Source organism: Pseudoselenomonas caprae (assembly GCF_008271345.1).
Classification (GTDB): domain Bacteria; phylum Bacillota; class Negativicutes; order Selenomonadales; family Selenomonadaceae; genus Selenomonas_A; species Selenomonas_A caprae.
The window spans coordinates 1-115,343 of record NZ_VTOZ01000004.1; the positions used below are offsets into that span (position 1 = coordinate 1).

110 protein-coding genes and 2 CRISPR repeat arrays (1 of these 112 running past the window's edge) are annotated in these 115,343 nt (G+C 51.4%); of the genes, 105 read left to right on the forward strand and 5 right to left on the reverse strand.

What is annotated here, in order from left to right; translation table 11 throughout:
* Nucleotides 1-55: 55 nt before the first annotated feature.
* Entirely contained in the window at nt 56-1,945 is a 1,890-nt protein-coding gene (gene nadE / locus FZ041_RS02545; protein ID WP_149188404.1) for an NAD(+) synthase, read from the reverse strand.
* A 216-nt stretch (nt 1,946-2,161) separates the two neighbouring features.
* On the opposite strand from nadE, the gene thrC reads away from it, so the two are divergent.
* The 3 genes from thrC (at nt 2,162) to FZ041_RS02560 (ending at nt 7,257) form a co-directional block, all read left to right on the forward strand.
* A complete protein-coding gene (gene thrC / locus FZ041_RS02550; RefSeq protein WP_149188405.1) occupies nt 2,162-3,673 on the forward strand; it encodes a threonine synthase in 1,512 nt (503 codons plus the stop codon).
* Between the two features lie 234 nt (nt 3,674-3,907).
* Nucleotides 3,908-5,524 (forward strand): phosphoenolpyruvate carboxykinase (ATP), encoded by a 1,617-nt coding sequence (gene pckA, locus FZ041_RS02555; protein WP_075427947.1) that lies wholly within the window; start codon nt 3,908-3,910, stop codon nt 5,522-5,524.
* 128 nt (nt 5,525-5,652) lie between these two features.
* A complete protein-coding gene (locus tag FZ041_RS02560; RefSeq protein ID WP_255449205.1) occupies nt 5,653-7,257 on the forward strand; it encodes a DUF4127 family protein in 1,605 nt (534 codons plus the stop codon).
* A 45-nt stretch (nt 7,258-7,302) separates the two neighbouring features.
* On the opposite strand, the gene FZ041_RS02565 is transcribed toward FZ041_RS02560, so the two are convergent.
* Nucleotides 7,303-8,166 carry a Cof-type HAD-IIB family hydrolase gene (locus tag FZ041_RS02565; protein ID WP_187626283.1) on the reverse strand — a complete coding sequence of 288 codons (864 nt, stop codon included), beginning with the start codon at nt 8,164-8,166 and terminating at the stop codon, nt 7,303-7,305.
* A 136-nt stretch (nt 8,167-8,302) separates the two neighbouring features.
* Here FZ041_RS02565 and recG point away from each other — a divergent pair, with 136 nt between their 5' ends.
* The 40 genes from recG (at nt 8,303) to ruvC (ending at nt 49,214) form a co-directional block, all read left to right on the forward strand.
* The gene (gene recG, locus FZ041_RS02570; RefSeq protein ID WP_149188408.1) at nt 8,303-10,369 is read left to right on the forward strand and encodes an ATP-dependent DNA helicase RecG; all 2,067 of its coding nucleotides are present in this window, start codon (nt 8,303-8,305) and stop codon (nt 10,367-10,369) included.
* 103 nt (nt 10,370-10,472) lie between these two features.
* Complete coding sequence (gene dapB / locus FZ041_RS02575; RefSeq protein WP_149188409.1) at nt 10,473-11,267, forward strand: 4-hydroxy-tetrahydrodipicolinate reductase; 795 nt, start codon at nt 10,473-10,475, stop codon at nt 11,265-11,267.
* Between the two features lie 47 nt (nt 11,268-11,314).
* Nucleotides 11,315-12,349: an aspartate-semialdehyde dehydrogenase gene (locus FZ041_RS02580; RefSeq protein WP_149188410.1), complete on the forward strand. Its 1,035-nt coding sequence runs from the start codon at nt 11,315-11,317 to the stop codon at nt 12,347-12,349.
* 147 nt (nt 12,350-12,496) lie between these two features.
* Entirely contained in the window at nt 12,497-12,748 is a 252-nt protein-coding gene (locus FZ041_RS02585; RefSeq protein ID WP_075427953.1) for an IreB family regulatory phosphoprotein, read from the forward strand.
* Nucleotides 12,749-13,165 (forward strand): Holliday junction resolvase RuvX, encoded by a 417-nt coding sequence (ruvX, locus tag FZ041_RS02590; RefSeq protein ID WP_075427954.1) that lies wholly within the window; start codon nt 12,749-12,751, stop codon nt 13,163-13,165.
* Nucleotides 13,166-13,243: 78 nt separating this feature from the next.
* The gene (locus tag FZ041_RS02595; RefSeq protein WP_075442567.1) at nt 13,244-13,564 is read left to right on the forward strand and encodes a DUF1292 domain-containing protein; all 321 of its coding nucleotides are present in this window, start codon (nt 13,244-13,246) and stop codon (nt 13,562-13,564) included.
* Between the two features lie 71 nt (nt 13,565-13,635).
* Nucleotides 13,636-14,748 (forward strand): endolytic transglycosylase MltG, encoded by a 1,113-nt coding sequence (gene mltG, locus FZ041_RS02600; protein ID WP_149188411.1) that lies wholly within the window; start codon nt 13,636-13,638, stop codon nt 14,746-14,748.
* A gap of 32 nt (nt 14,749-14,780) precedes the next feature.
* Nucleotides 14,781-15,404 (forward strand): O-methyltransferase, encoded by a 624-nt coding sequence (locus tag FZ041_RS02605; RefSeq protein ID WP_255449206.1) that lies wholly within the window; start codon nt 14,781-14,783, stop codon nt 15,402-15,404.
* Nucleotides 15,405-15,423: 19 nt separating this feature from the next.
* On the forward strand, nt 15,424-16,656 hold the full coding sequence (locus tag FZ041_RS02610) for a peptidase U32 family protein (protein WP_187626284.1): 1,233 nt from the start codon (nt 15,424-15,426) through the stop codon (nt 16,654-16,656).
* Nucleotides 16,657-16,753: 97 nt separating this feature from the next.
* Nucleotides 16,754-17,029, forward strand: coding sequence for an acylphosphatase (locus FZ041_RS02615; protein WP_075442564.1), 276 nt, complete (start codon nt 16,754-16,756; stop codon nt 17,027-17,029).
* Nucleotides 17,030-17,043: 14 nt separating this feature from the next.
* Nucleotides 17,044-17,481 (forward strand): type II 3-dehydroquinate dehydratase, encoded by a 438-nt coding sequence (gene aroQ, locus FZ041_RS02620; RefSeq protein WP_075442563.1) that lies wholly within the window; start codon nt 17,044-17,046, stop codon nt 17,479-17,481.
* Between the two features lie 37 nt (nt 17,482-17,518).
* Entirely contained in the window at nt 17,519-18,589 is a 1,071-nt protein-coding gene (locus FZ041_RS02625; RefSeq protein WP_075442562.1) for a M24 family metallopeptidase, read from the forward strand.
* A gap of 111 nt (nt 18,590-18,700) precedes the next feature.
* A complete protein-coding gene (efp, locus tag FZ041_RS02630; RefSeq protein ID WP_075427962.1) occupies nt 18,701-19,258 on the forward strand; it encodes an elongation factor P in 558 nt (185 codons plus the stop codon).
* Nucleotides 19,259-19,443: 185 nt separating this feature from the next.
* Nucleotides 19,444-19,842: an Asp23/Gls24 family envelope stress response protein gene (locus FZ041_RS02635; protein ID WP_143092105.1), complete on the forward strand. Its 399-nt coding sequence runs from the start codon at nt 19,444-19,446 to the stop codon at nt 19,840-19,842.
* 14 nt (nt 19,843-19,856) lie between these two features.
* Nucleotides 19,857-20,426: an alkaline shock response membrane anchor protein AmaP gene (gene amaP, locus FZ041_RS02640; protein WP_075442560.1), complete on the forward strand. Its 570-nt coding sequence runs from the start codon at nt 19,857-19,859 to the stop codon at nt 20,424-20,426.
* Between the two features lie 18 nt (nt 20,427-20,444).
* On the forward strand, nt 20,445-20,690 hold the full coding sequence (locus FZ041_RS02645; RefSeq protein ID WP_075442559.1) for a DUF2273 domain-containing protein: 246 nt from the start codon (nt 20,445-20,447) through the stop codon (nt 20,688-20,690).
* Nucleotides 20,691-20,714: 24 nt separating this feature from the next.
* On the forward strand, nt 20,715-21,146 hold the full coding sequence (gene nusB / locus FZ041_RS02650; protein WP_075442558.1) for a transcription antitermination factor NusB: 432 nt from the start codon (nt 20,715-20,717) through the stop codon (nt 21,144-21,146).
* Between the two features lie 63 nt (nt 21,147-21,209).
* Nucleotides 21,210-22,439, forward strand: coding sequence for an exodeoxyribonuclease VII large subunit (gene xseA, locus FZ041_RS02655; protein WP_149188413.1), 1,230 nt, complete (start codon nt 21,210-21,212; stop codon nt 22,437-22,439).
* A 1-nt stretch (nt 22,440) separates the two neighbouring features.
* Nucleotides 22,441-22,680, forward strand: coding sequence for an exodeoxyribonuclease VII small subunit (gene xseB, locus FZ041_RS02660; protein WP_075442556.1), 240 nt, complete (start codon nt 22,441-22,443; stop codon nt 22,678-22,680).
* 4 nt (nt 22,681-22,684) lie between these two features.
* Nucleotides 22,685-23,566 carry a polyprenyl synthetase family protein gene (locus tag FZ041_RS02665; protein ID WP_075442555.1) on the forward strand — a complete coding sequence of 294 codons (882 nt, stop codon included), beginning with the start codon at nt 22,685-22,687 and terminating at the stop codon, nt 23,564-23,566.
* A 15-nt stretch (nt 23,567-23,581) separates the two neighbouring features.
* Nucleotides 23,582-25,468 (forward strand): 1-deoxy-D-xylulose-5-phosphate synthase, encoded by a 1,887-nt coding sequence (dxs, locus tag FZ041_RS02670; protein ID WP_149188414.1) that lies wholly within the window; start codon nt 23,582-23,584, stop codon nt 25,466-25,468.
* The gene (locus FZ041_RS02675; protein WP_075442553.1) at nt 25,468-26,277 is read left to right on the forward strand and encodes a TlyA family RNA methyltransferase; all 810 of its coding nucleotides are present in this window, start codon (nt 25,468-25,470) and stop codon (nt 26,275-26,277) included. The genes dxs and FZ041_RS02675 overlap by 1 nt, the downstream gene beginning before the upstream one ends.
* A gap of 11 nt (nt 26,278-26,288) precedes the next feature.
* Nucleotides 26,289-27,140 (forward strand): NAD(+)/NADH kinase, encoded by an 852-nt coding sequence (locus FZ041_RS02680; protein ID WP_149188415.1) that lies wholly within the window; start codon nt 26,289-26,291, stop codon nt 27,138-27,140.
* Nucleotides 27,141-27,167: 27 nt separating this feature from the next.
* Nucleotides 27,168-27,620 carry an arginine repressor gene (argR, locus tag FZ041_RS02685; protein ID WP_075442551.1) on the forward strand — a complete coding sequence of 151 codons (453 nt, stop codon included), beginning with the start codon at nt 27,168-27,170 and terminating at the stop codon, nt 27,618-27,620.
* A 28-nt stretch (nt 27,621-27,648) separates the two neighbouring features.
* On the forward strand, nt 27,649-29,358 hold the full coding sequence (recN, locus tag FZ041_RS02690; protein WP_075442550.1) for a DNA repair protein RecN: 1,710 nt from the start codon (nt 27,649-27,651) through the stop codon (nt 29,356-29,358).
* Between the two features lie 92 nt (nt 29,359-29,450).
* A complete protein-coding gene (locus FZ041_RS02695) occupies nt 29,451-29,813 on the forward strand; it encodes a hypothetical protein (protein WP_075442549.1) in 363 nt (120 codons plus the stop codon).
* A 107-nt stretch (nt 29,814-29,920) separates the two neighbouring features.
* Nucleotides 29,921-30,400, forward strand: a complete 480-nt coding sequence (locus FZ041_RS02700) for a hypothetical protein (protein WP_149188416.1) — start codon at nt 29,921-29,923, stop codon at nt 30,398-30,400.
* A 71-nt stretch (nt 30,401-30,471) separates the two neighbouring features.
* On the forward strand, nt 30,472-31,023 hold the full coding sequence (locus tag FZ041_RS02705; RefSeq protein ID WP_149188417.1) for an NUDIX domain-containing protein: 552 nt from the start codon (nt 30,472-30,474) through the stop codon (nt 31,021-31,023).
* Between the two features lie 25 nt (nt 31,024-31,048).
* Nucleotides 31,049-31,675, forward strand: coding sequence for a site-2 protease family protein (locus FZ041_RS02710; RefSeq protein ID WP_075442546.1), 627 nt, complete (start codon nt 31,049-31,051; stop codon nt 31,673-31,675).
* A gap of 15 nt (nt 31,676-31,690) precedes the next feature.
* On the forward strand, nt 31,691-32,416 hold the full coding sequence (locus FZ041_RS02715) for a segregation and condensation protein A (protein WP_149188418.1): 726 nt from the start codon (nt 31,691-31,693) through the stop codon (nt 32,414-32,416).
* Nucleotides 32,409-33,071, forward strand: coding sequence for an SMC-Scp complex subunit ScpB (gene scpB, locus FZ041_RS02720; protein WP_149188419.1), 663 nt, complete (start codon nt 32,409-32,411; stop codon nt 33,069-33,071). Before FZ041_RS02715 ends, scpB begins: the two co-directional genes overlap by 8 nt.
* A gap of 11 nt (nt 33,072-33,082) precedes the next feature.
* Complete coding sequence (locus FZ041_RS02725; protein ID WP_255449207.1) at nt 33,083-35,566, forward strand: U32 family peptidase; 2,484 nt, start codon at nt 33,083-33,085, stop codon at nt 35,564-35,566.
* A 3-nt stretch (nt 35,567-35,569) separates the two neighbouring features.
* Complete coding sequence (locus FZ041_RS02730; protein ID WP_149188421.1) at nt 35,570-37,948, forward strand: endonuclease MutS2; 2,379 nt, start codon at nt 35,570-35,572, stop codon at nt 37,946-37,948.
* A 90-nt stretch (nt 37,949-38,038) separates the two neighbouring features.
* Nucleotides 38,039-40,147, forward strand: a complete 2,109-nt coding sequence (locus FZ041_RS02735; RefSeq protein ID WP_149188422.1) for a transglycosylase domain-containing protein — start codon at nt 38,039-38,041, stop codon at nt 40,145-40,147.
* 43 nt (nt 40,148-40,190) lie between these two features.
* On the forward strand, nt 40,191-41,399 hold the full coding sequence (tyrS, locus tag FZ041_RS02740; RefSeq protein WP_149188423.1) for a tyrosine--tRNA ligase: 1,209 nt from the start codon (nt 40,191-40,193) through the stop codon (nt 41,397-41,399).
* A 323-nt stretch (nt 41,400-41,722) separates the two neighbouring features.
* Nucleotides 41,723-42,232, forward strand: a complete 510-nt coding sequence (locus tag FZ041_RS02745) for a CAP domain-containing protein (RefSeq protein ID WP_177207158.1) — start codon at nt 41,723-41,725, stop codon at nt 42,230-42,232.
* 90 nt (nt 42,233-42,322) lie between these two features.
* Complete coding sequence (locus tag FZ041_RS02750; RefSeq protein ID WP_255449208.1) at nt 42,323-44,020, forward strand: ShlB/FhaC/HecB family hemolysin secretion/activation protein; 1,698 nt, start codon at nt 42,323-42,325, stop codon at nt 44,018-44,020.
* A 151-nt stretch (nt 44,021-44,171) separates the two neighbouring features.
* Entirely contained in the window at nt 44,172-47,717 is a 3,546-nt protein-coding gene (locus tag FZ041_RS02755) for a two-partner secretion domain-containing protein (RefSeq protein WP_149188424.1), read from the forward strand.
* A gap of 206 nt (nt 47,718-47,923) precedes the next feature.
* Complete coding sequence (locus tag FZ041_RS02760; protein WP_075442527.1) at nt 47,924-48,652, forward strand: YebC/PmpR family DNA-binding transcriptional regulator; 729 nt, start codon at nt 47,924-47,926, stop codon at nt 48,650-48,652.
* A gap of 67 nt (nt 48,653-48,719) precedes the next feature.
* Nucleotides 48,720-49,214 carry a crossover junction endodeoxyribonuclease RuvC gene (gene ruvC, locus FZ041_RS02765; protein WP_149188425.1) on the forward strand — a complete coding sequence of 165 codons (495 nt, stop codon included), beginning with the start codon at nt 48,720-48,722 and terminating at the stop codon, nt 49,212-49,214.
* 58 nt (nt 49,215-49,272) lie between these two features.
* On the opposite strand, the gene FZ041_RS02770 is transcribed toward ruvC, so the two are convergent.
* The gene (locus FZ041_RS02770) at nt 49,273-49,728 is read right to left on the reverse strand and encodes a DUF441 domain-containing protein (protein ID WP_075442526.1); all 456 of its coding nucleotides are present in this window, start codon (nt 49,726-49,728) and stop codon (nt 49,273-49,275) included.
* A 173-nt stretch (nt 49,729-49,901) separates the two neighbouring features.
* On the opposite strand from FZ041_RS02770, the gene FZ041_RS02775 reads away from it, so the two are divergent.
* The 39 genes from FZ041_RS02775 to FZ041_RS02960 all read left to right on the forward strand — a co-directional run bounded on the left by FZ041_RS02775 (nt 49,902) and on the right by FZ041_RS02960 (nt 93,711).
* Complete coding sequence (locus FZ041_RS02775; protein WP_028128562.1) at nt 49,902-50,156, forward strand: type II toxin-antitoxin system RelB/DinJ family antitoxin; 255 nt, start codon at nt 49,902-49,904, stop codon at nt 50,154-50,156.
* Nucleotides 50,149-50,406 carry a Txe/YoeB family addiction module toxin gene (locus tag FZ041_RS02780; RefSeq protein WP_149188426.1) on the forward strand — a complete coding sequence of 86 codons (258 nt, stop codon included), beginning with the start codon at nt 50,149-50,151 and terminating at the stop codon, nt 50,404-50,406. Before FZ041_RS02775 ends, FZ041_RS02780 begins: the two co-directional genes overlap by 8 nt.
* Before the next feature lie 238 nt (nt 50,407-50,644).
* Nucleotides 50,645-51,653: a CRISPR direct-repeat array (repeat unit 30 nt; unit sequence CGTATGCCCCACGCATGTGGGGATGAACCG).
* Between the two features lie 12 nt (nt 51,654-51,665).
* Nucleotides 51,666-52,607 (forward strand): type I-E CRISPR-associated endonuclease Cas1e, encoded by a 942-nt coding sequence (gene cas1e / locus FZ041_RS02785; protein ID WP_149188427.1) that lies wholly within the window; start codon nt 51,666-51,668, stop codon nt 52,605-52,607.
* Nucleotides 52,582-52,863 carry a type I-E CRISPR-associated endoribonuclease Cas2e gene (cas2e, locus tag FZ041_RS02790; RefSeq protein ID WP_222931119.1) on the forward strand — a complete coding sequence of 94 codons (282 nt, stop codon included), beginning with the start codon at nt 52,582-52,584 and terminating at the stop codon, nt 52,861-52,863. Before cas1e ends, cas2e begins: the two co-directional genes overlap by 26 nt.
* 255 nt (nt 52,864-53,118) lie before the next feature.
* Entirely contained in the window at nt 53,119-54,612 is a 1,494-nt protein-coding gene (casA, locus tag FZ041_RS02795; protein WP_149188428.1) for a type I-E CRISPR-associated protein Cse1/CasA, read from the forward strand.
* A complete protein-coding gene (casB, locus tag FZ041_RS02800; RefSeq protein WP_255449219.1) occupies nt 54,602-55,105 on the forward strand; it encodes a type I-E CRISPR-associated protein Cse2/CasB in 504 nt (167 codons plus the stop codon). Before casA ends, casB begins: the two co-directional genes overlap by 11 nt.
* 2 nt (nt 55,106-55,107) lie before the next feature.
* Nucleotides 55,108-56,256 carry a type I-E CRISPR-associated protein Cas7/Cse4/CasC gene (gene cas7e / locus FZ041_RS02805; protein ID WP_187626286.1) on the forward strand — a complete coding sequence of 383 codons (1,149 nt, stop codon included), beginning with the start codon at nt 55,108-55,110 and terminating at the stop codon, nt 56,254-56,256.
* A 13-nt stretch (nt 56,257-56,269) separates the two neighbouring features.
* Entirely contained in the window at nt 56,270-56,953 is a 684-nt protein-coding gene (gene cas5e / locus FZ041_RS02810) for a type I-E CRISPR-associated protein Cas5/CasD (protein WP_149188431.1), read from the forward strand.
* Nucleotides 56,940-57,554, forward strand: coding sequence for a type I-E CRISPR-associated protein Cas6/Cse3/CasE (gene cas6e, locus FZ041_RS02815; protein ID WP_149188432.1), 615 nt, complete (start codon nt 56,940-56,942; stop codon nt 57,552-57,554). Before cas5e ends, cas6e begins: the two co-directional genes overlap by 14 nt.
* Before the next feature lie 25 nt (nt 57,555-57,579).
* The gene (gene cas3 / locus FZ041_RS02820; protein WP_149188433.1) at nt 57,580-60,174 is read left to right on the forward strand and encodes a CRISPR-associated helicase Cas3'; all 2,595 of its coding nucleotides are present in this window, start codon (nt 57,580-57,582) and stop codon (nt 60,172-60,174) included.
* A gap of 111 nt (nt 60,175-60,285) precedes the next feature.
* A CRISPR array of direct repeats spans nt 60,286-61,294; the repeat unit is 29 nt; unit sequence GTATGCCCCACGTATGTGGGGATGAACCG.
* Between the two features lie 725 nt (nt 61,295-62,019).
* Entirely contained in the window at nt 62,020-62,619 is a 600-nt protein-coding gene (gene ruvA, locus FZ041_RS02825; protein WP_149188434.1) for a Holliday junction branch migration protein RuvA, read from the forward strand.
* A gap of 38 nt (nt 62,620-62,657) precedes the next feature.
* Entirely contained in the window at nt 62,658-63,662 is a 1,005-nt protein-coding gene (ruvB, locus tag FZ041_RS02830) for a Holliday junction branch migration DNA helicase RuvB (RefSeq protein WP_033169531.1), read from the forward strand.
* Nucleotides 63,663-63,674: 12 nt separating this feature from the next.
* The gene (locus FZ041_RS02835; RefSeq protein ID WP_149188435.1) at nt 63,675-64,304 is read left to right on the forward strand and encodes an epoxyqueuosine reductase QueH; all 630 of its coding nucleotides are present in this window, start codon (nt 63,675-63,677) and stop codon (nt 64,302-64,304) included.
* The gene (locus tag FZ041_RS02840; protein WP_149188436.1) at nt 64,297-65,469 is read left to right on the forward strand and encodes a SpoIID/LytB domain-containing protein; all 1,173 of its coding nucleotides are present in this window, start codon (nt 64,297-64,299) and stop codon (nt 65,467-65,469) included. Before FZ041_RS02835 ends, FZ041_RS02840 begins: the two co-directional genes overlap by 8 nt.
* A 19-nt stretch (nt 65,470-65,488) precedes the next feature.
* Nucleotides 65,489-66,592 carry a tRNA preQ1(34) S-adenosylmethionine ribosyltransferase-isomerase QueA gene (gene queA, locus FZ041_RS02845; RefSeq protein WP_149188437.1) on the forward strand — a complete coding sequence of 368 codons (1,104 nt, stop codon included), beginning with the start codon at nt 65,489-65,491 and terminating at the stop codon, nt 66,590-66,592.
* Between the two features lie 354 nt (nt 66,593-66,946).
* A complete protein-coding gene (locus FZ041_RS02850; protein ID WP_187626287.1) occupies nt 66,947-68,647 on the forward strand; it encodes a vWA domain-containing protein in 1,701 nt (566 codons plus the stop codon).
* 27 nt (nt 68,648-68,674) lie between these two features.
* Nucleotides 68,675-70,867: a transcriptional regulator gene (locus FZ041_RS02855; protein WP_149188439.1), complete on the forward strand. Its 2,193-nt coding sequence runs from the start codon at nt 68,675-68,677 to the stop codon at nt 70,865-70,867.
* A gap of 76 nt (nt 70,868-70,943) precedes the next feature.
* Nucleotides 70,944-71,372 (forward strand): hypothetical protein, encoded by a 429-nt coding sequence (locus FZ041_RS02860; RefSeq protein WP_075442511.1) that lies wholly within the window; start codon nt 70,944-70,946, stop codon nt 71,370-71,372.
* An 18-nt stretch (nt 71,373-71,390) separates the two neighbouring features.
* The gene (locus tag FZ041_RS02865; protein ID WP_014423949.1) at nt 71,391-71,816 is read left to right on the forward strand and encodes a hypothetical protein; all 426 of its coding nucleotides are present in this window, start codon (nt 71,391-71,393) and stop codon (nt 71,814-71,816) included.
* 81 nt (nt 71,817-71,897) lie between these two features.
* On the forward strand, nt 71,898-72,332 hold the full coding sequence (locus FZ041_RS02870) for a J domain-containing protein (RefSeq protein ID WP_075442510.1): 435 nt from the start codon (nt 71,898-71,900) through the stop codon (nt 72,330-72,332).
* A 31-nt stretch (nt 72,333-72,363) separates the two neighbouring features.
* Nucleotides 72,364-72,933, forward strand: a complete 570-nt coding sequence (locus FZ041_RS02875; protein WP_149188440.1) for an FHA domain-containing protein — start codon at nt 72,364-72,366, stop codon at nt 72,931-72,933.
* A gap of 279 nt (nt 72,934-73,212) precedes the next feature.
* Nucleotides 73,213-73,665 carry a hypothetical protein gene (locus tag FZ041_RS02880; protein ID WP_149188441.1) on the forward strand — a complete coding sequence of 151 codons (453 nt, stop codon included), beginning with the start codon at nt 73,213-73,215 and terminating at the stop codon, nt 73,663-73,665.
* Nucleotides 73,666-73,949: 284 nt separating this feature from the next.
* A complete protein-coding gene (locus tag FZ041_RS02885) occupies nt 73,950-74,396 on the forward strand; it encodes a hypothetical protein (RefSeq protein WP_149188442.1) in 447 nt (148 codons plus the stop codon).
* A complete protein-coding gene (locus FZ041_RS02890) occupies nt 74,375-74,632 on the forward strand; it encodes a hypothetical protein (RefSeq protein WP_149188443.1) in 258 nt (85 codons plus the stop codon). Before FZ041_RS02885 ends, FZ041_RS02890 begins: the two co-directional genes overlap by 22 nt.
* Before the next feature lie 83 nt (nt 74,633-74,715).
* Complete coding sequence (locus FZ041_RS02895) at nt 74,716-75,156, forward strand: hypothetical protein (RefSeq protein ID WP_149188444.1); 441 nt, start codon at nt 74,716-74,718, stop codon at nt 75,154-75,156.
* A 32-nt stretch (nt 75,157-75,188) separates the two neighbouring features.
* On the forward strand, nt 75,189-75,764 hold the full coding sequence (locus FZ041_RS02900) for an FHA domain-containing protein (RefSeq protein ID WP_075442507.1): 576 nt from the start codon (nt 75,189-75,191) through the stop codon (nt 75,762-75,764).
* On the forward strand, nt 75,742-76,695 hold the full coding sequence (locus FZ041_RS02905; protein WP_255449209.1) for a PP2C family protein-serine/threonine phosphatase: 954 nt from the start codon (nt 75,742-75,744) through the stop codon (nt 76,693-76,695). Before FZ041_RS02900 ends, FZ041_RS02905 begins: the two co-directional genes overlap by 23 nt.
* Nucleotides 76,652-78,622: a PP2C family protein-serine/threonine phosphatase gene (locus FZ041_RS02910; RefSeq protein ID WP_149188445.1), complete on the forward strand. Its 1,971-nt coding sequence runs from the start codon at nt 76,652-76,654 to the stop codon at nt 78,620-78,622. The genes FZ041_RS02905 and FZ041_RS02910 overlap by 44 nt, the downstream gene beginning before the upstream one ends.
* Before the next feature lie 21 nt (nt 78,623-78,643).
* On the forward strand, nt 78,644-79,465 hold the full coding sequence (locus FZ041_RS02915; protein ID WP_149188446.1) for a tetratricopeptide repeat protein: 822 nt from the start codon (nt 78,644-78,646) through the stop codon (nt 79,463-79,465).
* On the forward strand, nt 79,444-80,178 hold the full coding sequence (locus FZ041_RS02920; RefSeq protein ID WP_149188447.1) for a hypothetical protein: 735 nt from the start codon (nt 79,444-79,446) through the stop codon (nt 80,176-80,178). The genes FZ041_RS02915 and FZ041_RS02920 overlap by 22 nt, the downstream gene beginning before the upstream one ends.
* 18 nt (nt 80,179-80,196) lie before the next feature.
* Nucleotides 80,197-82,971, forward strand: a complete 2,775-nt coding sequence (locus FZ041_RS02925) for an Hsp70 family protein (RefSeq protein WP_149188448.1) — start codon at nt 80,197-80,199, stop codon at nt 82,969-82,971.
* A gap of 13 nt (nt 82,972-82,984) precedes the next feature.
* Entirely contained in the window at nt 82,985-83,593 is a 609-nt protein-coding gene (locus FZ041_RS02930) for a hypothetical protein (RefSeq protein WP_149188449.1), read from the forward strand.
* 111 nt (nt 83,594-83,704) lie between these two features.
* Nucleotides 83,705-84,268 carry a hypothetical protein gene (locus FZ041_RS02935; RefSeq protein ID WP_149188450.1) on the forward strand — a complete coding sequence of 188 codons (564 nt, stop codon included), beginning with the start codon at nt 83,705-83,707 and terminating at the stop codon, nt 84,266-84,268.
* A gap of 47 nt (nt 84,269-84,315) precedes the next feature.
* A complete protein-coding gene (locus tag FZ041_RS02940) occupies nt 84,316-84,651 on the forward strand; it encodes a hypothetical protein (protein ID WP_149188451.1) in 336 nt (111 codons plus the stop codon).
* A gap of 276 nt (nt 84,652-84,927) precedes the next feature.
* A complete protein-coding gene (locus tag FZ041_RS02945) occupies nt 84,928-85,467 on the forward strand; it encodes a PAAR-like protein (RefSeq protein ID WP_075442501.1) in 540 nt (179 codons plus the stop codon).
* A gap of 60 nt (nt 85,468-85,527) precedes the next feature.
* A complete protein-coding gene (locus FZ041_RS02950; protein WP_149188452.1) occupies nt 85,528-85,941 on the forward strand; it encodes a hypothetical protein in 414 nt (137 codons plus the stop codon).
* Nucleotides 85,942-86,058: 117 nt separating this feature from the next.
* Nucleotides 86,059-86,211: a hypothetical protein gene (locus tag FZ041_RS14400; RefSeq protein WP_180364860.1), complete on the forward strand. Its 153-nt coding sequence runs from the start codon at nt 86,059-86,061 to the stop codon at nt 86,209-86,211.
* A 19-nt stretch (nt 86,212-86,230) separates the two neighbouring features.
* Nucleotides 86,231-93,406, forward strand: coding sequence for an RHS repeat-associated core domain-containing protein (locus tag FZ041_RS02955; protein ID WP_149188453.1), 7,176 nt, complete (start codon nt 86,231-86,233; stop codon nt 93,404-93,406).
* Between the two features lie 17 nt (nt 93,407-93,423).
* On the forward strand, nt 93,424-93,711 hold the full coding sequence (locus FZ041_RS02960; RefSeq protein ID WP_149188454.1) for a hypothetical protein: 288 nt from the start codon (nt 93,424-93,426) through the stop codon (nt 93,709-93,711).
* 309 nt (nt 93,712-94,020) lie between these two features.
* Here FZ041_RS02960 and FZ041_RS14690 read toward each other — a convergent pair whose 3' ends face one another.
* Nucleotides 94,021-94,224 carry a hypothetical protein gene (locus tag FZ041_RS14690; protein WP_255449214.1) on the reverse strand — a complete coding sequence of 68 codons (204 nt, stop codon included), beginning with the start codon at nt 94,222-94,224 and terminating at the stop codon, nt 94,021-94,023.
* A gap of 29 nt (nt 94,225-94,253) precedes the next feature.
* Here FZ041_RS14690 and FZ041_RS02970 point away from each other — a divergent pair, with 29 nt between their 5' ends.
* Both FZ041_RS02970 and FZ041_RS02975 read left to right on the forward strand, forming a co-directional pair.
* Complete coding sequence (locus tag FZ041_RS02970) at nt 94,254-95,447, forward strand: RHS repeat domain-containing protein (protein WP_488655844.1); 1,194 nt, start codon at nt 94,254-94,256, stop codon at nt 95,445-95,447.
* Between the two features lie 83 nt (nt 95,448-95,530).
* Nucleotides 95,531-96,004, forward strand: a complete 474-nt coding sequence (locus tag FZ041_RS02975; RefSeq protein WP_149188456.1) for a hypothetical protein — start codon at nt 95,531-95,533, stop codon at nt 96,002-96,004.
* 371 nt (nt 96,005-96,375) lie between these two features.
* On the opposite strand, the gene FZ041_RS14695 is transcribed toward FZ041_RS02975, so the two are convergent.
* Nucleotides 96,376-96,660 carry a transposase gene (locus FZ041_RS14695; protein WP_255449215.1) on the reverse strand — a complete coding sequence of 95 codons (285 nt, stop codon included), beginning with the start codon at nt 96,658-96,660 and terminating at the stop codon, nt 96,376-96,378.
* Nucleotides 96,661-96,715: 55 nt separating this feature from the next.
* Between FZ041_RS14695 and FZ041_RS02985 the strand changes: the two genes are divergently transcribed.
* The 21 genes from FZ041_RS02985 to FZ041_RS03085 form a co-directional block, all read left to right on the forward strand.
* Nucleotides 96,716-97,234 carry a hypothetical protein gene (locus tag FZ041_RS02985; protein WP_149188457.1) on the forward strand — a complete coding sequence of 173 codons (519 nt, stop codon included), beginning with the start codon at nt 96,716-96,718 and terminating at the stop codon, nt 97,232-97,234.
* A gap of 186 nt (nt 97,235-97,420) precedes the next feature.
* The gene (locus FZ041_RS14700; RefSeq protein ID WP_149188458.1) at nt 97,421-98,875 is read left to right on the forward strand and encodes an RHS repeat domain-containing protein; all 1,455 of its coding nucleotides are present in this window, start codon (nt 97,421-97,423) and stop codon (nt 98,873-98,875) included.
* Nucleotides 98,868-99,407 carry a hypothetical protein gene (locus FZ041_RS02995; protein ID WP_149188459.1) on the forward strand — a complete coding sequence of 180 codons (540 nt, stop codon included), beginning with the start codon at nt 98,868-98,870 and terminating at the stop codon, nt 99,405-99,407. Before FZ041_RS14700 ends, FZ041_RS02995 begins: the two co-directional genes overlap by 8 nt.
* A gap of 153 nt (nt 99,408-99,560) precedes the next feature.
* Nucleotides 99,561-100,217 (forward strand): hypothetical protein, encoded by a 657-nt coding sequence (locus tag FZ041_RS03000; protein ID WP_149188460.1) that lies wholly within the window; start codon nt 99,561-99,563, stop codon nt 100,215-100,217.
* Nucleotides 100,218-100,313: 96 nt separating this feature from the next.
* Complete coding sequence (locus FZ041_RS03005) at nt 100,314-100,706, forward strand: hypothetical protein (protein WP_369407308.1); 393 nt, start codon at nt 100,314-100,316, stop codon at nt 100,704-100,706.
* A 203-nt stretch (nt 100,707-100,909) separates the two neighbouring features.
* Complete coding sequence (locus FZ041_RS03010; RefSeq protein WP_149188462.1) at nt 100,910-101,545, forward strand: hypothetical protein; 636 nt, start codon at nt 100,910-100,912, stop codon at nt 101,543-101,545.
* 26 nt (nt 101,546-101,571) lie between these two features.
* Complete coding sequence (locus FZ041_RS14705) at nt 101,572-103,158, forward strand: RHS repeat domain-containing protein (protein ID WP_255449216.1); 1,587 nt, start codon at nt 101,572-101,574, stop codon at nt 103,156-103,158.
* Nucleotides 103,159-103,674 (forward strand): hypothetical protein, encoded by a 516-nt coding sequence (locus FZ041_RS03020; RefSeq protein WP_149188463.1) that lies wholly within the window; start codon nt 103,159-103,161, stop codon nt 103,672-103,674.
* Between the two features lie 124 nt (nt 103,675-103,798).
* Complete coding sequence (locus FZ041_RS03025; RefSeq protein ID WP_149188464.1) at nt 103,799-104,146, forward strand: hypothetical protein; 348 nt, start codon at nt 103,799-103,801, stop codon at nt 104,144-104,146.
* A gap of 249 nt (nt 104,147-104,395) precedes the next feature.
* Nucleotides 104,396-104,668, forward strand: a complete 273-nt coding sequence (locus tag FZ041_RS03030; protein WP_149188465.1) for a hypothetical protein — start codon at nt 104,396-104,398, stop codon at nt 104,666-104,668.
* A gap of 86 nt (nt 104,669-104,754) precedes the next feature.
* Nucleotides 104,755-104,976, forward strand: coding sequence for an RHS repeat-associated core domain-containing protein (locus FZ041_RS14710; protein ID WP_255449218.1), 222 nt, complete (start codon nt 104,755-104,757; stop codon nt 104,974-104,976).
* Nucleotides 104,977-105,013: 37 nt separating this feature from the next.
* Complete coding sequence (locus FZ041_RS03040; RefSeq protein WP_149188466.1) at nt 105,014-105,544, forward strand: hypothetical protein; 531 nt, start codon at nt 105,014-105,016, stop codon at nt 105,542-105,544.
* Between the two features lie 291 nt (nt 105,545-105,835).
* Complete coding sequence (locus FZ041_RS03045; protein WP_149188467.1) at nt 105,836-106,867, forward strand: pentapeptide repeat-containing protein; 1,032 nt, start codon at nt 105,836-105,838, stop codon at nt 106,865-106,867.
* 8 nt (nt 106,868-106,875) lie between these two features.
* A complete protein-coding gene (locus FZ041_RS03050) occupies nt 106,876-107,346 on the forward strand; it encodes a hypothetical protein (protein ID WP_149188468.1) in 471 nt (156 codons plus the stop codon).
* Entirely contained in the window at nt 107,337-108,734 is a 1,398-nt protein-coding gene (locus tag FZ041_RS03055; RefSeq protein WP_149188469.1) for a DUF2345 domain-containing protein, read from the forward strand. The genes FZ041_RS03050 and FZ041_RS03055 overlap by 10 nt, the downstream gene beginning before the upstream one ends.
* Before the next feature lie 4 nt (nt 108,735-108,738).
* Complete coding sequence (locus FZ041_RS03060) at nt 108,739-109,518, forward strand: hypothetical protein (RefSeq protein WP_149188470.1); 780 nt, start codon at nt 108,739-108,741, stop codon at nt 109,516-109,518.
* Between the two features lie 11 nt (nt 109,519-109,529).
* Nucleotides 109,530-110,819: a hypothetical protein gene (locus FZ041_RS03065; protein WP_149188471.1), complete on the forward strand. Its 1,290-nt coding sequence runs from the start codon at nt 109,530-109,532 to the stop codon at nt 110,817-110,819.
* 1 nt (nt 110,820) lies between these two features.
* The gene (locus FZ041_RS03070) at nt 110,821-111,525 is read left to right on the forward strand and encodes a hypothetical protein (protein WP_149188472.1); all 705 of its coding nucleotides are present in this window, start codon (nt 110,821-110,823) and stop codon (nt 111,523-111,525) included.
* Between the two features lie 35 nt (nt 111,526-111,560).
* Nucleotides 111,561-113,399 (forward strand): tetratricopeptide repeat protein, encoded by a 1,839-nt coding sequence (locus tag FZ041_RS03075; RefSeq protein WP_149188473.1) that lies wholly within the window; start codon nt 111,561-111,563, stop codon nt 113,397-113,399.
* A 29-nt stretch (nt 113,400-113,428) separates the two neighbouring features.
* Nucleotides 113,429-114,040, forward strand: coding sequence for a DUF1266 domain-containing protein (locus FZ041_RS03080; protein ID WP_149188474.1), 612 nt, complete (start codon nt 113,429-113,431; stop codon nt 114,038-114,040).
* 38 nt (nt 114,041-114,078) lie between these two features.
* Nucleotides 114,079-115,343, forward strand: the 5' portion of a protein-coding gene (locus FZ041_RS03085; RefSeq protein ID WP_149188475.1) for a tetratricopeptide repeat protein. 1,252 nt of this gene lie beyond the right edge of the window; the window shows 1,265 of its 2,517 coding nt (coding positions 1-1,265); its start codon is at nt 114,079-114,081; its stop codon lies beyond the right edge, outside the window.

Genomic DNA, 115,343 nt, shown 5'->3' on the forward strand with positions numbered 1-115,343 from the left:
GTCCACTTGACGGGGAGCACACCAGCCCGTGGCTTTTTCGGTTGTTGTATGTTAGTCAGCGCTCAAGCAGCTGCGCTTTGAGCTCGCGATAGCGGCGCGTGTAGTAGGGGCCGTTCTGGGCTTCGCGATGATCGAAGCCATAGGCGCGGCGGCTGACGGCCAGGATTGGCGGGGCCTGGATGCGTTTGGCGATTGCCATGCCGCAGAAGAGATTCCACCAGCGTTCCAGATCCGCGATGAAATCGGCAGCCGTAGGGAAGTACTTAGCGACAAGGCCAGGGGCGCAGCCGAGGTTCTCTTCGACGGTACCGGCCGCATACCATTCGAGGATGTCCTGGGGCGCAGCTTTTTCCCAGCGCTCGATGAATGAGCGGAACAGGTAGTCGTGGTAGGGATATTTGATGGGGTCGCCCTTGCCCTCGTCGACGTTCTGGGCACTGGAGAGCTCTGCGCTGGGCACGATGTCGATGATGCCTTGGGGCACGACTTCGCGGCCATAGACTTCTTCGTTCATATAGTAGGCCAGTGCGTAGACCTGATGTTTCCAGAGGTCAGCCAGTGCAGCGAGGAAGCCCGACTGGTCGCCGTAGAGCGTCGAGTAGCCGACGGTGGTTTCGGCTTTGTTGGCATTGCAGGTGAAGCCGCCGCCGAAGGCTGCTGCGGCACCGGCGAGCACGCGGGCGCTGCGGTCGCGCGCCTGGATGTTTTCGGTGACAAACGAAGAAACGGTGAGATTGCTGATGCTGTCGTCGGCCAGATATGTCATCGGCGTGTGCTCGAGCTGGTCAACCGTGTGGTCGACGGATTGCTGGATCGGGACGATCATATACTGGCAGCCGAGATTGTGGGCAAGCTGCTGGGAGAGTCCCTTGGTGGTCGCGGAGTTGAAGACACTCGGCATGTTGACGAGCAGCAGGTTCTCGGGGCCGATGATCTTGGCGTAGAGGGCAGCGGCGACCGCTGAGTCGATGCCGCCCGAGATGCCGATGACGACTTTTTTCATATGGATGTTTTCAAGGAAGCGTTTGACGCCGTAGTGGAGAGCGCGATAGATATGCGCGATGTCTTTTTCCGTTGACTTGTCAACTGGCTTTGACTTGTCAATCTGCCCCATATCGATAAGGGCCAGGTTTTCCTGGTATTCTGGTGCGACGGCAACGACATGGCCCTGGGCGTTGTACGCCGTACTTGACCCGTCAAAGGTGTAGATGGTCTTGCCGTTGTTCTGCAGGCCGATGGCATTGACATAGAAGAGCGGGACCCCGGCCTGCTGGGCCTGTGCCCCGAAAACGCGATTGCGCTTGTCGTTCTTGCCGAGGGTATAGGGCGAGGCCGAGATGTTGACAAAGAAGTCAGGCTTGTGGCGGCCAAGCAGCGTAAATGGTTCCAGCTCGTAGTTATCGCCCCAGCCATCTTCGCAGAGCAGGCAGCCGATGCGGTAGTGCTGGCCCTTGACTTTGACGGTCACTGGCGAGAGCAGCTGGTCTGGCGTGGTGCCGAGCTCGCGGGCGAGCTTCTGCAGGCTGAAGAAGTGACGGGTATCGTCAAACTCCCGGTAGTTGGGCATCAGGGTCTTGATGACGTATTGATACGGCATGTTGTCAGGCTGGATGAGCTTGCCGTCCTGCGCTGTGAACAGGGCGTTGTATTTGCGGACGCGGCCGTCGTTGTTCTTTTTTGACCAGTCAACTGCGATGTTGCCGAAGATGACCGTGATGCCCGCCGAGGCAGCGATGATATCCTGGCCATAGCTTTCGCAATCCTTGAGGAACGAGGACTGCTCCCAGGTGTCGCCGAGCAGGTAGCCGGGTACAGCCATCTCCGGGAAGATGACGATATCAGCGCCTTGTTCTTTGGCTTCAGCGATCATGGCAAGGATTTTGGCGGTGTTCTGGTCAGGATGGCCCGGGATGACTTCCATCTGGCCCATAGCAATTTTCAACAAGGGTAAAACACTCCTTAATAAATTACATAATATGATATAAATCATGTAATTTTAAAATATAATGTAAAAATATCGAGAAAAACGTATTTTCTCAGCCGACAATCTTATATTTTCTATAGGATTCGCCTTTCATATATGATATAATAAACCTCGAATACAGTCTAGAACCAATTTCTGGCGTATGTCAGGCGCAAAAGATGAGCAGTTTATAATAGTATGGAAAAGAAAGAGGCGGTTGATTTGAAATATAGCAGCACGAGAGGCAATGGCGTGAAACTTGACTCGGCGCAGGCCATTATCCAGGGACTCGCAGCGGATGGCGGCTTGTTCGTGCCCGATAGCATGCCGAAGGTTGATGCTGCGTTTATCGCATCGCTGGGTGAGCTAAGCTATGAAGAGCGCGCGGCCAAAGTGCTGGGACTGTTCCTTACGGATTATACGGCGGATGAAGTCAAGGGCTGTGTGGCGCGTGCCTATGGCAGCAACAAATTCGATGCAGCCATGCGTGCCCCGGTCAAGGTGTTCGATGATCTGGGGGTGCTGGAGCTTTGGCATGGCCCGACGAGTGCGTTCAAGGACATGGCCCTGCAGCTTTTGCCGCAGCTCATGAGCACGGCCCTCAAGAAGACTGGCGAGCAGGATAAGGTATTGATCCTTGTGGCGACCTCTGGCGACACGGGCAAGGCAGCGCTTGAGGGGTTCTGCGATGTTGACCAGATAAAGATCATGGTATTCTATCCCGAGGGCGGTGTCAGCCGTATCCAGCAGCTCCAGATGCTCACGCAGGAAGGGGCGAATGTCAATGTCACGGCGGTACGCGGCAATTTCGATGATGCCCAGAGCGGCGTCAAGAGCATCTTCGGCGACAAGGCCTTCAACGAGGAGCTCGGGAAGAAAGGTGTCAAACTTTCCTCGGCCAACTCCATCAATTGGGGCCGTCTTGTGCCGCAGATCGTCTACTATTTCAGTGCCTACGCAGATCTTGTCAAGGCAGGCAAGATCGAGGCGGGGGATGAAATCAACTTCACGGTGCCGACAGGCAACTTCGGCGATATCCTGGCAGGCTTCTATGCCAAGTGCATGGGGCTGCCGGTCCATAAGCTGATTTGTGCCTCGAATGCGAACAACGTCCTGACAGATTTCCTGCGCACCGGTGTCTATGACCGCAACCGCGATTTCTACAAGACGATTACGCCGTCGATGGATATCCTGATTTCGAGTAACCTCGAGCGTCTGCTCTATCATATGACTGGCGATACGGCCAGGGTTGCCGGCTGGATGCAGGAGCTCTCGGCAACGGGCCGCTATGATATCGGCGCAGAGCTGCTGCAGAAGATCCAGCAGACCTTCTGGGCTGACTGGACAAGTGATGCAGATACCAAGGAACTCATTGGCCGCGTCTATAAGGACAAACATTATGTGCCGGATACGCATACGGCCGTGGCTTGGAAGGTAGCGGAAAACTATCAGCAGGCGACGGGGGATGACCGCTATATGGTCATCGCTTCGACCGCAAGCCCCTATAAATTCAATGGCAGTGTGCTCGAGGCACTGGGCGTGGATACTGCTGGCCTTGATGAGTTTGCGATGCTGGATAGGCTCCAGGAACTCAACGATGATCCGACGCCGCAGGGACTTGCCTCGCTGCGCACTAAGGCGCAGCGCCATGATGGTGTCTGTGCATGCGAGGGCATGCGCCAGGCAGTGCTGGCCTTCGCTGAGGCATGATAAGAGAATAGCAATGCGAAAAACGCAGTAGGAACAATATGAATCCGTACTGCGTTTTTCATTTGTTTTATTTTGTTGACAAACAATTTCGATAAATGCCATTTTTAAAATTTTACCATGCAAATAGTTGACATTTATGGAAAAATAAGCTAATATAATATTCGTGGTAAGGAAAGTGAAGTGTGAAAACCTTATCAACAGTTAATACATTTTATGAAAGAGGTTGAATGTAAAATGGCAAACATCGATCTTACTCAGTATGGAATCACGGGCACGACGGAAATTCTTCACAACCCTTCGTATAAGACGTTGTTCGAGGAAGAGACCAAAGAAGGTCTGACTGGTTTTGAAATCGGCCAGATTTCGGAGCTCGGAGCTGTAAACGTCAAGACGGGTATCTTCACGGGCCGTTCCCCAAAAGATAAATTCATCGTCGATGATGAGACCTCCCATGACACCGTTTGGTGGGATTCTGAGGCTTATCATAACGATAACCACCGTGCGACGAAAGAAGCTTGGGAAGCTTGCAAGGAGATTGCCAAGAAAGAGCTCTCCAACAAGAAACTCTACGTTGTCGATGCGTTCTGCGGTGCCAACAAAGACACGCGCATGGCTGTTCGCTTCATCGTTGAGGTTGCTTGGCAGGCTCACTTCGTTACGAACATGTTCGTAAAACCGACGGAAGAGGAGCTGGCAAACTTCAAGCCGGACTTCACGGTTTACAACGCTTCCAAGGCAAAAGTCGAGAACTTCAAGGAGCTTGGCCTCCATTCCGATACGGCTGTTGTCTTCAATCTGACGAGCCGCGAGCAGGTCATCATCAACACCTGGTATGGCGGTGAGATGAAGAAGGGCATGTTCTCCATGATGAACTACTTCCTGCCGCTCAAGGGCATTGCTGCTATGCATTGCTCGGCAAACACGGATAAGGAAGGCAAGAACACGGCTATCTTCTTCGGCCTCTCGGGCACGGGCAAGACGACGCTCTCCACGGACCCGAAACGCCTGCTGATCGGTGACGATGAGCACGGCTGGGACGATGAGGGTATCTTCAACTTCGAGGGTGGCTGCTATGCAAAGGTCATCAACCTCGATATGGAGTCGGAGCCGGACATCTATGGCGCAATCAAGCGCAATGCACTGCTTGAGAACGTTGTCCTTGACGAAAAAGGCAAGATTGACTTTGCGGATAAGAGCATCACGGAGAACACGCGTGTATCGTATCCTATCGACCATATCAAAGGAACGGTCAAAGGCTTTGTCAACGATCGCAGCGCTGCACCGGCTGCCAAGAGCGTCATCTTCCTTTCGGCTGATGCCTTTGGTGTCCTGCCGCCGGTTTCCATCCTGACGCCGGAGCAGATGCAGTATTACTTCCTGTCCGGTTTCACGGCAAAACTTGCTGGTACGGAGCGCGGCATCACGGAGCCGACCCCGACGTTCTCGGCTTGCTTCGGCCAGGCATTCCTCGAACTCCATCCGACGAAGTATGCACAGGAGCTCGTAAAACGCGTCAAAGCCAATGGCACGAAGGCATATCTCGTCAACACGGGCTGGAATGGCACGGGCAAGCGCATCTCCATCAAGGATACGCGTGGTATCATTGATGCCATCCATAGCGGTGCTATCGCCAATGCGCCGACGAAGAAGATTCCGTTCTTCGGTCTTGAGGTTCCGACGGAGCTTGAGGGCGTAGATACGAATATCCTCGATCCGAAAAACACGTATGCTGATCCGGCTGAGTGGGAAAAGAAAGCCAAAGAACTGGCATCGATGTTCATCAAGAACTTCGATAAATACACGACGAACGAAGCAGGCAAGGCTCTTGTCGCTGCAGGCCCGCAGCTCTGATTCATTCGCTGACACGGATATATCTTCACCTATGGGAGGAACCTCTGAGCGAGGTTCCTCTTTTTTAGGTATTTTTAAAATTCTTGCTGTATAATAAGAATAGTATGGATAGAAAAGGGAGTGATTCGATGAAAATCAAGGCTATGATGCTGAGCGGACTGCTCATCACGGCGCTGCAGGCTTGTTCACTGAGCGGCGCTGCGGCTGCTGGCAAGGGGCGGCTCGTTTTCATCCCCCACGACAACCGGCCGATTTCCTGTGAGGATACGGCTGATGTCGCACGGGCTGCGGGCTATGAGGTTGTCATACCGCCTCAGGAGCTCTTGAGCGGTGGCGTGGATAAGCCAGGCGATCCGGATAAGCTTTGGCAGTGGGCGAAGGAGAATGTCCGCGGCGCTGATGCCGCCATGTTCTCCTCAGACTCGATGGTCTATGGCGGCCTGGTGCCGTCGCGGAAGCATGAGCTTGAGGAACAGACGCTGGCCGCGCGTGTGCAGGAATTTGCCCAGCTGCGGCAGGAGAATCCGCGTCTCAAGCTCTATGTGTTTGATTCCATCATGCGCACGCCGAAGAGCGGCATGTATTCGGGCAATGCGGAGCCAGCATATTATCAGCCGTATGGTGCGGATATCTTCCAGTACTCGGCTCTGGCTGATAAGAAGTCGCTGCAGGGGCTCACTGCAGCAGAGGAGCAGGCCATGGCGCAGCATGAGCAGGCCGTGCCACAGGAAGTCTGGCAGGATTGGCGCGCGCGCCGTGCCAAGAACGTCAAGGTCAGCGAGCAGCTGGTCGATCTGACACGTCAAGGTGTCATCGATTATCTGGTAGTCGGCAAGGATGACAACGCGCCGTATTCGCAGACCCACCACGAAGGCCTTCTGATGGAGGATTATGGTAAAGGGCTGCCAGATACGCGCTATCAGGTGCTGGCTGGTATCGATGAGTTTGGCGCGCTGTTGCTCAGCCGCGCAGTCAATGATGCGGAGAAGGAGATCCCGTTCATCTATGTCCAGTACAACAAGGGCAAAGGTGCGGATACGGTGCCGGGGTATTCGGACACGCGCATCGATGCTACCATCCGCGCTTCGGTGCGCACAGCTGGCGGTCTGGTCGTGAATACGCCGGAGCGCGCAGATTTCGTGCTGCTGGTCAATACGAATGAGGATGGACGTACCGGTGAGGCGAACCTTGTGACGGCGGCCAAGGGGAATCTGGCCAACAATGGTGTGAATCGCGGCACCACGAAGTATTTCACGCAGCAGGTCAACGATTATGTAGCTGCGGGCAAGGCTGTGGGCATTGCAGACATTGCCTTTGCCAATGGTGCCGATAACGCGCTGCTCAAATCCCTGCAGGCTGGCGGCCTCCTCTATAAGATCCGTGCCTATGCGGGCTGGAATACGCCGACGAACAGCACGGGCTTTGTCATCGCGACGGGGCTCCTTTCGGGCCGGATGCCGGATGATGCCTGTGACAACCTGCTGACCAAACGCTATCTGGATGATTGGGGCTATCAGGCCAACGTCCGCACAAAGATGGCGGCCAGCATCGCCGGCTTCCGCCGCTGGGATGTATACAGCAATATGGGAAGCTATGAGACGGGCATCGTGAACCGCATCAATACGCTGATGCGCGAGTTTGCGGTCACGAACCTGCCTCCCTATGCTGCTTTGGAAAACCTTCGGGTCACGCTGCCGTGGCATCGCATGTTTGAGGCTAAGTTCAACTACTGAGCAAAAAAAGCTCACCACCGCATTGTGCGTGGTGAGCTTTTTGTTTCATAGATATTGCTTTATGGCCTGGGCAACACCGTGGTGCAGGTTGTCGGCCGTGATGTGCGCAGCTTTTTCTTTCAGCGCAGGTACGCTGTTTTCCATGGCAGTGGCATGGGTGGGGAAGGCCTCGAACATCGAAAGGTCATTGGTGCCGTCGCCGAGCACGAGGACTTCGTCTTCGCGGATGCCGAGCCGTTGGGTCAGTACGCGTAGCGTATTGCCCTTGGTGGCCTTGGCGTCGTTGATTTCGATGTTGGTGCGGAAGCTGGCTGAAAGTGCCAGTCCCGGGACTTCCTGCCTGAGCTTGTCGCTGAGTGCTGCGAGCAGCTCAGGCTTCTGGCTGAAGGTGATGAACTTGGCGATGTGGATATCGCTCTGCCAGAAGGCTTCGAGGTCGTGGATGTATTGCAGCTTGCGGAAGTGGGGATTGCGAAGTGCCCAGTAGAAGTTCTTGAAGAAAGTCGTGCCGGGGCGCACTTCGCGCATGCGGTCGAGCAGGCCGCGATAGGTCCGCAGGCGGGAGTTGGCACTGTAATGGCCTTGGTCGGTGTAGATTTCCAGGTTGAAGCGGTGGAAGCTTTCGATGGTCTCGTAGATCTTGCGGCTGCGCGTATGATCGATGTAGGCGGCATGCAGCAGCTGATGCTGCTCATCATGGAGCTCGGCACCATTCATGGTAAGATAGCAGGGATGCAGGTCGTAGCTTTCGATGAAGGCACGGACGTCAGCCATGATGCGGCCCGTGGCGATGACAAAGCGGACGCCGGCGGCCTGCGCCTGACGGATGGCGGCAATGTTTTCAGACGATATCCGATGGTTGCCGTCGAGCAGCGTGCCATCCATATCGGTTGCAATTAGTTTGATCAATCGAATCCCTCCTGACTTGTCTATTATAAATAGTAGCAGCAGGGATGGCAAGGTATCCGGCAGGTTTTGCCATTGAAGGGCTGGGCGTAATTTGCTAAAATGATAGGGAACAAACGAATGTTTTAGGTGATGGCGAGTGAAGTTACGAGATTCAATCCAATATGTCAAGGGCGTTGGCCCGAAGAAAAAGGCAGAGCTCAACCGCATGGGCATCCGCACGGTCTATGATCTTTTGACCTGGTTCCCGCGTACCTATGAGGATCAGAGCGTGCTGACCAGGATCGCGGAGCTGAAGCCGGGAGAGCGGGCGACGGTTTCCGGCGTTATCATGAACGTGAGTGAGCGCCAGGCGGGGCGGCGCGGCATGACGATCCTCACGGCACTCATCGGCGATGGCAGCGCTTTCCTGCAGGTGACCTGGTTCAACCAGAAATATCTGAAGAAACAGCTGCAGACGGGAAGGCGTGTGTTTGTGACCGGCAAGGCCGAATATGCTTATGGCGGCCGCGGCCAGTTCGCCATGAGCCAGCTCAGCGGCTTCCAGATCCTGGACGACGAGGATACGCCGGAGGAAATGTGCGGCATCCTGCCAGTCTATCCGGCAACGGAACGGCTCAATCAGAAATTCTTCCGCAAGACCATGGCCGGGCTCCTGCAGGAGGAGCTTGAGCTGCCTGAGGTCATACCTGCGGACATCCGCACGCGCTACCAGCTGCAGGGACGCCGTGAGGCCCTGCAGAAAATCCATTTCCCCGCGGATTTTGCCGAGCTCAAGGCGGCCCGCAATCGGCTGGCTTTTGAGGAGCTATATCTGATCCAATGCGGCCTGCTGATCCTCAAACGGCAGTCGCGGGAAAAGAAAAAGGGAATCCGCCATCTGCTTTCGAGTGAGCTCGTGCATCGTCTCGAAGCGGGCCTGCCGTTCCAGCTGACCAATGACCAGTCGAAAGTCTGGCGGGAAATCTGCCGGGACATGGAAAGCCCGGTGCCGATGCGGCGCCTGGTGCAGGGCGATGTAGGCTCGGGCAAGACGGTCATTGCCATGCTGGCGCTGGTGAAGACGGTGGAAAATGGCTATCAGGGGGCGCTCATGGCGCCGACAGAGATCCTGGCCAGCCAGCATCACGAAGGCTTCAAGGCGCAGCTTGAGCCGCTCGGTGTCCGCGTTGGCTTTTTGTCGGGAAGGCTGACCAAGAAAAAGCGCGAGGAGATGTATGCAGCCATTGCTGCCCATGAGGTGGATATCGTCATTGGTACCCATGCGCTGATCCAGGAAGGCGTGCGTTTTGCCAAGCTGGGGCTTGTCGTTACCGATGAGCAGCATCGCTTCGGCATTGCCCAGCGTGCCGAGCTCGAGAAGAAGGGCGAGCTCATGCCGGATGTCCTCGTCATGACCGCGACGCCGATTCCGCGCACGATGACGCTGACCGTCTATGGTGACCTCGATGTGTCGCTGATCCAGGAGCTGCCGCCCGGGCGCCAGCCAATCCGCACTTTTGTGCGGCAGCCTGACCGGCGCGAACTCATCTACCGATACGTGCTTACGCAGCTTGAGGCAGGGCGGCAGGCTTATGTCGTCTGTCCCTTGATCGAGATGAATGAGGACAGCCCGCTGCCGTCGGCAGAGGAGATCTATGACGAGCTGCGCTATGGGATTTTCCGTGATGTGCCTGTCGGTCTTGTGCATGGCAAGATGAAGGCCGCGGAAAAAGAGCAGGTCATGCAGGACTTCTATGAGGACAAGATCAAACTGCTCGTGTCGACGACAGTCATCGAGGTTGGCGTCAATGTGCCGAATGCGAGCATCATGGTCATCGAGAATGCCGAGCGCTTCGGTCTCGCGCAGCTCCACCAGCTGCGCGGCCGCATTGGCCGCGGGCCCTATCAATCCTTTTGCATCCTCGTCTCGGAGATGAAGACGGAGAACGCCAAGGAGCGGCTGCAGATCATGGCGGAGACCACCGATGGTTTCAAACTGGCTGAGGAAGATCTGCGGCTGCGGGGGCCGGGACAGTTCTTCGGTGCGATGCAGCATGGCCTGCCAGACCTCAAGATCGCCGATGTCCTGCAGGATATGGATATCCTGCTGCTGGCGCGCCGGGCGGCGCTCGAGACGATGGAGAACCAGGCCGATGTGCGTGATATCCTGCCGATCTTGGCGTTACAGTATCAGCAGCAATTTCTCAATATCACCGAAACGTGATGATTTTACCGTCTTTTTGTCGAGAACATCTTGACATAATTGGCGGACATACTATACAATAAAGTTATCTTTTGTGCGTAAAAAATTCTAGGAGGCGCATAGCTTGACTACAGTATTCGTAAATGGTGCCTGCGGGCGTATGGGACAGGCTGTCCTGAAGGCGGTGCAGGAGGATAAGGATCTTCAGCTCGTGGGAGCTTGTGACATCCATGGCGGAGCCGATACCGGCACGCTGGTGGGCCTGCCGGCCAATGGGATCCTGGTGGAGACAGACCTTGGGGCGGCGCTCACGCGGCTGAAGCCTGAGGTCATGGTGGACTTCACGCGGCCGGATGTCGTTTTCGGCAATGTCATGACGGCACTGGAGCATAAGGTCTCGCCAGTCGTCGGCACGACGGGGCTTTCGGAGGAGCAGAAGGCTGAGATCCGGCAGGCGGCAGAGAAGAGTGGCACGCCGGCGTTCATCGCCCCGAACTTTGCCATCGGGGCGGTGTTGCTGATGGTTTTGTCCAAGCAGGCCGCCAAGTATATGCCTGAGGTGGAGATCATCGAGCTGCATCATGACAATAAGCTCGATGCGCCGTCGGGTACGGCCATCCAGACGGCAGCCATGATTGCCGAAGTCCGTGAGGCGCATAAGCAGGGGCATCCGGAGGAAAAGGAAAAACTAGCCGGTGCTCGTGGTGCTGATTACGAGGGCATGCATATTCACAGCGTCCGTTTGCCGGGCTATGTGGCCCATCAGGAAGTCATCTTTGGCGGCTTGGGCCAGACCTTGACAATCCGTCACGATTCCATGAATCGCGAGTCCTTCATGCCAGGTGTCTGCCTGGCGGCCAAGAAGGTGCGTTCCCTTACGGGCCTTACGATCGGTCTTGATCAGCTGTTGGAGTTCTAATTAGACAGAGTAGCATTTGCTATCAATCATCGAAAGGATGTATCTATATGAAAAAGTACAATGTAGCAATCCTCGGTGCCACGGGTGCCGTTGGGCAGGAGTTCCTCAATCTCATCGAGGAGCGCAACTTCCCGTTCGCCAACCTCAAGATGCTCGCTTCCAAGCGCAGTGCTGGCAAGAAGCTCCAGTTCATGGGCAAGGAATACACGGTGGAAGAGGCAACGGAAGATTCGTTCAAGGATGTTCAGATTGCTCTGTTTGCTGGCGGCGGTGCCAGCAAGGTCTTTGCTCCGGCTGCTGTCAAGGCCGGTGCGGTAGTCATCGATAACTCCAGTACTTTCCGTATGGATCCGGAAGTCCCGCTGGTCGTACCGGAGGTCAATCCTGAGGCCATCAGCAAGCATAAAGGCATCATCGCCAACCCGAACTGCTCGACGATCATCATGCTCATGGCGCTCAAACCGCTCTATGATATCTCGAAAATCAAGCGTGTAGTCGTATCGACGTATCAGGCTGTTTCGGGCGGCGGCAAGGAGGCTATGGCTGAGCTTGAGCAGCAGGTCGATGATATCGTGAACGGCCGCGAGGTAACGGCGAACATCCTGCCGGGTGCCGCGCTCAACAAGCATTATCAGATTGCCTTCAACCTGATCCCTCAGATTGACGTCTTCCAGGACAACCTCTACACGAAAGAGGAAATGAAGATGGTCAACGAGACGAAGAAGATCTTCGACGATCCGGATATTCGCGTGACGGCAACGACGGTCCGCGTACCGGTCTATCGCAGCCATGCGGAATCGGTCAACATCGAGTTCGAGGATGAGGTCAGCGTCGAGGCAGCGCGCAAGGCTATCGATGCCTTCCCGGGTGCAGTCGTCAAAGACAACACCGATGAGCAGGAATACCCGATGCCGCTCTTCACGTCGGGCAAGGATGATGTAGAAGTCGGTCGTATCCGCAAGGACTACTCCTGCGAGAACGCACTGAATCTCTGGTGCTGCGGGGATCAGATTCGCAAGGGTGCAGCCCTCAATGCGCTGCAGATTGCCGAGTACATGATCCAGCACGACATGATCAAATAATCACCAAGCCGTTATTCACCGTCTGGCACAGATTGTGCTGGACGGTATTTTTCTGCAGAGACGGGCGTCTTTCAGAATATTTCTAGGAAATGCGGATAGAATATGATACAATAGATAGAGCGAAAACATATTCGGGAGGAATCAGCTATGGTCAGCGAAGAAACGATGATGTTTAAATTCGGCAATGATGAGAACAAGGCAGCGACGATTATCCGCAATGCCTGCCAGGCGATGGAGGAAAAGGGCTACAATCCTATCAATCAGCTGGTCGGCTACCTGCTGTCAGGTGACCCGGCGTATGTGACGAGCCATAACGATGCCCGCAGCCAGATCCGCAAGCTGGAGCGTGATGAGCTGCTCGAAGAGTTGGTAAGAGCGTATTTGGAGAAGAATAAGTAAATGAAACGTTATATGTCGCTGGATATTGGCGACCGTACAATCGGCATAGCGGTGAGCGATCTTTTGGGCCTCACTGCGCAGGGGGTCGAGACGATCCGTCGCCGCAAGGAAGAAGATGATTTGAAGCGACTGGGTGAGCTTATGGAGCAGTATGAGACGAAGTCGCTGGTTTCGGGGCTGCCCAAGAACATGGACGGCACCGAGGGTGACCGCTGCAGCATCGTCAAGGAATTCATGGCCAAGGTCAAGGAGACGTATCCGGACGTCGAAGTGGTGTTTTGGGATGAACGCCTGTCGACTGTTGCGGCTACGCGTTCTCTGATCGAAGCCGATGTCTCCCGCAAGAAGCGCAAGAAGGTCATCGATAAGATGGCGGCGGTCTTCATCCTGCAGGGCTATCTGGACAGCTTGCGCTGATGGCGGCTTTTGCTTGACAAATTTTCTTGGAATAAGCTAAAATGCTTTTAGACAAAATTACTATGAGAGGTGACTCAAATGGCAGATAAAGAGAAAGACATGAACGAAGACGGCGTTGTGGTTGTCATGACGGACGATCAGGGCAATGAATACTACTACGAAGAAGAGATGATCATCCCGGTGGGCGATCAGAAGTATGCATTGCTTGTCGGCCTGCACAACGATGAGCATGAACATGGCTGCGGCTGCGGCTGTGAAGACGGTGACGAGGATGTGCTGATTGCGAAGATCGTTGTCGACGAGAATGGCGAAGAGGAATACATTGAGCCGACGGACGAAGAGTTTCTGGCGGTTCAGGAAGCTTATAACGCTTTGGTTGACGAAGCAGAGCAGGAGTAAATCCTGTTGCGGGGCTGCCATCCAGATGGAGTGGCAGCTTTTTCGCATTTATAAGGAATGGAGATGTTGTTGTGGGAGAGAAGCTCAAAGCGTGGCAGGCAAGCCTCGAAAAGTGGCTGTCAGACCATCAGGAGAGTTTGGACTGGGTAACGGATAAACTGGAGAAGGTCAGTGACAGGATGACCTGGAAACGTTGGGCCGTGGTGAGTGCTGCTGCCCTTGTGGTGCTGCTGGGAAGCTGCATGCTCTTGTTCCAGGGCAAGCCAGCGCCGCGGGCGGCAATGTCCGCCGATCAGGTGATCTATGTGTCGGTCAAGCCGGGCATGGGGGCCAATGAAATCGGCGAAAAACTCGTGCAGCACGGCGTGCTCAGCAGCAAGTGGCCGTTCTGGTGGAAGGTCAAGACCAGCAATGCGGCCAGCTCCTTCAAGACGGGCATGTATGCCATGCATCCTGACATGTCAGCCGAAGAGGTGCTCAACAAACTGGTGGCGGGCGATACGGCCGTCGTGAAGTTCACGATCCCCGAGGGCTTTGGCATCAAGGAGATCGCGAAGCGTCTGGCCGATGAAGGCCTGGTCGATGAGCAGGAGTTCCTGCGCAAGGCCAAGACGTATGCGCCCTATGACTACATCGAGCGCAAGCCTGAGATCCGTTATGCCTGCGAGGGCTTCCTGTTCCCGGACACCTATGAGCTCCATGAGGAGGCTACGCCGGAGTCTATCATGAAGATGATGGCTGAGGACTTCGACACGCGGATGACGCCGAAGCTCAGGGCTCGGGCGGAGGAGATGGACCTTACGATCTTTGAGGTCATAACGCTGGCTTCGCTGGTGGAGAAAGAGGCGCTTTATGCGGAAGACCGGCCCATCATCGCCCAAGTATTCTTCAAGCGCCTGAAGCTCGGCATGCCGCTGCAGTCCGATACGACGCTGCAATATCTGCTGGATGCGCCGAAGGAAGACGTGACCATCAAGGATACGAAGATCGAGTCGCCGTACAATACCTACCAGCACCGCGGCCTGCCGCCGGGACCGATCGCAAGCCCTGGCATGGCGGCCATCAAGGCGGTGCTCTACCCGGCGGATACGGATTATCTGTACTTTGTAGCCGACCGCAAGGGCCACAACCATTATTCGACGAATTATGCCGATCATCAGATCCTGGTCGATCAGGTGCGTTGACCGGTCAATGGGACTAGACAGTAGGAGTTATCTTGGAAGCGATAGAAAATTTATTGGCGGAAATGGAACAATATGCGCAGGAGAACCATGTGCCGATCATCAACGAGCGGGGACGTGCAGCTTTTTTGCGTGTGCTGGAGGAGTGCCGGCCGCGGCGTGTCCTTGAGATAGGCACAGCCATTGGCTATTCCGCCCTGCAGATTGCACATCATGGTGCAGAGGACGTAACAATCACGACATTGGAGCTGAGTACTGACCGGTCAAAGACTGCTCAGGCATATATTGACCGGTCAATATACGCAGAGCGCATCCATATCCACACCGGCGATGCGGCAGAGCTGCTGACAAGTGCTGCGCCGCAGGCAGCACCGTATGATTTCGTGTTCATCGATGCGGCCAAGGGCCAGTATCTGGACTATCTGCGCAAGGTCGAGCCGCTGCTGGCAGACGAGGCTGTCATCCTGGCAGACAATGTGCTGTTCCGCGGCTATGTGCGGTCGGCAGAAAAGCCGCCGCGCCGTTTCCGCACCATTGTCAAGCGATTGCGTGAGTACATCCGGGTGGTGACGGAGACGCCGGGCTATGCGACGGAAATCCTGGAGAACGGCGATGGCCTGGCGGTAACGCGCTACCAGCGGCTGCAGAAAATAGATTGATTTAGGAGGAATCCTGTTTATGATAAAGAAGCCAGAGCTTTTGGCACCGGCGGGAACATTGGAAAAACTGAAAATGGCGATACTCTATGGCGCTGATGCCGTCTATCTGGGCGGCAAGGCCTTTGGCCTCCGAGCCTTCGGCGGCAATTTCACGCGCGAGGAGCTCAAGGAGGCGGTGGAGTTCGCCCATGCGCGGGGGCGCAAGGTCTATGTGACGGTCAATATCTTTCCGCACAACAGCGATCTTGTTGGGCTGCCAGATTACTTGAAGTATCTGGACGTGATCAAGGTCGATGCCCTGCTTGTGGCTGATTTGGGCGTGTTTATGATGTGCCGTGAGCTCATCCCGGAGATGGAGCTCCACATCAGCACCCAGGCCAACAACACGAACTGGGCGACGGTGAATGCCTGGAAAAAACTAGGCGCCAAACGCGTCGTGCTGGCTCGCGAGATGTCACTGGCAGAGATCCGTGAAATCCGCGAGAAATGTGATGTGGATCTCGAGATGTTCATGCATGGTGCCATGTGCATCTCGTATTCGGGCCGCTGCCTGCTGTCGAACTACTTCACGGGCCGCGATTCGAACCGCGGCAGCTGCGCGCAGTCCTGCCGCTGGAAGTATGCACTGGTCGAGGAGACAAGGCCCGGGCAGTATTTCCCGATTGCTGAGGATGAACGTGGCACGTATATCATGAACTCGAAGGATATGTGCCTGATGCCGAATATCCGCGATGTCATCGAGAGCGGGGTGGACAGCCTCAAAATCGAAGGCCGCATGAAGAGCGTCCATTATGCTGCCAGCGTCGTCAAGGCGTACCGCCTGGCTATCGACGCGTACTTTGCTGACCCCGAGCATTTCGAGGTGCAGCAGATGTGGCTCGATGAGCTGGAGAAGGTATCGCACCGCACGTATACGACGGGGTTCTACTACCATCAGCCGACCGCTGACGATCAGATCTATGGCAAGACCTCGTACGACCAGACCTCGGAATTCGTCGGGCTGGTGCGTTCCTATAATGCGGCAACGGGCTGGGCGGTGGTCGAGCAGCGGAACAACATGAAGCTCGGCCAGGAGATTGAGGTCTTCCAACCGACGGGACCGCTTTACCGCCAGAAAATCACGGCGATGAAAAATGCTGATGGCGAGAGCATTGACGTTGCGCCGCATCCGCAGATGATGCTGTCCATGAAGATGGAGCAGCCGGTGGAACCGTATACGATCCTGCGCCGTGACGTTACACAAATGAAATGATGTATCATATTTTCTGATTTGTATTGTAAATTCTAATCATACCGTGCTATGATTAGGATGAAGTTGTTTATAATGAATTGGGAAAGTGGTGTTGATTATGGCTATTCGTTATTTTGGTACCGCTGCCGGCCAGGTACAGGGTGTCGGCTTCCGTATGTTCGTACAGCAGCATGCTATGGAGCTCGGCATTACTGGCTGGGTGAAGAACATGGACGATGGGACAGTCACGATGGAACTCCAGGGCGAGGCTGAGGCAATCGACAAGCTGGAGCAGATCATCCGCGCTGGCAACTACTTTATCCGGGTGCAGAGCTTTGCGCTGGAAACGCGCGACGTCGTGCCCGATGAAAAACGCTTTGACGTCCGCTACTGATGGGAGGAACATGCATGGCAAAAGTTCTCGTACTGAATGGCCCGAATCTCAACCTTTTGGGCACGCGTGAGCCGGAAATCTACGGCAGCACGACGCTCAAGGATATCGAAACCATGATGGCAGAGCGCGCGCAAGCGGCAGGCATCGCCATTGATTTCTACCAGTCCAATCACGAAGGCCGCCTGGTCGACAAGATACAGGAAGCCAATCACAACTACGATTACATCATTTTCAATGCCGCGGCGTTCACGCATTATAGCATTGCGCTGCGTGATGCTGTCGCTGCCATCGATGTGCCGCTTATCGAGGTACATATCTCCAATATCCACAAGCGCGAGGAATTCCGCCATCAGTCGGTACTGGCGCCAGTGGCTATGGGGCAGATCTGCGGGCTCGGCATCGAGAGCTATATGGCAGCGCTGGAGGCAATCATCTATAAGCTGCAGAAGTAATATCCCTATGTAAGACTGAACCAGGAGTTGACCTTTTATGAAACAGAGCCGTTTAGAGGCTATCCGTGCCCTTATGTCGGAGCATCAGCTGGATGCTATCGTGGTGACGAAGTATGTGAACCTGCATTATTTCAGCGGGTTCCGCGGCGACGATACGACGCTGGTGATTTCGCGCGATGAGGCTATGCTGATCACCGACAACCGCTATACGGAACAGGCGGCGCAGCAGGCACCGCTGTTCACGATCGTCGAGCAGGAGAACGGGCTGCTGGCAAAGACGGCTGAGTGCATCAAGAAAATCGGCGCGAAGAAGATCGGCTTTGAAGGCAATGCCATGATCTATGATGATTTTGTCACGCTGACCAAGCTGCTGGACGGCTGTGAGTTCACAACGGCAGTGGTGCTCGACGATCTGCGCCAGATCAAGGATGCTGAGGAGATTGCCAATATCCGCAAGGCCTGCGAGATCGCCGACATCGGCTTCAAGGATATCCTGACCTACGTGCGTCCGGGAATGACGGAAGTGCAGGTAGCGGCGCATCTGGAGAACTGCATGCGCGAAAATGGCTCGGAGGGGCCGTCGTTCACGACCATCATGGCCTCGGGCATCCGCGGCGTGCTGCCGCACGGCATCGCCACCGACAAGGTCATCGCTGAGGGCGAGTTCCTGACAATGGACTATGGTGCCATCTATGCCGGCTATGATTCGGATATCACGCGCACCATCTGCATCGGTCATGCAGATGAAAAGCAGCGCCGCATCTATGGGGCTGTGCTGGAGTCACAGAAGCTGGCGCTGACGAAAATCAAGCCGGGCGTTTCCGGCAAGTCCGTCCATATGGCGGTACAGGACAATCTGGCCCGCTATGACCTCAAGCAGTATTTCGGCCATGGCCTTGGTCACAGCTTGGGCCTTGAGATCCATGAGAATCCGCGCATGTCGCTGAAGCGTGACGATATCCTGCAGGAGAACATGCTGATCACCGACGAGCCGGGGGTCTACATTCCAGGCTGGGGCGGTCTGCGCATCGAGGACACGGTATTGGTCACGAAAGATGGCTGTGAGCCGCTGACGAAAGCGGATAAAGAACTCATCGAAGTCATATAATCCGCGAGAAGATAGCAGCGAGCCCTTTTCAAAAGGCTGAAAATATGCTATCATTAATTCGTTACATTGAAAACAAATGCTTAAAAGGCAATAATTGGAGGGCGTAAGTTAATGATTAATAGTACTGATTTCCGCACGGGTCTCACGATCGAGATTGATGGTGGCGTTTGGCAGATTGTCGATTTCCAGCATGTAAAGCCGGGTAAAGGCGCTGCTTTCGTCCGCACGAAGATCAAGAACGTTGAGACGGGTGCTGTTGTTGAGCGCACGTTCAACCCGAACGAGAAGATGCCGGCAGCACACCTCGAGACGCAGAACATGCAGTTCCTCTATGAGGCTGATGGCATGTACACGTTCATGAACACGGAATCGTATGAGCAGGTTGAGCTCAACAAAGAGCAGCTTGGCGATGCCCTGAACTACCTCATGGAGAACATGGAAGTTTCCATCCAGACGTTCAAAGGCCGTATCATCGGCATCCAGCTCCCGAACTCCGTCAACCTCAAGGTCATTGAGTGCGAGCCGAGCGTCAAAGGCAACACGGCTACGGGTGCTACGAAGATGGCTAAGGTTGAGACGGGCTATGAGGTCCGTGTACCGCTGTTCATCAACGAGGGTGAAGTACTGCGCATCGATACGCGCACGGGTAACTACATCGAGCGTGCATAATTGGTAAATTATGATGCCTAAGACTGCCGCATCATCAGAGGTATGGTGCGGCAGTTTTTTCACGATTTTCAGGCAATTATTTCCGAATTGGCAGGAATCTTGGCGCCTCTTCGCGAAAGTATATGTTATGGTATAAATATACGTTTCAATGCGAGTGTTTTCGTACAGTATTGGAGGGGTTCGTAATGGAGAAGGAAAAAGAAATTCAGAAGAATGGTTCGTTAGGTGCTATCCGCATTGCTGATGAAGTCGTCAGCATCATTGCTGGTCTGGCCGCTACGGAAGTAGAAGGCATCGCCGGCATGAGCGGTGGCATTGCTGGCGGTATCGCTGAAATGCTTGGCCGTAAGAACTTCGCCAAGGGTGTGAAGGTCGAGGTCGGGGAGAAAGAAGCGGCTGTCGATCTCTATATCATTGTCAAATACGGTGTCCGCATCCCTGATATCGCTTTGGCAGCACAGGAGAATGTCAAGCAGGCCATCGAGACGATGACGGGGCTTACTGTCGTGGAAGTCAACGTTCATGTACAGGGCGTGAGCTTCCCGCAGGATGAAGAGAGAACCGATGAGGTACGTGTCCGTTAAAAGAGGTTGATGGTATGGGAATAATCAATCGATTCCTGTTGCTGTTGCTTTCGCTGGCGGCGGCGGCCCTGTCACTGGCTGTCATCGGGGCAGCGCTTGGGCAGCTGCCGGAAACGGTCTGGCTGGCGGAGCTTCGCTATGCGCTGACCCGTCAGGAGACGCTGGCAGGTGCCGGAGTTGCTTTCTTGATCAGCCTGAAGCTGCTGGGGCAGGTCTTTGCCGGCAAGAAGGAGCAGAGCACGAGCAAGGGCGAATACGTCATTGCCAGCGGCCCGAATGGCGAAGTGCGCGTAGCACTCGACGCCGTGCGGAACTTTGTGGACCGTCTGGCGCGTGAGACCCATGGGGTCCACGACGTGCGGGTCAAGGTCCAGGCGAAGAACCATAAGGATGGGGCATCGCTGGCGGTGGCACTCAGCCTGACAGTTGGCCGTGAGGCCGATATCCCGAAGCTCTCTGCGCAGCTTGCGCAGCACATCCAGCAGCAGCTGGCGCAGTCCATGGAACTGTCCGAGGTGCCGGTTGATATCGTAGTGGCTGATATATCGGATAAACAGCCAGCCAGGAAACATCGTGTGGTTTAAGGCGGTGACGCACAGCTGATGAAAGAAGAACTGAGAGAAACTGCCGAGGCACTCTGGCAGCAGCATCGCGGCAAGACGGTGGGGACGATCCTTGGCATCGTACTGGGCATAGCCATCCTATGCTTTGGCTTCTGGTGTACGGTGTTTGTCCTTTGCTGCGGGTTGGTTGGCCTGTTTGTCGGTTCGCAGATGGATCAGGGCGAGGATATCCTGGGATCGCTCAGCGAGCGTTTCTTCCAGCTGACGAATCATTTTCGGAACTAAAAAGAGATAAGAGGAAGGTAAGTAATGAGTCGTAGACAAGCAAGGGAAGCAGCCCTGCAGGCGCTGTTCCAGTTAGATTTGAATCAGGCTGAGACGGAAGAGCAGCAAGGGATGTATGAGACCTTGGCTATTGATACCGCACTGAGTGAGGCCGAGAAGATGTCTGCTCATGATCGTTCGTATGTGCAGACATTGGTACAGGGCACGCGCGCGAATCTCGCAGCTATTGATGCTTTGATCTCCGAGAGCTCGAAGGATTGGAAGATCGAGCGCATGGCTGCCGTTGACCGTAATCTGGTTCGCATGGCTATCTTCGAGATCAAGTTCTCGGAGGAGAAGCTCACGCCAAATATCGCAATCAACGAGGCTGTGGAACTGGCGAAGAAGTACGGTACAGATGATTCCAGCCGCTATGTCAATGGAATCCTGGGTGCGATGATGAAGATCGCGCATTGATGAATGAAACTGCCAGCCCCGGATTTTTCGGGCTGGCTTTTTCGTATGTTTGGAGGGAATATCTTGGCAATCCATTCTGTCAGTCAGGTCAATAAGTTCATAAAGGGCATGTTCGACCGGGAGCAACTGCTGCGTGGCATCATGGTGCGCGGCGAGATCTCGAATTTCAAGTGCTATCCCTCCGGGCATTGTTACTTTACGCTGAAAGATGCGAATAGCTCGCTCAAATGCGTGATGTTCCGCAGCCGGGCGCAGAACCTGCGCTTCCAGCCGGTCAATGGGCTCAAGGCCGTGGCGGCGGGCTCGATATCCGTCTATGAGCGCGATGGCGCTTACCAGCTGTATGTGGATTCGCTGGCACCTGAGGGGACTGGCGACCTGGCGCTGGCCTTTGAGCAGCTCAAGGTAAAGCTGACCGAGGAAGGTTTGTTTGCCGCTGAGCATAAAAAGGCGCTGCCGGAGTTTCCGCGCAAGATCGGCGTGGTGACCTCATCGGCTGGTGCGGTCCTGCGCGATATCTATCATGTGGCGAAGCACCGCTGGCCTGCGGTGCAGCTTGTCCTGCGGCCGGTGCAGGTGCAGGGCGAGGGAGCGGCTGCACAGGTGGCAGAGGCAATCCGGTTCTTCAATGAAAGCTATCCTGTCGATGTTCTGATCGTCGGGCGCGGTGGCGGCTCGATGGAGGATCTGTGGGCCTTCAATGAGGAATGCGTGGTGCGGGCGGTTTACGCATCACGTATCCCTGTGATTTCCGCTGTCGGGCATGAGACGGATTTCACCCTGGCGGATTTTGCGGCTGACGTCCGTGCGGCTACGCCATCCAATGCAGCGGAGCTCGCGGTGCCCGATCGCGCGGATCTGCAGCGCCATGTTGCCGGGCTTATGACCAGGCTGTCGACGCAGGCCCATAAGGGCATCGAGAGCCGCCGACTGCGTTTGGCTGCTTTACTGCGCAGCCGTGTGCTGCAAGAGCCGCAGACGCTGCTGGCTGAGCGGAGGCAGCGTCTGGATGCCGCGCTGCGGCAGCTCTGCCAGCTGGCGCAGCAGGCCGTGGTGGATAAGCGCCATGCGGTGAGTCTGGCGCTGGAAAAGCTGGATGGCATGAATCCTGCCCGGGTACTGCAGCGCGGCTATGTGGCAGCTGAGAAAGACGGACAGCTTGTCACGCGGGCTGCGCAGCTTCGCCCTCATGACCGCTTGTCTCTGGTCTTGCAGGATGGCCGCGTGGCTGTGGAAGTCATGGACAAGGCAGTGAAGGCGGAAAAGCCCCGGACGCGAAAGGAAGGAAAGTAAGATGCCAAGAAAAAAGGAATTATCTTTTGAAGAATCGCTGGCAAAGCTTGAGCAGATTGTCGCGCAGATGGAGGCGGGCGACAGCAGCCTGCAGGAGCTCATGGCAAACTATACCGAGGGGGTCCAGCTCGGCAGCAGCTGCATGGCTGCACTGGACCGCGCCGAGAAGACGATGGATCTCTTGGTGAGCGAGAGCAATGGGAAGATTCAGGAACAAGAATTGCAGATAGAGGGAGAGTAATACGATGAAGTTCAAGGAACTCTGGCAGGAAAGACAGCAGTTGGTAGAGGCGGCACTCACGGCTGAACTCAATAAGGAAACGCCGGTTGACAAGACGCTGACGGAATCGATGGAGTACAGTTTGATGGCAGGCGGCAAGCGCCTGCGTCCGGTGCTCTTGATGGCTGCTGCTGATGCGCTGGGCGCAGATGGCACGAAGTTCATCAAGACGGGCTGTGCCATCGAGATGATCCATACCTACTCTCTAATCCACGATGATCTGCCGGCTATGGATGATGACGATTACCGCCGCGGCAAGCTCACGAACCATAAGGTCTATGGTGCTGGTATGGCGACTTTGGCTGGCGATGCACTGCTGACGCTGGCGTTCGAAGTCATGCTGCGCCAGCCGGGAGCTGATGCGCAGACGCTCGTGCAGGTGGTGCGCGAGATGAGCACGGCTGCTGGTCCCGATGGCATGGTGGGCGGTCAGGCACTCGATATGGAGTCTGAGGACAAGCGCATCGATATGGAGACGCTGCGTCGCATGCACATGGGCAAGACCGGAGCGCTCTTCCGTGCGGCTATCCGCAGCGGTGCTATCCTGGCCGGTGCCAGCGCAGAGCAGCTGGCAGCTTTGACGGAGTATGCCGATAAATTCGGCCTGGCTTTCCAGATCACCGATGATATCCTCGATGTGGTCGGCGATGAAGCCCTGATCGGCAAACCGGTCGGCAGCGATGAGAAGAACCACAAATCGACATATGTTACGCTGACCTCGCTGGCTGAGGCCCGCAAGCTGGCCCAGGATACGGTGGCAGAGGCTGTGGCTGCCCTGGCGATATTCGGCCCTGAGGCTGATTTCCTGCGTGATCTTGTGAACTACCTCGTTGACCGCAATAAATAATTGGGAGTGCTTGGGATGAATGCATATCCATTGTTGGAAAAAATAGATAGTCCGGATGATATCAAGAAATACAGCCTGTCGGAACTCGAGGAACTGGCGCGTGAGCTGCGCGGGTTCATCGTCGATACGGTTGCGGCTAACGGCGGCCACCTGGCTCCAAGCCTCGGTACGGTCGAGCTGACGCTGGCACTGTTCAGCGTCTTCCGTTTCCCGCAGGACAAGCTGATCTGGGACGTGGGCCATCAGGCTTATTCGCATAAGATCCTCACGGGGCGCCGCGATCGTTTCCATACCCTGCGCCAGCTCGGCGGGATCACGGGGTTCCCGAACCGCTCGGAGTCGAAGTATGATGCCTTTGGTGTCGGTCACGCCAGCACCTCGATCTCGGCTGCGCTGGGCATGGCCATCTCGCGTGACCTCTGCGGGCGCCGCAATGAAGTCATAGCTGTCATCGGCGATGGTGCGCTGACAGGGGGCGAGGCCTTCGAGGCTCTGAACCAGGCGGGGGATTTGGGCAAGAAGCTCATCGTTATCCTCAACGACAATGAGATGTCGATCGACAAGAACGTCGGTGGCATGAGCGAATACTTGTCGCGCATCCGGCTCGATCCGCAGTATAACCGCGCCAAGAAGGATGTCGGGAACCTGTTGATGAGTATCCCGCATATCGGCGACAAGGCATACCGTACGGCTCGCATCGTCAAGGACAGCGTGCGGTCGGCACTGGTGCCTGGCAGTGTATTCGAGGAGATCGGCTTCCATTATATCGGGCCGGTTGACGGCCATAATCTGAGCCTGCTGCAGGATATCCTTGGCCGGGCCAGACAGATGGACGGGCCGGTGCTCATCCATATCCATACGAAGAAGGGCAAGGGGTATCTGCCGGCAGAGCAGCAGCCCAATAAATTCCATGGCATCGGTGTTTTCGACCGCAAGACGGGAGAATGCCCTAAAAAGCAGGGAGCTCCGAGCTATACTTCCGTATTCAGCAAGGCGCTGATCGAGCTGGCTGAGAAGGATACAGACCTCACGGCCATCACGGCGGCCATGCCGTCGGGCACGGGCCTCAAGGCTTTTGGCGAAGTGTATCCGGCGCGGTTCTTTGACGTCGGCATTGCCGAGGAGCATGCAGTGACCTTGGCGGCTGGGATGGCTGCGGATGGGCGCCATCCTGTCGTGACGCTGTACTCGACGTTTGCGCAGCGTGCCTACGATCAGCTCATGCACGATGTGTGCCTGCAGAACCTGCCCGTGACGCTCTGTCTCGACCGTGCAGGTCTTGTCGGTGCTGACGGTCCGACGCATCACGGTGCTTTTGACTTGTCATATCTGCGCCATATGCCGAATATGACGGTATTCGTGCCGAAGGATGAGGCCGAGCTCCGCGATATGCTGGCGACAGCGGTTAAGATGGATTCGCCGTCGGCTGTCCGCTATCCGCGTGGTGCCGGCCTGGGCGTACCGCTCAGCGAGACTTTCCACGACATTCCCATCGGCAAGGCAGAGGTGCTGGCCGAAACGGCTGAGGGACAGGCAGCATTGCTGGCTGTCGGCTCGATGGTGCACCGGGCACAGCAGGCTGCGGCGATCCTCGGCGAAGCGGGGATTGCGGTCAGTGTTGTCAACATGCGCTTCGTCAAGCCGCTGGATACGGCAGTCATCGATGCGATGGCTGCTGGGCACAGCTTGCTGGTGACCCTGGAGGAAAACGCGCTGGCTGGCGGTTTCGGCTCGGCTGTGGCGGAGTATCTCATGGACAGTGGCCTTGCAGCCAAGACGCAGCTCTTGCGCCTCGGCCTGCCGGATCGCTTCATTGAGCAGGGCAAGCCTGCTGAGCTTTTGGAGCTCTGCGGGCTGCAGCCAGAACAGATTGCAGCAACAGTAAAGGAACGATTGAAATAATGGCAAAACAACGATTGGATGTGCTTCTGGTCGAACGCGGCCTGGCGGGCAGCCGGGAGCGGGCCAAGCGCATGATTATGGCCGGCGAGGTGCTCGTCGACAACCAGAAGGTCGATAAAGCTGGGGCAACGGTAAAGCCTGAGGCTGAAATCCGCTTGCTCGGCAATGATATCCCCTATGTCAGCCGTGGCGGCTTGAAGCTCGAGAAGGCTATGCAGGAATTCGGCGTGCCCATCGAGGGCCGCAGCTGTGCCGATATCGGTGCGTCGACAGGCGGCTTTACCGACTGCATGCTGCAGAATGGCGCAGTGCGCGTCTATGCTATCGATGTCGGCTATGGCCAGCTGGCCTGGAAGCTCCGCACCGATGAACGCGTCGTCAACATGGAACGCACGAATATCCGCAATGTGACGCCGGAGGATATCGGGCAGCTGCTCGACTTTGCTTCCATCGATGTGGCGTTCATCTCGCTGACGAAGGTGCTGCCGGTGGCGTTCACGCTGCTCAAGGAAGATGGCGAGCTCGTGGCGCTGATCAAGCCGCAGTTTGAGGCTGGCCGTGAGTTTGTGGGCAAGAAGGGCGTCGTCCGTGAGCCGTCGGTGCATGAGGACGTCATCCGCAAGGTGACCGGTTTTGCCCGTGAGCTGGGGTTTGTGCCGATGGCCTTGACTTTCTCGCCGGTCAAGGGGCCGGAGGGCAACATTGAATATCTTATCCGTTTGACAAAGGATAAGTCTCAGCAGGATACGGTGACGGAAGAGCGTCTGGCTGCCGTGGTTGCTGAGGCCCATGGTGCGCTGGATAAATAAGGAGCTTGCTGATGCTGACCATAGCTGTTTTTCCCAACGTGAATAAGCCGCAATCCCCGGAGGTGCTCAGAAGGATCTTTGCGTTCTACCGGGACAAGGATGTGCGCCTTATCCTGCCAATCGATGAATCGCGCTTCTTTGACATGGAAGAATACGGTGTGCCGGATATCGAAAAGATACCGGCAGATCTTGCCCTGAGCTTAGGCGGCGACGGGACGCTGCTGGGTGTCTGCCGCCGCTATGGTGCCATGGCTGTGCCGGTCTGCGGGGTCAACATCGGCACGCTGGGATTCATGGCAGATATCGAGCTCTCCGAGCTGGAGACCAAGCTGCAGAAAATCCTTGCTGGCGATTACCGCATCGAGCACCGCCTGCTGCTGGCTGGCTTTGTGCGCTCCCATGGCAAGGAGCGTTTCCTCGGCCATGCCATCAACGATGTGGTTGTGACCAAGGGCGGTGTCGCCCGCATGCTGCATCTGGGGCTCAGCATCAACGATTCGCATCTGATCGACTACAAGGCCGATGGTGTCATCGTGTCATCGCCGACCGGATCGACTGCGTATTCCTTATCGGCAGGCGGGCCTATCATGAATCCGACGATCCGGGCTTTGCTAGTGACGCCCATCTGTGCGCATACCTTCAACATGCGCCCGTTGGTCGTGGGTGAGGAAGATGTGGTGCGCATCGAGATTGCGGCCATCCATCAGGACATCATCGTCACGTTCGACGGGCAGGAGAGCTTCCGGCTGCTGCCAGGGGATGAGGTCATGGTCATGAAGTCGAACGTGCAGGCAGGGATCGTGAAATTTGATGACAAGGACTATTATCAGATCTTGCGGACCAAGCTATGGAAAGACGTTTAATCATAGAGAATTGAGAGGTGTTGGCGGATGAAAAGTATACGACACGCTGTAATAAAAGACATAATTGATGCTCAGGTCATCGAGACGCAGGAGGAACTGGCTGCGGCTCTGCGCGAGCGCCGGATCCAGGTGACACAGGCCACTGTTTCCCGTGACATCAAGGAGCTCATGCTCATCAAGGTGCCGTCGGGAGATGGGCGGTACCGCTACGCCTCCCCGATGCAGAATACGCTGCTCTTCACGGAGGAGCGCATGCGCCGTCTGTTCGCTGACACGGTGACCGACTGTGATTACAGCGAGAATCTCATCGTCGTCAAGACATTGCCGGGCGGCGCAAGCACGGTGGCGTCAGCCCTCGACCACGCGAACTGGAGCGAGGTCATCGGTACCTTGGCTGGCGATGACACCATCCTCGTCATCATCAAGCCCAAAGAGGCGACCGAGAAAATCCTCAAGCGCCTGCAGGAGTATTTGAAATGATTCATCGTAGACAAAGGAGATCTTTCCCATGCTGAAGTCATTGACCGTTTGGAATTTTGCTTTGCTGGAGCATGTCCAAGTGGAATTTGGGGCAGGCCTTAACATCCTGACAGGCGAGACGGGTGCCGGCAAATCCATCCTGATCGATTCGCTCGGGGCCATCCTCGGGCAGCGCATCTCGGCGAGTGCCATCCGCACGGGATGCGAGTGGCTGCGCGTCGAGGCGGTGTTCACGCTGGAGGATGAGGCCCTGGGGCTGCATGAGCTGCTGGCCCAGCAGGCAATCGATGATTCGGAGGGCATGCTGATCATCACGCGGCAGGTGACGCGCGGGGGCCGCAGCATGGTGCTGGTCAATGGCTGCCATGTGACGCTGGCCGTGCTCAAGGCAATCGGTGCGTATCTGGTCGATATCCACGGGCAGAATGAGAACCTGGCACTGCTGAAGGAGGAGAGCCAGTTCTCGCTGCTCGACCATTACGACGCCGATCTGGCTGAGGCGCTGGCGGCCTACCGGCATGTCTATGAGGAGTGGCGTGCCTGCTGCCGCCAGTATGCGGAGAAGGAGCAGGCTGCGCGCGAATACGCCCAGCGCCTTGACATGCTGCGCTGGCAGGACAATGAGATTGCAACGGCGCAGCTCAAGGAGAACGAAGACGAGGAGCTTGAGGCAGAGATCCGCAAGCTGTCCCATGCGGAAAAGATCGCCGGCTATGTGGAGGAGTCGTACAATCTGCTTGCGAGCGGCTCCAAGGAGGGCGTAGGTGTCCTGGCGGCATTAGCGCGGGTCAAGAAGGATCTGCAGGATATGAGCCGCTATGATTCGTCGCTGGCCAATGCCCAGAAGATGGTTGAGGAAGCGGTCATTTCCCTGCAGGAGGCTTCGTATGAGCTTCGGGATTACGGGGAGACGCTGGAATTCAGTCCGGAGCGGCTCAACAAACTGCAAAGCCGCATGGATGTGATCTACCGTCTGCGCAAGAAATATGGTGCGACGATCGCCGATGTGCTCGCGCATCAACAGAAGGTGCAGCAGGAGCTGAGTGCCATCGAGAATTACGATGACGATATGGCAGAGCGCAAGGCAAGGATCGCAGCCCTCGAAGCGGAGCTGACGCAGAAAGCCCAGACGCTTACGCAGCTTCGCAACCGTGCGGCTGGCGAGCTGTCGGCCGCCATCGGCGGACAGCTCGCGGCACTGGGCATGCCAAAGGCGGTGTTCCGCATCGAGGTATCGGCTGCTGCTGGCTTCCAGGCTAACGGTGCCGACGATGTGGCCATGTACTTCTCGGCCAATCCCGGCGAAGCAGAGCAGCCGCTGCAGAAGGTGGCTTCGGGCGGTGAGCTCTCGCGCATCGCGCTGGCGATCAAGGCTGTGGCCGCAGCCAGGGATTCGTCGGTGCCGAGTATGGTGTTCGACGAGATCGATACCGGCATCGGCGGCCGGACTGCGCAGATGGTGGCCGAGCGCATCGCGCTGGTCGCGCGCTTCAAGCAGGTACTGTGCATCACCCACCTGCCGCAGATCGCCTGCATGGCGGATGTGCATCTCTATATCTCCAAGGCTACGGCAGGGGACTCGACGGTCACTCAGGTGCGGCAGCTCTCGGAGCGCGAGCGTATCAGCGAGATTGCCCGCATGGCTTCGGGCGCTGATATGACGGCAGCTTCGCTGGATAATGCGAAGGAGATGGTCAGCCATGCAAAGATACGTAAGGAATCCTTAGAAAAAAATTAATTTCTTGCAGGATTTTTATAAGAGAAAGAGAATATTAGTAATCGGAATACGTGACATTGTGTTTTAGTTTTTGTTGGAAGGAGGGGAAAATCATGGAAAAACAATATGGCAAGATCACTGTATTGGAATCGACTGGCCGCAAGGATCAGTTCGGCAGCGAGTATTACTGGTGCCGTTGCGCCTGTGGCAATTTCACGATTTTTTCCCAGGAAGAACTTGAAAGTGGGTTTATCGAAGACTGTGGCTGCAGTGCGACGAAAGCTGCATCACAGGCAGAGGAAAAACTGGCTGTCAATGCAACGGCTGCTGCCGCTGCACCTGCGGAAAAGAAGCCTCGCCAGAAAAAGGTGTTTGTCGAATCGTTTGCCTCACGATGGTGTGGGCTCGATGGCATCGCTACGAATCCGAAGCATATCCGTCCCTGGCCCGAGGTGAAACGCCGCAGACGTTCATGAAAACTACACAGTCAATTTCGGATAAAGCGCTCCATTGCGGTTGCAATGGAGTGTTTTTATTTGTATACTAAAAGGCAGTAATGATTTTTGTACGAGGAGTTTTTTTGATGCTTGGTATTCAATGTTATGCGATTTTCTGGCTGCTGATCAGCGGCTATGCGCTGCAGACCTTGATGGCGCATACGGGGCCGGCAGCTGATGAGGAAGAGCGCCAGATCTGGAAAGATGAGATGGAATCGATGGGCAAGTTCATGTCGGCCAAGAGCATCGGCAAGACGTTCCTGGTGATGTCGGTCGTGCTCTTGCTCATCGATGTCATGGGCTTTGTGCTGACCTATCAGTATGCGGAGATGCGTCCGTGGCAGCTCGTGGTGTTCTACCTGGTCGCTGCGGCACTGTTCATCGACTCGCTGGTGGACTTCGTGCGCATGCGCAAGCTCATGCGTGCCAAAGAGCCCGATGAAGTGGTGGCCTGCATGTCGCAATATGTCGAGGGGACTTCGTCGTGGAATAGTGTGGCACTCATCGCTGTGGGCGGCAAATGCCTGCTGGCTGTGGTGCTCGTCCTCTGGACGGTGTTCCGCTGAGACCGGGTGCTTGAAATAAAAGCGAACAGATAGTAGAATAGATAGATATGAAGGTTTGAGGAGGAGTAACGATGGACGAAGAGTTAGTAGAAAAGAAACTGCATGGCGAAGCGATCTTTGATGGCACTTTGCTGCATGTCAGACGGGATACTGTGGAATTGCCGAATGGCAATCAAGCTACGCGCGAGTTCATCGAACATCCTGGAGCATCGTCTGTCATACCGGTCTTTCCTAACGGCGATATCATCCTGGTCAAGCAGTACCGTTATCCGATCGGGCGCGTGACACTGGAGGTGCCAGCTGGCAAGCTCGATGCCCCCGACGAAGATCCGCTTTATTGTGCGCAGCGTGAGCTCTCTGAGGAAACGGGCTATGAGGCAGCGCATATGGAAAAGCTCACGACGATTGCGACGACGGTCGGCTTCTCGAATGAGTACATCCACATGTACAAGGCCGAGGGGCTCACGCCGGGACCGCAGCATCCCGACGAGGATGAGTTCATCAATGTGGTAAGGCTGCCGCTTGATGAGGCAGTTGCGATGGTGCTCGATGGCCGCATTTACGATGCTAAATCCGTATCATCGATCCTGATGCTTGAGCGTCAGAGAAACGGGAATAAATAAGATAACCTTGCTAGGGAGGTAGACAATGTTTGATTTCAACCTGTTGCAGATCGTAGCTGGTCTGCCGGGACTTATTATCGCGATGGTCATCCATGAATACGCACATGCACAGGTGGCCGTCTGGCTCGGAGATTTCACGCCGCGCATGATGGGGCGTCTGACGCTGAATCCTAAGGCGCATATCGATCCGCTCGGCATGCTGGCACTTTTCCTGGTGCATTTCGGCTGGGCGAAGCCGGTTATGATCAATCCGCACAACTTCAAGCAGCCGCGCCGTGACGATATCCTGGTCTCGCTGGCTGGCCCGGGAGCAAATCTCTTGATGGCTTTTCTGGCGCTGGTGGCCTTGGTGCTCCTGAGCCGTGTCGGCGTCCATATAACCGAGGGCATCTACTGGGTATTCATGCTGATTGTCGAGTACAATATCGGCTTTGCGATTTTCAATTTGCTGCCGCTGCCGCCGCTTGACGGCTCGCATGTGCTCAAGCAGCTTCTGCCGCGCGATCTTGCCTATCAGTTTGCCAGCCTTGAGCGCTACAGCTTCCTGATTTTGATTTTGCTCCTGATGACGCCGGTCCTCAGCATGATCCTGATTCCGATGCGCGGGGCGGTTCTCGAAGTTTTCCGTACGTTGCTGGGCATCCTTTTCTAAGGGCAGCGGCTGGCTATGGAAGATTACAAGATAAAGATTGATGCCTTTGAAGGTCCGATGGACCTTCTTATGCATCTTATCGAGAAAAACAAGATTGACATCTATGACATCCCGATTGCGGAACTCACGCGTCAATATCTGGCGTATCTGGACCGCTTTCGGGAATTTAACATGGAAATCGCCAGCTCGTTTCTCGTCATGGCCGCAACGCTCTTGCAGATCAAGTCGCGGATGATGCTGCCAAAACCGGAGAAACCTGCGGACGAGGCCGAAGAAGATCCGCGCTTCGAGCTCGTGCAGCGCATCCTTGAGTACCGCAAGTTCAAGCAGGTCAGCACCGTGCTTGGTGACATGGCTGGCATCCAGGAGCGGTTTGTCAGCCGTGAGCCGATGGACTTGCCGGTGCACCATCTGCCCCCAGGCAACCTGTCGCTCAGGATGCTGGTGGAGGCCTTCCATACCGTGCTGTCGGTCAAGGAGGAGCTTTCGATCCCGAAGGCGCTCGTCACACCGGAGGCCTTCAGCATCAAGGACAAGATGGCTGATATCTTGTCGCTGCTGGAGCGCAGCCGTGGGCGGCTGCTGTTTTCGGAGGCCTTCGAGACGGGCACGCGCAGCGAGCTGATCGTGACGTTCCTCGCACTGCTGGAGCTCATGAAGCTCAAGACCGTGACGGTGAAGCAGCAGCGGGCATTTGCGGAAATCTATATTTGTATCCGGGAGGAAGAACAACATGCCTGAAACGGCAGAACGGATTGAAATATCACAGCTGGGTGTATTGGAGGCTGTGCTCTTTGCCGCGGGCAATCCCATAACGGCGGCGGAACTGGCACGTATCCTGCAGCTCGATGTGCTCGGTACCCAGAACCTCGTGGCTGAGCTCAAAAGCGAACTGGACCGCCGCCATAGCGGCTTGACGATTCGGCAGGTGGCTGGCGGCTATCAGCTGGCCACGCGGCCGGAGGCCTTTGCTATCGTCGAGCGCTTGAGCGAGGTGGTGGACCGCAAGATCTCTGCGCCGACGATGGAGACGCTTTCGATCGTAGCCTTCAAGCAGCCAATCACCAAGGCGGAAATCGAGCAGATCCGCGGAGTGCGCGTGGAACGTGCCTTGCAGAAGCTGCTGGAGCTGGAGCTCATCGCCGAGGTGGGGCGCAAGAATGTGCTGGGACGGCCCATCCTCTATGGGACGACGGAGACTTTCCTGCGCTGCTTCGGCATCAATACGCTGGAGGACTTGCCGGAACTGCCGACGACAGAGGAAGCAGCCGCAGGGCTCGACGCTGAGCAGATGGAGCTCTTCCAGGAAGTGCAGCAGCTGCAGAGCCAGAACGATGCGGATACGGAAGAACAGGAAGCGCCGATGGCACACGACGATATGCCACCGGCTGAATGATACAGGAGGAAATGGATTTGGTAGAATTACTGGCACCTGCTGGCAGCCGTGAAGCGCTCACAGCTGCCGTGGAGAGCGGGGCAAATGCCGTATACCTGGCGGGCAGCATGTTTGGTGCCCGCGCTTATGCGAATAATTTTGATGAGGATGGCCTGCGCGAGGCCATCCGTTTTGCACACTTACGGGGTGTGCTCATAAACGTGACGGTCAATACGATCGTGAGCGATGAGGAGCTGCCGGCTATCAAGGATTATCTGCGGTTCCTTGCGGATGCAGGCGCCGATGCCATCCTCGTGCAGGATCTGGGGGTTGCCAAGCTGGCCCGTGAGATTGTGCCGCAGCTGCCACTGCATGCGAGCACGCAGATGACGGTGCACAGCCTCGAAGGTGTGCTGGCTTTGCAGAAGCTCGGCTTTACGCGAGTCGTCCTGTCTCGCGAGCTGTCCCTCAAGGAGATTCGTCATATCTGTGCGAACTGCGAGGTAGAGATCGAGGTTTTCATGCATGGGGCTCTTTGCGTCTGCTATTCGGGACAATGCCTGATGAGCAGCATGATCGGTGGCCGCAGCGGCAATCGTGGCCGCTGTGCCCAGCCTTGCCGCCTGCCGTATACGCTGGTCAATGAAAAAGGCGAGGATGTGCTGGGGGACAAAGCTGGAAGTTATCTGCTTTCGCCGCGTGATCTCAATACGATCGACGTCATTCCCGAGCTTATCGATGCCGGTGTCGCCTCGCTCAAGATCGAAGGCCGCATGAAACGGCCGGAGTACGTTGCGACGGTTGTCGGCACGTACCGGCAGGCCATCGATACGTATTATGCTGGTGCGGGGTATAAGGTCGCAGATGAGGCGCGTGATAATCTCGCCCAGATTTTCAACCGCGACTTTACGACGGCATACCTTTTGGACCGGCCGGGCAAAAACATGATGAGCGACCGCCGTCCCAATAACCGCGGCTTGCTGATTGGCCGCGTAACGTCTTATGACTGGGACAGACGCGTGGTGACGGTCAAGCTCAGCGGCCGGTTGGCCCTGGGCGATCAGGTCGATTTCTGGGTCAAGGTCGGCGGCCGGGTAACGGCTACGATTTACGAACTTACAGATGCCAAAGGCAATAGCATTGCCTTTGGGCAGGCCGGGGATACGGTCGCCTTTTCCATCCCGTCGGCGGTGCGCGATCATGACCGCGTGTTCAAGGTCTATGATGCCGCGCTGATGGAAAAGGGCAAGGCGATGTACACGGCGGGGGCGCCGGTGCGCCGTATCCCGATTGCGGTCCGCGTAACAGCTGCCATCGGCAAACCGCTGACAATCGAGCTCGATGACGGCAAGGGGCATATCGCCAGCGCGGCTACGGCGTTTATCGGCGAACCGGCACGCAAGCGGCCGCTGTCAGAAGAGGTCGTGCGCAAGCAAGTCGAGCGCTTGGGCACATCGGTCTATGCGCTCAGCCAGCTCAAGGTCAGCATCGAGGGCGATGTCATGGTGCCGATGAGCGAGATCAATGAAGCGCGCCGCCAGGCTGTCGAGCAGCTTGATGCGCTGCGGCTGGCAGAGTTTGCGTTCCCGCCGCGCAAGTTCGCTGCACTTGCTGAGCCGCGCCCGCTGCCGGAGACCAAAGCGCAGCTTATGGCCGCTGTCGATACGTTGGAAAAGATGAAGGCCGCTATCGAAGGCGGTGCCGATGGTATTTTATTCGGTGGCGAATCCTATGAGCATCGGACAATCGCTTTGACCGATTACGAGGCAGCCTGGCAGCTGGCCAAGGAGGCAGGCATCCGCATCGATTTCAATCTGCCACGCATCATCAAGCAGAATCATCAGAAAGCAGTAGAAAAGCTGCTGCTGGCCTGGCAGCAAACCTGCCGTCCGGCAGCTGTGCATGTGCATAACATTGGCGCTGCGGCGCTTGTCAAGCGGCTGACCGATTTGCCTGTGCATGCCGATTATTCGCTGATTGCGTACAATAAAGCGACGCTGGCATTTCTCAAGGAATATGGCGTTGCGGAGGCGACTTTGTCGCCGGAACTCAGTCTCAAGCAGGTACAGGCGCTGGCAAAAGATGCGCCGCTGCCGCTTACCTGCATCGTGCATGGACGCTTGGAACTCATGGTTTCTGAGTACTGCGTGACGGGCAGCTTCCTTGGCAGTGTGGATAAGGGGGCCTGCAGCCAGCCTTGTACCAAGGGGCATTATGCCCTCAAGGATCGCAAGGAGGCACTGTTCCCGCTCGTGATGGATCAGTACTGTCATATGCATCTTCTGAACAGCAAGAGCCTTTCGATGCTGCCGCATGCGATGAAGTTTGCGCCGCTATCCGTCAGCATGCGCATTGAGGCCCGGGCGATGGCGGCTGACGAGATCCGCCATATCGTCAAGGCCTACCGCAAGGCGATGCGTCTGCCTGCTGATCTCGATGAGGCACAGCAGGCTTGGGTGAAGGACCAGGAAGGCGAAGAGATCACCAGAGGTCACTTTTTCCGGGGAGTGCTTTAAACAATGGAAAATGAATCGTTTAAGATATTAGAATATGAGAAAATCACGGCGATGCTTGAGGAGCGGGCTGGATCAGCGCTGGGCAAGGAAAAGGCCCGGCTGCTCTTCCCAAGCTCGGATATCGCCGAGATTGCTGAATGGCAGCAGGAGACGGATGAGGCCGTGCAGGTCTATGCCATGACAGCGCCGCCGCTCGGCGGCATCCGCGACATCCGCCCGCTGCTCACGAAAGTGGGCAAAGGGGCGGTGCTTGACCTGGCGGAGATGCAGGAGGTCATGAGTACCCTCTATGCGATGCGCAATGTCAAGTATTTCTTCCGCGATCTTGAGGCCGAGGTGCCGATGCTCAAGGAATGGGCTCGTTCGCTGGAGATCCTGGGGCAGCTGGAGCGCAATCTTGGCAACACGATCGATGAGCATGGCAACATGCGCGAAGATGCCAGTGTCGAGCTGCGCCGCATCCGCCGGGAGCTCAAATCGTCGCAGGTGCGCATCAAGGACAAGATCAACAGCATCCTCCACGATGCCGCGTATCAGAAGATGTTCCAGGATGCCATCGTCACGGTGCGTGATGAGCGCTATGTACTGCCGGTCAAGGCCGAGTACCGTGCGCATTTCCCTGGTCTCATCCACGATCAGTCGGCCAGCGGCTCGACGCTCTTCATCGAACCGATGGCCGTGGTGGAGCTCAACAACGATGTCAAGCAGCTGACGCTGGCTGAGCAGCAGGAGGTGCAGCGCATCCTGCGCCAGCTGTCGCAGGAGATCAGCCGCGACAGTGAACCGCTCACGGCCAACTGCGCGATACTTGCCGATATCGACTTTGCGTTTGCCAAGGCGAAGCTCGCCCGGGATATGGAGGCAACACGCCCGCTGCTCAATACGGAAGGGCGGACGGTGCTCAAGAATGCACGTCATCCGCTGATTCCCCGCGATAAGGTCGTGCCGACGAGCATCACGCTGGGGGATGGCTACCGCATGCTGCTCATAACGGGCCCGAATACTGGTGGTAAGACGGTCAGCATGAAGACGCTGGGTCTCATGGTGCTGATGGCGCAGTCAGGCTGCTATCTGCCCGTCGATGCCGATTCGGAGATTGCCGTCTATCAGAATGTCTATGCTGACATCGGCGATGAGCAGAGCATCGAGCAGAGCCTGTCGACATTCTCGGCACATATGACCCATATCGTGCGCATTCTTGACAAGGTTGAAAGCGACGATCTGCTGCTGCTCGACGAGCTTGGGGCCGGTACCGACCCCGAGGAAGGTGCGGCGCTTGCGATGTCCATCCTTGAGCGCCTGCTCGATGTGCGGGCAACGACTGTGGCAACGACGCATTATTCAGAGCTCAAGACCTTTGCCTATACGCGCGAGGGCATCGAGAATGCCTGCGTGGAATTTGACGTCGAGACCCTGCGGCCGACCTATCGCTTGCTCATCGGCATTCCGGGTGCGAGCAATGCCTTTGCCATCAGCCAGCGGCTCGGTCTTTCTGACTCGCTTATCCTGAGGGCTAAGCAGCTGGTCAAGGCTGATCATGCCCAGTTTGAGCATGTCATCAACCAGCTTGAGAATGAGAAGATGATGTATGAGCAGATGAACGCCGATATCCGCGAGCGCCAGCAGCGGGTCACGCAGCTCGAGCGCAAGCTTGAGGATGCGAAGGCGGAGCTCGCGAAGAAGAAGGGCGATATCATCCGCAAGGCCAAGGAGAAGAGTGCCGCGATGATCCGCCAGACGCGGCGTGAGTCCGAGGAAGTCATAAAGGATCTCAAGGAGCAGTTTGATGATCAGGGCATCCGGGCGCGCCAGCAGGCCATCCAGGAAGCGCGGGCCAAAATCAATGAGGCTTCTGACCGTGCACGGCCGGGCATCATGGCGCAGAAAGGCGTCGGCAAGAAGATTGATGTCAAGACGCTGGTGCCGGGCGATGTCATCTATGTCAAAAAGCTTGACCAGAAGGGGACGGTCCTTGAAGTGCAGGGCAAGGAGCTCACAGTGCAGCTCGGCGGCCTGCGGACCAAGGTCAAGGCCTCGGGCTGTACATTCCTTTCCCATGCGGAAAAGGAGAAGGCTCCGGTGGCAACCGGCAGGAAGCGCACGACGCAATCGGGCTCATTCCTGCAGAAGACGCAGAACATCGGCCGCGATATCGATATCCGCGGCATGATGGTCGATGAGGCAGAAGTCGTGCTCGGCAAGTTCATCGATGATGCCGTTATCGCGGGGCTCACGCAGGTGCTTGTCATTCATGGCAAGGGAACGGGCGCACTCCGCAAGGGCGTCCATGAATATTTCAAACATCACCGCAATGTGGCCAAATTCCAATTTGCTGATATCAATGAGGGCGGAACCGGTGCTACCATCGTAGACCTCAAATAAGCAGAAAACAACGATTTGAGCTGTTCATTTCATAGACGATACATTCGATTTGTGATAAAATGAAAAAGTATAAATTTAAGGAGGCAGCTCATGGAGAAACGTTCAAATACGAATACGAGCCGTCAAAAACGTCCCGCAAAAAGTGGCAGCAGCAACGTCAAAAAAGTCATCCTCGGCTTTGGCCTGGTCATCCTGGTCATGGTCACGGGCATTGGCTGTGGTTTTCTGACTGCCAGCATGAATACGAAGCCCGATCTGGCAAACGATATCCTGCCGCCGGCGTCTTCGCAGATTTACGATATCAATGGCAATGAGATTGCCAATGTCCACGCGGCGGAGAACCGCCGGCCAGTCAAGATCCAGCAGGTTCCGAAAGACTTGCAGAATGCTTTCGTGGCCGTCGAGGATAACCGCTTCTACGAGCACAGCGGTGTCGACCCGCGCGGCATCCTGCGTGCGCTCTATGCCAATATCCGTGGCCGTGGCGTCTCGGAAGGCGGCTCGACCATCACGCAGCAGCTGGCAAAGAATGCGTACCTGACCCAGGAACGCACGCTGACGCGTAAGATCCAGGAGGTCTTTCTGGCACTGCAGCTTGAGCGGCAGTACACGAAGCAGGAGATCCTCGAGATGTACATGAACCAGATCTATTTCGGTCAGGGTGCTTATGGTGTGCAGGCTGCCGCCCAGACCTACTTCGGCAAGAATGTCGAGGATCTGACCCTCAACGAGTGCGCGATGCTTGCTGGCATCCCGAAGAGCCCGAACTATTACTCGCCGCTCAATAACCTCGATGCCGCGCAGGAGCGCAAGGGCACGGTACTCGACCAGATGGCCAAGTACGGCTATATCAACAGCAGCATGGCTGCCAAGGCCAAGGCTGAGAAGCTGCAGATCGTCAAGCCGGTCAAGAAGGAGAGCAATACAGAAGCGTCCTATTTCATCGACTACGTGACTCAGCTGCTTATCGATAAGTATGGGGCTGATGCCGTCTACAAGGAAGGCCTCAAGATCTATACGACTATCGATATGGATGCACAGCGTGCCGCTGAGGCCGCGATGAAGCAGCTGCCGAATGTCAAGGTGGATGGCAATAAGATCCAGCAGCCGCAGGGAGCCTTGGTCGCCATCGACCCGCACAACGGCTATGTCAAGGCGATGGTCGGCGGCCGCGGCACCGACCAGTTCAACCGCGCGACGATGGCAGTGCGCCAGCCGGGCTCGGCTTTCAAGCCCTTTGTTTTTGTGGCAGCACTGGAGAATAAATTCACACCGAACACGATCATCGACGACAGCCCCATCAACATCAATGGCTGGCGCCCCCAGAACGACAGCGGCAACTTCAGCGGCAAAGTCAAGCTAAGCGATGTGGCCCGCTATTCGATGAACGTACCGACGGTCAAGATTGCGCAGAAGATTGGCATCGATAAGCCGATTTATTATGCGCAGGAGATGGGCATCTCGACATTTGTGCTCGACGGACCTCAGAATGACCGCACGTTGTCGACCGCTTTGGGCGGCCTGACCAAGGGCGTGACGCCGCTGGAGCTCACGAGTGCATACTGCACCTTTGCCAACAAGGGTGTGCACGTCAATCCGGTCGTGGTCATCAAAGTGCTTGACCGCAACGGCAAGGTGCTTGAGCAGGCAGAGCCGAAGCAGCGCAGCGTCGTCAGCGAAAGCAGTGCCGTAGAGCTTACAGATATGCTCGAGGGTGTTATCAAGAAGGGTACCGGTACGCGGGCCAATATCGGCCGTCCGGCCGCTGGCAAGACCGGTACGACGAGTGACTATCACGATGCCTGGTTCGTGGGCTATACCCCGGATCTCGTCTGCGGCGTCTGGGTCGGCAACGATGACAACACGCCGATGAATGGCGTCATGGGCGGCCAGCTGCCAGCACAGATCTGGAAGGCCTTTATGGAAAAGGCTCTGGCGCAGACCCCGGCCAAGAACTTCGATGGTTCCGTTGCTTCGAAACACGACAGCATCGGTGAGCTGGAAAACGATAAGAAGACGGAAGTCAAGAAGAAGGACGATGGCAAGAAGAAGGACGAGAAGAATGCCAAGGATGCCAAGGCGAATGGCGGCAAGCCAGCAAAAGGTGCAGATGCTCCGGCTGGCTCCAAGAATACTCCGTCCGCTCCTGAAGCAGTCGCCCCTGAGCCGGGCGGCGGCATAGCCAAGGGCCGTAATTGATATGCAGTAATGATTTGTAGTAAGTCTCAAAGGAGAGAGTTTGTTGGCTAATGTATTTGATACTTTGAAAGAACGCGGTTTCATCGCGCAGTGTACGAACGAAGAAGAGCTCAGAGAGCTTTTTGATAAAGAGAAAGTCACGTTCTACATCGGCTTTGACCCGACGGCGGACAGCCTGCATGCTGGTCATTTCATCGCGCTGATGGCGATGGCCCATATGCAGCGTGCCGGGCATCGTCCCATCTGCCTGGTCGGCGGTGGCACCGGTACGGTTGGCGATCCGTCGGGCCGTACGGATATGCGCCGGATGCTGACCGATGAAGATATCGAGCATAACTGCGAGTGCTTCAAGAAGCAGATTGCCCGCTTCATCGATTTCAGCGATGACAAGGCCATCATGGTCAATAACGGCGACTGGCTGCGCAAGCTCAACTACATCGATTTGCTGCGCGAAGTCGGTGCCTGCTTCACAGTCAATCGCATGCTGGCTGCTGACTGCTATAAGCAGCGCTGGGAAAAGGGACTTACGTTCCTGGAATTCAACTATATGATCATGCAGGGCTACGATTTCCTCGAGCTCAACCGTCGCTATGGCTGCAAACTCGAGATGGGCGGTGACGACCAGTGGTCGAACATCATCGCTGGTGTCGAGCTCAACCGCCGCAAGAACAATACCGCTGTCTACGGCTTGACGAACAAGCTCCTTACTAAGAGCGACGGCAAGAAGATGGGTAAGACTGTTGGCGGTGCGCTCTGGCTCGATGCAGAAAAGACCAGCCCGTATGAGTTCTACCAGTACTGGCGCAACGTCGATGATGCGGATGTCGAGAACTGCCTTGCCCTGCTCACGTTCCTGCCGATGGATGAGGTTCGCCGTCTCGGCGCACTTCAGGATTCGGCTATCAATGAGGCCAAGAAGATCCTGGCCTATGAGGTCACGAAAATCGTTCATGGCGAGCAGGCTGCCGAGGAGGCTAAAGCGGCAGCTGAGGCCATGTTCGGTGGCTCGGGTGCCGGGGCCAATATCCCCGAGGTCAAGGCGGCTGCCGGCGATAAACTGCTGGATGTCATGGCTGCCGGCAAGATCGTTGCGTCGAAGGGCGAGGGCCGCCGTCTGATCCAGCAGAATGGTGTAGCTCTCAACGATGTCAAAGTAGCGGATGTTGACTATGTGCTGACGGAGACTGACTTCAAAGATGGCGAGGCTATCTTGAAGAAGGGCAAGAAAAAATATTATAAGCTTGTAAAATGATTAAAAATCCTGCTGCAGAGAAATCTGTGGCAGGATTTTTCTGTTGAACAGCGAAAAAAGTAACGGAAAAGAATTGCTGGATGCAGTGACCGGTCAAATCGTTACAGATATCGGCATGCTGCAAAGAAAAGCATTGCTTGTTTGATTACTTTACGTTATAATATAACTAAGAAGAATGCTGTAAAACTGAATAGCAAAAACGGGATTGCTGCAGTCATGCGATGGCTGCGCCAGCAGGAAACATCATTATCGAGGCTTCGATAATGGGTTCGCTGGTTTGTTGTGCGATCGGAATCTTCCCTGCCGAGGCAGGAGGGCGCGAAGTGAGGATACCAAGTGCTCATAAGATGACGGTCAAGCGGCAAACGAAAGAGGCGAGAAAGATGAAAACCTGGCGGCGGATGGTTTCCCTGCTGGTACTGGCTCTTGTCGTTTTTGCTGCTTCTTCCGCATTGGCGGCTGAGTTGGATCAGGAAGTTCTTTATCATGTCAACATCATGCGCGTCAATGCTGGCGTAGCACCGCTGGCGCTCAATCGTGAGCTTGCGGCTGCTTCGTATGTCCGTGCTGCAGAAGCAGAAGTGAATTTTGCTCATCGCCGTCCGGATGGCCGGGAAGTCAAATCGGTTTTTGCAAATGCATCTTTTGCCTGGTTCGGTGAGAACCTGGCAGTCAGCAAGAAGGCTGATGCCGAAGCAATCGTCCGTGCCTGGATGAATTCGCCGACGCATCGTGCCAATTTACTCAATCGTCATTATACGAAGATGGGCGTTGCCTGTGTCAAGGGAAATGATGGACGGTATTATTGGGCACAGGAGATGGCTTCGGAGTGACTGGAGTGGCTGACAAAAGTATAATGGCAAGTGAATGCTTAGGGCGCAATGTCCAAGCATTCTTTTTTTGTACTTTTTACGAAGCAGGTGATGATGATGCAGCGAGACAAGATTAGAGCTACCCAAAAGATGTTAGTGACCGCCGTATGTTTGCTGCTGGCAGGTTCGACAGCAGCGGCCGCTGAACTGCCGACAGCAGGTACGCTAAGCCGTGCGGAACAGGATAAGGAGGAAGTCGGTTTGCCGGAAGCAGCTGGTACAGCTGCGATTGAAGTCAGTGAGCCGGAACGGCCGCCTCTATCTATGGCCGAAGATGTCAAAATAAATGTCACAGGCTTTGCTGTCACGGGGCAGGACATCGTAGACGAAACCATCTTGCAGGAACAACTCAAAGAGTATCAAGGCAGGATGGTTTCGTTCAAGGAGCTGCAAGCTGGAGCGGAAAAGCTGACGGCGTATTTCCGGCAGCGCGGTTATCTGATGGCTCGTGTCTATCTGCCGGCACAGAAAATCAAGAATGGTGTCGTCGAATATCGTGTGCTCATCGGCAGAATCGATGAAATCAAGCTCGACAATAAGACAAGTATCCATGAAAGCGTGCTGCAGCGTGAAATCCGCTTCCTCCATCCTGGCGACTATATCACACGAGCTAAGCTGGAACGCGCTGTATGGCTGCTATCGGATTTGGCTGGTGCTGATGCCAAGGCCAGCATGGAGACTGGCCGCCAGGAAGGGACGGTCATATTGAAGCTGACACTTATGCCGCATTACGGCAAGTGTGGCATGATCAGTGCCGATAATTATGGCAATCGCTATACCGGCTATAATTCCTACGGTGTATTCTACAATATCTTGAATCCGGAACAGGCTGGCGGCCAGCTCGATTTGGCTGGCAGCATGACGGGCAGCAATCTATACAATTATAGCCTGCGTTATCTGTTGCCGTTTGGAGCGGATGGACTGCGGGCGACGCTGGGGTATAGCATGTTGTCGTATCAATTGGGGGATATCTATCGGGTGCTCGATGCTTGTGGGACATCGCGCACGGCATCGGTTGGCCTTGAGTATGCGCTTAGGCGCAGCCAGTATGAAAATCTCTATGCAGGGCTTTCCTATGAAAAGAGTATGCTGTCTGATGAGTACCGTAACGTAGATTATCAGCTGAAGAAACATACGCATGCGCTGGTCTTATCGCTCTATGGGGACAAGCGCTGGAGCCGTGCCCAGTCGAGCTGGCGTATGGACTACAAATGGGGAACATTGGGCGCTGACAACGACGAAGCCTATGCCCAGCAGCAGAAAGCCCGTACGGCAGGAACCTATCATAAGCTGCGGGGCAGCTGGCAATATATGGAACAGCTTTCGCCGCGCGTCAGCTGGCAGCTCTATGCACGGGGACAGCTGGCCAGCCGGAATCTTGACTCGTCAGAGCGCTTCTCGTTAGGCGGTGCTACAGGCGTGCGAGCTTATCCTGCCAGTGAGTCATCGGGCGATATGGGCTATCTTATTCGCGGCGAGCTTCGCTATCTGCTGCCATTTTCAGGTAAGATACGCTGCCAGCTGGCTGGCTTTATCGATCATGGCGGCGTGGTCATTGCGCATGATCACCGGACAAGTGGGGAAAATCATCGCTTCCTGCAAGGTGCAGGTGTGGGCCTGCTGCTGAATTTCGCGGACGCGGCATTCCTGCGGGCAGACTATGCCTGGCCGCTTGGTGCACAGGAAGCCCAGAATGATAAGAATAAAACGCATGGTTGTTTTTGGCTGCGTGGCGGCATATATTTTTAAGTCATTCTTTAAAAATATATTATAACAACGGCGTTATAATATTAAATAAATGTAAATATTTTCTGAAAATGTTAAGTCGTAACAGGAATGTTTCGATATATAAGTATAGGGAAGAAGTTTCGATGGTTAAACGGAGTAGGGAGGTGTTTCTATGCGGACAATACGGAAAAAGGCGCTGCACTTAGCTGTTGCTATGGGTGTGACATTTTCGGCTTTTTCCATGAGCGGAGTAGAAGCTCTGCCGACAGGCGGTAAAATTCGTTCGGGTGAAGCTGAAATCGGTAAGAAGGAGCATACTTTGGTTATTGATCAGCATTCGCACCATGTAGCGTTGGATTGGGATCTTTTTAACATTGAGCGCGGCGAAAGCGTTGTGTTCAATCAATTGCCGACAGATATAGCTTTGAACCGTGTGGTAGGGAATAGTGCTTCAGAAATCTATGGCAGCCTCAAGGCAGGCGGTACGGTATTTCTGATCAATCCGCGCGGGATTCTGTTTGGACAGGGTGCACAGGTAGATACTGGCAGCTTGATCGCTTCAACCGCACAGGTAAACGATAGTTTCATGACGAGTTTTGGCGATGGCGTGGAAGCAATCTCATTGGGACTCGGTGAAACGTCTACAGGAAAGATACTGAATGCGGCGGAGATAAAGGCGCAGGGCGGACTTGTGGCGCTGCATGCTGCGGTGGTAGAAAATACCGGCAGCATCGAGAATCCAGCCGGAGAAGTGGCCCTCAGTGCAGCTAAGAACCTGCATCTTGCTATGGATACGGCGGGCAAACTGAATATCGCTGTCAGCGGTGAAGTGGCTGATGCGCATATCCTCAATAGCGGCAAGATAACGGCCGATGGCGGCCGTGTGCTGATGACTGCCAAAAGTGCCGGAGATCTTTTAAGCGAAGTAGTCAATCACAGTGGTATCATCGAAGCGAAGAGTGTACGCGTCGATGAGCAGGGGGAAATCGTTCTTGATGGTGGCAGCCATGGTATCGTCAATGTATCCGGCCAGGTGTCGGCAGATGGTCTTGCAACCGGCCATAGCGGCGGAACGGTCAAGGTGCTGGGCCAGCGGGTAAATATCGCCGATGGCGCCGTGCTTACGGCCAGCGGTGACAATAACGGCGGCCAGGTGGAGACTTCTGGTGATGTGCTATCCGTTTCGACTAAGGCACAGATTGAGGCTTTTGGCGTGAATGGCAAAGCGGGCGAATGGTTCATCGATCCCGTCGATATCATTATCACCAATGAAGCGCCGGAGGGCTATGCTGATGCTACACCAGCTGACACGGCAGCGCAGACCGGAGAGCAGCTGTATCAGGCACAGAATGCGACGGCTGGAAATCAGCAGAGCTATATCAATGCCGACTATATCAGCTGGCGTCTCAGCAATGGTACCAGTGTGCGGATACAGGCAGCAGACCAGAATACTGTGGAAGCAAATGCGGATATTTATTCCTTAGGCGTATCGAATATCACGGTCAATTCGCCAATCGTGAAATCTACGGAGCGCATGGTCCTCAATGATGCGACATATGGCACAGCGGGCAGCGAGGCTACGCTGACGCTGGAGGCACAGCGCAATGTGGCCATCAATGCGCCGATAACGGCGACCGATGGCAAGCTGCATGTCAATTTGCATGCCGATACCGATGGCGATGCCAAAGGCATGGTCATCCTCAATGCTGATATCAAGACAAATGGCGGCGACTTTACTGCTGGCTGTGGTGCATCCATCAGCGATGGCCGTGTCGGTACCTATATCGGTCATGCTGCTGATGAACGCGATGAAGATGGCAACTATCTGGAAAATGGCGATCGCAGGATTGAAACCAAAGGCGGCAACGCTACATTCTATGGCGATGTGGCCGTGGGGCTTAATCAAGGTGAGCTCATCATTGACACGGCTGCCGATGATACGCGTGGCAATATTCTCATCAGTGGCAATCTGGATTCGGCCAATTCCTATCGCCTGTATGTCAATGAAATAATCGGCAAAACCTTGCAGGATTCGGTCAAGAACGATCCGGATCTGAAGAGACTGGCTGGGCTATATTACGAGAATTACCTTAAAGATACAGTCTGGAAGAAGTTTAGCGATTTGAGTGCGGAGGAGCGCGCACAAATTGCGGAACGTTGCTTTGCGCAGTATGGTACCTATAAGAACAGGACATTGCCCACGGATGAAGCCGCCTATGAAGAGGCTTTGCAGGCGTATTACAACGAACACGTCAAACTGGGGGACAAGAATGTAACTGGCACGGCTAAGCCGTTTGACGAGCTGACCGCTGAAGAATACCACCAGCTGGCCAAGCATATCTTGACAAACTGGTCGCATGGTAGTACGAACAATCATGAGTCGATATTGACCCGCTGGGAGACAGCAAAACTGGCTGCGCAAGAGGGAACAGCTGGTGGATCGGCCGTCGGGGATAAGTACTTGGCAACGATAACGACGGAGCTCGAGAACTGGATTGTCGGTTCCCTGCTGGCTGGCAAAAAGAATGAGGTCCTTGTTGGGGGCAAGACTGCTGTGGTCGGTAAGAATGTCAAAGCTGGCCGCGAATTCTATTGGGTGACTGGCCCGGAAGGCGAAGCCAACGATGGACAGGGAACCCTGTTCTTTACGACGACCGGCAATGCGGAAGGTATCGTGGCAACCAATATGTATCAGGGATGGTCGCATGACACGTCACATGGCGTGAAGTTCAATGACCCCAATAATGATCATATCTACGATCAGCCCTATGTAGGTGTCAGCTGGAAATCGGATGCAAGCTGGGCAGATGTCGAAAGCCAGAACAAGAACCTTATCGGCTTCCTTCAGGAAACGAACAATGCCCGCTCCAGTGCGATGCTGGTCGGCAACCAGATTACCATTGGCGGTAACGTTGGCAAATCAGCGCTCCTGAATAACCTGTGGGTGGATGCTGACGATACCGTAAGCATTGGTGGTGGAGTCAATCATGCTTCCGATACAGCAGATACGTTTACAGGGCAGGTAAATGCGGATGGTTCGATTTATCTTCACGGCGTAAATGGTGTTAATGTTGGTGATGCGATAAATTCCAAAATCGATGACGTGCTTATCGTGGAAGGTGAGGACGGACCAGGAAGCTGGATCGATACATCACTGATTGTAACCCCGACACCGGAGCCGGTGGTGACACCAGTTACTGCTGAAGTGCCTGTAGCGGCCGATAAGCCTGCGGGTAAGACGGAGGCTTATGCAGCGGAGCGTCCGCAGCTTGATCCTGTAAAGGGAACGGTGCAGTCTGGTACGGCAAGCTATCAGCTGGCAGATAGCAAACAACTGCAGCCGGGACAGGCGGCAGATAATGTAGTCGAGCGGGTATTAGGCTTGACGACAGCAAGACTGCCAGTAGTTCGCATACATAATGGTGTGCGGATTAATTATGGGATGTATGCTTTGCAGGTCGATCCAGATGAGGTGAAGATGGAGGCAGTGGAGCAGGTGCGTACGGACTTGCCGGCTGCCAAGGGCCGTGAAACCCAGCGCACGTATAAGGCAAGGCTTACGCTTGCCAATACGGCAGGGACATTTGATTTGTCCTATGACGGTGCGGCACTATCGATTACCCCTGTGGATCACGCAGCATTTGACATGCTGAACCATGGTGGAGCCCCGCATAATGTGGATGTTGTGTCCAAGGCTTTGCATGTTGCGTTCAGCTAAATGGGATTAGAACTTGAGGATTTGGATGTTATCTATGTTTGCTTCTAAATAAGGTAAACAGCCCCTAAGGTATGAGAGCTGCTCCGTGCCTAAGGGGCTGTTGTTTGACGAACGCCGGGAAACGTAGTATACTAAACCAGTTAGTACAGAGTAAATTCCTCTTGTATGCAGGAGGGAAAACATAAGAAAAAGGAGCGGTGTTCCTCATGTCAGGACATTCTAAATGGGCAAATATCAAACGTAAAAAGGGCGCAAACGACGCAATCCGCGGTGCACTCACGACGAAAATCGGCCGTGAGATCACGATTGCAGTTCGCATGGGCGGCAGCGACCCGACGGGCAACATGCGTCTGAAACTTGCTCTTTCGAAGGCAAAAGCTAACAACATCCCGAAAGACAATATCAAGCGCGCTATCCAGAAGGGCGAAGGCACGACGGAAGGTGCAAACTACGAAGAGCTGACCTATGAGGGCTATGGCCCGGCTGGTACGGCTGTCATGCTCGACATCCTCACGGATAACCGCAACCGTACGGCTGCTGATGTCCGCCATCTGTTCTCGAAACACGGCGGCAACCTTGGCCAGGATGGCTGCGTTGGCTGGATGTTCCAGAAGAAGGCTATCTTCGTTGTCGAAAAAGAGACGTTTGCTGATGAAGATGCGCTGATGGAAATCGTGCTCGAGGCTGGTGCTGACGACATGAAGGATGAGGGCGAGGTCTTTGAGATTACGGCTGATCCGGATGCTTACGATGATATCGAGGCTGCCCTTGAGGCCAAAGGCATCGAGACGGCATCGTCGGAAATCACGATGGTTCCGGACAACACGGTCAAGCTCTCCGGCGAAGACGCTGAGAAGATGCAGAAGCTCGAGGATGCTCTCGAGGAGAACGACGACGTCCAGAACGTCTACAGCAACTACGAAATCGAAGAATAATTATCGCTTCGGAAATACAAAGGGGCTCAGAGCATGAGCCCCTTTTCTGCTATCGGGAGGAGAACTTATGTTAGCTTTGGGCATTGACCCGGGAACAGCGATCTGCGGCTATGGCTTTGTCGAGTCAAAGGGCAGCCGCTTGATTCCGCGTGCCTATGGGTCGATCTTTACGACGCCGAATATGAAAATGGAAGACCGTCTGCTCAAGATCCATACCGAACTTGATGCGCTGATAAAAAAATATCAGCCCGATGTCATGGGCGTTGAGAAACTCTTCTTCAACCGCAACGTCACGACGGCGATTCCTGTCGGACAGGCGCGCGGCGTGGTACTCTTGGCCGCGGCGCAGAACAACCTGCGGCTTGTCGAGCGCACGCCGATGCAAATCAAGCAGGATGTCACGGGCTATGGCAAAGCGACGAAACAGCAGGTCATCTACATGGTAACCAAGCTCTTGCACCTGCCCGAGCCGCCAAAACCGGATGATACGGCCGATGCCCTGGCCATCGCCATCTGTACGACCTATTGCATGAATGACGCCGTCTGGCGCAATCAACTATAAGGTATAACAAAACGGAGTCTCTTACTTTTGGAAGTAGGAGACTCCGTTTTTATTTCTATCAGTGAACAGCCTTTAAAATCCAAAGGACAAAATACGTAAGACCGCCAGCAATGAGCGGGCCAACGGCAACGCCGTGGAACAGCAGGACACCAGCCATGGTGCCGATGATGAGCGCCGGGATGACATCAGGGCTGTTCTGCAAAAGCTCAACGCCGCCGCCACCAGCGACCGCTGCCAAAAGACCTGCCACGATAGCGATGATTCCCGCATGGGTGCGGAACGCATCGAGCATGGTCTGGATCGTAATCGTACCATTAGCAATCGGCACCAGAATCGCTGCCGTCAAAATGATGATACCCCAGTTAAGCCCCTGGGAACCCAAGGCATTGAGCGCCGTCGTAAGCCCTAAGATCTTCAGCCCCAATACAATGGCCGCAGCATAAAATACCGTCATGTTATGGCCAATATAACTAAGCAGCAGCACCGCGCCTAAGGTGATATATTCGATATACAAATCGTTCAGCTCCTTTTGTGAATTACTATATCATTATACACGGAGATGGGGAAGAAGAAAACTGTTTTTGGCAGTTCATGACAAGTCAATCTGACTTTTGCTATGCAATAAGATATGTATTTACATTGTGAGTGCTTTTATAGTATAATATGCTTAAAAAGGAGGGGGTCACTATGAAGGCGACTACACTTACAATGCGGGTAGATCCTGTACTTAAAGAGCAGGCAGAAGCATTATGTGCTGAAATGGGGCTGACTCTTTCGACTGCATACACTATGTTCCTAAAGGCAATGGTACGGACACGCTCGATTCCATTTCCGATAACCGCTGACCCATTCTATAGCAAAAAGAATCAGGCATATCTTGCTGAATCAATTGCAGAACTGGAAGCTGGTGGCGGAGAGGAGCACGAGCTGATTGATGTGTAAAAGATGGTCTGGTCGTGCGTGGCAGGAATATCTTGACTGGCAGCTGGAAGACAAAAAGACTATAAAACGAATAAACGCGCTGATAAAGAGTGTAGAGCGTGATGGCGTATTGGAGGGTATAGGTAAGCCCGAACCGCTTAAGCATAATTTGCAGGGATGGTTCAGTCGTCGCGTTGATGATGAAAACAGGCTTGTATACCGCGTGAAAGAAAATACAATAGAGATTGCCCAATGCAAAGGGCATTACTGATGAGCTGAGCTGGCAAAATGCTGGCTCAGTTTATTTGTAATGAAAATAATAGGGAAGATATTAGAATACGATCTGCGCTATCATTTCTCGACTTAAAACAAGATTGAATAGGAATAGGATAAATTTAGACATTACATAAGTTATAATTGACTTTTTAGTGAATTGTGAATATGATTGAGAGAGACACATAGCAAGGTGCTCGGACGTGTAAATGGCGAAATTAAGCCATTTCTGCTAGTGTATGCCCCACGCATGTGGGGATGAACCGCAGACATGATGCGAGCCATATTTAATCATGTCGTATGCCCCACGCATGTGGGGATGAACCGCTGAACAAAAGCTGGCGCATGAGGATAGAGGGCGTATGCCCCACGCATGTGGGGATGAACCGACTACATCGGCAAAACGCCGAATGATGCAGTCGTATGCCCCACGCATGTGGGGATGAACCGGCAGGTTTGAATCCTATTCTTTCTGCTACTACGTATGCCCCACGCATGTGGGGATGAACCGTAGTCGTAGATAGTGCCGGACGTACCATCACAGTATGCCCCACGCATGTGGGGATGAACCGTCATGCGAGTCATCCCTTCGGCATTGAGCTGGAGTATGCCCCACGCATGTGGGGATGAACCGCCATCGCAAATCTCCCAAGCGTTTGCCCAGTGGTATGCCCCACGCATGTGGGGATGAACCGTAGTAGCCGATATGAGCTGGCAGATATTTATCGTATGCCCCACGCATGTGGGGATGAACCGTACAGAAGTTGTGAGGACATCGTTGAGGCGGTCGTATGCCCCACGCATGTGGGGATGAACCGTCCTCATGCAGTCTGAACGTCCATCAGACGGCGTATGCCCCACGCATGTGGGGATGAACCGCCACCTCGTTATTTCGACAAATTGTTTGATGTGTATGCCCCACGCATGTGGGGATGAACCGCGCTATACTTTCATTTGGCGATGCGGGCTGATGTATGCCCCACTCATGTGGGGATGAACCGTGCTATCCCCTGATTCTGGTCAATGTGTTCCTGTATGCCCCACGCATGTGGGGATGAACCGCCGCGACGGAATCCGCAGGGGAGCTTGAGCCGGTATGCCCCACGCATGTGGGGATGAACCGAATCACGGTTGCAAGCACCAGACAAAAAAGGGGTATGCCCCACGCATGTGGGGATGAATCGAAACTCGAACTCCAGCGCCAGCTCGACGAACTGTATGCCCCACGTATGTGGGGATGAGAGGAGGAGGGGGCTTATGGCGAAGGATTTGAAAGAATTGCCTAAATTGCGCGATAGTATCAGCTACCTTTACGTGGAGCATTCGATAATCGATCAAGAGGATTCGTCAATTATTTTGCACCGTGGTAGTGAGGATGTACCTGTTCCGGTCTCGTCTTTGACTTGTTTGATGTTAGGCCCGGGGACGAATATTACGCATGCGGCGATTAAGACGGCAACGGAAAATGGCTGTATGATTGTATGGTGTGGGGAGCACTGTGCAAGATTTTATGCGGCAGGACAGGGTGAGACACGCAGTGCCAAGAATACGCTGTTGCAGGCAAAATGCTGTATGAATGAAAGGCTGCATATGATCGTAGTCCGACGGATGTATGAACTCCGTTTTCCTAAGATGGATTGTTCACAGATGACATTGCAACAGATTCGTGGTATGGAGGGCATCCGGGTAAGAAAATCGTATCAGATGGCGGCAAAGATGTATGGGATTCCCTGGCATAAACGTGATTATAAGAATACAGATTGGGATAGTTCAGATGCTGTGAATCGGGCCTTGTCATCTGCGAATAGTATTCTTTATAGTGTGTGCCAGGCTGCAATCTATTCTTTGGGGTATTCGTCGGCGTTAGGCTTTGTACATACAGGTAAGATGCTGTCTTTTGTCTATGATGTGGCAGATCTTTACAAGGCAGAGACAACAATTCCTGCAGCTTTTGAAGCAGTGAAGTTGGATGCGAAACAGCCGGAGAAACATACACGAAAACTTTGCCGCAAATATTTTCACTCAGCAAAGCTTATGAAACGTATTGCGCTAGACTTGGGAAAACTTTTTGAGGACTTGGAAAATGAACAAGTTGAGGCGAAAGAGACGGGAGACCTATGGGACGATCAGTATGGTGCTGTCGATGGTGGCGTGAATTATGCGGGAGAGGTCGATGACGATGGTTGTGATGGTGATTGATAATGCGCCAGCCAAATTACGTGGGGAATTGACCAAATGGCTGATGGAAGTAAAGCCGGGCGTATTTGTGGGACAGGTCAGTGCTATGGTCAGGGAACGATTGTGGAATAAAGTATATGAGAATGAAAGATTTACTGGGGCTGTCATGCTTTATAGTATGAACACAGAGCAGGGCTTTGCCATGGAGATGTGTGGCGATCCAAAACGCAGAGTCGTCGAAATCAATGGATTGCAATTGATAGGCGTACGGGGGTAGGATTGTTCGTCCTTGTGGATGGTATACGATGTATGCTAATATATAAATAATCTCATGCTAGTGGGGATGAACCGTTGTTTTTCTTTAAGAAATCAATGGAGGTATAAAACCCCATAGGCATGAGATTCTTCTTTAATAAAAACAACTTGATTTCTATTTATGGACGTGCTAATATACTGAATAAGAAAGAATGATTGTAATAAATAAGAAATAATCACAAGATAAGAATTAATTCGTGCTAGTGAGGTGAATGATATGATATTTGATGTTCGGACGGAGCCGTGGATTCCAGTTCAGGATATGACGACGGGAGACGTTCGAGAAGTGGGCCTGCGCGAGCTTTTGGAGCATGCACAGGATTACCGGCAGATCAGCGGGGAGAATGCTATGGAAACGTATAGCATGTATCGCTTTCTGTCGGTTTTTTTATTGCGGGTCTATCAGCCGAAAGATTGGGAAACAAAATATGAGATACTTGCAGAAGGCCGTTTTGCGATGAAACGAGTGGAGGATTATTTCTGTCAGTGTGAGCTGGCTGGGGTAAGCTTTGATTTGTTTGATGCGAAGCGGCCTTTTATGCAAGCAAGTCCCAATGATGAATACGATGCAGATAAAAATATAAAATCGATTGCCAGCTTAGATGGAACGCGGGCGAGTGGCAACAATTCGATTCATCATGACCATACGTTAGAAGCTGAGGCGACGATGACGCCAGCGCAGGCAATGCGGGGGCTTTTGACAGCACAGATTTTTGTCACGGCTATGTCAGGCGGGTATCCCTCCAATGTGTATGGTGCGCCGCCGATGTTTTTCCTGCCCGAAGGCAGGAATCTTTTTGAAACATTGGTCTTATCGATGCCAGCAGCGAAAAAGGAAGATAGCGGCAAACCTGTCTGGGAGAATCCGCGGGAAATCATACCGAAGGCTGATGTAGCAACGGCAGACCAATTATATGGGATGCTATTTCCTGCCCGGCGCATCCGCCTTTGTCCGCCGGAGGAGGGGATGGTTCGCAGGATGTATTATCAGCCCGGACTGCACTTTATCGGTTTTGCTGGTTGGGAAGATCCGCATGTAGCGCGGCGGCCGAATAAAGATGGCGATTTTGTGTCAATCAAACCGTCGCTGGATCGGGAGCCCTGGCGCAATTTGATTTCACTGAATCAATTTTATGCAAAGGGAGCACCCTCTGTGCTGCGCGATTTTGCGGAGATATTACGGGAGGATAATCGTCATGATATGCCGGTCATGATGTTTGGCCTGGCTACGTCGAATGCGTCACTATTAGGCTTGCAACAGGGAAAAATCCATTTGGATAATCGCATTGTGGCCGATGCGGAAAAGGTGGAGGCGCTGGTTAAAGCATTAGGCTTGGTCGAAGCCATTGGGCGTCAGCTGAGCAGTAAGAATAATGGGCTCGTGGCAATCATAGCGCCAGAAAACAGCAGCCGCGGCCAGCATGAAGCAGACGTATATCGTCACCGCTATTTTGCGTATTGTGAGGGGAAAGTTCCTGGTTATATGGATGAATTAGCGCAGGCGGCAAGTTTGGACGATTATCGTGTGCTGAAACGAAAATGGCAGCAACTGTTATTGACAGGAGTTAGTGACATTGTCCAAGAAGCGGAGCATAGGTATTGTTTCCGTGCTGCAGATTTAGTCCGTGCGCAGCAACAGGAACGATTCTTGTTTGGAAAGCTTTACAAAATTTTACGAGAGGCGGGATATTGTGCAGACGATGAAGAGTAATAAGTCAGAATGGCTGCTAAAAGCGCAGGAGTCGCTGCGTTCGCGTCCTTCCGATATAGTGGCTTTGCGGCGGGCGGCTGGCCGGACGTTATCCACGGCAGGGGCAGCGGCGCTGAGTGCATTTTATCGGCTTTATCCAGATGGACGGGAAGAAGAGAAACAGTTTACAACGGTATGTTTGATGTGTTTATGGCGTGAAGATGAATGGGATAGGGGCCAATCCATTCCTAAAGCGGTCAAAAGCAGTCTCACGGCAGAGCAGCAGCAGGAATTTCCCCGTCGCTTGCAAGTTTTGCTGGATATGCCGTGGGACACGACAGGGTATTTTATCGGAAAACTGTATCGCGTTGCCAGATTTTGCCGCAGCAAAGGGAATGTAATCAGTGCCCAGAACCTGTTGCGTGATTTGCATAGCTGGGATCATCCCGACCATTTTATCCAGCGGAATTGGGTGAAAGACTTTTATCAGGTGGAGCGTAAAGGAGAGAAATGACGATGTTACTTGAAATTCACATGTTAAAAAATTATCCTGCTACGAATCTGAATCGTGATGACATGGGAGCACCAAAATCCTGTATGTTTGGCGGTGTACAGCGCTCAAGGATTTCCAGCCAGTGCCTCAAACGCAGCTGGCGTGTGTCGCCGCTCTTCCAAAAGGAAATGGCTGGTCATTTAGGCGTCAGGACGCGGAAGATGCCGCAGCTGGTCAAAAATCGTTTGTTGGAAATGGGCGTGGCCGAAGAAATGGCACTGGCAGCTGAGAAGAAGCTGACAGGATTTGCCAATAAGGCTGGCAAAGAACGCGACGATGGGATAACGAGCCAGATAGTCCTTTATGCACCGGAAGATATCCAAGCAATAGCGGATGCGGTAAAGGTGCATATTGATGAAGCGAAAGATGCGAAAGCTTTTACCAAAATAAAGGCGACAGATATAGAAAAAAGTGTTACAGGGGCTGGGGCGCGGCCTGTTTCCTTGGATATTGCTCTGTTTGGCCGCATGGTGACGTCGACAGCTTTTGCCGATGTGGAGGCTGCGATGCAGGTTGCACATGCGTTTTCAACGAATCGTGTCATCATGGAATCCGATTTCTTTGTGGCGATGGATGATATGATCGATGGGCAGGAAGAACTCGGGGCAGGTATGATGGATAATGTCGACTATAATTCCTCCTGTTATTATATCTATGCATCGCTGGATATGGATAAACTGCTGGCTAATCTAAAAAATGCGGAGAACCCCGAAGCGCTCGTGGAGGCAGTTATTCCTTCGTTACTGCGTACGATGGCCTATAGTAATCCTAGCGGAAAACAAAATTCGTTTGCCGGCAATGTGCTGCCTGCGGCTGTTTTAGTGGAGTGCAAAGATTATCCGGTACCAGTCAGCTATGCCAATGCCTTTGCGAAACCAGCCAAAGCATCGGCAAATACGGATTTGGTCGAGGATAGTATTGCTAAATTGCAGCAGCACGTCTTGGCAACGGCTAAGGCATTCCCATCGCTTTCCACTGCCCATCGTGTGTGGTTTGATGCCAGCGGTATAGCTGCGGAGCAGGATGACCACTGGGGGGACAACCTTAAGGTAGAGACTGCGCAAAATTATGATGAATTGATAGAGATGGTTCGTGCTTTTTTGCAGAAATAAGGGGTTGACAGCTATGAGTACAATCCCAATCTTAGTCTTACGCTTAGAGGGTGTTTTGCAGAGCTGGGGTGAGCGGAGTAAATGGGATTACAGGGACTCGGCAAGCCTGCCGACGAAATCCGGAATCGTGGGACTGCTCGGCTGTGCTTCCGGACTGGAACGCGATGACATACGGCTGGCAGAATGGAATCAAAAGCTTCATGTCGCTGTGCGAGCAGACCGTCAGGGAACGGAACTGATGGATTTCCATACGGTGCAGTCGTTGCAGCTGATGACTGCCCAGGGGACAATGCGCAATAAAAAGGGAGAATATGGGACTTTGGTGACGCATCGTACCTATATACAAGATGCCTGTTACACGGTTTTTGTTCAAGGGGAAGAGAACCTGCTGATGCGTCTTAAAGAATCCTTGCAAAAGCCGAAGTGGCCGATTTTTTTAGGCCGTAAAAGCTGTGTGCCCTCGCGGCCGGTCCTTGAGGGGATAACAAGGGAGTATTCGTCATTGCTGGAGGCTGCCGAGAAGTTGCCATTGGCTGCTGGCTGTCAGACGCGGGACTGTTTAGTGGAATGGGAATCTATCGATGGTGGTATGGGCTTGGAGCGCCAAGATGTGAATTGTGGTGGCCGTTCCTTCCATACGCGCCTGGTTTCACGCAAAATCATCCATAAGGAGGCGGCGGTTGATGTATCTGAGTAAGTTTCATTTGGATATCCGCAATGTCATGATGCGGAAATGTCTGGCTGATTGCCAGATTATGCATCGCAGTGTGCAGCGATTGTTTCATTGCAGCCGCGAGGAGAGTGGTACGTTATACCGCATAGATACGCAGCGGCTGAATATCTATATCTGGTCAAAAATCGCGCCGGATATTACGGACATTCCCGAGGGGATGGAACTTTTTGGGGTAAAGAATCTTCAAGGAATGGAGGAGACTTTGCAGCCGGGAAGGTGTTTCCGGTTTGATATTTTGGCGGCACCAACTAAGAAAGTTCCGCGCCGAGGGGGAAACAGCCAGCGGCGTTTTTTGCGGACACCGGCTGAACGTATGGACTGGCTTCGCCGCAAAGGGGAGCAGTATGGATTTGCTATCCTTTGTGTGCAGGAAGGCAAGAAGGATATAGCAACGGGAAAGCACGATGATGCGCATGTTGGAAGGATGAAAGATCAAGCGGTGCTGTTCCAAGGCCTGCTGAAAATCACCCAGCGGGACTTATTCTGTAAGTGTTGGCGCAATGGCTTGGGGCCTGGTAAAGCCTATGGCCGTGGCATGTTATTGCTAAAAGCCGCGCAGGTTTGAACGGCAGCAGTCAGGAGTCACAGCTATGGACGAAGAATTATATCAGTCGTTGCAAGACAGCATCTGGGCCAAAAGCGATCCGTATAAACCGCTATGGATGCATTTGCTCGAGACAGGTGTAGCAGCGCAGTCTTTGCTGAAAGACGGGAGCTTTCGCCCTTTGGCGGCAGAATTGCAGCGGTATTTGCCTTTGGATGAGCAGCAAGTGTATCGCTGGGTGGGGTATATGGCTGCGGTTCATGATATCGGCAAGGCTTTTCCTGCGTTCCAGCAGCAGGCAGAGGGAAGCAAAAGTGCGGCCGTACTGAAACAGGCCGGGCTGCTATGTCCGGATGCCAAGGGATTCCGCCATGAAGTATATGGCGAGGAAAAACTCTATCGGCTATGGAAAGAACAGGGACTTTTTGGCGGTATGCGCGAACGGCATCGGATGGCAGCAGTGATTGGCAGGCATCATCAGGGAAAACATGAAACGCCTTTGAGCAGAGGGTATGGAGGGAAGGATTCACGGGAAAAGATATGGACGCGCTTGCAGATGAAACTCGAAAAGCAAATGCGCGAAATATTCCAGCCGGAAAATGTCCTTCCCTCGCATTATGATGCTGTCTGCATGCTGCTGCTGGGTATCATTGTGACAGCCGATTGGATTGCCTCGGGGGATGAATTTGCGGATTTATCTGCGGGGCGCACGGTGGAGCAGGTGATTGCAGATACGGAACGGGTCATGCGGCGATTCCTGCAGCAGAACCATCTGTGTCATCATCCCCCACGTACAGAGATCGATTGCTTTACGAAACTATGGCCGCAGATTCCGGCGGTGGGAATGCGTCCTTTGCAAAAGACAATCGAAGCGGCCTTGGCTGATGAAAAAGAGATGCCGTTGGCGGTAATCTTGGAGGCACCGATGGGCTGCGGAAAGACAGAAGCAGGCTTGTATGCAGCTTGCCGGCTGGCGCAGCGCTGGGGCAAGGAAGGCTTTTATGTGGCACTTCCGACCTCGGCGACAGCGAATCAAATGGTAGGGCGAATGAATGCCATGCTGGCGGGGCTTAACGACCCGCAGGCGAAACTGATGCATGGTATGGCTTGGCTGCACGATGAAGCCGAAAGGTCTTTTCAGACAGAAGATGCTGGCGTTGCGGAACTATGGACTTCGCCAATGCGACGGGGGCTTATTTCGCCGTTTGCTGTCGGAACGATTGACCAGGTAATGATGGCAACCATGAAGGTAAAATATGGCTGCCTGCGGCTCGCTGGTCTGGCTCAGAAGGTACTGATTATAGACGAACTGCATTCCTATGACGCGTATATGAGCAGCATCATAGAGAAACTGCTTTGCTGGTGCCGTGTACTGCACATCCCTGTGGTCATGTTGTCAGCGACACTTCCGGCAAGCAGTAAGGAAAAGTTTGCCGCATGTTATGCGTACGAAGAAGGTCTGTTGGATTCGGCAACATATCCGGCGGTTACCCTGCTATACGATGATAAAATGCCAAGACAGATAGCGGTGGCGGGTGGTCAAGCGGAAACGAAAGTAACGATAGATTGTCAGCCACTATTAGGGGATACGGATAAGATTGCAGAGCTTGTAGAGCAAAAAGCTGCAGTGGGTGGTTGTACCTGTGTATTGGTGAATACGGTAAAAGAGGCGCAGGACACATACCAATCCATACGCAAGCGCTTACCGGAATATCCTGCCATTTTATTTCATGCCAGATTCCATGCGAAACGTCGGAATGAGATTGAGCAGGAGTGCTTAGAAAAATTAAGCACCGATAAGAAAAAGCGTCCGCAAAAGTTGATTGTGGTAGCGACACAGGTCGTAGAGCAGTCGTTAGATTTAGATTTTGACTATATGATTTCGGCAATCTGTCCGATAGACCTTTTGCTGCAACGCATGGGAAGATTATGGCGGCATAAAGATACGCTGCGGCCGCCAGGCATAGATTCTCCGCACATGACAGTTTTGGTGCCGAATGACGATGACTATGGCAGTACCGGTTTTGTTTATTATGAGCTATTATTGCAGCGAACAAAGGAAGAACTGCATAAGCTTACGGAAATCTGTTTGCCGCGCGATATTCCCATCTTGGTGCAGCGGGTATATGAAGGTGCACCGACGACTGAGGAGCAACTAGAGGCATGGATGTCATATGGCATGGATAAGGAGGTGAAGGAAGGCGCTGCAAAAATAAAAGAACTGCCATTGCCTATGACTGATGCGTTTTGTTTGTATGGTGGCGATGAAGACATTTTCTCAGACAATGAAGTGGATTTTATGGCGGCGAAAACACGCCTGGGAGAAGCCAGCGTACGCATCGCAGTCATTCCACACGAAGAATTCGAATGTTTGCCCGCAAATGGCAAAGTGCGTCGTAAACAGGCCAAGGAGATATTAGGCCGGAGCGTGAGTGCAGCGGCAAAAAATATACAACCAGAAAAACTTACTTGCCGCAATGGCGAAAAGGCTTGGAAAGGCGAGGGACTATTGCAAGGCTTGTTCGTCTTTCCCGGTGATGATGGCCGCTGCGAATTCGCTAATGGCAGCTGGTTGGAGCTCAATCATGAATATGGCTTGCTGATGGATGGAGATTTGACTTTTGACAAGTCAAAAAATTGACAAGTCAATATATGGCCATTGACATTAGATGTGCAAAATAATAAGATTGAGTCAGACACATAGCGGTAAGTTTCTGCCGAAGAATGGCGTAATCAAGCCATTTCTTCTAGTGTATGCCCCACGTATGTGGGGATGAACCGCCTGTTGCATTTCTCAATCCGTTATATCTGAACGTATGCCCCACGTATGTGGGGATGAACCGTTACACAGCCAGAACAATCATCAAACGAACCGGTATGCCCCACGTATGTGGGGATGAACCGGTAATGGCGTTACTACCTCATTCCCGATAACTGTATGCCCCACGTATGTGGGGATGAACCGAAGAACCAAAAATCACAGGAGCAGTAGTACCTGTATGCCCCACGTATGTGGGGATGAACCGATAGTTTGAATCGAAAGCAGTTTTATAGGTATGTATGCCCCACGTATGTGGGGATGAACCGTACCTGTGCATTTTGGTGACAAAAGTATACGTCGTATGCCCCACGTATGTGGGGATGAACCGAGGAGCTGGAAAAATATCTGCATGACCGTTGGGGTATGCCCCACGTATGTGGGGATGAACCGCAATTATCATCATGCATTTTAGCTTCTAAAACGTATGCCCCACGTATGTGGGGATGAACCGCGCCGCTAAATGGGCGATACAGGCAGGATTGCGTATGCCCCACGTATGTGGGGATGAACCGCATACAGGATCGTCAATCGGTGGCGAATTTAAGTATGCCCCACGTATGTGGGGATGAACCGGCTGACGCCACCACCGATGTGGTTGATTCGTTTGTATGCCCCACGTATGTGGGGATGAACCGTGCTCCTCTCTCGTATCCGTCAATTGGACGAAGTATGCCCCACGTATGTGGGGATGAACCGCGGTTACAGACGAGCCAACACAAGGCGATAGCGTATGCCCCACGTATGTGGGGATGAACCGAGGAACAACCCTTCCAGTGCCCTCTTCCTCGCGTATGCCCCACGTATGTGGGGATGAACCGGTACTGAATATCAAGGCGTTGCAGGGCGACCCGTATGCCCCACGTATGTGGGGATGAACCGGTGCTCGGATGCAGCCCATCCACCGTGCAGCTGTATGCCCCGCGTATGTGGGGATGAACCGCCCTGCGCCTTGGTTGACAATTGCTTGTTGGAGTATGCCCCATGTGCGTAGGGATTATCTGGATAGCTGGATGTAATCAAAGAAGCTGAGGAGAAACGTAAGCAAAAAAATAGCCCCGAAAAAGGGGCAGAAGTCAAGACGTATGTAAATGCCTGTAAAAACGTAATATCAATTTTACCAAAAACTTAAGGAATTCAACGGCTAAAACACTTATGAAGCAAAAGACAAGCAGTCCGAAGGAAGCTAGTCCCAGGCCGAAAATAGCTAAAGCCATACTTAAGCACCTCCGTAAAAGCTATTATATCTTTATTATACCAGTAGAGAGAAAATTTTTGTGGCTGTAGGAAAACTTTTTGCGATATCATTTGTTTTTATCCGAAATAAGAAAATTCTTTACAGTAAGAATGAGAAAGGCTAAAGGAACTCCTTGAGGTAGTAGATTTCGTGTCGACTACGCGCCGCTGGCAAGACAGGGGAAACCCGAGTAGATGCAGGGGGATGGCACGCCTGCCAAGGAGTTCTTATATTGATAGTCAAAGCACTTTGCAGAAGCAGGGTGCTTTTTGTTTGCACATCGAAAAAAGAGCATGGCACCGATGAATCTGACAAGTCAATTTGACTTGTCAAGGATGAGGCTGACCGGTCAATTTTGACTGGTCAGCCTCTTGCGTTTCGTGCTATACTAATAAGGTTACAAGTTTTCTTTTATTGGAGTGAACCTTTCGATGATTGGATTTTTGCGGGGGCAGGTGGCGGCGCTCAAGGCTGACTATTGTCTGCTCGATGTGAATGGCGTGGGGTATCGGGTCTTTGTGGCCGGGTCTACGCAGAATAAGCTGCGGTTGAAGGAAGAGACGCAGCTCTTTACCTATATGAATGTCTATCAGGATGGCATTACGCTTTATGGTTTTGCCAGTGAGGATGAGTACGATATTTTTCAGCTGCTGATTGGCGTGTCGGGCATTGGCCCGAAGGTGGCGCTGGGGATTCTGTCGTCGATTACGGTGGATGGCCTTTGCAAGGCAATCCAGAATAAGCAGGCTACGGTGTTGACGAAGCTGCCAGGTATCGGCAAGAAGTCGGCAGAGCGCTTGATTCTTGAATTAAAGGATAAGGTCGGCTTTGCCACCAGTGACGCGGAGGAAATCCTGTCGCTGGATATGGAGGGGCCTGTCGGTGATGATATCATCAGCGAGGCGCAGGCGGCACTTATGGCGCTGGGCTATAGCCAGGCAGAGATCGCGCCGGTGCTGAAAAAAGCGACGAAGTGCAAGACGACGGAGGAAATCATCAAACTGGCACTCAAGCAGTTGAACAAATTCTAAAGGGGGGCTGAGGCTTGGCAGAAGAAGATTTTTACGATATGGATATTGACGATGGCCGCATCGTGGCGATGGACGAACAGCGCGCCGATGATTGGCAGTACAGTCTCCGCCCGCGCAAGCTGAGTGAGTATATCGGCCAGGACAAGGCCAAGAAGAACCTCGATATCTTCATCAAGGCGGCGATGAACCGCGGTGATGCACTCGACCATGTGCTGTTATACGGCCCGCCGGGCCTTGGCAAGACGACGCTTGCGGGCATCATCGCCAATGAGATGGGGGTGAATTTCCGCCAGACTTCGGGGCCGGCCATCGAGCGGCAGGGCGATTTGGCGGCGCTTTTGACGAATCTGCAGGAGCACGATGTGCTCTTTATCGATGAGATTCACCGCTTGTCGCGCAGTGTCGAGGAGGTCCTTTATTCGGCAATGGAGGATTTTGCGCTCGATATCATCATCGGCAAGGGGCCGAGTGCCCGCTCGATTCGTCTCGACATTGCGCCGTTCACGCTGATCGGTGCGACGACAAAGGCGGGGTCGCTGGCGGCACCGCTGCGTGACCGCTTTGGCATCATTTCGCGGCTCGAATACTATACGCCCGAGGCGCTCGTAAACATCATCAAGCGCGCGGCCGAGATATTGGAAATCCCCATCGAGGAGCGCGGTGCTTTGGAGATTGCGCGCCGTTCGCGCGGGACGCCGCGTATCGCCAACCGCCTGCTGAAACGCGTGCGCGATGTGGCGCAGTACGAGGGGCAGGATGTCATCACCGACGAGCTGGCGGATAAAGCTTTGTCGCTGCTCGAAGTCGATAAGGCTGGCCTTGACCATACGGACCGGCGCATGCTGTCGACGATGATCAAGAAATTTGGCGGCGGCCCGGTGGGACTTGATACGCTGGCGGCGGCAATCAGCGAGAGCACGGATACGATCGAGGATGTCTATGAGCCGTTCCTCATCCAGCTCGGCTTTGTCAACCGCACGCCGCGCGGCCGCGTGGTCACGCGCGCGGGCTATGAGCATATGGGCATAGCGTATCCGGAATAAGGGAGAGAAACGATGAAACTGCTTTTACATATGTGTTGCGGGCCGTGTTCGTGCTATCCGGTCAAGAAATTGCGCGCAGATGGCATCGAGCCGGTGGGATATTTCTTCAATCCGAATATCCATCCGTATACCGAGTGGGACAGGCGGCTCAAGACAGCGAAGGAATTTGCCGAAAAGGTCAAGATGGAATTTTATGCCGATGAGAACTACCGCTTGCGCGACTTCTTGAAAAAGGCACTGCCTGCAGAGGCTCTGCCCAATGGCCGCTGCACGATGTGCTATACCTGGCGGCTCGAGGAGGCGGCGCGTTTTGCGGCAGCAAATGGCTTTGATGCCTTTACGTCGACGCTATTCTATAGCATCTACCAGCAGCACGATTTGATGAAGCGTACGGCCGAAAAGTTTGCCGCGCAGTATGGCGTGCAGTTCTACTACGAGGATTTCCGTCCCGGCTGGCAGGAGGGCATCGACATCAGCCATGAGCTGGAGCTTTACCGTCAGCCATACTGCGGCTGCATCTTTAGTGAAGAGGAGCGCTACAGCAAAGCCATCCGCAAGCAGCGGCGCAAGGAGAACAAAGCCAAGAAGCGGGCCCGGCTCGCAGCTGAGGCTGCGGCGGCGAAGGAGGCAGGCCATGAATAAGTGTGGGAAGATTCTCGGAGCAGTCTTTGCAGCGGCCCTGTTATTTTGGCCGCTTGCTGCCGAGGCCGCTTGGCAGCCCGATTTGCTTATCGGTCTGCAAAAGGGGCAGACGGCGGTCAAGGTCAGTGTGGATAAGGCTTTTGTGATTCGCACGGTCAAAGCTCATAAGGTGCTCTATAAGGGCAGTGCCGATAAGCCGCTGACGATTGCCTATCGTGATGGCAGTTTTGCGGTAGATGGCAAAAAGCTCAAGGCAGGCCAGGAGGCTATCGAGTGCATCGTGGCCGATGAACGCCAGCTGGCGCAGCAGGTCACGCGCATCAATGGCCGTGCCTATCGCGGGGCGGTGCAGCTGCAGCCGAAAGGTGCGGGCTTTACCGTGGTCAATCACGTGACGGTTGAGGAATATCTGCGCGGCGTGGTGCCTGAGGAGATGCCGCCTGAGTGGAATACCGAGGCGGTCAAGGCACAGGCCGTCGCTGCACGTACCTTTGCCCTAAGCAGCCGCAAGCGTCATGCCAGTGAGGGCTATGACCTTTGTGCGACGACGCATTGCCAGCAGTATAGCGGCCTTGCTGCGGAAAAAGCTGGCGCTGACCGGGCGGTCAAGGCCACGGCCGGTGAGGTGCTGACATATCGCGGCAAGCTTATCGATGCGCTTTTCCATACGGATTCGGGCGGCATGACCGAGAACAGCGAAGATGTCTGGGGCAGCCGGATTCCGTATCTGCGGGCGGCCAAGGAAGTGCATACCAAGACGTATCCGTGGGAAAAGAATATCACGGCGGCAAATCTTGCCTCAGTGCTTGCCAGCCATGGCAAGAATGTCGGCGAGCTCAAGAAGGTGGAGCTGGCAGATCTGCAGCCGGGCAAGCGCGTCAAGGGGCGTACGGCTTCGGGCCGCGTGCAGCAGGTGCGCTTTACGGGCAAGAATGGTACGGCACTTGTTAGTGGCAACGATTTGCGCAGCTGGCTGGGCCTCAAGAGCACGATGTTTGACATTTCGCTGCGCGCCGGTGTGGTCTTTATCCGCGGCTATGGCTGGGGACATGGACTGGGGCTCTCGCAGTGGGGAGCCAAGGCGTATGCCGAGGAAAAAGGCTATAAATACACGGAAATCCTTAGCAATTATTATGCGGGGACGACGCTGAAGAAACTATATTGATAGATTGAAGGACGAAAACATGTTATTATTATCCGATTTTGATTATGAACTGCCGGAAGAGCGCATTGCACAGGTTCCTATCGAGCCGCGCAACGCATCACGGCTGATGGTGCTCGACCCCGTGGAGAAGACCATCGAGCATCGTCATTTTTATGACCTCAAGGAATATCTGGAGCCGGGTGATACACTGATTTTCAATGATACGCGTGTTATGCCAGCTCGTTTGATTGGACATCGTGACCAGACGGGCGGCAAGGTCGAGGTATTCCTGCTGCGCCGTCTCGATGCTACGCATTGGGAGACGCTGGTAAAGCCGGGCAAAAAGGCCAAGCCGGGCAATGTCATCAATTTCAGTGACGAGCTTTCGTGCACCGTTACGGATCATACGGATTTTGGCGGCCGCATCGTCGAATTCAAATTCGATGGCGTATTCGAGGAAATTCTCGACCGTCTCGGCGAGACGCCGCTGCCGCCATATATCCATGAGAAACTCGAGGATAAGGAGCGCTATCAGACGGTCTACAACCGTGAGGAAGGTTCGGCCGCTGCGCCGACGGCTGGCCTGCACTTCACCAAGGAGCAGATGCAGGAGCTCAAGGATATGGGCGTAAATCTCGGCTTTGTCACGCTGCATGTGGGCCTTGGTACGTTCCGTCCGGTAAACTGCGAGGACATCCAGAAGCATGATATGCATAAGGAGTTCTATCGCATCTCGGATGAGACGGCTAAGCTCATCATGGATACGAAAAAAGCCGGCCATCGCGTCATTGCGGTGGGTACCACGAGCATCCGCACGCTGGAATCGGCGGCGGACGGCAAGAATGAAATCAGCGGCAAGAGCGGCTGGACCCAGATTTTCATCTATCCGGGCTATGATTTCAAGATCATCGATGGTATCGTGACGAATTTCCATCTGCCGAAATCGACGCTGATCATGCTCATCAGCGCCTTCGGCGGCCGCAAGTTCATCCTCGATGCCTATAAGAAGGCTGTGGAGATGAAATACCGGTTCTTCAGTTTTGGCGATGCCATGTTCCTGCGGGTACAGCAGCCAAAAGACGAAAGAGACAAAGAGCTCCTCGAGCTTGAAGCCAGCCATCAACAGAATACTGTGGAAGCGTGATTCCGCTACTTGATAAGTCCCCGGCTTTATGCCGGGGGCTTTTTTTATTGGAAGTTTCTTCGATGATTCTAAAAAACAAATGAGAATAATTTTTATCTAATCGTAAAAAAACATTTAAGTGAGTTTAATTGTTCTATAGTACCATGCTAAACGTGCACATAATAAATAGGATAAATCATAGGATAAAGAAAAGGTAACAAAACCATTAAAGGTGGCTGGAAATCGGCGGGAAGGATGGTGGGAAGTTTAGAATTTGAAAGCGAGATTAAAGCCTGGCAATGATGTGGATGATTGTGAGGAGGAGGAACAACGAAAAGGATTCAATGGAACGTTTTTGGACGGATAGCGGCTGTTTTGACGGCAGGCCTGCTGATGCTCGGGTGCCGGGGAGAGACTGCCGGGCAGGTGGGCCTGCCCCAGCAGCTGCAGCGGCAGGAAGTTGTTTTCCTGCTGGACGCCAGCCAGTCGATGGTGGCAGCAGATCCCTTGCGGCTGATGCCGGAGACGGCGCTGGAGATGTGTGCAATGCTGCCAGCCAATTGGGCGGTCGGGATATATGCGTATAGCGATCAGGTGAGTCTATTGCAGCCGCTGGCAGGGCTCAGCCGCTTGCCGGCGCCGGCTTTGCAGGGGATGCAGTACGGCGGCTATACCAATACAGGCGCGGCCATGCAGCAGGCGGTCACAGCCTTTGCCGCCGATGGCGCGTCTGCGCGCAGCATCGTGATTGTCACGGATGGCGAAATCATGCTGCCGACGAGCGAAGAGACCGTCGCATCGGTAAAGGCCTTTCAAGAGGCGATGGCTGCCTGCCGTGAGCGCGGCATCCGGGTTTATGTGCTGGCGCTTGGCGGCAGTCAGACAACGCCGCAGGCCAACATCTACGCGAGTGATATTACTTATGCCACGGCGCCGGATATGGCAGCTGTGCCAGCTGTCGGGGCCCAGCTGCTGGCTCAGAACTGGGCGATTGGCAAAAGCGAGCGGACAGCCGATGCGAGTGGCAGGGCCGACCTTTCGCTGCCGGTGCCAGCAAGCGCGGTCCGTCATCTGCGGCTGGTGGTTCGCAAGGGCGATGGCAGTGCGACGCAGGCAAAACTGGTGGGGCAGGATTCGGGACATCAGGTCTACGATGGCCCGTCCCTTACCATCTGGGATATCAAGAATCCTGCGGCGCATATGGTGCTTACCGGATTGCCGGCTGGCCAGCAGGTCGAGCTGTATCCGCAGCTGACGGCGGATTTGCAGGCGGAGCTTGTGGCTGGCGAAGCAGATGACCAGTGGCTGAAGCTTAGTGTGCGCACCGCCGATGGCGACAGGCAGCCGCTGCTGGATGACCGGGCGCTGGCGGACAAAGAAATCGCCGTATGGCTCGATAACGATTACTATCCGGGCTATGTCCGTGATGGCAGCATCTGGGTGGAGCTGCCGCAGGATTGGCAGGGCGCGGAGAACATCCTGCCGGTCTTTTCGGCCTGGGGCTGGAATGTGGACTGCACGCCAGCGTCGCTTATGGTAACTGTGCCGGAGAAAAAGCAGCCAGCAGAAGGCTCCTCGGTGCCTTGGCTGCTGGCGATTGGCGGCGGGGCCGGAGCCTTGGTGCTGATTGGCCTGCTCGTTGCCGTGCAGCTCAAGACGCGGCGGCAGCGGCGCCAGCAAAGGCCGCTGCCTGCGCAGCAGCAGCCTTTCTGGGCAGAGCGCTATGTCGGGGAGCTTACCATCCGCGATATCCGCACCCGCTCGGGGCGCGACCACCGCGTGCGGGTGCTCAATCTGTATCGTCACTTGGAGCATACGGCGCTGCCGCTGCGGCGTCTTTTCCATGAGTGTCAGCTTCCCGATACGCTGCCCGGGCTCGATGGGCTCAGCGTCCATCCGGGCAAGGCAGGCATTTGGCTCGACAACGATTCGCAGGCAACCCTGCTCAAGGATGGCGAGCTTATCCTGCGCGGTACCAGCTGCTTCATGGGCTACGATGAGCCGGTGCAGCTCTCCTTCGGCGATGAACAGCTGGCCTTGACGATGGTACTCAAGGATCTGAAACCACAGACCTGAGAAAGATATGAAAAGGAGTTAGACAAAATGGCAAAAATCATTTCACAGACGAACCGCACGCTGCTGTTCGAGGAAATCAATCCGGAAAAGCTCGACCTGCTCACGATGGTCGGCGATACGAATGCGCTGGACAGCTTGAGCGATGAGAAAATCAAGGAGCTCAATGAAAAGCTTTTGGTGCATGATTTCCAGGAATTCCTCGATAAGTTTGACCCGGTCGTGTATTCCTTCTTCAATGCCAATACGCAGCGCGTCATGTATACGCTCAAGCGTCCCGAGAATGTGCCCGATGATCTGCTGACGGCCATCCATTTGAACATGCACAACGATTTCTTGCGTATGCTGCTGACATTGGTGGACACGAAGCGCTCGCAGGGGCTTTTGAATGTCGATTTCAAGTTCGAGAAGCTCACGGATCTCATCTCGCCGCACAAGGTCATGGAGGATATCAAGCAGGAGCGCAAGGAGCTGCGCTATGTCTATAGCAAGTATGTCGAGCTCGAGGATGGCGACCCGAAGAAACTCGACTGCGGCGACAAGCTCAATGTCATGTTCGAGGAGGCCAGCAAGAACTACAACAATGTCATGGCCATGCTGCCGCTGGCTATCGAGGATATCAAGACCCGCCTGCTGCTCGGCACGGAGCAGGGGAATCAGCAGGACACGGCGCTGGCCCTCGGCGTGCTCACGATGGGCGACAGCGGTGAGCTCAAGGTCATCGAAGCGCCCAAAGAGCAGACCCAGGCGCTGGTGACGGTGGATGACAATATCAATGAAGGCCTGATTGCAGCCATCGAGGACGACTATGAGGCGCTCAATGCGGAAAACCATAACGACTATGTCAAATCCCTCGTTGCGCGTACGTTCTGCCCGCTGCCGTCGTCCATCGTTTCTGCGGTCGATATGGCGCAGGAAATAGAAAACTACAATACGTATCTGGATTTCTACAAGCAGGCCAAGGACGACTTCATCAAGACCGTCAAGCCGCTGATCGAGAAAATCCTCGGCGTGCGGATGTTCTTCGAGCAGTATCCGGCCCGCACGAAGGGCATGCGCCCGGCGCTCTTCATCACGAATGTCAAGAACGACCTGCTGGCCCAGGCCAAGAATTTGCCGCGCCTGCGTACGTTCCTCAATACGGTAAATGCCAAGAACGATTTCAAGAACACGGTCTGGTATGCCATCTATCCGTCGCTGGAGCTTGACCGCCCCGCGAAGGCGCGCATCACGCGGCAGCGATTTGCCGGCAACAATGCGCCGAAAAATACCAGCGCCAACAGTCTCGAATCGTTGAGTGCAATCCTCGATGTACTCAAGGATTTCCGCGTGCAGTGTTTCTTCAACTTCGAGACCAGCGACAAAACGAGCTTCAGCAGCATGGCGACCGAGGGCATCGACAAATACGTCGAGCGCTGCGAGCCGTTGACGGACCGCTCGTACAGCGAGTATGCCATCCCGTGCCTGCCGAACTTCACCGTGATTCCCCGCGACAAATCCGGCGTACTGCTCGATACGAAGATGAAAATCAATGCGAACAATATCGCCGAACTGTCAAAGGATCAGCAGGATATCATGAAGCTCTGGATCGATGGCGTCTATATCGATGCGGCCTATGTGGCGGCTGGCATCGAGGCGGCCTGCCAGGACCCTGTATTCCTGCGCGATGTATTCCGCCGCGATGTCGACAGCGAGCTGCCGGGCGTAGCCTTTGACTTCGAGTCTGGCGACCATGCCCTGCAGGTGCGTACGACGCTGGCCAAGGAAATCACAGGCTTTACGAATCCCATCAAGGATGAAATCAATCGCCGCGGCTTTGGTTTTGTCTTTTCCTCGGAAAATGCCGTATTCGCCGGCCAGCATATTACGAACATCATGGTCTACAAGGCACGCAATCTGCTCTATGATGAGAACCTCGGCGTCTTCGAGCCGCTCTACAAGACCCAGGTCACGACCTATATCGAGCGCATCCTGCGCCATGCTTCGGGCGACTTCAAGCAGGATCATATCGTGGAGTTCTTCAGCAACAACCCGAACAGCCAGAAGAGCAAATGGCTCAGCAAGCGCAACATGGTCAATGCCATCATCGGTGTCGGCGATGATATCGACTATGCTATCGACGAAGAGAACGGCATGTGCACGCTCGATATCACCTTCAATGGCAATATGCGCAATCTCACCATCGAGACCAATCGTATCACGACAGCTCACCGCGCCTCTTGACGCGAGCTCAGGCTGCCAGCTGGCGGCCGCATAGATGTTTTTTAGAAGATCCGATTCCAAAAGGAGGAAAAAGACTATGGGTTTTCGAGTTAATGTTACCGGCGGTGCCGAACAGATTTCGTTCGACGAACGCAGTATCACGAAGGTGGAATTCTACTCCGATACGCCGGATGATTCCAATGCCCGGGCACGGGATATCCGCCTGAGTGTCAAGATATGGGGCAAGATGAATTTCTCGCTGGGCGGCCAGTCCGTCGACAGCACGCTGGGCGCAGCTAAATGGGCCGGGGTACCGGCCGAGCGTGCCGACTGCTACCGCAATGCCGTCATCGATGTCGTCGCGGCCGGACAGATTGTCCGCCAGTATACCTTCCCCAATGCTTTTGTGGTCGAGTATACGGAAGACCTCGACGATGAGGCCGGCGTGGGCCAGTTCTATCTGCATATCAAGCAGAAGAAAGACCTCAATACGGCAGTACAGTTAAATGGCGGCTTTGGCGCCTGATAGAAGGAGGAGAAACGTATGTCTTTTCAGGTACAGGTAACCGGCGCGGAACCCTTTTCTATTGAGCCGGAATGCACGAAACATGTAAAATTCAGCACGGATATCCCGATGGACTCCGATGCCCGCACGAAAGATGTCGGCGCGACGCTGGTCATCTCGGGGAAAATCCTTGCCAATGCAACAGGCGCAGCTGCTGACAGCACGCGGCAGATGCTCCTGTGGTCTGTGGTACCGGCGGAGCGGGCTGAGGCCTATCGGAATGTTACCGTGACCTATGTGGCTGGCGGCGTGGTGGAGCGCAAGTACACCTTCACCAATGCGTTTGTCGTTGACTATCAGGAAGTTTACGATGATGGCGATGGCAACGGCACCTTTACGCTCTGGCTCAAACAGAAGAAAGATAAGATGGCTGAGTTGCAGGTTGAAGGCGGATATTCTGCCTAAATAAGGAAGACCGCTCACTTTCTTGGCAGCTGAAGGGGTGGATTGAATGTCCACCCCTTTAGTAATAACAGGAGAAATCATATGAAAGATTATTATAAAATACTTGGCCTGTCCCCAACGGCAACCAAGAAGGAAATCAAGAAAGCCTTCCGCCAGCTGGCCCGCAAATATCATCCGGACTTGCATCCTGGCGATAAAGCGGCGGCTGAGCAGTTCAAGCGCATCAACGAAGCTTGTCAGGTGCTTAGCGATGAGAATAAACGCGCCCGCTATGACCTTGACCGCAAACAGCAGGGGCAGCGGCAGCAGACACAGCAGTGCAGGCAGCATACGCAGCAGCAGGCTGCACATACCAGCAGTGCGAAGCCGGATTTTAGCCAGGCCTTTTCCCGCCGTGCGTTTGAAGATGCATTCTTTGCCGGTATCCAAAAGCCAACGGCCAAGGATGCAGGCAGTGACAAGAAGAACCCGCTGGACACCAGCGACTTGTTCAAGGGCTTCTTTGGTTTTTCTTGAGCGGACGAAAGCCTAGAGAGGAGAAGATATCATGTATCGGAAACAAATCACTACGGCCTTGCTCGGCATCGCCGGCATCGCACTTAGCATACTTGCTGGCCTTACGGATCTGGGCAATCCTGCCGTGTCGGGCGCGCTTATCGCGCTTGGCCTTGTCCTGTTCCTTTGGGCAGTGGCAAGCCTCATCCGCTGCCTGCAACAGCCAGTGCCAGAAGTCATGCCGGAGAATCCCGCAGCAAAAAGCGAACCTGCGGCTCCCGCAGGCATCACGCAGCTCAATTGGCTAAGCGAAAAAGGCGATATCCTCAAAAGCTGGAACCTCTTCAATCGCACCGGGCTGGTCATTGGCCGTGACTATCAGGAGAACATGGTCGACATCGATCTCGAGAAAAGTCCTTATGCGCCACTCATCGATATCGAGCATGCGGTGCTCAACTACGCCAATGCCGAATGGTATGTCGAAGATCTTTCCAGCCGTAACGGCACCCAGCTATGCAAAGCAAGAGACGGCCGCAAATACCAGCTGACTGCTGGCGAACCCTGTAAAGTAGAAATCGGCGACATCATCATCGTCGGCATGACCCAGCTGGAGCTGGCGTAGGGAGGACAAATGGTGGTATCGATAGCACTTGTCAGCCGATGGCCGATTATCAGAATCGCTCACTTACCACCGAGCATGGGAAAAAGCTCTATCTGAATCCCCGCGATATGGGAGCCAGCGGCGCAGGTGGAATGCTTAGCTTGACGGATGGGAAAGTGTGGTATATCGGCACAACCTCACAAGTGTTGGAGCCAATAACGCAGCCAAGGAAAACCAATACGCCTAGAGGCCCGGATTTTAGTGACTTGGCTAATAATATACTGGGGACTGTAAAATTATATGTTATTTTCTGATGATTTAATACCAGAGTTTAAGGAATGGGCTCGTGTAAATCCTGATGATGTGAAATGGAAATTTTTTCTGAATTATAAAACAGACTTGCAGACTGCGTTAAGTGTCGCAAGATTATTTACGCCGGATATTATAGAAAAAGATGGCTGTTACTTTCTTAGAGATACGTATTCTGAAGAAACTTATAAAGGATGGAAAAAAGAATTTGGCGATGACAAGTCAAAAATCGAGTATATGATGAACTATTGTGATGTGTCAGATTTCTTTTGCCCGAATACAGAAGATGATGGAAATTATGATGCGGAAGTCCAGGCATTAGCGCATACACTCGATTACTTTTGGACAAACTGGTTTCGTGACCAATATCCAGAGGCGCATTTGAAGGTTGACTTTTTTGATGACTATGATGAATTGTCAATCACTGTTTATGCAGAACGATAAGCGTAGTTATCATTCCAAAGCACCGGCAAAGTAACCATAAAAGCACAAGATGCTATCCACATCCATGGGAAAAAAGTTGACATGTCAGCACTGACACAAATCCGGCTGATGGTGGCAGGCAGTGAGATAAATCTCAACAACATCCATGACCATGGCGCGGATGGAAAAGTGTGGTATTAAAAAATGGATCTGCTCATGTTGTTCCTTCACGACCAGAAGGTTATTAAGGAGAAGAAATGGATGAATTAATATTTAAATTAAATAAATATCATAATTAGGATAGGTTGATTTTAAAGTATGATGATGGCGCAGTATTGTCTGGTTATATTGACACGATATATGAAACAGATAATGGATTGGATGAGGATGAGATAAATTTTGAAGAGTTCGATGCTTGTGCTTTTAGAATTGATAATGTTATTAAAAATAGCGTAAGGAAATACAGAAAGGGTGAATATATTGAAGTTAGTAGATTCAATGCACCGTATCTAATTGTGGATTCTAATAATAAGGTTGTATGGAATGCAAAGGTGAAAAGAGCCTTTCTATATCAAGGAAATGGTGATGATGTCACGGAAATAGATATTGCTGATGTTGTAAAAGAAGATAATCCAGTTGAAGAAAATGTAAATGATATAGCCAAAACGTTTATAAAATCAGATGCTCAAAATGTGATGAGTATTTGTATGGAATGGAATGGAAGGGGCATTTGTACCGATATATTTGGGTAAATGATGAACGTGATGAAAGTATAAAACAAAATTGTATAGGTTTATGTGGTGAGTTTATTAACGATCTTAATGATGGAAGAAGAGAGTTACATTATATGCCTGGGAAAGTCATTATGATAAAACATGATGCTGGTGGGGATAGTTGTACATCTATGGATGCCGATGATTTGGTTTTATTATATAGAGATATAGAAGAATCTAATCATATAAAAAAGAAATATGCGGAAAAAGATTAATTTAAAAATCGGTTGATGATGAAAAGGTAGTGAGATGATATATAGCTTATGTAAATGATTCAAATAGGAGAAAAGGAGTTGCAATGGGAAAAGGGTATATATATCGAGGGTATGGAAGTGAAATAGAAGACATTGATGTATCGGATATTATAAATAACAATGAACCGATAGAAGAAGTTGTGAAGAAGGTGGTAAGAAAATTTATAAATCATGATGTTGATTACGGAATAAGCATGTATGCTACATGGAAGAGCGGTGTGTATCGGTATATATGGCTGCTGGAAGACGAATATGGAGAGGATATAATCAAAAATCATATTGGACTGTATAGTAAGGTAATAAATTGTTTAGATGAAGGAGAGGAAAGAGAAGAGCTGATTTACTGGCCAGGCAAGATTATTTTATTGAAACATGCAGATGATAAGTGGCATTTTACGGATATGACAGATGAAGGGAGGGAACTGTTTGAATCGGAAATCGAAGATTCAAATCGAATAAAAAAGGAACTTTGGAATATTGATTAGAATATCGGTAAAAATAAAAGGAGTTTTGAGGAATGAGTGGTCTTATTCGTTGCCCGAATGGGCATTTATTCAGTTCGCGGCGGTATGGTACGGTTTGTCCGTACTGTAATATCGAGACGGCGACGCAGGAGCGCAAGGAGACGAGCATGGTCGGCCAGAGTGATGTCGATGTGGACGAGATGCTGATGCTGGAGAAAATCGATCCGGTCTGTGGCTGGCTCGTCTGCATCGATGGGCCGCGGCAGGGAAAGGATTACAAGATAAAGTCCGGCAAGAACTTCATTGGCCGTGCCGATGATATGGATATCCAGATTCTGGGGGATAACCGTATTTCCCGTCGCAATCATGCGATTCTGGTCTATGACCCGAAAAAGCATGAGACGGTGCTTTTGCCAGGCGACTCCAATGGCCTTGTCTATCATAACGAGGCGGCTGTCTATACGCCGGTGGTGCTGTCGGTCTACGATGTGATCGAGATGGGCGAGAGCAAGTTCTTGTTTGTGCCGTTCTGCGGCGATCATTTCCGCTGGGAAGATCCGTCGGGACTGCCCGAAGAGGGCGGTTATGAGACCGAGGGAGAAAGCGATGGCAGCTATGGGAATGTATAGTCTGCTCGGGATCGGCGCACTTATCGTCGTACTGCTTATCGTGCGGTTTTGGCCAGAAAAACAAACTGTGGTGGAGGAAGCTGTACCCGAAAAAAACGAGCCGCCGCGCAATCCAATTGGCACGGCGGCAACGATTGGCCAGCGGCAGCTGCAGCAGGATCTGACCGGTAGTGCCTTGGGTGATGCAGGCGGGCTTTTGCTGCTGGCTGATGGCCGTGGGCAGGCGGGCAAGATTGCGGCAAAGCTCGCTATCGATACGTGCCTTGATCTCTATCAGGAGTGTCAGGCAGGCGAAAAGCCGCAGTATTATTTCCGCAAGGCGTTCCAGGCGGCCAACCATAAGATACTCAGCGTTCTGGAGGACGGCCGTGGGTCGACCTGTCTGGCCGCGGCCATCATCGAGCGAAGCCGTCTTTACTATGCACTGGTGGGCAACAGCCGGATTGCCTTGTTCCGGGATGGGGATTTGGTGCCGGTGACCGAGGGACAGACCATCGATATCCTGGCCCAGCACCGTTATCAGCAGGGGCGCATTTCCAAGGAGCAGGCGTTGAAGCTGCTGCATGAGCGCCGCCTCTACAATTTTGTCGGGCAGGATGGCTTTCACGATATCGAGTTTTTCAGCGAACCTATCGAACTGCAGCCAGGCGATGTGGTGGTCATCCTGTCCGATGGCGTGACGGAGACCGCGCCCTGGCGCAAGATTGAGGATTGCTTGAGCCTTCCGATTACGCCGCAGGAAAAAGCGCAGCGGATCATTGCGCTGGTGGAGGCCAGCAAGCGGGAGGATAAGGATAACGCCAGCGTTATCCTCTATGATTTGCATGATCCGGCAGCAAAGCCTGCCGGGAAGAAACAGGGAAACAAGAAGAAAGGGAGTATGAACCTTGAGAAAATCAAACAGCGACTTTCGGACCGCCTTTGTGTCTGAGACAGGCAGCCAGCTTGTCAATAACGATTATTTTGCCTTTGTGGAGCTTGACGACTACGCTTGCTATGTCATTGCGTCGGGGATTACGGATTTCAAGGAATCGCAGGGCGCTAAGCGGGCTGTAGAGAATATCCTGCTGAGTTTCCAGGAGCAGCCGGGGATGTCGAAGATGGCGCTCAAGCGCTATCTGCAGGATGCCAATGACCGCTTGGTGGCCAGTGCTTCGCGGGAGAAACTGCGGGCGTCGGTGGTGGTCGTGGTCACGGACTATGAGAAGATGCGCTACGCGTCTGCGGGTAATGCCCGTCTGCGCATGTACCGGCAGGGGCGCATGAAAATCCAGTCCAAGGATCAGTCGCTGGCTCAGGATCTTGTCGACCAAGGAAAGTCTGTAACAACGGTGGCTAAGAGCAGGGAGCGCAACAATCTCTATGCGTACCTGGGCAAGCGCGACGATTTCACGCCGTTTATCTCGCCGCAGTTGAAGCTGATGGATGCGGATATCATCAGTCTTTATACCGAGGGAATCTGGGAGAATGTGGATGAAGGCGAGCTTGACGATGTCTTTGTCGATGCAACCAATGAGCCCCAGGAGTCTGTCGACTATGTGGAGGAGCTTTTGCTGTCGCGTCAGCCGCAGGATTTGCGCAATTACACGATGGCAGCGATTTTTGTCAATCGGGTCTTCTCTGACCCGGAGCGGGCCCGCAAGCGCCGCCGCCGCATCCGGCTGGCGATTGCCGCTGCCGTGCTCTTCCTGATGGTTGGTGGTTTCTTCTTCTACCGCTATCATGCCCATCAGACGGCGGTGCGGGAGATGTATGCACAGGAGCGCCGGATGCTGGCCTATTGCAGTGCGGAGAACTTTGTACGGGCGCAGAAAGAGTGCGACGATTGCGTGCAGAAGGCGACGAAGCTCGAGGAGACGGCTGAGGCGGAAAAACTCGAAGCATATCAGCAGACCATCGATGCCATCGTGCAGGGCGATGATGCGTTCCGCGACAAGGATTTCGAGACGGCCTACGATCGCTTCCAGTCGGCCAAGGAGCTGTCGCGTCAGTCGGATATGCTCGGCAGTGACTATATCGACCACCGCATCCATCAGAGCGGTGAGCATTTGTCGGTCGATGATCTGATCAGCCTCGGCGACCATGCTTTGGAATCCGGGGATCTTGATAAAGCCGAGGACTACTATTTCCAGGCACGTGACAAAGCCGAGTGGCAGCACTATGCCGAGGGCAAGAAGCGGGCAATCGAGGCGCTTAACAAGCTCTATGATGCCAAGGCCAAGCAGCTTGGCAAGCAGGATGAGGCCAGCAAGGCCTTGATGCAGGCAGCTATCAGCAAGGGCGACAGCCTGCTTTCGGCGGGCGATTATAAGGGCGCTGAGGCGGCCTATCTGGAAGCGCGCCGCATGGCTGCCCAGCTCGGCGATAAAGGCGGCCGCGACCAGTCGATGAGCGGTCTTGAGAGCCTGCACAAGGCACAGGGCGAGGCCGAGCAGGCGATGCAGAAAAAGGCTGACGACTATGCCAATGCCTTCGGCGCGGCGGCCGTAATCGAGACGAATGGCGACCGGGCGGCTGGCAGCGGCAATTATTCCGAGGCTGTGGCCTGCTATAACAGTGCCTATGCCAAGTATACGGCCCTGCGCGAATACGGCGAGGCTAATAACGTGAGCGACAAGCTCGCAAGTGCCCAGGCCAACCTGCAGAGCCAGCTCGAAACGCAGGCGACGGCCAAGAGCTATGAAGACCAGGCGCGCAACCTCTATGCTGCTCACGACTACGACAATGCCAAGCAGGCAGCGGAGCAGGCCAAGGCTGCCTATCAGCAGGCAGGAAACAGTCAGAAAGCTTCCGAGATGGATACACTGCTGGCAAGCATTGCTGCTGATACGGCAATCGCGGCCGGGCTCCCGCAGTAAGTGAACAGAAAGGAAATCGTTATGGACTATCAAAAACAAGTGGTGGCCATGGCACTGGCCTGTACTTGCCTGCTGCCGGCATCGGCAAGCGCTGCTTCTGCTGATGTTTTTGCTGATGTGGGCAAGATTGCCGTGGCCGAGCAGGTGCTCAGCAAGCTGCATCTGCCAGGCATCGGCAAAGCATCGCCGCAGGACAAGGCCGCCCGCAAAGCGCAGCGCGAAGCCAGGAAGACCCAAAAGCAGCTCGAAAAGGCGTATCGCAAGTACGATTTCGAGGCCGTACAGGCATGGGCCAGGGAAGGTGATCCCGAAGCCCTGTGCATCGTGGCCTATGCCTATCAGACCGGCCAACAGGTAGAGCAAAGCAAAGAGAAGGCCGCAATCTGGCAGGGGAAGGCAGCACGGCTGAATGCTTCGTTGGCCAGGATTTATGCAAGCCCTGCTTACCGGGACAAAAAACTGCCACTGGCGCGTCTTTATGCCATGGCTGGACGGCGGGCGCATCAGGGGCAGCTTGTGCCCCAGAGCTATGAGGCAGCCGTACGCTGGAGCCAGCTGGGCGCGCACGAGGGCGATACCGTGGCACTGGCCTATATCGGCTCAGCCTATTATACAGGCCGCGGTTTGCCGCGCGATGAGAAGAAGGCCATCGAGTATTTTGAGCGGGCACCGCATGATCCGCTGTCAGTCAGCTTGCTGGCTGATGCGTACAAGAATGGCCGCGGAGTACAGCGGAATACCGAAAAGGGAGAAGCATATGCAACCTTCCTGCGGATGGCGCAGGATAAGATGGATAATCGTGTCAAGAAAGGAGTTTTTCCATGGGGTTCAGATTACAGGTAAACGGGGCAGAGTCAATCGCACTGGATGAGAATATGATCCGGACGGCCGAGACGGAGATGTTCACGCCGGCAGATTCACGGGCGCGTGCGTCAAAATGCCTGTCCACTATCGTCGTGACAGGCAAGCTCTATGCAGCTGCGGAGGGCAATGAGACGATGAAGCTCTTCAACTGGGCACACTGCCCCGCAGAGTCGCCCGATGCTTATCGCGATGTGGTACTGACCGTGGTCTTTGCCGGCAATACGTTCCGGCAGGTGCATTTGTCCAAGGCTTTTGTCGTCGACTATCAGGAAAGCTACGAGGATACCGAAGGCTTCGGCACCTTCCGGCTGGTCATCCGGCAGAAGACCGATTTGGTGGATAAAGTGACAGCTGGTGCAGTAAGCGGCCTGGGCGCTTTGGGCGGAGCACTTGGAGGAGCCATGGGCGGCGCTATGGGCAGCCTGGGCACCACGGCAGGGATACCGCTTGCAACTGGTGGCTGCTTTGGCCCTGGCCAGAAAATGAACACGGGCAAAATCATGGGGGAAATCGCCCGGCAGACCGCAGAGGCTGAGGTGGTCAAACACGCAGCCAAGGCGTCGCCAATTGCGGGACAGATTACGCAGGCAGCAGCGGCGACAGCCGAAATCCAGCAGGCGGCTAAAAAGCCGCAGGAGATGCTGCAGGGAAAGAACAGGAAAATGAATATGGATGATTTCATCATCCATTAAAGGCAAGGGAAGAATGGTATGGCTAGGAAGATAGGATATACGTTGAATCGCAACGGGAAAATCGAAACCAACAAGAGCGAAGGGACAAGACGCTATTACCGCCGTGAGCTTTTGGGCATGTCGACGGTGCAGCTGCAGGAAATCGCACGCCGCGAGAAGGTCATCGTCGGCATTGTCAATCCCATGGACAAAGAAGCCTTGATTGAGACCATTATGCGCTATCGCGGGGCCGATGATAATCTGCTGATCCGCAGGTATTCCGAGAAAGGCTGGAACGCTCTGGAGGCGGCACTGAAGAAAACCGTCTGGCAGCAGGCGGCAGGCCTTGCGCCCGAGTGCAGTGGCAAGTTCATCGTCTGGCAGCAGCTGGCCGTCGATTTCTATGACAATCTGAAGGTCCGCTATATGCCTGAGCTAATCGGTACCAATGCGCTGGTGGTCGATGGCGACAGGAATCTTTGCGGCATCTTCAATGTCGAGCCCAAGGGCAAGGCGCAGGACTATCTCTATCTGCGCAAAGAGGCGGGCCTTCCCTGCAAGGAGGCGGCAGTCAAACGCTATACGTTGCTGTTTTTTGACCGGTCAGCATCGGCGCAGATTTTCCGCCTGTATAGCGGCGAAATGACCTATACGCCCGAGAATATCCGCCTGGCGCAAGTGTCGTTGGTAGACTTTATCGTTCGCGAACCCAAGACGTTGCATCTGCCTGTAGCGATTGACTTTGGTACCTCCAATACTGCTGCCGGCGCCTATCTTGACCACCTCTATTTCGAGAGCCAGCAGCTCGAGACGCCGCCAGGAATCCGTGAAAATGAAATCAATTATGCGATTTTCTACGACCGGCTCCATGATTTTGCCGCGACGAATCTGCTGCCCAGTGTGGTGTCGGTCCTTTCGCTGCAGGATCAGGAGGAACCACAGTACCTGTTTGGCTATGATGCCGTCGAGATGGCCGCCGACAGCTATATCGATGAGGGCTTTTGTGTCTTTTACGATATGAAGCGCTGGATTAGCGACTACGAAAAGGATGAGGAAATCACCGACCGTCATGGACGGCGGGCCTTTGTTCCCCGCAAGGAAATCCTGCGGGCATTTTTCCTGCATGTCATCCATGCCTTGGAAAACCGCCTCAAATGCCGCATCAAAGGCATCCATATCTCAAGTCCGGTCAAGCAGAAGTACCTGTTCCAGAAACTTTTTCGGCAGATCCTGCCCGAGTATGCGGTGGAGCATGACGCCATCGATGAGGGAGTGTCCGTGCTCTACAATACCGTCAGTGAGCTTATCGAGCAGAAAAAGGCCCGCAAGAATCAGCTCTATCATGCCCTTATCATCGATTGCGGCGGCGGTACCACGGATCTTTCCTCCTGCAAGTTCCGCGTGGATGACCAGCGGGTGTCCTACAAGATTGACATCGAGACGGCCTATGAAAATGGCGATACGGATTTTGGCGGCAATAATCTGACTTATCGAATCATGCAGCTGTTGAAACTCAAGATTGCCGAGCAGCTATCGGGCGAATACGACCGGCATAGTAAGGATGCCCGCTGGGCCCTGCAGCATGAGGTCTATGGCGCGCAGGCAGCTGTCGATGCCCAGGCCCGCGAGCAGCTGCGCCAGATTCCGCATAGCAAGGAACTGCTGCGGGCCTTTGATGTAGATATTTTCCGCAGTGTCGATGAGCATGGCACGGAAGCTCTGTATCAGGCCCTCGATAGGGCCTATGCTGCCGTGGAGGCTGTCCTGCCGACGAAGTTCAAGGAATGGGAGAAAGAAAGCCGCACGGATTACTTCAAGGTCAAGAATAACTTCTATTTTCTGTTCCATTGCGCCGAGCAGGTCAAGAAAGCCTTTTTCGAGAAAGCGGGTGCACTCAAGATTATCCTGACGGCGGAGGGAAATCATGAAGCGCCGGGGCGCAATTGGCAGCTGCGGCGGGAAATCCCCATCGATGACGGCGAATCCATCGTGCTGCCGATGGATAAATGGAAACTCGCCGTTCATCAGGCGGGCGGCATGGTCACGGTCAAGCAGCTAAAGGATATTGTGTGCAGCATCTTCGATGTCAATCTGCTGCTGACGCCGGATATCTACGGCGTTATCGCCCGCTTTCTTGACCCGCTCTATGAAAGCGGCGACATTGAAGATTACAGCATTATCAAATTGACCGGTCAATCCTGCAAAATCGACCTGTTCCGCGACTCGCTCAAGGAATTCGTGCCGGGACGGGTCATCAAGTCCAAGCGCAAATCCGGGGACAGCTCGGACTGCCGGGAGCTCAAGATGACCTGCATCGATGGCGCGCTCAAATACCTGCGCGACAAGAAATACGGCTATGCCGATGTCCATATCATCAGCCAGCCGCCGAAACTGCCGTATAGGCTCACGGGCTTTACCCATAATGGTGAGGAGATTAACCTGATTGATGGCATGGCGGGCCTCAGCCATGGCGAGCTTTCGCGCAATATGGATAACCTTACGCTCATGCTGTACCTCAAAGATGAAGATGGCAGTATCCGCTATAATTTCACCTATACCTGCACGCAGGCAGAATTCACACCCAAGACCCAGGAGGAAATCGAAGCCATCTACGGCGAGCACATCCCGCAGGCTGATACGGATACCATCATCCACCGTGAGGCGAAATTCTTTATCTGGTCGGAACCAAAAGAATGGGGTTTTATGATCGTTCCCGTCTACCGCGAGGGAGAAACCTTGATGCTTGGCAAAGAGAAATTCCAGAGCTTTGAAAACGATGGCTGGATGAACAGTTTCTTTGATGGAACGAAATAGGGGGGCAATATAAATGCGTTTTGACCAGGAAATATATCGCCAGCAAAATGAGTGGCGGGAACAGGAAAAACTATCAGAAAAGGTGGTTGATGATGTCCTGCCATCAATCGACGAGACGATGACAACGGTGGCGGGGATTGACTATCACTTTGCCGATAGGACTTTTTTCGATGGTGCTTTGACTCTTCGTATCCCCAGCGAATTCAAGCTCTTGGGGAAGGAAGTCATGAAGCAGTTCTTGCCAGCTTGCCGCGAAAATCAGTTGTTGTTAAGTGACGACGCGGCGATATTTACCATAAGTCTTTTGCAGCAAAATCGTAAACTGGAACAAAAGGATTTAGAAAAGGAAAAGGATACCTACTGCCAAGTCATGCCGAAACTGGCCGCCGGCGTGCATATCCACGCCGCTGAGATTCTCGCGGGAAAACATCAATCCCTTGTCTGGATAGAATATACCAATGAAACTGTAACCGAGCGCATGTATAACTGCTTGTTTTCCAGTGGCCTCGGAGCTGCATCGGTAACAGGTTCCATCAGCTTTACCTACGCCCAGCGGCAGGTTAAGGATATCGCCAGACAAATCGCTTTATCGTATACGGATAGGACACAGAAAGGAGCTTGAGAATATGGGCGCTAAGGAATACATGACCATGATGAGTGACTACAGAACGCGGCAAGAAAAATACTGCTCCAAATAGTTTATGTGTAAAAATTTTAAGGAGTTAGTATTCTTATGATGACTGAAATCAAGGCATTATTCGTGGTTGTTGTATTATTTCTTTTATTATTAGGAGGTAGTGTTTTGAATATAGATATAAACGCTGGAGATAGTAGTAATGATGCTTGGAAAAGTACAATGTTAGAGCAATCGGATGGAAAAAAATTATCGATAAAACTACCGTTTGTGTTAGATGGATATACGAAAATTGACAATGTGGATGGTGTAAAAAAAGAAGAGAAGTTTTATCATCAAGTAGATGATATTACTGTAGCGGTAGATCATGGTGTAATAGATGATTCCAACAAGGAAATCGATTTTTCGCAAGATACTTTCCTGATGGATTATGGTGATTTAGATGACAAATGTTGTGAAAAGATAGAAGAAAAAAACATCCATGGACAGAATATGACTTATGCAAAATTATCGGCCAAGAAAAATAGTTATCCATACACGTTTGAATGTTTTGGTATTCATTCGGGCGAAGATTATTGGATTATTACTTATATTTATAACGAAAACAATAAGGCAAGCAAAGAGTTGGTGAAAAAATCAATAAAATCGATTGAGTTTCATTAATTGATACTATAAATACCTCTAAGATAATCTTTTCGGGGTATATGCTCATGTTTGTTGATTGTGCAGTGTGGGGGATACGAGTGGTAAGAAAAATTGTAATGTATTTGCTTTTGGTAGGTATGCTGCTATCCGTATATGATTCATTTGAAAATTATATGATAAATGGCGATGATTTTAGTCGTGATCCCCAAGTTATGTATGAAATATATGACGAGTTGCCGATCCCTGATAATACGAAGGAAATTGAAAGAAAAGAGTTTATAAGAAAAAGATATTCTCTATCCTTGTACGTTTATTATCACACAAGTCTACCCGATGAGGATATTAGACAGTTTTACATCGAAAAGTTAGTTGATAAAGGTTGGCAACAAATTGAAGATTAAGGCGGAACTGGAATCACCTTTAAAAAGGGAAGATGGGAAATATCGGTTCATAATGAAGTAGATAAATATTTTGTGGATATATACAAAATCTACAGCAGTACGTGAGTGGAGGAATAACGGAGGATAAAGCAATGCGAAAGATGCAGAAGGTAAAGTAAAGAATCGCTACACCTACGACGCCTTCGGCAACACCGCAGAAAAAGCAGAATAGATTGTAAATCGCCCGACAAAACGCTTTATCGTATACGGATAGGACAAAGAAAGGAGATTGAGAATATGGGCGCTAAGGAATACATGACCATGATGAGTGACTACACGAAGTGCACCTATGGGAGCATGAAAAATCAAATCAATATGCGCGATGATCATGGCGTTTTGTCGCGCAAAACAGGCAAGGCCGTGCTGAATGCCAATGACCATAAATGGCAGGAAAATATCCTGGGGTATGGGATGTGCAGTGCCTTCTGTGATGATAATAACGAGTATGCCCAGCTGATAAATAGCGCCCAGCAAAACGGAAACCGATTCGTAAGGCCGCGCGTAAAATGCGTCTGCCATGCACGCACGGAAGAAGCCTGGCGCGATGGCGATAAGCATTTTGTCATTGAAGGGGCACCGGTACTGACGAAAGAAAGCACGCTCGAATGCAGGTGGGGCGGCGTAATCAGCTTTTGCGACCCACCAAAACCAGGCGATGACGATGTGCCACAGACTATGGGCGAAAAAGCAGCAGGAGCGATTGCAGGAGTCGCTTCATCATTAAAGAAAGAAACAGAGGCAATAAAAAAGAGTTTGACTAAGGATAATACCAAGTAAATACCAAATCTACAAATATGAATCATGTCTGTTATCGATGAAAAAAAGGATGAGATTGTGATGCGATTGGCAAGAAAAATTGTAATGTATTTGGTTTTTATAGGTATGCTGCTATCTGTATATGATGAATTTGCTAATTACATGGAAAATGGTGATGATTTTAAGCGTGACCCGAAAGTCTTATATGAGATATATGGCGAGTTGCCAATACCTGATAATACAAACGAGATTGAAAAAAAAGAATCCATAAGAGAGAGATACTCCGTGTCATTGGATATATATTATTGTACAAGATTATCAAAGGAACAAATCAAACGGTTTTATATTATGTACTTAACCGATAAAGGGTGGAAACAAATCGATAAACAAGATGGCAATTGCATGGTGTTGTTTAAAAAAGACAAATGGAAAATAGCGGTTCAGGATGAGAATGAAAAATATCGAGTAAATATTTATAAAATATATAGATATTAGAGAGGAGAATTCGATTGTTGTTTGTTGATTATGCAGTGTAGGGGGATACGATTGGCAAGAAAAAAACACCTATCGGGTGCATATCTATAAATTCTATACATACTAAAGGATAAGACTATGAAATTTATCTATTTATTGTATTTGGTGATTATAAGAACATTGATTGAGATTATCAGCACGCCGGATGATATCTTTGCCTGGGGGACGCTGGTGTTTGTTTGCTTGGCAACTTGGTGGGCACGGAAAATAGAGTCGAACGGTGACGAATGACAGGTTAGCAGGAGGATATATGGAACAGGTTACATTAGGACAGCTAAAAGTCGAAGGCTTGCCCTATCAGCGTATAGAAAAAATCCAAATAGATACCAGGGCAGGCCAGCATGGAATCTGTGACCTGCAATTCATCGCACTACCTGCGGCGGACATGTCCTTGGTACAGAGGATAGAGGGGCAACCCATCAAGGTTTTGTTAAAAACAGAATTGCTTTTTGCGGGTATCATCACGCAGGCAGTTTGGCAGGAGCAGGCTGGGTATAGCTGCTTGCTGGTCCGGGCGGTAACCTTGTCGCAAGCGATGGATATCAAGCGGCACAGCCGTACGTTCCAATCCGAGAGCAAAACACTTAGCGATGTAGCCAATGCCATCGGCCAGCCGTATGGCCTACAGATAGCTGTGCAGGATAATCCTGTTTTGCCGCGTATGCTGTATCAGCACGAGGAAACGGATTGGCAGTTTTTAGTCCGGTTGGCAGAAACGACCGGACATTTTCTGTTTACCAATTGCGCAAGCGATCGGATTCAGCTAAGCGTGGGATTTGTGCCGTTTTCCAAGCGCCGGCGGGAGAAAGAGGATAGAATCGATGCTATTTCCCTGCCGGTGAGTACTTGCCGCAAAGTCAAAGAAAATATCCGGCCAATGACGGCGCCCTGTGAGTTTCAGGACACGGGGCTTGCTACGTATGACTGGAAACTGACGGCAGGCCACGGGCTGGAATATGAACAACGGGTACAAGCGGTGCTGGAAAGCCATATCGTCTCCGAAGATGCCCTGCTAATCAATCGTCTTACGCTGCGTCATAAGGAAGGCTGCCGTCCCGAGGCAGAGGAGGAACTGCGCCGCAGGAATATGCCCCAGCAGCTTACCGGTACCATACTGGCGGTCGACGGAACGAACGTCAAGGTAAAATTCGATTGCGATGAACAGCAAGATATCGAAGAGGCCTGCTGGATTCCCTATGAGAATACCGTCAACAACTATCAGTATTCCATGCCGGATGTTGGTGACCATGTATTTGTCTACTTTGAAGAAAACGGCGAAAAGGTAGCGTTAGGCAGTCATCGCGGCGAGCTTGGCGGTAATCCCGATTACGAGGCACCGGAGAACCGTAATCTGACTTCTACCAATAATATGGTTCAGTTTCAGCCGAATAGTGTGGTGATGATTGCGGGGCGCAGTGGCGTGGATTCTGCCTCGATAACGGCGGATGATAGTCGTGGGATTTCGGTCGTCTCGAATCATGATGTGGTGGTACACAGCGGCAAAGATATTGTCATCCAGTCCGGAACGGATAGCGTGGACGATAAATCGGGAAAAGTAGCACCAGGCTTTTGCCGTGGATATGACAAATATATCGGCGATGGCGGCCAGGCATTGGCGCAGACCCTGCAGCTTGATATAGCAGCAGGGAAAATCGGCCAGGATGCAAGTCTTAGCAAAAGCCTGGGGGCAGCTAAGGAAGCGCCGGTTACCTCTGACCTGGGCAAGGATTTATTCCGTCAGTCTGGCCAACGGCATACTACTTCACCAATGAATGCTGCGATTGAAGATTTTGCCACCGGGGTTTCCGACGGGCGGATAAATGTCGAGGCGGGGCAAGCGATGACGCTAAAGGTCGGCGGGAACTGGCTTTGTCTCGATGGCGCGACGAATACGGTCGCATTAAAGGCTCCGCTCGTGGCTGGCGAGGGCTATATCCATAACCAATATCCGCAGGAACGGACAACAGAAGATATCGAAATGAATAATCTGAGTCTGGCCATCGATGCCGCTTTGCTGGTGGCTTGCTTTACGCCGGTAGGACCTGCTGCAGCTGTGCTTTTTTCCTTGAAGACTATCGGCGAGGACTTACGGGCAGGGAATAAAAAGGATGCGGCAATTGATACGGCCTTAGCCATGCTGCCTGTGGCTGGCAATATTTTTGCCAGAACGAAAAGAGGAGCTGAGGCTATCCGCAGCGCCAGTAATGGCTTAAAGGCAGCACGGTTGGCAGCAAGAACCAAAATCGATAAGGCTTGGGGCGCGCTGAAAAAATTTGCCTCAGACCATGTGTCGCTGGAGAAAATCGACAAGGCCATTATCCAAGGGGCCAAGGCAAGGCCATGGCTCAGAAGCAAAATGGGAAATCTGCCGAAAAATCTTGTCATGAGTTGCGGGCGGAAAAGCAGCGGCAATAAGATGCGGGACAGGACAGCGCTGAATGGTGCCCCGGAAAAGGCGAAGAATACGACACCGGCAGTATCCGGCACGCAAAATGGAGCCAATGGGAAAACGTCGGTGGCCGATCCGATAGATGCTGTGACCGGCAGTTTTTGTATGACCGTGACCGATTACCGTCAGAAGGATTTCGTGGAGGACTTCCTGCTGACGCGTACGTATGAATCCATCTACGAAAATCCCGGGCAGCACCTCGGCCGCCGCTGGCTTATCAATGTGGGGAGTGTACTGGAGCGACGGGAGAAGCAGGTGCGCATCCTGTGTGCCGATATGCATTTGGAAAAATTCGCGCTGCAGGCAGATGGCAGCTGGCAAAATGAACGTGGCGGCGATCGGGGAATCATGCTGGCGGAAAACGAAACCGGCTATCAGCTGGAAAATCGCCACCAGCAGAAAACGTATTTTTATAACAAATCCGGCCAGCTCACGGATATGGTTTTGTGCCAAAAGGCCAAGATACATATCGAGTATCAAGGCAGGCAAATCCAGACTGTGCGCTTGGCGGATGGACAGGAATTATCCTTCCTTTATGCGGAGGACAAAATTGCGCAGATTATCGACGGGATAGGCCGCACCATCTGCTATGAATATGAGGATGACCTGCTGACCTGCGTGACCTATCCCAATGGCGGCCAGGCAAAGTATACCTATACGTCGGAAGGCTGGATTCGTACAGTTACCGATCTGAATGGCATCTGTTATCTGCAGAATGAGTACGACCGCGAGGGCCGGGTACTGCATCAGCAGCTGAAAAATGGTGCGGAATATCTTTTATTCTACGATGACCAGAACCGCCGAACGACCGTAACCGACCAGCATAGCGGCAAACGGGTGACCTATCACTGGAATCGGCAGCATCTGGTGGAAAAAACCGTCTATCCGGATGACACGACGGCAGAAAAAGCCTATGATGAGCGGGAGAATGTAATCTATGAAAAGGACCGGCTCGGACGGGAAACCAAGCGGACATACAACGAAGCTTCCCAGCTGTTGCGCGAGGAACTGCCCGGCGGATTGACACGTCAGCTTGCCTATGACGGCGAGGGTCGCCTGCAGGAGGAAACGGATAGCGAGGGTGGCTGTGTTCGCTACCGCTATGACAAGCATGGCTGGCTGATCGCCCGCGAGACGAAGCTGGGCGAAGGAAAGTGGAAAAAGGAAAGCTGGCAGTATGACTTTCGGGGCCGCGTCCTGACCCAGGCGGTAAATGGGTGTGAAACAACCTATAGCTATGAAGGAACGCTGCCGGTCCCGAGCAGTATGATGCTGCCGGAGGGCGGCTGGTTCAACTATGAGTACGATAAGGTCTGCCGCCTTATGTGCATCCAAAGCGAATTCGGTGAGCGCAGCTTTGGCTATGATGTCATGGACTATCGGGCCTGCGATACCGATGCGCTGGGGCATATGGAAAGCTGGCAGTATGACCTCATGGGCAATTTGCAGAAGCATATCACGCCCAAGGAACAGGATAAGGGCGATGACCAGCAGGTTAGCCGCTATGTCTATGACTCGATGGATCACTGTATCCTGGAAACGGCGCCCGAGGGAATCGTCTATGCCCGCGCCTATGATGCAGAAGGGAATCTTATCAAGGAAGTCCATCCGGAGGCCTATGACCCCGAAACCGGAGATGGCGAGGGCACCCTTTACGACTACGACACCGATGGACGCAAAATCCGCATCCATTATCCCGATGGTGGTGTGGAGCGGCGCTTCTATGATGCCGAGGGGAATCTCTGCAAGCGGGTAACACCGAATCACTATGATGCGTCCACGGACGATGGCGCAGGTATGAGCTATACGTATGATGCAGGCAATCGCCGCACCACGGTGAAGAACGAAGCTGGCGACCTGCTCGAAGTCTCCCGCTATGATGCCAAAGGCCGCTGCATCTATCATCAGGATGCTGGCCAGCTCGAAGCCAGCCGTGACGGCATGGTTTATGCGACAATCTATAAATACGACTTGGCCGGCAATAAGCTTGAAGAACGCAGGGCGGTCGCAGAAAAAGACGGCGCTATCCAGTATAGCCTGCGGCGATGGATCTATGATTCCCATGGCAATATCATCGAGGAAAAGACCTGGCTTACGCTGCAAAGCGAGACCAGTGCCAGCGGACTTACGCGCATCATCCGCCAAGATTATGATAAGCAGAACCGGCTGATCCGCGTAACGGATAATCTGGGGGCAGAGGTCAAATACACCTACAATAGCATTGGCAAACGAACCAGTGAGGAACGTAAGATCAATGCCAAGGAAACCCAGCGGATTGTGTATCGCTATGATAAAACCGGCCGTCTCATCGACCGCGCAGAGGAGCTCAATAAAAAACGCAAGGGCAATTGGTGGTCACATACCCACTATACCTACGATGCCAATGGCAATATCACGGAGATCCAGCTGCCCGACGGCAGTAAAATCCAGCGCGGCTATGATGCGGTAGACCGGCTGGTGGCAGAATGTATCATCGATCATGCTTCGGGACAGAAGAATACCACGCGCTTTACCTACGACAAAGCCGGCAATATCCTGCGCATTGCCGATGACTGCGGACGGGCGCAAACATTCACCTACAACCTGCTGAATCAGCGGACGCAAGCCGTCACCAGCGAGGGGCGCAGACAAGAGCTTGTCTATGACCACGAGGGCAATGTGACCGAGCGCCGGCTGCCGCAGGGGATGACCTATCGGTATCGATACGACAGTGATGGCCGGCTGACCGCGGTCATCGGCACCGATGGCCAGCTGCTCGAAACCGTCGCCTATGACCGCGCGGGCCGCCGCATCAAAGCCGAGACTGCCGCCGGCAGTGGCGCAACCTATGCCTACACCGCCGCTGGCTGGCAGACAAAGATCGCAACCAACGGCGGGGCCAGCCAGGCCTATCACTACAATGCCCAGGGCAATGTCACAGGCATCGTTGATGGCAACGGCAACGAAACGAGCTACGTCCTCGACAGCTGGGGCCGCATCATGGAAATCCGCAAAGCTGACGGGTCAAAAGAAAACTATTCCTATGACTTTGCGGGCAACATTACCGAAGCCGTCGATGGTAATGGCAATAAACGTACCTACGAATACGATAGTAACAACCAGCTAAAATCCATAACCTATCCAGATGGAGCGCAGGAGCAGTATCTTTATGGTGCCGATGGAAATTTAATCCAATCCCAAGACCGCAATGGTATAACGAATACATACCAGTGGAATGTCTACGGCAGTCTTATCGAGCGCAAGGCAGGCAATCTGCGTAATAGCTACGAATATGCGCCCAACGGTCAATTGACTGCCGCGATAGCTAACGGCATGGATTACCGTTACAGCTATGACCGCGACGGCTTGCTGCTCGCCAAGAAAGCCAGCGGCAAAACGCTTTTGGCCTATACTTATGACGAGCTGGGCCGCAAGATAAGCCAGACAGATATCACCGGCCGACAGGTTAGCTATAAGTTTGACAAGTCAAATCAACTGGTTGATATATGCAACGAAATTGACCAGTCAATTGTCAAATTTACCCGCGATGCTGATGGTGCCATCCAAAAGATAACTCACGCCAACGGCATGTGGCAGGATATCACTTATGACGCGGATAAGAATATAACGAGCCTGACGGTAACCACGCCGGATAAGATTCTCGCCAAGAACACCTACCGCTACGACGGCAATGGCCAAAGAATCGAGAAAAATGAGCGGACAGGTCAAACGCTCTACACCTATGACAGCCTCAACCGACTGCAGCAGGCGGAATATCCAACCGATACGGAACGATTCACCTACGATAACGCCGGTAACCGTCTGACAAGGACGGCCAAGGACATCGAGGAGCAGTATATCTACGATGTCAACAACCGGTTGACAAGTCAAACCGTCAACGGTCAGGTGGAAACCTATCGCTACGATAACGCTGGCAATTTGCTCCAAGACGCCAACAACACCTACGAATATGACGCCTTCCGCAGGACCAGCAAGGTAACGACAAAAGCGGGCGATGTCCAGATAAACCGCTACGATGCCGAAGGCCTGCGCTGCGAAATGGAAGAAAACGGTAAGCTGGTGCAGTTTATCTTCAACGAGAACAAGGAAGTAATCGCGGAAAAAGAGGACGGAAATATCACAAGATTAATCCGCACCAGCGAGCTTTGGGCCAGAGAAACTGAACCAGAGAAAACCTGGTACCACTACGCCAGCGACGAACAGGGAAGTACCATTTTCCTCACAGATGCAGATGGCAACGTAAAGAATCGCTACACCTACGACGCCTTCGGCAACACCGTAGAAAAAGCAGAACAAATCCCGAACCGCTACCAATACACCGGCCAGCAGCTAGACCCAATAACCCAGCAATACTACCTGCGTGCAAGATACTATAATCCCGTCATCGCCAGATTTACGCAGGAAGACGAATATCACGGGGATGGGCTGAATCTCTACGCCTACTGTGCGAATAATCCGGTGGGGTATTATGACCCGAGTGGGTATTGTGTCGTAGATAAAGATACCTATAAAAAATTAGGATATACGGAAGAGGAAGCAGAGGCGATACTGTCTGGAAGATATGCAACAGATATTGATAAAAATGTAACCGTAATTGATAAAGAAAATCTTCCAGATTGGTTAGTTGATACATTTAAAGACGGGCATTATAGGACAGTTAAAACTAATGAAGATATATATTTATACAGGGATTTTGGGTATAAAGCAAAATCTTATGGTGGATTTGCTACAACACAACCCTCTAATAATGCTATAGAAGCAAAAATTAATAGTGCAATATTACCAAAATGGAAGAATACGTTAAATTATGAGGAAACTATACTTGTGCCTAAGGGAACTATACTTAATATAGGTAAGGTTGAAAAACAGATAACTGGAAGCGGAACTGTATTAAAAGGTGGGGCGGATCAAATATTGCTTCCACAAGGATGGGCAACAACTGAATGGGTGAAATTTGTAAGAGTATTACCATTATAAACGAGGAGGAATCATTAATGAAAAGTGCATATATTAAACTAGAGCGTGATTTAGAAATAATGTTAAGAAAAACAAAGATTATGGCTAGTATTAATATAAATTCTCCTGAAGGTATTATCTATGATAATTGTTTGAAGCTATATAATGAATTAAAACATGAAAAAAATTTAAATGGGTGTAAAGATTTGTGCCGTATTTATGTTGAGGCAGGAGGAACTAATTCTGATATATTAGAGGAAATAAATAAGTTAGAAAGTATATTAAAAAGCCTTGATAATAAAAATGTTAATTTGTGCAGCGATTAAGCGATTATATGATGACAACGAATCGTTAAAAACAGACGGATTTTCAATGTAAGTGCAACACAGCATTCATCTGAATATGTGCGAAACGTTCAGTTGGCCGCCACTATCATTAGCGATAATGCATAACGCTATAGCTATGATCGTGACGGCCTGCTGCTCGTCAAGAAAGCCAGTGGCAAAACGCTTCTTTCTTATCGCTATGACGAGCTGGGCCGCAAGATAAGCCAGACAGATATCACCGGCCGCCAGGTTAGCTATAAGTTTGACAAGTCAAATCGTTTAGTTGATATATGCAATGAAATTGACCAGTCAATTGTCAGCTTTACCCGTGATGCCGATAGTGCCATTCAGAAAATCACCCATGCCAACGGCATGTGGCAGGATATCGCCTACGATGCGGACAAAAATATCGTAAGTTTGACGGTAGCCACGCCCGACAAAATCCTCGCGCAGAACAGCTATCGTTACGACGGCAACGGCCAGCGCAGCGAGAAAAACGAGCTGACAGGTCAACGCTCTACACCTACGCCAAGCTCAACCGCCTGCAGCAGGCGGAATATCCAACCGATACGGAACGATTCACCTACGATAACGCCGGCAACCGCCTGACAAGGACGGACAAAGACATCGAGGAACAGTATATCTACGATGTCAACAACCGGTTGACAAGTCAAACCGTCAACGGTCGGGTGGAAACCTATCGCTACGATGATGCTGGCAATTTGCTCCAAGACGCCAACAACACCTACGAATATGACGCCTTCCGCAGGACCAGCAAAGTAACAACAAAAGCGGGCGATGTCCAAATAAACCGCTACGATGCCGAAGGCCTGCGCTACGAAATGGAAGAAAACGGCAAGCTGGTGCAGTTCATCTTCAACGAAAATAAGGAAGTGATAACCGAAGAAACAGACGGCAATATCACAAGATTAATCCGTACCAGCGATCTTTGGGCAAGAGAATCCGAACCCGAGAAGACATGGTATCACTATGCCAGCGATGAACAGGGAAGTACCATATTCATCACGGGAAAGAATGGCGAAGTAAAGAACCGCTACACCTACGACGCCTTCGGCAACAACGTAGAAAAAGCAGAACAAATCCCCAACCGCTACCAATACACCGGTCAGCAGCTAGATCCAATAACCCAGCAATACTACCTGCGTGCAAGATACTATAATCCCGCCATCGCCAGATTCACGCAGGAAGACGAATATCATGGGGATGGGCTGAATCTCTACGCCTACTGCGCGAATAATCCGGTGGAGTATTATGATCCGAGTGGGTATTGTTCTAATGAGGGGAAGAAAAGTCCATGGTCATCATTATCAAAAGAAGAGGAAGATAGAATTCTTTCAATTCCCCATGGACAAAGACCAGATCCATCGGAATATTTAACACAAGAACAAATTACTAAACATTTAGATAAATTTAGGGAGGGTGCTTCTTTTGTGATGACAAAAACAGCATATGATGCATTTGTAAAAAATGCTACAAAAATAGGTCGTCCTGATGGATTGTTTATTATGCCTAAGACAGAATGTGATAGAATTGCGATAAAAGCAAAAGATGATTTGTCTGTTTATGAAAATGAACTTGGATTCCCTGCTGGAAGCTTATCGGGAGATGGAATGGTTCGATTCGATATAAATGACTACGAAACATTAGAACAACTTAATTTGAGGATGGCGTCAGGAAATGAAGGAGGGGCAAATCATATGTGGTTGCCTGGATGATATACTTCTGGTGGTGTACCAGAAGCTGTTATAAATCCGGTATCAAAGGAGAAAGTTGTAATGACAATAATAGGAGGAAAATAATGGAATTTGATTTTTTATATGCAAGAAATAATGGTGAGATTAAAGAATATTTAAGAGGTGATGAGCCGTATAGAAAACGACCTGAAACAGATTTTTATATTCCTTATGAGCCTACTGAAATCATAAGCGTAGTGAAAGAAGTGTTTGCTTGTGAAAAAAATATGAATGGTTCTGTAGATATATTTCTTTATACTATATATGAAATAATTGAAGATTCTGCGATGGAAACGTATTTGGTGTTTGATTATTTGTGGATGATTAAATATGCAAGGGGGAGAGGGTGGATAAATGTAGAAAAATATGAAACAAGGATTGAAGCAATAGAAAGAAAATTAATTAAATATATAAAGATTTATGAGGCAAATCTAAAAGAAAAAATTGTATTTCCTAACGGATGGGAACAAGTGGATGCCTGGAATGATATAGTAACTCGTTGCGATGATAGGATGAAAAAATCGCTAAATATTCTGTGATTAATATTTGTAACTCAAACTTCGCACATCCCAAACAAGCCTGCCTTAATGCATGGCAAGGGAATGTGACTGATTAAATGCCAACCTCATGCACACTGTTTCAAACATTTGTGCTATAAATTTGGCAACTTTTCCAAGAATGAATCCAACATCTTATCCAGTTCCTTTCCCATGAAAAGTATTCGATCTTTTATCTGATCAATAAACTTTTCAGGATTAAGAGCAATGCCCCCATATAACGTAAATCCTGCAGCTCATCATAGGAGGCAAAAAACAAATCGCCTATGCTTCGTTTATCCGCATTTCGGCGCTGTTCTAGCGACAACATCGTGTAACGAGCAAAGACAATAGCTACATGTGCTGTCATAGCATCATAAGTCAAAGTTCTGCTTTCTTTTCCGAGCTTCAGGAAGGATTTGCACATCTTTCTTAGCCATAGCAATAACATCATAGCCAATTTCCTTAATTTGAATCAGGGAAGATGGCGAGCAGAACCAGGTGTCAAAAAGGACATGCTTAGCTGGAATCTGTGCAGCTTTGGCCTCCGTCAGAAGTGTTAGGATTACGTTGGTTGCTTTGGATTGTGCCAGCTTGCGCTGCTTTCCACCGTTACTTCTGGCATCAATGTCAGAGGAAGCTTCCTGCAGGCGGTTCATTTCTCTGATGATATTGTGGTTGAGTGTAAAAAATTGTCATAGGAGGGTAATAATCATGTATTTAAATGAACATATTTTTTTACCGATGGTACAGAAGGCACGACAAGAAAACTGCTTAGACTTATTGTTAGCCGGAAGAGGTGAATGGAGAATTATAGAACGCGACATGTTGGGGGATTTTCCAGATAGGCCGACGGATTGGGCAGGGATAAATAGTCTTGGTATTTATGAAATATATGAAAAAGGAGACTATAAAATAAAAGATGAGCTTGAAAAAGCAATTATAAAAATTTGTATTCAAGGCTATGATGATGATGCATATTTGGCAGCAATGGCTTGGTATGAACAATTATATTATGAAAATGCAGAAACAGCTCCGTTTGTTTTAGGAAGAGAGAATATACTTCAGGCGATAAAAGCTTGCATCGTTAGAAATAAAGGGAAAATGTTGGAATCGACTAAATGGATTTATTCTTGCGGGAAAAAAGGCCCTTATAATTTATATGATTTTATGAAAATAATGAATGATATTTTTATTGAAGTGGGAGTGGATTTGTTTGATGGCATTGAATAAATTTGGAATGTATATTAATCCCAAAAAGTAAAGAATTATTTGTTAATTATCCTATGATGAGTAAGGCAGACTCTAGGAGGAAACAGATAGCTTAGGCAGTAGTATTCGTTATCGTTAGGAACAACATGGTTGGATGACCATGCGAGAGATAAAGCTTAGCGAAGGAAAGTGGAAAAGTCCAATGATATGGATTATCGTTACAGCTGTGAAAAAGACGACCTGTTGCTCGCCAAGAAAGCCAGTGGCAGAACGCTTCTTTCTTATCGCTATGATGAGCTGGGACGTAAAATCAGTCAGATCGACATCACCGGCCGACAGGTCAACTACCGATTTGACAAGTCAAATCAACTGGTTGATATATGCAATGAATTTGACCCGTCAATTGTCAGTTTTGCCCGTGACGCCGATGGTGCCATTCAGAAAATCACCCATGCCAACGGCATGTGGCAGGATATCGTCTACGATAACGCCGGCAACCGCCTGACAAGGACGGCCAAAGACATCGAGGCGCAGTATATCTACGATGTCAACAATCGGTTGACAAGTCAAATCTTCAATGGTCGGGTGGAAACCTATCGCTACGATGATGCTGGCAACCTGCTCCAAGACGCTAAGAACACCTACGAATATGACGCCTTCCGCAGGACCAGCAAAGTAACGACAAAAGCGGGCGATGTCCAGATAAACCGCTACGATGCCGAAGGTCTGCGCTGCGAAATGGAAGAAAACGGCAAACTCGTACAGTTTATCTTCAACGAAAACAAGGAAGTGATAACCGAGGAAACAGAAGGCAACATCACAAGATTAATCCTCACCAGCGACCTATGGGCAAGGGAATCCGAACCAGAGAAAACCTGGTACCACTACGCCAGCGACGAACAGGGAAGTACCATCTTCATCACGGGAAAGAATGGCGAAGTAAAGAACCGCTACACCTATGACGCCTTCGGCAACACCGTAGAAAAAGCAGAAGAAATCCCCAACCGCTACCAATACACCGGCCAGCAACTCGACCCGATAACCCGGCAATACCACCTACGGGCAAGATTCTACAATCCCGCCATCGCAAGATTTACGCAGGAAGGTAGATATCACGGCGACGGATTGGATTTATATGCGTACTGTGCGAATAATCCGGTGGGGTATTATGACTCGAGTGGGTATGATAAATCTGATATTTTGTCTGACCTCCCCCAATATCCATTAGTTCGAATAGGTCATAAGGGAATTGGAAAATTATACGCACAAAAAGGGATGCCAAATCATGAAGAAATAGCCACTAATACCATAAAATCCTTTAAAGGTCCTATTTATGTTAGTAAGGGAATGAAAGGAGAAGAGTTTGTTATTACTTCCAATGATAGAGAAAATTTAGCTTCTGGGGTATTTGTGACAAGGAAATCTGCGGGAACTACACCAGAGGAAAGGATTAATAAATTAGCATTACCACCATGTAATACTGCTCAAATAGAATCAAAAGTTAAATTGACTATAAATCGAATATTATTGGAAGGTAGAGTGGCTCCACAACCGCAATGGGTTAAAGAAGCTGGTGCTGGTATATCTAGGGATGGAAATGGTTGGCAAATTATAACTGATGGAGGTAGAGGTAATCATGCAATTGAGGATATTAATGAATGATTCGATATATAATGAAGAAAACGTATTAAAGCAAATAAATAACTTGAAGAAAATTTTACATGAAGGAGGTAAGATGAATGCTTATTTTGCTTTGGAAAAAATTGAGGGGTGCATAAAAAGCGAAGGAGTTGTAAATGAAAAAATATTTAGGTTGATAAAAATGAACACAGATATAAGAACATTGGGAGATGTTTATCTATCGAATATAGAAATAAGAGAATGGTGGAGAATGTTGACGGATTTGGTGAAAGTAAGTGGTGTGGTATGTTATAAAAGAATTTTACAAAAATATACCAACGTAATATCAACAGAACTATTAAAAGAAAAAATTGATAGGAATAAAATAGTAATATCATATAAAACATCGAAAAAATTAAGGGAGATATTGGATGAATATAAGAAAATAGAACGGATGAAAAATGATGAATTATGGTTTGTAGATGAAAAAAAGATAATATTTAAAGACGAAGAAATTAGCTTTATAGTCAAAAAGATTAGAAGAGATGTTTATACAAATAGTATACTGTACTAAAGAAAATATGGAGAGAGAAATAACAAATGCTACAAGACGATAAACTAAGTGCCTATTCGACAAGTTGATTTTTAGCTTTGAACGTGACGCCCCGTAATACAGCCCAAATGACTACCAATATTGGAAAAACCCAAGAAAAAGAATGGTAAGAATATGAATAATATGGATGGTAAGGAAAAAATATTAACTATGATAAATAAAGTAATAATAGAGATGGAACAGTTGTATGATACTGCATCATTACAGACTGGAATGGTTGGATTAGTATATAAAAGGTATAAAAAAGCTAAAGATTTCCTATCCAAAGGAGGAGATCCGCTGGATGATGCCTCTCAATTTACAATTATGGGAGGAGTGAGAGCATATATAGATGATTATGATGTAGATTTGACTGATTCAAAAGAGATAATAGAATATATGACTAAAACAGAGAGAGCTGTCAAAGAATATATGAGAAAGAAGAAAGGAATATCTGCCTTTCGACGGATAACGAAAAAAGAAATTGAAATTGAAGATTTAAAACAAGAAGAGATATCGAGAAAAGAAAATTATGGATATTTGGGGCTTTGGACAGTTGTAAGAGATATTCCTAATGCTGAGAAGTCAGCTGATGGTTATTATGAAGAGATATTTTTTGATGTAAATAGGAAAAGTTTATATGGCGTAGTTGTTAAAGAAAAGTTAAAATTAAAAATAGATTGGCCGAATGTGATACTGGGGTTATATCAACATCCAAGTGATATAAATACTATTATGGATGATATAAAAAGAATAGAGAAAATATATAAGAATAGTTTGGATGATAATTGAAGCGCATGTGGCAGAACGCTTCTTTCTTGTCGCTATGATGAGCTGGGACGTAAAATCAGTCAGACCGACATCACTGGCCGACAGGTCAACAACCGATTGACAAGTCAAACCGTCTACGGTCGGGTGGAAACCTATCACTACGATGCTGCTGGCAACCTGCTCCAAGACGCTAAGAACACCTACGAATATGACGCCTTCCGCAGAACCAGCATGGTAACGACAAAAGCAGGCGATGTCCAGCTAAACCGCTACGATGCCGAAGGTCTGCGCTACGAAATGGAAGAAAACGGCAAGCTGGTGCAGTTCATCTTCAACGAGAACAAGGAAGTAATCGCAGAAAAAGAGGACGGAAATATCACAAGATTAATCCGCACCAGCGAGCTTTGGGCCAGAGAATCCGAACCAGAGAAAACCTGGTACCACTACGCCAGCGACGAACAGGGAAGTACCGTAATCATCACGGACAAACAGAAACAAGAAAATCATTAGCATTATTGCCAGAATGGCATAATAGTATTGAAAGGGAAGTTACTATCAAAATACCTAAAGGAACCAAATTAAATATAGGTAAAGTTGGACCACAAGTAAGTAGAATAGATGGCAGATGTTATCCGGGAGGTGCAGATCAAATTATGATTGTTGGAAGATGGCCAAAAGATTGGATTGTAAACGATAGAGAGGTTATGAAATAAATGGAAAAAAAGCGTAAAAAAATTAAAGAATTATCAAATGCGATTGAAATTGTTATAACGGAGATGGAAAAGAAATATTCACCGTTAATGCTGGATAAAGGGAGCGTGGGAATGATTTACAAAAGATATAAGAGAATAAAAAAAAATATATATGAAGGGGGAGATCCGTTTGTCTTCCTTAATGATTTTTGTATAGTTGGCGGAGTATATGTATATTTGGATATCACATATTCGGATATAGAATTTTCATCTATTATATATAATAATATGTGTAAAACGGAAAAAATAATAAATGAAGAAACAATAATTGATATAAAAGATATAAAATGTACAGATGAAGATATATGTGAAAGCAGTAAAAGATGGGAGGAGAAATCTAGAAAAGAACAATTTGGATATTTGGGTTTAGACCATGTGGTTAGTAATATACCAACTAAAGAAGAAACAGAATGTGGATATTTTATCGATATATACATTAATGTAAAAAGTAAAAGTTTGTTTGGAGAAAAAAGTAAAAAAACTTTTGGTTTAAAAGAAGAGTGGCCAACGGTTTTCTTGGGACGGTACAAATATCCTGCAACGATTGATGATGTATTAAATGATATTAAAAAAATGGAAGAGAGAAGTAATGGCTAAATTTGCTTCAAAGCTGTAGAAAGCTCTTGGCCTATCGCTATGGCGAGCTGGGACGAAAAATCAGTCAGATTGACATTACCGGTCGACAGGTCAACTACCGATTTGACAAGTCAAACCAACTAGTTGATATATGCAACGAATTTGACCAGTCAATTGTCAGCTTTACCCGTGACGCCGATGGCGCCATTCAGAAAATCACCCATGCCAACGGCATGTGGCTGGATATCGCCTACGATGCGGACAAGAATATCGTAAGTTTGACGGTAGCCACGCCCGACAAAATCCTCGCGCAGAACACCTACCGCTATGACGGCAACGGCCAAAGAATCGAGAAAAACGAGCGGACAGGTCAAACGCTCTACACCTACGACAAGCTCAACCGCCTGCAGCAGGCGGAATATCCAACTGATACGGAACGATTCATCTACGATGTCAACAACCGGTTGACAAGTCAAATCGTCAACGGTCGGGTGGAAACCTATCGCTACGATGCCGAAGGACTACGCTACGAAATGGAAGAAAACGGCAAACTCGTGCAGTTTATCTTCAACGAAAACAAGGAAGTGATAACCGAAGAAACAGACGGCAATATCACAAGATTAATCCGCACCAGCGACCTATGGGCAAGGGAATCCGAACCCGAGAAAACCTGGTGCCACTACGCCAGCGACGAACAGGGAAGTACCGTATTCATCACGGGAAAGAATGGCGAAGTAAAGAACCGCTACACCTATGATGCTTTCGGTAATACAATAGAAGCGAAAGAAAAAATCCCCAACCGCTACCAATACACCGGCCAGCAGCTAGACCCAATAACCCAGCAATACTACCTGCGGGCAAGATACTATAATCCCGCCATCGCCAGATTTACGCAGGAAGATGAATATCATGGCGATGGGCTGAATCTTTACGCGTACTGCGCGAATAATCCGGTGGGGTATTATGACCCGAGTGGGTATAGTCTCATTTCGAGTGAGGCCTTCTCTAAATTAGTTGTAAAAGCAAACCATGAGGGTATAGGGGGGCTTAGTGATAATGAAGTCAGTGATATGGCAGAATATTGGCGAAAGAATAATCCAAATCCGTATAAGCTGAGTCAGGAACAAGCAGAAAATGTCATGCGACAAGGATATAAATATCCGATGGAGGAAAGAGTTGGTACAGGATTGAAGGTGCCTGAACCAGAAAGCTATTTGCCTAAGGAGTATATTGAGAATCATGCAAATGCATTTGAGGGAGGAGCATCGCATTTAGAAAAAGGATACTCTTATCATCAGTTTTATGAGAATGCGCCTTATTTTCAAAGGTCAGCAGATCATCATATTTTTGTAACACCTAAAAAGGATATGGATTTATCTTTGTTGGAAGCAGGAAAAGGTCATGGGGGACGAATAGATACTTCAATAATGGAGAAAAGATTAGGTTATAATTGCGGAGCATTAACGGGAGATGATTTATTTGTTATAAACATAGGGGATGTGAATAAACACCAAGTAAGAATTCCATTGGGAACTGAGATGGGATGCAATGAACATTGGATTTGTGGTGGATATACAGAAGGAATGATGCCTGAAGGAATTGCGTATAACGTAAAAAATAGGAGTGAATTTTAAATGTATAGGAATACAGAATGCTTTTTACCAATGGTTATTAAGGCTAGAGAAGATAAGTGCTTAGATTTATTGATGGCAGGAAGAGGAAAGTGGCGCATAATAGAGCAAGATATGTTTGGCGATTATCCAGATAGACCGACCGATTGGCATGGTATATATTTATTTGGAATATATAAAATTTATGAAGAAGGAGATATCGCTATAAAAGAAGAATTAGAAAAAGCTCTTATAGATATTTGTGGACAAGAGGGAGAGGACTCAGCATATTTAGCTAGCTTAGCGTGGTCATATCAATTAGCCTTTGAAAATGAATCAAGAGCACCGTTCAAATTGGAAAAAAATAGAATCTTGGAGTCTATACAAACGTGTATACGAAATAATAAAAAAGAATTATTGGCATCTACTAAGTGGGTATATTCAGATGATGAATATCCTAATAATTTATATAGAGAAATAAAACTGTTAAATAAGTATTTAACTAAATTAGGGGTTGATATTTTTAAGGGAATACAATAATGATTTCAAATTGTTAGAAATGTAATATCTCGATGTAAGCAAAATATTATATATGATAGTCTCTTTGAGCAAAAAGCTATGACTATGACGGCCTGCTGTGTTCGATAAGAAAGCCAGCGGCAGAATGCTTCTTTCTTATCGCTATGATGAGCTGGGACGTAAAATCAGTCAGACCGACATCACTGGCCGACAGGTCAACAACCGATTTGACAAGTCAAATCAACTGGTTGATATATGCAACGAATTTGACCAGTCAATTGTCAGCTTTGCCCGTGACGCCGATGGTGCCATTCAGAAAATCACACATGCCAATGGCATGTGGCAGGATATCGCCTACGATGCGGACAAGAATATTGTTAGTTTGACGGTAGCTACGCCCGACAAAATCCTCGCGCAGAACACTTACCGCTACGACGGCAACGGCCAAAGAATCGAGAAAAATGAGCTGACAGGTCACAACACAACCCTCTAATAATGCTATAGAAGCAAAAATTAATAGTGCAATATTACCAAAATGGAAGAATACGTTAAATTATGAGGAAACTATATTTGTGCCTAAGGGAACTATACTTAATATAGGTAAGGTTGAAAAACAGATAACTGGAAGCGGAACTGTATTAAAAGGTGGGGCGGATCAAATATTGCTTCCACAAGGATGGGTAACAACTGAATGGGTGAAATTTGTAAGAGTATTACCATTATAAACGAGGAGAAATTATTAATGAAAAGTGCATATATTAAACTAGAGCGTGATTTAGAAATAATGTTAAGGAAAACAAATATTATGGCTAGTATTAATATAAATTCTCCTGAAGGTATTATCTATGATAATTGTTTGAAGCTATATAATGAATTAAAATATGAAAAAATTTTAAATGGGTGTAAAGATTTGTGCCGTATTTATGTTGAGGCAGGAGGAAATAATTCTGAAATATTAGAGGAAATAAACAAGTTAGAAAGTATATTAAAAAGCCTTGATAATAAAAAATGTTAATTTGTGCAGCGATTATATGATGACATCGAATCGTTAAAACCAGACGGATTTTCAATGTAAGTGCAACACAGCATTCATCTGAATATGTGCGAAACGGTCAGTTGGCCGCCACTATCATTAGCGGAGAAGCGGAAGAAAAAATCCCCAACCGCTACCAATACACCGGCCAGGAGCTAGACCCGATAACCCAGCAATACTACCTGCGGGCAAGATACTATAATCCTGCCATCGCCAGATTTACACAGGAAGACGAATATCACGATTTGATGTGCCAAGAGGTACTGACAAGATGGAGTTTGGGGAAGTAGTGGATATGAAAATAGCAGATAAGGGCGGAAGATATAAATGAGTCATGTAGATTTGAATGTTGATAATGTAAATAAATTAATATCATGGTTTTACGAGAAGAATATATCAAAAAGATTTGATATGAAGATAATAGATGCATTTTACAATGAATTGGATAAAAATATACATGTGTATTTGGGTGAGATGACTAGGAGTCGATATATGATTTTTAGAATTGATGGCAAATTGATAAGTGATGTTGATTTTTTAGAGACAAAATACTATTTCCTTTGCAAAAAGAGCACCGTTTCAATGGATATACTCAGTGCGATATATGATTGTTATAATGATTTTTTACTGTTGTTGCTTAGAGAAGGTAAAGATTACTATATCAAATATATAGGCGTGCATGACGAGGACGTTATAGTTGTACCTCATAATATTATTCCTGAGTATCTAATACAAATGAAGGAGGGAGCTACACTTGTGGGAGATTCAGATGATGTAGATGAATATGGGAGATATAGGTGGAATTATTCAATTGATTATAGGCAAAAGGCTATAGAACGCAGATGTTTAGCCTATTAAGGCTGTAGCATATACGGAACGCTTTATAAATCAAATAACGAGTGACGTCTTTATGAAATAATGAACGGAGGATGCTCTAATGAATGATAGAAATAGAAAAATGATGATTGATGGGATATTATCCCAAATGGGTTATGTAGAAGATTTGTACAAGAAATATATTATAAAAAAATAACTAAATCTTAGTTATTTGTACAATGAAATTTTAAGCAATCTCCAAGATTGTAATGGTATAACGGATGCGTACTGCTGAAAGAATGACATGTTTTGTGCAGCCTGGGGTGTTGGTAGATGATTCAAACGTTAGCGGCGTATAGGGAAACGCGTTATCCCGTTGTGGAAGAGGATTTCTTACGGGGTTCGCTGGCTGATTGGGATAATCGGTTTGCTGAGATATCCCGATTCCTGCAGGGGAGACTACGTGAAGCGGTGGCGAGCGCAGCTCGGGTACAGGATGAGGAGATGGTGGCTTGTGCCAATATCAGTATTTCGCTGCCGTTAACGTCGATTCATACAGGAAAACCAATGCTGCTGGTGGATTTTTACGATGAGGCGTGGTTTTACGGCAGGCCGTTCTACCGGTATCGTATACCAGCAGACCTCTTTTTTTCTCGTTGGCGGACGTTTACGTGCCAGGCAGAGGATGAGGCGTACTATCAGCGACGGACATTGCGCAAGACGATGATACGGACACTTTATGCTGCGACGTTGGAGCGGCTGGTATTTCTTCTTGCCTGCCGGATGAAGAGCTGGCTGGCAGATATAGATCGGGAGGAACTGCTGAAAGGCCTGGTTATCAAGGTACCTTTTTATCTTTCGCTGGGGATGTATTACGATGCGCAAAAGCCTGTATATGCAGTTTTGCCAACGGTGGATTTAGTGGCAACGGAGGAAAAGGACTTATCGTTACACCATTTCGACAGGAAGATATATCGCCAGCATGTACTAGAGCGTAAGGATCTGCAGTTGAGCCGATTTACGGCGTGTCTATTTGAGCCAGCTACGCTGCGGGAACTTGATCTGCGAGATGCAGTTTTTCAGGATTGCCGCTTTCATCATGTCGATTTCTCGTCGGTGAAACTGGCGGGAAGTATTTGGCGTAATTGTACATTTGCCGATTGTACCTTTACGCAAGTCACTGCCAGCAGCGCTGACGAGGATGAGATTTATGCCCAGCCGCTTTGGGAAAACTGCCTGTTCCAGGGGGTTCATATGCAGCAATGTGACTGGCGTGGCTGTGTATTGATGGATTGTGTCAATGATGGAGTTAAGTTTTCGGATTGTCAGCTGGCTGATTCGGGCTGGCTGTCCTTTGGGAGATGATACGGTTGGTGGAAACAGATTGGTTTCGGCTGGTGGAGGATGCGGCACTTACAGCCCCGGTGAGACCGGTGGGGCTTTCGTATCGTGCGTATCCCTATTTTATGGAGGAAAAATCGTTCCGGCGCTTGTCCCATAAGGTGGCTGCCTACCAGCCTCAGGCCGGCATGGAGTATTGTGATTTCCTGTTTGCACCGACGTTTATGGTGGGGGACAGGTTTCAGCTGTTATTTAAGTGGCTGGCACCGGAAATGGAATTTTGCCAGGTGACGCTTATGCCCGTGCCGGAATCTGCCGAGGCTAAGCCGCTGCACTATTGGGTTCCTTTTCTGCCGATAGCAGCTGCGGGACAGCGCATCCGTTGCCAGCGGCAGCGGGACAAAGTGACCTGGCTGTTTTCCCTGGCAGCGGCAGAAAGTATTTTGCGGCGTGCTCCCTTGGGCATCCGCTTTGAACCAGTGGAGGTGGAAGGATGGGCTTGATTCATGAGAATGTATGGGTGGAGGGAATTCCTCTGCAAAAGCTTTTGACTTTGGAGATTGTGCATAAGCCAAACGAACACGGCCGGGCTGCTTTGACTGCTGCGGGCGAAATTCCTGTATTGAAGCGCTTTATGGAGCGTGAGACGGATCGTCTGATTGCGATAAAAGCCCGGGAGCAAAATCAAGAAGTGGTGCTGTTTCGCGGCTATATCACGCAGATTCGTGTGGATACGAACGGTGGGTATGGCGAATTGGCCGCAGAGCTAGCGGATTCCAGTTATTTATTGGATGTCCGGCGGCAAAATAAGACGTATCAGAATCTAGCGAAAAGCTATGGGGAAATTCTAAACGATGCCTATAATGGCACGGGGAAAGTAGTGGTCAATGTTAGCGACCAGCCGATTGGCGCGTTCATCCTGCAAATGGATGAGACGAATTGGGAGTTTTCCCAGCGTATGGCATCCCGCTTCAATGTGCCAATTTTTTCGAGCCTGGTGGCCGAAAAGCCGCTGGTATCCTTTGGGGTGCCGCAGGGGAAAAAGGCTATAGAACTTTCTACGGCGGCTATTCGCTACTTAGCAGATAATGGCCGATTCCGCGAAGTGACGGAAAATGATATGACCGCAGGGCATACGGCCACGGCGCAGGATTTTAGCGGCTTGCAGGCCGATTCCTATGACTATGCATACCTTGGCGATAAAGTATGTGTGAATGGTAAGGAGTATTATGTGCGGACTATCCACGCCAAGCTGATAGATGGTCTTATGCATATGTCTTACGAACTTACTGGCCGGCAGGGCTTTGTCGCTCCGCTGGTGCGCAACAATCACTGCGCAGGACGTGTCCTGACAGCGCAGGTCAAGGCTGTCAAGCGGGATACGATCCAGGCATTCTTTTTTCAGATCGACCCTGCGTATGACAGCAGCAGCACGACCTGGTTCCCGTATTCTACGGCTTATTCGAGTAGTGATGGCAGTGGCTGGTATGTGATGCCGGAGGTCGGGGATTTCGTGCGGATACTGTGTCCCTCCAATCATGAGGAGGAGGCTTTTGCCGCCAGTGCAGTCAATACATCGCCGCCGGCAAGCACGCGGAATAAGAGTTTCCGCGCCCCTGGCGGCAAGGAACTTTTATTGACCGATGATGGGATTTCGATGATTTGCAATCATCAGAATATCTTTATTGATTTATCCCAGGATAACGGAATAGGCATTGTATCTTCGCAGCCTGTGCATATTTCCTCGGATAAATGCGTGCAAATCGAGGCCGAGGAAAAGGTCCAGATTACGGCGGATAAGCAGATTCTGCTGCAATGCGGCAATTCGCATGTGAAGCTAACGGAAAAACAGATCACTTTCGGTGGCGAGAGTGTAATTGTAGGAGAGTGATGGTATGGGGAATAATCAGCAGCGGATTCCGCAGTTTGAGTCCTTGCATATATTGAGGCAGTCCATGCTCAGCGATGTACGCGACCGGGCCTTTGCCGGTCTGCCTTTGCTATATCAGGATTATAGCGATGGTATCATCAGCGGCTGCCGGATGATGACGACCAAGGAGACGATTACGGTGCAACCGGGGTTGATAAAGCATGCAGGTTTTATCTACTACCTGCGCGAACCCATGACGGTTGCGTATCAGCCTACCGATGAATACATGATTCTCAAATTGGTTTTCGCATCGCCAATCGATCAACGGGGGACTTTGGTTTATCCACTGGAAGCGGCCTTGACGAATAATCTGACGCTATCGAATAACGAAATAGAGCTTTGCCGTTTCAAGCTGAAGCGCGGTTCGATCCTGCGCGTCGATTATACGGATTTCTTTGACCGGACGACAGAGTTCGATACGGTCCATACGATTTATGTGCCGTATGCAGCCATTGGGCAGAGTACGTTATCGCCAGATATCACCAAGGCTTTTGCCAAGGAGGCGGCAAAGTTTGCCCTGACAGATCTTGACCGGCAGTTCTGTATGTCGGCTTTAAATGGCCAGCCTTTGTCCGTGGATAGTATTGGCTTTTATATCAGCCAGCGGCTCGAGCAAGCGGAGCAGGAATGGGACAATGAAAGCCTCTTTGCCGGCCTTACCCGCGTACTGGCTGAAATCCGGCCGGCAGGGCTCAGGGAGTGCCGCCGGGAACGTCGCCGCCGCCGGGAAGTATTTGTGGACTAGGGAGAATCGTGATGGGTATTTTTACAGATGAGTTTGATTTGGCAGGTTATGTAAAGCAGCAGGCCATGAAAATCGATGATTTGCAGAATCGGGAATTATTCCGGGATATCATCGGCGATATGTTTTCGGAGCTTTATCGGCATATGTATGCAGAATATCATGGGCTGGAACAGCGGATGCTGGCGGAGGTTTCCCGTCCGGCAGAAGTACCGGATGTCATGACCGGTCTTTGCCGGCGCGAGGATTATGACCAGACGGATAAGGAGCTTTATCCGTTGGATGCTGCCGATCTTTTAGAGCCGGAGATTCCTGCTGCCGACGTGCTGGATCATTTGCAACAGGGAGAAAGCTATGCTTTGTTCCCTGTTTTTTTTGCGGGCGAAACGGCCACCTTGCAAAAACTCATACGCGAGCGGCACAGATTTTCAGGAGTAGTCAAAAGCGGCTTCAACGATGTAGCAGCTACGTTTGAATTGCGGCCTTGCCGCCGTTACTTGCAGCAGATCGAGGCACTCTATGGCGTGACGAATCTCAATGCGCTGCCTTGGCGCAGTATTCTGGCACCTTATCTTTATAAATTCGCCGAAGTCTGGATCACTTCGGTAGAAGGCTGGACAGGAGAACAGAATATTGAACGTATCATGCTGGATTACGCTGAATTCCGTGACATTATCCAGGAAAAGATGGTTCCCCTGTGGAATATCCAGCCTTATCAGGCGCTGACCAGCGCTTACCCGGAGGCCTGCATGGATCGGATAGCCTATGAACACCGGCTGTATGCCCATCAATTCCCCGCTGGGGGGCAGTATCTGCTCGACCAGTCGGATGCTGCGGTCCGGAGCGTACGCTGGCAGGGCGGAGACCTTATCATTACCTGCGACCAGCGGGAGCGCGAGTCTTGGCCGCTGCTGCGGTTCTATCCTGTGCGCAGCGCGGAAAAATATGGGTATCGGGTGTATGGCAACCAGCATGACCAGAGTTTTGCCCGCAATCTGATGGCGGCCTATGGACAGCGTGTCAAGACACGGGCAGAGGTTGAGCGCTTCCTGCGGTCTTTTGCCTGCATGCGGGATTTTTCCTTGCAGGATTTGCGGCTACGGCAGGCTGCTGGGCAGGCTGCGACCTATTGCACCGATGAATTCATCGGCTATGAATTCCGTACGGGGAGCCGGGAATATACGCTGGAACTTGATTTCCAGGCAAAACAGGAAGACTATCGGAATCTGGATGTCTTAAGTTTCCTGGTTACCAATCTGCAGCACTATTTCCCCGAATACAACTGTGCAGGGAGGCTGGTTTGAGATGAATTTCATTTGGGATGCCACGATCCGAGCAAAGGAACAAGGAATGTCAAAGGCAGATATAACCTATACGCCGGCAAAAGATGGCAGTCCTTATTATGAGCTGGCCTTTGACTATCTGAATCGCAAAGAAGCAGGGCCTGAGCCAATCCCTGTAAATGCCTTGTACCGGTTCAGTGCCATCTTTCAATACCTGCTGCATCCGGATGTGCGGTATATGCTGGAAAAGGACAAAGAAGAATTCATCCAAAAAGCATTTGACTGCCTGCTGCATATCCTTTGCGAAGTGGATTTGCACCATGGCATCACCCGGCAGGAGTGCTATGTGCGGAAGTTGCGCCAGGAACTATTGGCGGGGATTTTTGGCGAGGATGCAGCCGCCCTGGTGCAAAAACTTCCGCAGGAAAAACAGCTGGCGGTAGCAGAAGAACTTTTGCATACCATGAAATGTGGTTCGAGTTTATTGGGGTTCAGCCATGCCTTCCGGCGGTTCTTCCCTAAAGGAATCCTATATCAAAGCCGGTTCTCCCCGCAGGAGCTCTATGTATATTTAGATGAGCCCCACGAACAGGATCGCGAAAAAGAGTGGCAGATGTTTTGCCGCTTGTTCCTGCCGTTGGATTTTTCCCTCCGGGTATTCTGGGATGTACATTTCGGCATATTAGGCCTGGAGGGAACGATGAAGGATGACATTGCCTTGTTTTAGGCGTTCAAAATTAATTTATAAAAGGTGGCTAAAAAATGGCAAAGAAATTTCAACCAGCAGTGCGGGAAGCGATAGACCTTATCTGGCAGCATTATGATGCGGAAAGCGCAAAGCGCGGGCAGAAAATGTTGCGCCGGGCGGCAGCGGCAGGCGATGCGGATGCTTGGGGGCTCTTGTCCCGTACGTATTTGGGAGCGGCCAATTTGGCTGTTTGGGAAACCAGCAGACTGCCTGTTGACCTTGATGAAGCGGATGAATGTGTACGCTGGAGCATCCTAGGGGGCAGCGCTGTGGGGGTCCTATGTGCGATTGAACGAAGGGGGCTTTATCCTTCGGAACGCGCAGCGATCTTGGAGCATTGGGGCTCTGGTAAAGCCGTCTTGGAAGAGGCTGCCACTTATGCTGAGGAAGGTGGAGAAGCCATCGCAGCAGAATTGCTTGGGAATTGCTATCTCAGTGGCGCGGTGTTCGGCTTGTTGGACGATTGGGATATGGATGACAATTGGGGGCGGACACGAATGGCGCTGCCCTATCTGGAGCGGTCACTGGAGATGGGACTTGCTTTGGGGCTGGATAACTTTAAGTCGTGTGCAGATATTATTTATGAGCGCACGGGGGAAAGGGATAAACAGGAACAAGCTGCGGCTATGATGGAGAAATTCTGTCAGGCGGGAGTGCCCCATATGCTATATAACCGTGGTGAGCTGCACTATGCTCGGGGCGAATATGAGCAGGCTTATACGTGCTATGAGCAGGCGGCTGCAGCAGGGCATGAGATGTCACGTTTCAGCATGGGCTATATGTATCGGTTTGGCCTGGGGGTAGAGCAGTCGGCGGAGTGTGCTTTACAAGATTATTTACTCCCATTGGCAGAAAACGGACATTTTCCTTCTATGATACAGGCAGCGGAGATATATTTCTGGGGAGATTTGGGTGAGAAAGATTTTACCAAGGCATACAGCTGGTGTGAAAAGGTTCTGGATAAATATGTCGAACTGGCCGGCAAGAATCCTTTCCAAGCGAGTGGTTTCAATTATGACTTAGTGCTGCCATTGATGTGCTATTGCAAATATTATGGCTGGGGGACAGTAATCGACCGGGAAATGGCTGTCCGTACAATCATGGAGGAAATCAGGCGGGTAGAAGAAGAGGGATCTGTGCTGCCAGAATACAAATTAGCTTTACTTTATCGCTTAAAAGGAGACATATATGCGAATGGTTCTGGCAATTATGATGTCGATAAATCCTTGGCCCGAACCTATCATGAGCAAGCCAAATCTTATGAAGGTTTTGATCGCTGGCTGGGAGATTTTAAATGGGATAAAAGTTCGGAAGGATTTGGCTGCCGATTTGCCTGGGCTATTTTTGGCCGGTACGAAGATGAGAAAACGGAATTGACCGATGTGGAAAATATCCGCGTCTGGCAAGAGGAACGGATGCAAAAAGCTAGATTGCAAGGCCGGGAAAAGCTGCAGCCCTGGCGGTTATGCATCCAGCTGCCGTCGGAAGGTGGAGCGAATTTCGTAAGGTACGAGGAGGAAGAAATCGAGAATGCTTTGAATCTCGTGGCCTGCGGTGTGTACCGGCGGCTTATGCTGGATAAAATGGATAGTGACGATCGCTTGCTGGTGCGCTGCCAAGCGAAGAAGTTCCAGCTTTATGCGAATGTGAACGGGCAGGAATATTTCAGGGAGACAATGGAGAAGAAACGCGCCTTGGCCTGTCTTCAGCGGTGGTGCATGGGCAAAGGCGTAAAAACAGAAAAATGGATGCCGTGTGAGCTGGTTCCTAAAACACATAAAGAAGAGATATCAGCCGTCTGGAAGGAAAAGACAAAAGATAAGACAGAGCAATTTATACCTGTACATGCATAAATGTACACAGGATTTGAGGTGGATGGACTATGATGCGAATAGGAAAACTATTATTATACACGTTTATACGACGCATACTTGTTTTGGTGGAGCGGAAAAAGCTTGCAAAAGAATATTGCTTGCCGGAAGATAATCTATCCTGGGAACAAGTGGATCCGGATTTGAAGAAGTGGATTTGCGCTGCTTGTGCGGTTAACCGTCAGGTCTTTCATATGGATGTGCATGAACTTGGTGGTTTTGTGCCTGGCAGCCGGTTAGGCAAATTCGTAATCAGGGATATGATGATGCTGGCCTGGGATATTTATTCTCGGCGAGATTTGATCGAGACCATTCAAGATATGATCGATGATAAGCTGGCCTGGCAGTTATTGCGTGTATTACAGCTGGCAGGCAGTGGCTATGTGGCAGGTTATCTGACTTTGCGCGAATCGTTGAATGTATCGATTGTTGCCGGGCAGCGTCTGCAAAAGGTTACGCGCAGCTGGGAGGGGCTGGCTAATGCATATGCGCGGGATTATGCGAACTATATGGACTGCGAGTCAGGTGGCGAGGATAGGCGCAAAGCCTTCCAAAAGTTGAGGAATGCGAAGGACACACCTTATACGGTGCCTTTTGATATGGCGCTGGTAAAGTCCTGGTAACATAGCTTTGAATTGTTGGATTCTGAAGAGAGGCGTACATGATGATAGTAAAAAAATTTCAGCCGCTGGTGCGGGAAGCGATAGATCTTATTTGGCAGCATTATGATGCGGAAAGTGCGAAGCGCGGGCAGAAAATGCTGCAGCAGGCGGCAGCGGCAGGCGATGCGGATGCTTGGGCACTTTTGGCCCGTACCTACATGGGGATAGGAGAGAGTTGGGAAAACAGCGTTTTTCCGATAGCCGAAGATACGGATGAAGTGCACAGATGCCTGCAGAAAAGCATCGAGGGCGGCAGTGCGGCTGGCGTGCTTTGTGCTATTGAGCATCGTGACCTTACCCCGGTAGAACATGTGGCAATGCTGGCGCATTGGGAAACGCCTGCGACCGTGCTGGAAGAGATTCGCGCCTATGCTGCCGCTGAACCAATGGTAGCTTACCTGCTGGGGGCAGCATATAAGTTTGGTGGTGTTTCCCTATTGCTGGGCGAGAACGACGGGCAGCGAGAGCGGCTAAAACAGGCCCTTCCTTTTATCGAGGCTGCTGTCGATAGCGGTCTAGCCTATGGACTTGACCTGTATAAAACATGTGTGCGTGATATGTATCGGGGAGATGGCAATCCGGAAAAGATTGCCAAGTTCCGGCGGCTGGAAGACGGCTTTTGCCGCGCAGGGGTTCCCCATGCGCTCTATAGCCGCGGTGAGGATCTTTTTAATCAGGAAAAATATGCTGAGGCGCTGGGGTATTATGAGAAAGCCGCTGCTGCCAGGCTGGACAGCGCTCTGTATTCGCTGGGCTATATGTATCGTCATGGTTTGGGCGTGAAAGAAGATTCGCGGAAGGCCTTCGAGGAATATTTCCTGCCATTGGCCGTGCAAGGCCATGTCGTGTCCATGTATCAAGTGGCAGATACCTATTTCTGGGGCGATTTCTTTGCGCGTGATTATGCCAAGGCTTATGAATGGTGCGAAAAAGCAATGAATCGTGTGGTACAGTTTCATGGGTTTTACGATTACGATGTGTTGATGCCCCTTATTTGTTACTGCAAGCTCTATGGGCGGGGCACATCTATGGACCGAAATCTAGCGGCACGCAGCATCCGGGAGGAAATGCTGCGGGAGGAGCAGAAACCAGTGCTGCCGAGGTATAAGCGGGCTTTGCTCCAATATCTTATGGCAGAAGTATATGCCCATGGCTATGGACCGGTTGCCCAAAATGAAGAACTGGCGGAAAAATATCGCAGGGAAGCCACAGAGTATGAAGGCTTCAAAGTCATGCTGGAAAAAATGTCCTGGGAAACCGAAAA

What these genes read in the sequence shown, in the direction of transcription:
- thrC (WP_149188405.1), top strand. Translation starts at nt 2,162, where the DNA reads ATGGAAAAGAAAGAGGCGGTTGATTTGAAATATAGCAGCACGAGAGGC.
- pckA (WP_075427947.1), top strand. Translation starts at nt 3,908, where the DNA reads ATGGCAAACATCGATCTTACTCAGTATGGAATCACGGGCACGACGGAA.
- FZ041_RS02560 (WP_255449205.1), top strand. Translation starts at nt 5,653, where the DNA reads ATGAAAATCAAGGCTATGATGCTGAGCGGACTGCTCATCACGGCGCTG.
- FZ041_RS02580 (WP_149188410.1), top strand. Translation starts at nt 11,315, where the DNA reads ATGAAAAAGTACAATGTAGCAATCCTCGGTGCCACGGGTGCCGTTGGG.
- FZ041_RS02585 (WP_075427953.1), top strand. Translation starts at nt 12,497, where the DNA reads ATGGTCAGCGAAGAAACGATGATGTTTAAATTCGGCAATGATGAGAAC.
- ruvX (WP_075427954.1), top strand. Translation starts at nt 12,749, where the DNA reads ATGAAACGTTATATGTCGCTGGATATTGGCGACCGTACAATCGGCATA.
- FZ041_RS02595 (WP_075442567.1), top strand. Translation starts at nt 13,244, where the DNA reads ATGGCAGATAAAGAGAAAGACATGAACGAAGACGGCGTTGTGGTTGTC.
- FZ041_RS02610 (WP_187626284.1), top strand. Translation starts at nt 15,424, where the DNA reads ATGATAAAGAAGCCAGAGCTTTTGGCACCGGCGGGAACATTGGAAAAA.
- FZ041_RS02615 (WP_075442564.1), top strand. Translation starts at nt 16,754, where the DNA reads ATGGCTATTCGTTATTTTGGTACCGCTGCCGGCCAGGTACAGGGTGTC.
- aroQ (WP_075442563.1), top strand. Translation starts at nt 17,044, where the DNA reads ATGGCAAAAGTTCTCGTACTGAATGGCCCGAATCTCAACCTTTTGGGC.
- FZ041_RS02625 (WP_075442562.1), top strand. Translation starts at nt 17,519, where the DNA reads ATGAAACAGAGCCGTTTAGAGGCTATCCGTGCCCTTATGTCGGAGCAT.
- efp (WP_075427962.1), top strand. Translation starts at nt 18,701, where the DNA reads ATGATTAATAGTACTGATTTCCGCACGGGTCTCACGATCGAGATTGAT.
- FZ041_RS02635 (WP_143092105.1), top strand. Translation starts at nt 19,444, where the DNA reads ATGGAGAAGGAAAAAGAAATTCAGAAGAATGGTTCGTTAGGTGCTATC.
- amaP (WP_075442560.1), top strand. Translation starts at nt 19,857, where the DNA reads ATGGGAATAATCAATCGATTCCTGTTGCTGTTGCTTTCGCTGGCGGCG.
- FZ041_RS02645 (WP_075442559.1), top strand. Translation starts at nt 20,445, where the DNA reads ATGAAAGAAGAACTGAGAGAAACTGCCGAGGCACTCTGGCAGCAGCAT.
- nusB (WP_075442558.1), top strand. Translation starts at nt 20,715, where the DNA reads ATGAGTCGTAGACAAGCAAGGGAAGCAGCCCTGCAGGCGCTGTTCCAG.
- xseB (WP_075442556.1), top strand. Translation starts at nt 22,441, where the DNA reads ATGCCAAGAAAAAAGGAATTATCTTTTGAAGAATCGCTGGCAAAGCTT.
- FZ041_RS02665 (WP_075442555.1), top strand. Translation starts at nt 22,685, where the DNA reads ATGAAGTTCAAGGAACTCTGGCAGGAAAGACAGCAGTTGGTAGAGGCG.
- dxs (WP_149188414.1), top strand. Translation starts at nt 23,582, where the DNA reads ATGAATGCATATCCATTGTTGGAAAAAATAGATAGTCCGGATGATATC.
- FZ041_RS02675 (WP_075442553.1), top strand. Translation starts at nt 25,468, where the DNA reads ATGGCAAAACAACGATTGGATGTGCTTCTGGTCGAACGCGGCCTGGCG.
- FZ041_RS02680 (WP_149188415.1), top strand. Translation starts at nt 26,289, where the DNA reads ATGCTGACCATAGCTGTTTTTCCCAACGTGAATAAGCCGCAATCCCCG.
- argR (WP_075442551.1), top strand. Translation starts at nt 27,168, where the DNA reads ATGAAAAGTATACGACACGCTGTAATAAAAGACATAATTGATGCTCAG.
- recN (WP_075442550.1), top strand. Translation starts at nt 27,649, where the DNA reads ATGCTGAAGTCATTGACCGTTTGGAATTTTGCTTTGCTGGAGCATGTC.
- FZ041_RS02695 (WP_075442549.1), top strand. Translation starts at nt 29,451, where the DNA reads ATGGAAAAACAATATGGCAAGATCACTGTATTGGAATCGACTGGCCGC.
- FZ041_RS02700 (WP_149188416.1), top strand. Translation starts at nt 29,921, where the DNA reads ATGCTTGGTATTCAATGTTATGCGATTTTCTGGCTGCTGATCAGCGGC.
- FZ041_RS02705 (WP_149188417.1), top strand. Translation starts at nt 30,472, where the DNA reads ATGGACGAAGAGTTAGTAGAAAAGAAACTGCATGGCGAAGCGATCTTT.
- FZ041_RS02710 (WP_075442546.1), top strand. Translation starts at nt 31,049, where the DNA reads ATGTTTGATTTCAACCTGTTGCAGATCGTAGCTGGTCTGCCGGGACTT.
- FZ041_RS02715 (WP_149188418.1), top strand. Translation starts at nt 31,691, where the DNA reads ATGGAAGATTACAAGATAAAGATTGATGCCTTTGAAGGTCCGATGGAC.
- scpB (WP_149188419.1), top strand. Translation starts at nt 32,409, where the DNA reads ATGCCTGAAACGGCAGAACGGATTGAAATATCACAGCTGGGTGTATTG.
- FZ041_RS02725 (WP_255449207.1), top strand. Translation starts at nt 33,083, where the DNA reads ATGGATTTGGTAGAATTACTGGCACCTGCTGGCAGCCGTGAAGCGCTC.
- FZ041_RS02730 (WP_149188421.1), top strand. Translation starts at nt 35,570, where the DNA reads ATGGAAAATGAATCGTTTAAGATATTAGAATATGAGAAAATCACGGCG.
- FZ041_RS02735 (WP_149188422.1), top strand. Translation starts at nt 38,039, where the DNA reads ATGGAGAAACGTTCAAATACGAATACGAGCCGTCAAAAACGTCCCGCA.
- FZ041_RS02750 (WP_255449208.1), top strand. Translation starts at nt 42,323, where the DNA reads ATGATGATGCAGCGAGACAAGATTAGAGCTACCCAAAAGATGTTAGTG.
- FZ041_RS02755 (WP_149188424.1), top strand. Translation starts at nt 44,172, where the DNA reads ATGCGGACAATACGGAAAAAGGCGCTGCACTTAGCTGTTGCTATGGGT.
- FZ041_RS02760 (WP_075442527.1), top strand. Translation starts at nt 47,924, where the DNA reads ATGTCAGGACATTCTAAATGGGCAAATATCAAACGTAAAAAGGGCGCA.
- ruvC (WP_149188425.1), top strand. Translation starts at nt 48,720, where the DNA reads ATGTTAGCTTTGGGCATTGACCCGGGAACAGCGATCTGCGGCTATGGC.
- FZ041_RS02775 (WP_028128562.1), top strand. Translation starts at nt 49,902, where the DNA reads ATGAAGGCGACTACACTTACAATGCGGGTAGATCCTGTACTTAAAGAG.
- FZ041_RS02780 (WP_149188426.1), top strand. Translation starts at nt 50,149, where the DNA reads ATGTGTAAAAGATGGTCTGGTCGTGCGTGGCAGGAATATCTTGACTGG.
- cas1e (WP_149188427.1), top strand. Translation starts at nt 51,666, where the DNA reads ATGGCGAAGGATTTGAAAGAATTGCCTAAATTGCGCGATAGTATCAGC.
- cas2e (WP_222931119.1), top strand. Translation starts at nt 52,582, where the DNA reads ATGACGATGGTTGTGATGGTGATTGATAATGCGCCAGCCAAATTACGT.
- casA (WP_149188428.1), top strand. Translation starts at nt 53,119, where the DNA reads ATGATATTTGATGTTCGGACGGAGCCGTGGATTCCAGTTCAGGATATG.
- casB (WP_255449219.1), top strand. Translation starts at nt 54,602, where the DNA reads ATGAAGAGTAATAAGTCAGAATGGCTGCTAAAAGCGCAGGAGTCGCTG.
- cas7e (WP_187626286.1), top strand. Translation starts at nt 55,108, where the DNA reads ATGTTACTTGAAATTCACATGTTAAAAAATTATCCTGCTACGAATCTG.
- cas5e (WP_149188431.1), top strand. Translation starts at nt 56,270, where the DNA reads ATGAGTACAATCCCAATCTTAGTCTTACGCTTAGAGGGTGTTTTGCAG.
- cas6e (WP_149188432.1), top strand. Translation starts at nt 56,940, where the DNA reads ATGTATCTGAGTAAGTTTCATTTGGATATCCGCAATGTCATGATGCGG.
- cas3 (WP_149188433.1), top strand. Translation starts at nt 57,580, where the DNA reads ATGGACGAAGAATTATATCAGTCGTTGCAAGACAGCATCTGGGCCAAA.
- ruvA (WP_149188434.1), top strand. Translation starts at nt 62,020, where the DNA reads ATGATTGGATTTTTGCGGGGGCAGGTGGCGGCGCTCAAGGCTGACTAT.
- ruvB (WP_033169531.1), top strand. Translation starts at nt 62,658, where the DNA reads ATGGATATTGACGATGGCCGCATCGTGGCGATGGACGAACAGCGCGCC.
- FZ041_RS02835 (WP_149188435.1), top strand. Translation starts at nt 63,675, where the DNA reads ATGAAACTGCTTTTACATATGTGTTGCGGGCCGTGTTCGTGCTATCCG.
- FZ041_RS02840 (WP_149188436.1), top strand. Translation starts at nt 64,297, where the DNA reads ATGAATAAGTGTGGGAAGATTCTCGGAGCAGTCTTTGCAGCGGCCCTG.
- queA (WP_149188437.1), top strand. Translation starts at nt 65,489, where the DNA reads ATGTTATTATTATCCGATTTTGATTATGAACTGCCGGAAGAGCGCATT.
- FZ041_RS02855 (WP_149188439.1), top strand. Translation starts at nt 68,675, where the DNA reads ATGGCAAAAATCATTTCACAGACGAACCGCACGCTGCTGTTCGAGGAA.
- FZ041_RS02860 (WP_075442511.1), top strand. Translation starts at nt 70,944, where the DNA reads ATGGGTTTTCGAGTTAATGTTACCGGCGGTGCCGAACAGATTTCGTTC.
- FZ041_RS02865 (WP_014423949.1), top strand. Translation starts at nt 71,391, where the DNA reads ATGTCTTTTCAGGTACAGGTAACCGGCGCGGAACCCTTTTCTATTGAG.
- FZ041_RS02870 (WP_075442510.1), top strand. Translation starts at nt 71,898, where the DNA reads ATGAAAGATTATTATAAAATACTTGGCCTGTCCCCAACGGCAACCAAG.
- FZ041_RS02875 (WP_149188440.1), top strand. Translation starts at nt 72,364, where the DNA reads ATGTATCGGAAACAAATCACTACGGCCTTGCTCGGCATCGCCGGCATC.
- FZ041_RS02880 (WP_149188441.1), top strand. Translation starts at nt 73,213, where the DNA reads ATGTTATTTTCTGATGATTTAATACCAGAGTTTAAGGAATGGGCTCGT.
- FZ041_RS02895 (WP_149188444.1), top strand. Translation starts at nt 74,716, where the DNA reads ATGGGAAAAGGGTATATATATCGAGGGTATGGAAGTGAAATAGAAGAC.
- FZ041_RS02900 (WP_075442507.1), top strand. Translation starts at nt 75,189, where the DNA reads ATGAGTGGTCTTATTCGTTGCCCGAATGGGCATTTATTCAGTTCGCGG.
- FZ041_RS02905 (WP_255449209.1), top strand. Translation starts at nt 75,742, where the DNA reads ATGGCAGCTATGGGAATGTATAGTCTGCTCGGGATCGGCGCACTTATC.
- FZ041_RS02915 (WP_149188446.1), top strand. Translation starts at nt 78,644, where the DNA reads ATGGACTATCAAAAACAAGTGGTGGCCATGGCACTGGCCTGTACTTGC.
- FZ041_RS02920 (WP_149188447.1), top strand. Translation starts at nt 79,444, where the DNA reads ATGGGGTTCAGATTACAGGTAAACGGGGCAGAGTCAATCGCACTGGAT.
- FZ041_RS02925 (WP_149188448.1), top strand. Translation starts at nt 80,197, where the DNA reads ATGGCTAGGAAGATAGGATATACGTTGAATCGCAACGGGAAAATCGAA.
- FZ041_RS02930 (WP_149188449.1), top strand. Translation starts at nt 82,985, where the DNA reads ATGCGTTTTGACCAGGAAATATATCGCCAGCAAAATGAGTGGCGGGAA.
- FZ041_RS02935 (WP_149188450.1), top strand. Translation starts at nt 83,705, where the DNA reads ATGATGACTGAAATCAAGGCATTATTCGTGGTTGTTGTATTATTTCTT.
- FZ041_RS02940 (WP_149188451.1), top strand. Translation starts at nt 84,316, where the DNA reads ATGTTTGTTGATTGTGCAGTGTGGGGGATACGAGTGGTAAGAAAAATT.
- FZ041_RS02945 (WP_075442501.1), top strand. Translation starts at nt 84,928, where the DNA reads ATGGGCGCTAAGGAATACATGACCATGATGAGTGACTACACGAAGTGC.
- FZ041_RS02950 (WP_149188452.1), top strand. Translation starts at nt 85,528, where the DNA reads ATGCGATTGGCAAGAAAAATTGTAATGTATTTGGTTTTTATAGGTATG.
- FZ041_RS14400 (WP_180364860.1), top strand. Translation starts at nt 86,059, where the DNA reads ATGAAATTTATCTATTTATTGTATTTGGTGATTATAAGAACATTGATT.
- FZ041_RS02955 (WP_149188453.1), top strand. Translation starts at nt 86,231, where the DNA reads ATGGAACAGGTTACATTAGGACAGCTAAAAGTCGAAGGCTTGCCCTAT.
- FZ041_RS02960 (WP_149188454.1), top strand. Translation starts at nt 93,424, where the DNA reads ATGAAAAGTGCATATATTAAACTAGAGCGTGATTTAGAAATAATGTTA.
- FZ041_RS02975 (WP_149188456.1), top strand. Translation starts at nt 95,531, where the DNA reads ATGGAATTTGATTTTTTATATGCAAGAAATAATGGTGAGATTAAAGAA.
- FZ041_RS14695 (WP_255449215.1), bottom strand. Translation starts at nt 96,660, where the DNA reads ATGAACCGCCTGCAGGAAGCTTCCTCTGACATTGATGCCAGAAGTAAC.
- FZ041_RS02985 (WP_149188457.1), top strand. Translation starts at nt 96,716, where the DNA reads ATGTATTTAAATGAACATATTTTTTTACCGATGGTACAGAAGGCACGA.
- FZ041_RS14700 (WP_149188458.1), top strand. Translation starts at nt 97,421, where the DNA reads ATGGATTATCGTTACAGCTGTGAAAAAGACGACCTGTTGCTCGCCAAG.
- FZ041_RS02995 (WP_149188459.1), top strand. Translation starts at nt 98,868, where the DNA reads ATGAATGATTCGATATATAATGAAGAAAACGTATTAAAGCAAATAAAT.
- FZ041_RS03000 (WP_149188460.1), top strand. Translation starts at nt 99,561, where the DNA reads ATGAATAATATGGATGGTAAGGAAAAAATATTAACTATGATAAATAAA.
- FZ041_RS03010 (WP_149188462.1), top strand. Translation starts at nt 100,910, where the DNA reads ATGGAAAAAAAGCGTAAAAAAATTAAAGAATTATCAAATGCGATTGAA.
- FZ041_RS03020 (WP_149188463.1), top strand. Translation starts at nt 103,159, where the DNA reads ATGTATAGGAATACAGAATGCTTTTTACCAATGGTTATTAAGGCTAGA.
- FZ041_RS03025 (WP_149188464.1), top strand. Translation starts at nt 103,799, where the DNA reads ATGCTTCTTTCTTATCGCTATGATGAGCTGGGACGTAAAATCAGTCAG.
- FZ041_RS03030 (WP_149188465.1), top strand. Translation starts at nt 104,396, where the DNA reads ATGAAAAGTGCATATATTAAACTAGAGCGTGATTTAGAAATAATGTTA.
- FZ041_RS03040 (WP_149188466.1), top strand. Translation starts at nt 105,014, where the DNA reads ATGAGTCATGTAGATTTGAATGTTGATAATGTAAATAAATTAATATCA.
- FZ041_RS03045 (WP_149188467.1), top strand. Translation starts at nt 105,836, where the DNA reads ATGATTCAAACGTTAGCGGCGTATAGGGAAACGCGTTATCCCGTTGTG.
- FZ041_RS03055 (WP_149188469.1), top strand. Translation starts at nt 107,337, where the DNA reads ATGGGCTTGATTCATGAGAATGTATGGGTGGAGGGAATTCCTCTGCAA.
- FZ041_RS03060 (WP_149188470.1), top strand. Translation starts at nt 108,739, where the DNA reads ATGGGGAATAATCAGCAGCGGATTCCGCAGTTTGAGTCCTTGCATATA.
- FZ041_RS03065 (WP_149188471.1), top strand. Translation starts at nt 109,530, where the DNA reads ATGGGTATTTTTACAGATGAGTTTGATTTGGCAGGTTATGTAAAGCAG.
- FZ041_RS03070 (WP_149188472.1), top strand. Translation starts at nt 110,821, where the DNA reads ATGAATTTCATTTGGGATGCCACGATCCGAGCAAAGGAACAAGGAATG.
- FZ041_RS03075 (WP_149188473.1), top strand. Translation starts at nt 111,561, where the DNA reads ATGGCAAAGAAATTTCAACCAGCAGTGCGGGAAGCGATAGACCTTATC.
- FZ041_RS03080 (WP_149188474.1), top strand. Translation starts at nt 113,429, where the DNA reads ATGATGCGAATAGGAAAACTATTATTATACACGTTTATACGACGCATA.